General features: G+C 59.5%; 113 protein-coding genes and 1 tRNA gene (1 of these 114 only partly in view). 53 read left to right on the top strand and 61 right to left on the bottom strand.

Annotated features, from left to right (window positions below):
- From GQF03_RS00570 to gabD, 4 genes are all read right to left on the bottom strand, one after another.
- A protein-coding gene (locus tag GQF03_RS00570) for a nicotinate phosphoribosyltransferase (RefSeq protein ID WP_161337243.1) crosses the window boundary here: on the bottom strand, positions 1–1,078 show its 5' portion. It extends 77 nt beyond the left edge of the window; only the first 1,078 of its 1,155 coding nucleotides appear in the window; its start codon is at positions 1,076–1,078; the stop codon falls past the left edge of the window.
- Positions 1,079–1,090: 12 nt separating this feature from the next.
- Entirely contained in the window at positions 1,091–2,470 is a 1,380-nt protein-coding gene (locus GQF03_RS00565) for a class II 3-deoxy-7-phosphoheptulonate synthase (protein WP_161337242.1), read from the bottom strand.
- Between the two features lie 142 nt (positions 2,471–2,612).
- Positions 2,613–3,968 (bottom strand): glutathione-disulfide reductase, encoded by a 1,356-nt coding sequence (gene gor, locus GQF03_RS00560; RefSeq protein ID WP_161337241.1) that lies wholly within the window; start codon positions 3,966–3,968, stop codon positions 2,613–2,615.
- A gap of 69 nt (positions 3,969–4,037) precedes the next feature.
- On the bottom strand, positions 4,038–5,519 hold the full coding sequence (gene gabD, locus GQF03_RS00555) for an NADP-dependent succinate-semialdehyde dehydrogenase (RefSeq protein ID WP_161337240.1): 1,482 nt from the start codon (positions 5,517–5,519) through the stop codon (positions 4,038–4,040).
- Positions 5,520–5,709: 190 nt separating this feature from the next.
- On the opposite strand from gabD, the gene GQF03_RS00550 reads away from it, so the two are divergent.
- From GQF03_RS00550 to GQF03_RS00540, 3 genes are all read left to right on the top strand, one after another.
- Positions 5,710–6,654, top strand: coding sequence for a cation diffusion facilitator family transporter (locus GQF03_RS00550; RefSeq protein WP_161337239.1), 945 nt, complete (start codon positions 5,710–5,712; stop codon positions 6,652–6,654).
- Between the two features lie 18 nt (positions 6,655–6,672).
- Positions 6,673–7,173: a PAS domain-containing protein gene (locus tag GQF03_RS00545; protein ID WP_161337238.1), complete on the top strand. Its 501-nt coding sequence runs from the start codon at positions 6,673–6,675 to the stop codon at positions 7,171–7,173.
- Positions 7,174–7,510: 337 nt separating this feature from the next.
- The gene (locus GQF03_RS00540; protein ID WP_161337237.1) at positions 7,511–8,746 is read left to right on the top strand and encodes an SAM-dependent methyltransferase; all 1,236 of its coding nucleotides are present in this window, start codon (positions 7,511–7,513) and stop codon (positions 8,744–8,746) included.
- A 6-nt stretch (positions 8,747–8,752) separates the two neighbouring features.
- Here the strand turns inward: GQF03_RS00540 and glmS are convergent, their stop codons facing one another.
- Both glmS and glmU read right to left on the bottom strand, forming a co-directional pair.
- On the bottom strand, positions 8,753–10,576 hold the full coding sequence (glmS, locus tag GQF03_RS00535) for a glutamine--fructose-6-phosphate transaminase (isomerizing) (RefSeq protein ID WP_161337236.1): 1,824 nt from the start codon (positions 10,574–10,576) through the stop codon (positions 8,753–8,755).
- A gap of 30 nt (positions 10,577–10,606) precedes the next feature.
- Positions 10,607–11,944 (bottom strand): bifunctional UDP-N-acetylglucosamine diphosphorylase/glucosamine-1-phosphate N-acetyltransferase GlmU, encoded by a 1,338-nt coding sequence (glmU, locus tag GQF03_RS00530; RefSeq protein ID WP_161337235.1) that lies wholly within the window; start codon positions 11,942–11,944, stop codon positions 10,607–10,609.
- A gap of 101 nt (positions 11,945–12,045) precedes the next feature.
- Here glmU and gph point away from each other — a divergent pair, with 101 nt between their 5' ends.
- Positions 12,046–12,708, top strand: a complete 663-nt coding sequence (gene gph, locus GQF03_RS00525; protein WP_161337234.1) for a phosphoglycolate phosphatase — start codon at positions 12,046–12,048, stop codon at positions 12,706–12,708.
- Between the two features lie 9 nt (positions 12,709–12,717).
- On the opposite strand, the gene GQF03_RS00520 is transcribed toward gph, so the two are convergent.
- The 7 genes from GQF03_RS00520 to GQF03_RS00490 all read right to left on the bottom strand — a co-directional run bounded on the left by GQF03_RS00520 (position 12,718) and on the right by GQF03_RS00490 (position 17,241).
- Positions 12,718–13,146, bottom strand: a complete 429-nt coding sequence (locus tag GQF03_RS00520) for a DUF2846 domain-containing protein (protein ID WP_161337233.1) — start codon at positions 13,144–13,146, stop codon at positions 12,718–12,720.
- 55 nt (positions 13,147–13,201) lie between these two features.
- Positions 13,202–13,627, bottom strand: a complete 426-nt coding sequence (locus GQF03_RS00515; RefSeq protein ID WP_161337232.1) for a DUF2846 domain-containing protein — start codon at positions 13,625–13,627, stop codon at positions 13,202–13,204.
- A gap of 86 nt (positions 13,628–13,713) precedes the next feature.
- On the bottom strand, positions 13,714–14,691 hold the full coding sequence (locus tag GQF03_RS00510) for an alpha/beta hydrolase (RefSeq protein ID WP_161337231.1): 978 nt from the start codon (positions 14,689–14,691) through the stop codon (positions 13,714–13,716).
- Positions 14,688–15,296: a uracil-DNA glycosylase family protein gene (locus tag GQF03_RS00505; RefSeq protein ID WP_161337230.1), complete on the bottom strand. Its 609-nt coding sequence runs from the start codon at positions 15,294–15,296 to the stop codon at positions 14,688–14,690. The genes GQF03_RS00510 and GQF03_RS00505 overlap by 4 nt, the downstream gene beginning before the upstream one ends.
- A 20-nt stretch (positions 15,297–15,316) precedes the next feature.
- A complete protein-coding gene (locus GQF03_RS00500) occupies positions 15,317–15,595 on the bottom strand; it encodes a hypothetical protein (RefSeq protein ID WP_161337229.1) in 279 nt (92 codons plus the stop codon).
- On the bottom strand, positions 15,588–16,388 hold the full coding sequence (locus GQF03_RS00495; protein WP_161337228.1) for a crotonase/enoyl-CoA hydratase family protein: 801 nt from the start codon (positions 16,386–16,388) through the stop codon (positions 15,588–15,590). Before GQF03_RS00495 ends, GQF03_RS00500 begins: the two co-directional genes overlap by 8 nt.
- Positions 16,389–16,461: 73 nt before the next feature.
- A complete protein-coding gene (locus GQF03_RS00490) occupies positions 16,462–17,241 on the bottom strand; it encodes a 2OG-Fe(II) oxygenase (RefSeq protein WP_174238714.1) in 780 nt (259 codons plus the stop codon).
- Positions 17,242–17,433: 192 nt separating this feature from the next.
- Here GQF03_RS00490 and GQF03_RS00485 point away from each other — a divergent pair, with 192 nt between their 5' ends.
- On the top strand, positions 17,434–18,321 hold the full coding sequence (locus GQF03_RS00485) for a DMT family transporter (protein WP_161337227.1): 888 nt from the start codon (positions 17,434–17,436) through the stop codon (positions 18,319–18,321).
- Position 18,322: 1 nt separating this feature from the next.
- Here GQF03_RS00485 and GQF03_RS00480 read toward each other — a convergent pair whose 3' ends face one another.
- Positions 18,323–19,195: a nitrilase-related carbon-nitrogen hydrolase gene (locus tag GQF03_RS00480; RefSeq protein WP_161337226.1), complete on the bottom strand. Its 873-nt coding sequence runs from the start codon at positions 19,193–19,195 to the stop codon at positions 18,323–18,325.
- A gap of 151 nt (positions 19,196–19,346) precedes the next feature.
- Here GQF03_RS00480 and hydA point away from each other — a divergent pair, with 151 nt between their 5' ends.
- From hydA to GQF03_RS00465, 3 genes are all read left to right on the top strand, one after another.
- Positions 19,347–20,804, top strand: a complete 1,458-nt coding sequence (gene hydA / locus GQF03_RS00475) for a dihydropyrimidinase (RefSeq protein ID WP_161337225.1) — start codon at positions 19,347–19,349, stop codon at positions 20,802–20,804.
- 157 nt (positions 20,805–20,961) lie between these two features.
- Positions 20,962–21,405 (top strand): MarR family winged helix-turn-helix transcriptional regulator, encoded by a 444-nt coding sequence (locus GQF03_RS00470; RefSeq protein ID WP_161337224.1) that lies wholly within the window; start codon positions 20,962–20,964, stop codon positions 21,403–21,405.
- Positions 21,398–21,805 (top strand): DUF2000 family protein, encoded by a 408-nt coding sequence (locus GQF03_RS00465; RefSeq protein WP_161337223.1) that lies wholly within the window; start codon positions 21,398–21,400, stop codon positions 21,803–21,805. Before GQF03_RS00470 ends, GQF03_RS00465 begins: the two co-directional genes overlap by 8 nt.
- A 29-nt stretch (positions 21,806–21,834) precedes the next feature.
- On the opposite strand, the gene GQF03_RS00460 is transcribed toward GQF03_RS00465, so the two are convergent.
- From GQF03_RS00460 to GQF03_RS00415, 10 genes are all read right to left on the bottom strand, one after another.
- Positions 21,835–22,506: an ureidoglycolate lyase gene (locus GQF03_RS00460; protein WP_206376053.1), complete on the bottom strand. Its 672-nt coding sequence runs from the start codon at positions 22,504–22,506 to the stop codon at positions 21,835–21,837.
- 167 nt (positions 22,507–22,673) lie between these two features.
- Positions 22,674–22,961 carry a YciI family protein gene (locus GQF03_RS00455; protein ID WP_161337222.1) on the bottom strand — a complete coding sequence of 96 codons (288 nt, stop codon included), beginning with the start codon at positions 22,959–22,961 and terminating at the stop codon, positions 22,674–22,676.
- A gap of 62 nt (positions 22,962–23,023) precedes the next feature.
- Positions 23,024–23,620 carry a TetR/AcrR family transcriptional regulator gene (locus GQF03_RS00450; protein ID WP_161337221.1) on the bottom strand — a complete coding sequence of 199 codons (597 nt, stop codon included), beginning with the start codon at positions 23,618–23,620 and terminating at the stop codon, positions 23,024–23,026.
- 179 nt (positions 23,621–23,799) lie between these two features.
- The gene (locus GQF03_RS00445) at positions 23,800–24,792 is read right to left on the bottom strand and encodes an ABC transporter substrate-binding protein (protein ID WP_161337220.1); all 993 of its coding nucleotides are present in this window, start codon (positions 24,790–24,792) and stop codon (positions 23,800–23,802) included.
- A 63-nt stretch (positions 24,793–24,855) separates the two neighbouring features.
- Positions 24,856–26,007: an ABC transporter permease gene (locus tag GQF03_RS00440; protein ID WP_161337219.1), complete on the bottom strand. Its 1,152-nt coding sequence runs from the start codon at positions 26,005–26,007 to the stop codon at positions 24,856–24,858.
- Positions 26,004–26,921, bottom strand: a complete 918-nt coding sequence (locus tag GQF03_RS00435; RefSeq protein ID WP_161337218.1) for an ABC transporter permease — start codon at positions 26,919–26,921, stop codon at positions 26,004–26,006. Before GQF03_RS00435 ends, GQF03_RS00440 begins: the two co-directional genes overlap by 4 nt.
- Complete coding sequence (locus tag GQF03_RS00430) at positions 26,914–27,708, bottom strand: ABC transporter ATP-binding protein (RefSeq protein ID WP_161337217.1); 795 nt, start codon at positions 27,706–27,708, stop codon at positions 26,914–26,916. The genes GQF03_RS00435 and GQF03_RS00430 overlap by 8 nt, the downstream gene beginning before the upstream one ends.
- Positions 27,701–28,936, bottom strand: a complete 1,236-nt coding sequence (locus GQF03_RS00425) for a Zn-dependent hydrolase (protein ID WP_161337216.1) — start codon at positions 28,934–28,936, stop codon at positions 27,701–27,703. Before GQF03_RS00425 ends, GQF03_RS00430 begins: the two co-directional genes overlap by 8 nt.
- A gap of 15 nt (positions 28,937–28,951) precedes the next feature.
- Positions 28,952–30,226, bottom strand: coding sequence for an NAD-dependent dihydropyrimidine dehydrogenase subunit PreA (preA, locus tag GQF03_RS00420; RefSeq protein ID WP_161337215.1), 1,275 nt, complete (start codon positions 30,224–30,226; stop codon positions 28,952–28,954).
- Positions 30,227–30,238: 12 nt separating this feature from the next.
- Positions 30,239–31,579 (bottom strand): NAD(P)-dependent oxidoreductase, encoded by a 1,341-nt coding sequence (locus GQF03_RS00415; RefSeq protein ID WP_161337214.1) that lies wholly within the window; start codon positions 31,577–31,579, stop codon positions 30,239–30,241.
- Between the two features lie 185 nt (positions 31,580–31,764).
- Between GQF03_RS00415 and GQF03_RS00410 the strand changes: the two genes are divergently transcribed.
- A complete protein-coding gene (locus GQF03_RS00410) occupies positions 31,765–32,430 on the top strand; it encodes a TetR/AcrR family transcriptional regulator (RefSeq protein ID WP_161337213.1) in 666 nt (221 codons plus the stop codon).
- Complete coding sequence (locus GQF03_RS00405; RefSeq protein WP_161337212.1) at positions 32,427–32,783, top strand: nuclear transport factor 2 family protein; 357 nt, start codon at positions 32,427–32,429, stop codon at positions 32,781–32,783. Before GQF03_RS00410 ends, GQF03_RS00405 begins: the two co-directional genes overlap by 4 nt.
- Before the next feature lie 2 nt (positions 32,784–32,785).
- Here GQF03_RS00405 and GQF03_RS00400 read toward each other — a convergent pair whose 3' ends face one another.
- The 3 genes from GQF03_RS00400 to GQF03_RS00390 all read right to left on the bottom strand — a co-directional run bounded on the left by GQF03_RS00400 (position 32,786) and on the right by GQF03_RS00390 (position 36,224).
- Positions 32,786–33,694 carry a hypothetical protein gene (locus GQF03_RS00400; RefSeq protein WP_161337211.1) on the bottom strand — a complete coding sequence of 303 codons (909 nt, stop codon included), beginning with the start codon at positions 33,692–33,694 and terminating at the stop codon, positions 32,786–32,788.
- Between the two features lie 39 nt (positions 33,695–33,733).
- Positions 33,734–35,581: an ABC-F family ATP-binding cassette domain-containing protein gene (locus GQF03_RS00395; protein WP_161337210.1), complete on the bottom strand. Its 1,848-nt coding sequence runs from the start codon at positions 35,579–35,581 to the stop codon at positions 33,734–33,736.
- 97 nt (positions 35,582–35,678) lie between these two features.
- On the bottom strand, positions 35,679–36,224 hold the full coding sequence (locus GQF03_RS00390) for a P-loop nucleotide/nucleoside kinase family protein (RefSeq protein ID WP_206376050.1): 546 nt from the start codon (positions 36,222–36,224) through the stop codon (positions 35,679–35,681).
- 333 nt (positions 36,225–36,557) lie between these two features.
- On the opposite strand from GQF03_RS00390, the gene GQF03_RS00385 reads away from it, so the two are divergent.
- The 11 genes from GQF03_RS00385 to GQF03_RS00335 all read left to right on the top strand — a co-directional run bounded on the left by GQF03_RS00385 (position 36,558) and on the right by GQF03_RS00335 (position 45,622).
- Positions 36,558–37,031 (top strand): SUF system Fe-S cluster assembly regulator, encoded by a 474-nt coding sequence (locus GQF03_RS00385; protein ID WP_161337209.1) that lies wholly within the window; start codon positions 36,558–36,560, stop codon positions 37,029–37,031.
- Between the two features lie 4 nt (positions 37,032–37,035).
- Positions 37,036–38,505 carry a Fe-S cluster assembly protein SufB gene (gene sufB, locus GQF03_RS00380; RefSeq protein ID WP_161337208.1) on the top strand — a complete coding sequence of 490 codons (1,470 nt, stop codon included), beginning with the start codon at positions 37,036–37,038 and terminating at the stop codon, positions 38,503–38,505.
- Between the two features lie 14 nt (positions 38,506–38,519).
- Positions 38,520–39,263 (top strand): Fe-S cluster assembly ATPase SufC, encoded by a 744-nt coding sequence (gene sufC / locus GQF03_RS00375; protein ID WP_161337207.1) that lies wholly within the window; start codon positions 38,520–38,522, stop codon positions 39,261–39,263.
- A 19-nt stretch (positions 39,264–39,282) separates the two neighbouring features.
- Complete coding sequence (sufD, locus tag GQF03_RS00370; RefSeq protein WP_161337206.1) at positions 39,283–40,572, top strand: Fe-S cluster assembly protein SufD; 1,290 nt, start codon at positions 39,283–39,285, stop codon at positions 40,570–40,572.
- 12 nt (positions 40,573–40,584) lie between these two features.
- A complete protein-coding gene (locus GQF03_RS00365) occupies positions 40,585–41,808 on the top strand; it encodes a cysteine desulfurase (protein WP_161338058.1) in 1,224 nt (407 codons plus the stop codon).
- Positions 41,808–42,263 (top strand): Fe-S cluster assembly sulfur transfer protein SufU, encoded by a 456-nt coding sequence (gene sufU / locus GQF03_RS00360; protein WP_161337205.1) that lies wholly within the window; start codon positions 41,808–41,810, stop codon positions 42,261–42,263. Before GQF03_RS00365 ends, sufU begins: the two co-directional genes overlap by 1 nt.
- Before the next feature lie 3 nt (positions 42,264–42,266).
- Complete coding sequence (locus GQF03_RS00355; RefSeq protein WP_161337204.1) at positions 42,267–42,635, top strand: SUF system Fe-S cluster assembly protein; 369 nt, start codon at positions 42,267–42,269, stop codon at positions 42,633–42,635.
- A gap of 32 nt (positions 42,636–42,667) precedes the next feature.
- A complete protein-coding gene (locus tag GQF03_RS00350) occupies positions 42,668–43,006 on the top strand; it encodes a HesB/IscA family protein (RefSeq protein ID WP_206376049.1) in 339 nt (112 codons plus the stop codon).
- A 6-nt stretch (positions 43,007–43,012) separates the two neighbouring features.
- The gene (locus GQF03_RS00345; protein WP_161337203.1) at positions 43,013–43,450 is read left to right on the top strand and encodes a rhodanese-like domain-containing protein; all 438 of its coding nucleotides are present in this window, start codon (positions 43,013–43,015) and stop codon (positions 43,448–43,450) included.
- A gap of 103 nt (positions 43,451–43,553) precedes the next feature.
- Positions 43,554–44,846: a tetratricopeptide repeat protein gene (locus GQF03_RS00340; RefSeq protein ID WP_161337202.1), complete on the top strand. Its 1,293-nt coding sequence runs from the start codon at positions 43,554–43,556 to the stop codon at positions 44,844–44,846.
- Positions 44,847–44,905: 59 nt separating this feature from the next.
- Complete coding sequence (locus GQF03_RS00335) at positions 44,906–45,622, top strand: DUF6629 family protein (RefSeq protein WP_161337201.1); 717 nt, start codon at positions 44,906–44,908, stop codon at positions 45,620–45,622.
- On the opposite strand, the gene GQF03_RS00330 is transcribed toward GQF03_RS00335, so the two are convergent.
- Positions 45,590–45,919, bottom strand: coding sequence for an NIPSNAP family protein (locus GQF03_RS00330; RefSeq protein WP_161337200.1), 330 nt, complete (start codon positions 45,917–45,919; stop codon positions 45,590–45,592). The genes GQF03_RS00335 and GQF03_RS00330 overlap by 33 nt on opposite strands.
- Before the next feature lie 69 nt (positions 45,920–45,988).
- Between GQF03_RS00330 and GQF03_RS00325 the strand changes: the two genes are divergently transcribed.
- From GQF03_RS00325 to GQF03_RS00310, 4 genes are all read left to right on the top strand, one after another.
- Positions 45,989–46,669 carry a metalloregulator ArsR/SmtB family transcription factor gene (locus GQF03_RS00325; RefSeq protein WP_161337199.1) on the top strand — a complete coding sequence of 227 codons (681 nt, stop codon included), beginning with the start codon at positions 45,989–45,991 and terminating at the stop codon, positions 46,667–46,669.
- Between the two features lie 180 nt (positions 46,670–46,849).
- Positions 46,850–47,410 (top strand): hypothetical protein, encoded by a 561-nt coding sequence (locus tag GQF03_RS00320; RefSeq protein ID WP_161337198.1) that lies wholly within the window; start codon positions 46,850–46,852, stop codon positions 47,408–47,410.
- Between the two features lie 42 nt (positions 47,411–47,452).
- Positions 47,453–48,079 carry a peroxiredoxin gene (locus tag GQF03_RS00315; RefSeq protein WP_161337197.1) on the top strand — a complete coding sequence of 209 codons (627 nt, stop codon included), beginning with the start codon at positions 47,453–47,455 and terminating at the stop codon, positions 48,077–48,079.
- Positions 48,080–48,132: 53 nt separating this feature from the next.
- On the top strand, positions 48,133–48,546 hold the full coding sequence (locus GQF03_RS00310) for a ferritin-like domain-containing protein (RefSeq protein ID WP_161337196.1): 414 nt from the start codon (positions 48,133–48,135) through the stop codon (positions 48,544–48,546).
- Between the two features lie 36 nt (positions 48,547–48,582).
- On the opposite strand, the gene GQF03_RS00305 is transcribed toward GQF03_RS00310, so the two are convergent.
- From GQF03_RS00305 to GQF03_RS00265, 9 genes are all read right to left on the bottom strand, one after another.
- Entirely contained in the window at positions 48,583–49,206 is a 624-nt protein-coding gene (locus GQF03_RS00305) for a sulfotransferase family protein (RefSeq protein ID WP_161337195.1), read from the bottom strand.
- Between the two features lie 4 nt (positions 49,207–49,210).
- The gene (locus GQF03_RS00300; RefSeq protein ID WP_161337194.1) at positions 49,211–49,591 is read right to left on the bottom strand and encodes a VOC family protein; all 381 of its coding nucleotides are present in this window, start codon (positions 49,589–49,591) and stop codon (positions 49,211–49,213) included.
- Between the two features lie 301 nt (positions 49,592–49,892).
- Positions 49,893–50,819, bottom strand: a complete 927-nt coding sequence (locus tag GQF03_RS00295; RefSeq protein ID WP_161337193.1) for a DUF2971 domain-containing protein — start codon at positions 50,817–50,819, stop codon at positions 49,893–49,895.
- Between the two features lie 362 nt (positions 50,820–51,181).
- Entirely contained in the window at positions 51,182–51,952 is a 771-nt protein-coding gene (locus GQF03_RS00290; protein ID WP_161337192.1) for a hypothetical protein, read from the bottom strand.
- A 154-nt stretch (positions 51,953–52,106) separates the two neighbouring features.
- A complete protein-coding gene (locus GQF03_RS00285) occupies positions 52,107–54,188 on the bottom strand; it encodes an ABC transporter ATP-binding protein (protein ID WP_161337191.1) in 2,082 nt (693 codons plus the stop codon).
- Between the two features lie 10 nt (positions 54,189–54,198).
- Positions 54,199–55,083, bottom strand: coding sequence for an ABC transporter permease (locus GQF03_RS00280; protein ID WP_161337190.1), 885 nt, complete (start codon positions 55,081–55,083; stop codon positions 54,199–54,201).
- A 13-nt stretch (positions 55,084–55,096) separates the two neighbouring features.
- A complete protein-coding gene (locus GQF03_RS00275; protein ID WP_161337189.1) occupies positions 55,097–56,029 on the bottom strand; it encodes an ABC transporter permease in 933 nt (310 codons plus the stop codon).
- Between the two features lie 81 nt (positions 56,030–56,110).
- Positions 56,111–57,817, bottom strand: a complete 1,707-nt coding sequence (locus tag GQF03_RS00270) for an ABC transporter substrate-binding protein (protein WP_206376048.1) — start codon at positions 57,815–57,817, stop codon at positions 56,111–56,113.
- 634 nt (positions 57,818–58,451) lie between these two features.
- Positions 58,452–59,072 carry a hypothetical protein gene (locus tag GQF03_RS00265; protein ID WP_161337188.1) on the bottom strand — a complete coding sequence of 207 codons (621 nt, stop codon included), beginning with the start codon at positions 59,070–59,072 and terminating at the stop codon, positions 58,452–58,454.
- 260 nt (positions 59,073–59,332) lie between these two features.
- On the opposite strand from GQF03_RS00265, the gene GQF03_RS00260 reads away from it, so the two are divergent.
- On the top strand, positions 59,333–60,475 hold the full coding sequence (locus tag GQF03_RS00260) for an acyl-CoA dehydrogenase family protein (RefSeq protein ID WP_161337187.1): 1,143 nt from the start codon (positions 59,333–59,335) through the stop codon (positions 60,473–60,475).
- Here GQF03_RS00260 and GQF03_RS00255 read toward each other — a convergent pair.
- A complete protein-coding gene (locus tag GQF03_RS00255) occupies positions 60,450–61,343 on the bottom strand; it encodes an alpha/beta fold hydrolase (protein WP_161337186.1) in 894 nt (297 codons plus the stop codon). The two genes, GQF03_RS00260 and GQF03_RS00255, sit on opposite strands and share 26 nt — an antisense overlap.
- A 136-nt stretch (positions 61,344–61,479) precedes the next feature.
- Between GQF03_RS00255 and GQF03_RS00250 the strand changes: the two genes are divergently transcribed.
- The 7 genes from GQF03_RS00250 (at position 61,480) to GQF03_RS00220 (ending at position 67,244) form a co-directional block, all read left to right on the top strand.
- Positions 61,480–61,980, top strand: coding sequence for a MarR family winged helix-turn-helix transcriptional regulator (locus GQF03_RS00250; protein WP_161337185.1), 501 nt, complete (start codon positions 61,480–61,482; stop codon positions 61,978–61,980).
- Complete coding sequence (locus tag GQF03_RS00245; protein ID WP_161337184.1) at positions 61,973–62,656, top strand: GNAT family N-acetyltransferase; 684 nt, start codon at positions 61,973–61,975, stop codon at positions 62,654–62,656. Before GQF03_RS00250 ends, GQF03_RS00245 begins: the two co-directional genes overlap by 8 nt.
- A gap of 119 nt (positions 62,657–62,775) precedes the next feature.
- A complete protein-coding gene (sugE, locus tag GQF03_RS00240) occupies positions 62,776–63,096 on the top strand; it encodes a quaternary ammonium compound efflux SMR transporter SugE (RefSeq protein WP_161337183.1) in 321 nt (106 codons plus the stop codon).
- Positions 63,089–63,784 carry an RluA family pseudouridine synthase gene (locus GQF03_RS00235; protein WP_161337182.1) on the top strand — a complete coding sequence of 232 codons (696 nt, stop codon included), beginning with the start codon at positions 63,089–63,091 and terminating at the stop codon, positions 63,782–63,784. The genes sugE and GQF03_RS00235 overlap by 8 nt, the downstream gene beginning before the upstream one ends.
- A 59-nt stretch (positions 63,785–63,843) precedes the next feature.
- Positions 63,844–64,236, top strand: a complete 393-nt coding sequence (locus tag GQF03_RS00230) for a DUF427 domain-containing protein (protein ID WP_161337181.1) — start codon at positions 63,844–63,846, stop codon at positions 64,234–64,236.
- A gap of 40 nt (positions 64,237–64,276) precedes the next feature.
- Positions 64,277–65,851: an alkaline phosphatase family protein gene (locus GQF03_RS00225; RefSeq protein ID WP_161337180.1), complete on the top strand. Its 1,575-nt coding sequence runs from the start codon at positions 64,277–64,279 to the stop codon at positions 65,849–65,851.
- Between the two features lie 85 nt (positions 65,852–65,936).
- A complete protein-coding gene (locus GQF03_RS00220) occupies positions 65,937–67,244 on the top strand; it encodes an adenylate/guanylate cyclase domain-containing protein (RefSeq protein ID WP_161337179.1) in 1,308 nt (435 codons plus the stop codon).
- A 6-nt stretch (positions 67,245–67,250) separates the two neighbouring features.
- Here GQF03_RS00220 and pobA read toward each other — a convergent pair whose 3' ends face one another.
- Positions 67,251–68,432, bottom strand: coding sequence for a 4-hydroxybenzoate 3-monooxygenase (gene pobA / locus GQF03_RS00215; protein ID WP_161337178.1), 1,182 nt, complete (start codon positions 68,430–68,432; stop codon positions 67,251–67,253).
- A 135-nt stretch (positions 68,433–68,567) separates the two neighbouring features.
- Here pobA and GQF03_RS00210 point away from each other — a divergent pair, with 135 nt between their 5' ends.
- The 6 genes from GQF03_RS00210 to GQF03_RS00185 all read left to right on the top strand — a co-directional run bounded on the left by GQF03_RS00210 (position 68,568) and on the right by GQF03_RS00185 (position 74,116).
- Entirely contained in the window at positions 68,568–69,479 is a 912-nt protein-coding gene (locus tag GQF03_RS00210) for a glucosamine kinase nucleotide-binding domain-containing protein (protein WP_161337177.1), read from the top strand.
- Positions 69,476–70,606, top strand: coding sequence for an N-acetylglucosamine-6-phosphate deacetylase (gene nagA / locus GQF03_RS00205; RefSeq protein WP_161337176.1), 1,131 nt, complete (start codon positions 69,476–69,478; stop codon positions 70,604–70,606). Before GQF03_RS00210 ends, nagA begins: the two co-directional genes overlap by 4 nt.
- Before the next feature lie 98 nt (positions 70,607–70,704).
- Positions 70,705–71,739 carry an ABC transporter substrate-binding protein gene (locus GQF03_RS00200; RefSeq protein WP_161337175.1) on the top strand — a complete coding sequence of 345 codons (1,035 nt, stop codon included), beginning with the start codon at positions 70,705–70,707 and terminating at the stop codon, positions 71,737–71,739.
- An 8-nt stretch (positions 71,740–71,747) separates the two neighbouring features.
- A complete protein-coding gene (locus GQF03_RS00195; protein ID WP_161337174.1) occupies positions 71,748–72,515 on the top strand; it encodes an ABC transporter ATP-binding protein in 768 nt (255 codons plus the stop codon).
- Complete coding sequence (locus GQF03_RS00190; protein ID WP_161337173.1) at positions 72,508–73,320, top strand: ABC transporter permease; 813 nt, start codon at positions 72,508–72,510, stop codon at positions 73,318–73,320. The genes GQF03_RS00195 and GQF03_RS00190 overlap by 8 nt, the downstream gene beginning before the upstream one ends.
- Before the next feature lie 97 nt (positions 73,321–73,417).
- Positions 73,418–74,116, top strand: a complete 699-nt coding sequence (locus GQF03_RS00185) for a GntR family transcriptional regulator (RefSeq protein ID WP_161337172.1) — start codon at positions 73,418–73,420, stop codon at positions 74,114–74,116.
- Here the strand turns inward: GQF03_RS00185 and GQF03_RS00180 are convergent.
- The 4 genes from GQF03_RS00180 to GQF03_RS00165 all read right to left on the bottom strand — a co-directional run bounded on the left by GQF03_RS00180 (position 74,103) and on the right by GQF03_RS00165 (position 79,709).
- On the bottom strand, positions 74,103–75,821 hold the full coding sequence (locus GQF03_RS00180) for a sensor histidine kinase (protein WP_161337171.1): 1,719 nt from the start codon (positions 75,819–75,821) through the stop codon (positions 74,103–74,105). The genes GQF03_RS00185 and GQF03_RS00180 overlap by 14 nt on opposite strands.
- Positions 75,822–76,207: 386 nt before the next feature.
- Positions 76,208–77,425: an alpha/beta fold hydrolase gene (locus tag GQF03_RS00175; protein WP_161337170.1), complete on the bottom strand. Its 1,218-nt coding sequence runs from the start codon at positions 77,423–77,425 to the stop codon at positions 76,208–76,210.
- Positions 77,426–77,453: 28 nt separating this feature from the next.
- Complete coding sequence (locus GQF03_RS00170; protein ID WP_161337169.1) at positions 77,454–78,995, bottom strand: class I adenylate-forming enzyme family protein; 1,542 nt, start codon at positions 78,993–78,995, stop codon at positions 77,454–77,456.
- Positions 78,996–79,169: 174 nt separating this feature from the next.
- The gene (locus tag GQF03_RS00165; protein WP_161337168.1) at positions 79,170–79,709 is read right to left on the bottom strand and encodes a hypothetical protein; all 540 of its coding nucleotides are present in this window, start codon (positions 79,707–79,709) and stop codon (positions 79,170–79,172) included.
- Positions 79,710–80,177: 468 nt separating this feature from the next.
- Between GQF03_RS00165 and GQF03_RS19070 the strand changes: the two genes are divergently transcribed.
- On the top strand, positions 80,178–80,588 hold the full coding sequence (locus tag GQF03_RS19070) for an SH3 domain-containing protein (protein ID WP_161337167.1): 411 nt from the start codon (positions 80,178–80,180) through the stop codon (positions 80,586–80,588).
- Between the two features lie 48 nt (positions 80,589–80,636).
- On the opposite strand, the gene GQF03_RS00155 is transcribed toward GQF03_RS19070, so the two are convergent.
- The 3 genes from GQF03_RS00155 to GQF03_RS00145 are packed head-to-tail and all read right to left on the bottom strand — an operon-like array spanning position 80,637 to position 82,404.
- Positions 80,637–81,077, bottom strand: a complete 441-nt coding sequence (locus tag GQF03_RS00155) for a YqaA family protein (protein ID WP_161337166.1) — start codon at positions 81,075–81,077, stop codon at positions 80,637–80,639.
- Between the two features lie 9 nt (positions 81,078–81,086).
- A complete protein-coding gene (locus GQF03_RS00150) occupies positions 81,087–81,785 on the bottom strand; it encodes a glutathione S-transferase N-terminal domain-containing protein (protein WP_161337165.1) in 699 nt (232 codons plus the stop codon).
- A gap of 4 nt (positions 81,786–81,789) precedes the next feature.
- A complete protein-coding gene (locus GQF03_RS00145) occupies positions 81,790–82,404 on the bottom strand; it encodes a 2-hydroxychromene-2-carboxylate isomerase (RefSeq protein WP_161337164.1) in 615 nt (204 codons plus the stop codon).
- A gap of 103 nt (positions 82,405–82,507) precedes the next feature.
- Between GQF03_RS00145 and GQF03_RS00140 the strand changes: the two genes are divergently transcribed.
- Together GQF03_RS00140 and GQF03_RS00135 are read left to right on the top strand one after the other, a co-directional pair.
- Complete coding sequence (locus GQF03_RS00140) at positions 82,508–83,500, top strand: aldo/keto reductase (RefSeq protein ID WP_161337163.1); 993 nt, start codon at positions 82,508–82,510, stop codon at positions 83,498–83,500.
- Positions 83,501–83,601: 101 nt separating this feature from the next.
- The gene (locus GQF03_RS00135) at positions 83,602–85,323 is read left to right on the top strand and encodes a chloride channel protein (protein WP_161337162.1); all 1,722 of its coding nucleotides are present in this window, start codon (positions 83,602–83,604) and stop codon (positions 85,321–85,323) included.
- A 3-nt stretch (positions 85,324–85,326) separates the two neighbouring features.
- On the opposite strand, the gene GQF03_RS00130 is transcribed toward GQF03_RS00135, so the two are convergent.
- From GQF03_RS00130 to GQF03_RS00115, 4 genes are all read right to left on the bottom strand, one after another.
- Positions 85,327–86,904, bottom strand: a complete 1,578-nt coding sequence (locus GQF03_RS00130; protein ID WP_161337161.1) for an FMN-binding glutamate synthase family protein — start codon at positions 86,902–86,904, stop codon at positions 85,327–85,329.
- 44 nt (positions 86,905–86,948) lie between these two features.
- Positions 86,949–88,196, bottom strand: coding sequence for a hypothetical protein (locus GQF03_RS00125; RefSeq protein ID WP_161337160.1), 1,248 nt, complete (start codon positions 88,194–88,196; stop codon positions 86,949–86,951).
- Positions 88,197–88,239: 43 nt separating this feature from the next.
- Positions 88,240–89,631 carry a glycosyltransferase family 87 protein gene (locus tag GQF03_RS00120; protein ID WP_161337159.1) on the bottom strand — a complete coding sequence of 464 codons (1,392 nt, stop codon included), beginning with the start codon at positions 89,629–89,631 and terminating at the stop codon, positions 88,240–88,242.
- Positions 89,632–89,701: 70 nt separating this feature from the next.
- Positions 89,702–91,372, bottom strand: coding sequence for an NAD-dependent malic enzyme (locus GQF03_RS00115; protein ID WP_161337158.1), 1,671 nt, complete (start codon positions 91,370–91,372; stop codon positions 89,702–89,704).
- Positions 91,373–91,654: 282 nt separating this feature from the next.
- Here GQF03_RS00115 and GQF03_RS00110 point away from each other — a divergent pair, with 282 nt between their 5' ends.
- The 3 genes from GQF03_RS00110 (at position 91,655) to GQF03_RS00100 (ending at position 94,946) form a co-directional block, all read left to right on the top strand.
- Complete coding sequence (locus tag GQF03_RS00110; RefSeq protein ID WP_161337157.1) at positions 91,655–92,098, top strand: hypothetical protein; 444 nt, start codon at positions 91,655–91,657, stop codon at positions 92,096–92,098.
- 58 nt (positions 92,099–92,156) lie between these two features.
- A complete protein-coding gene (locus tag GQF03_RS00105) occupies positions 92,157–93,200 on the top strand; it encodes a tetratricopeptide repeat protein (RefSeq protein ID WP_161337156.1) in 1,044 nt (347 codons plus the stop codon).
- 141 nt (positions 93,201–93,341) lie between these two features.
- Complete coding sequence (locus GQF03_RS00100; RefSeq protein WP_161337155.1) at positions 93,342–94,946, top strand: APC family permease; 1,605 nt, start codon at positions 93,342–93,344, stop codon at positions 94,944–94,946.
- A gap of 167 nt (positions 94,947–95,113) precedes the next feature.
- Here GQF03_RS00100 and GQF03_RS00095 read toward each other — a convergent pair whose 3' ends face one another.
- On the bottom strand, positions 95,114–95,536 hold the full coding sequence (locus tag GQF03_RS00095; RefSeq protein ID WP_206376046.1) for a MerR family transcriptional regulator: 423 nt from the start codon (positions 95,534–95,536) through the stop codon (positions 95,114–95,116).
- A gap of 72 nt (positions 95,537–95,608) precedes the next feature.
- On the opposite strand from GQF03_RS00095, the gene GQF03_RS00090 reads away from it, so the two are divergent.
- Positions 95,609–96,262: a cation efflux transmembrane domain-containing protein gene (locus tag GQF03_RS00090; protein ID WP_161338054.1), complete on the top strand. Its 654-nt coding sequence runs from the start codon at positions 95,609–95,611 to the stop codon at positions 96,260–96,262.
- A gap of 101 nt (positions 96,263–96,363) precedes the next feature.
- On the top strand, positions 96,364–96,801 hold the full coding sequence (locus GQF03_RS00085) for an RAD1 family protein (protein ID WP_161337154.1): 438 nt from the start codon (positions 96,364–96,366) through the stop codon (positions 96,799–96,801).
- Positions 96,802–96,813: 12 nt separating this feature from the next.
- Here GQF03_RS00085 and GQF03_RS00080 read toward each other — a convergent pair whose 3' ends face one another.
- From GQF03_RS00080 to GQF03_RS00050, 7 genes are read right to left on the bottom strand one after another with little or no spacing between them, the layout of a single operon-like run.
- Positions 96,814–98,055: a phenylacetate--CoA ligase family protein gene (locus GQF03_RS00080; protein ID WP_161337153.1), complete on the bottom strand. Its 1,242-nt coding sequence runs from the start codon at positions 98,053–98,055 to the stop codon at positions 96,814–96,816.
- A gap of 10 nt (positions 98,056–98,065) precedes the next feature.
- On the bottom strand, positions 98,066–98,920 hold the full coding sequence (locus GQF03_RS00075; protein WP_161337152.1) for an ABC transporter ATP-binding protein: 855 nt from the start codon (positions 98,918–98,920) through the stop codon (positions 98,066–98,068).
- A 53-nt stretch (positions 98,921–98,973) separates the two neighbouring features.
- Positions 98,974–100,200 carry an ABC transporter substrate-binding protein gene (locus GQF03_RS00070; RefSeq protein ID WP_206376044.1) on the bottom strand — a complete coding sequence of 409 codons (1,227 nt, stop codon included), beginning with the start codon at positions 100,198–100,200 and terminating at the stop codon, positions 98,974–98,976.
- 43 nt (positions 100,201–100,243) lie between these two features.
- Entirely contained in the window at positions 100,244–101,308 is a 1,065-nt protein-coding gene (locus GQF03_RS00065; RefSeq protein ID WP_161337150.1) for an ABC transporter permease subunit, read from the bottom strand.
- A gap of 2 nt (positions 101,309–101,310) precedes the next feature.
- Positions 101,311–102,207 (bottom strand): branched-chain amino acid ABC transporter permease, encoded by an 897-nt coding sequence (locus GQF03_RS00060; RefSeq protein ID WP_161337149.1) that lies wholly within the window; start codon positions 102,205–102,207, stop codon positions 101,311–101,313.
- Entirely contained in the window at positions 102,204–104,186 is a 1,983-nt protein-coding gene (locus GQF03_RS00055; RefSeq protein WP_206376042.1) for an AMP-binding protein, read from the bottom strand. The genes GQF03_RS00060 and GQF03_RS00055 overlap by 4 nt, the downstream gene beginning before the upstream one ends.
- Positions 104,186–104,989 carry an ABC transporter ATP-binding protein gene (locus tag GQF03_RS00050; protein ID WP_338401297.1) on the bottom strand — a complete coding sequence of 268 codons (804 nt, stop codon included), beginning with the start codon at positions 104,987–104,989 and terminating at the stop codon, positions 104,186–104,188. The genes GQF03_RS00055 and GQF03_RS00050 overlap by 1 nt, the downstream gene beginning before the upstream one ends.
- Positions 104,990–105,376: 387 nt before the next feature.
- On the opposite strand from GQF03_RS00050, the gene GQF03_RS00045 reads away from it, so the two are divergent.
- Together GQF03_RS00045 and GQF03_RS00040 are read left to right on the top strand one after the other, a co-directional pair.
- A complete protein-coding gene (locus GQF03_RS00045) occupies positions 105,377–107,350 on the top strand; it encodes a PAS-domain containing protein (protein ID WP_161337148.1) in 1,974 nt (657 codons plus the stop codon).
- On the top strand, positions 107,316–108,029 hold the full coding sequence (locus GQF03_RS00040; RefSeq protein WP_161337147.1) for a response regulator transcription factor: 714 nt from the start codon (positions 107,316–107,318) through the stop codon (positions 108,027–108,029). Before GQF03_RS00045 ends, GQF03_RS00040 begins: the two co-directional genes overlap by 35 nt.
- Positions 108,030–108,044: 15 nt before the next feature.
- Here the strand turns inward: GQF03_RS00040 and GQF03_RS00035 are convergent, their stop codons facing one another.
- Positions 108,045–108,938, bottom strand: coding sequence for a LysR family transcriptional regulator (locus tag GQF03_RS00035; protein WP_161337146.1), 894 nt, complete (start codon positions 108,936–108,938; stop codon positions 108,045–108,047).
- Positions 108,939–109,080: 142 nt separating this feature from the next.
- Between GQF03_RS00035 and GQF03_RS00030 the strand changes: the two genes are divergently transcribed.
- The 3 genes from GQF03_RS00030 (at position 109,081) to GQF03_RS00020 (ending at position 110,793) form a co-directional block, all read left to right on the top strand.
- On the top strand, positions 109,081–109,629 hold the full coding sequence (locus tag GQF03_RS00030) for a carboxymuconolactone decarboxylase family protein (protein ID WP_161337145.1): 549 nt from the start codon (positions 109,081–109,083) through the stop codon (positions 109,627–109,629).
- Between the two features lie 65 nt (positions 109,630–109,694).
- Entirely contained in the window at positions 109,695–110,156 is a 462-nt protein-coding gene (locus tag GQF03_RS00025; RefSeq protein WP_161337144.1) for a nuclear transport factor 2 family protein, read from the top strand.
- 13 nt (positions 110,157–110,169) lie between these two features.
- Positions 110,170–110,793, top strand: coding sequence for a pyridoxamine 5'-phosphate oxidase family protein (locus GQF03_RS00020; protein WP_161337143.1), 624 nt, complete (start codon positions 110,170–110,172; stop codon positions 110,791–110,793).
- A 119-nt stretch (positions 110,794–110,912) separates the two neighbouring features.
- Here the strand turns inward: GQF03_RS00020 and GQF03_RS00015 are convergent, their stop codons facing one another.
- A complete protein-coding gene (locus GQF03_RS00015) occupies positions 110,913–111,815 on the bottom strand; it encodes a LysR substrate-binding domain-containing protein (protein WP_161337142.1) in 903 nt (300 codons plus the stop codon).
- Between the two features lie 120 nt (positions 111,816–111,935).
- Here GQF03_RS00015 and GQF03_RS00010 point away from each other — a divergent pair, with 120 nt between their 5' ends.
- The gene (locus tag GQF03_RS00010) at positions 111,936–112,619 is read left to right on the top strand and encodes an FMN-dependent NADH-azoreductase (protein ID WP_161337141.1); all 684 of its coding nucleotides are present in this window, start codon (positions 111,936–111,938) and stop codon (positions 112,617–112,619) included.
- Positions 112,620–112,850: 231 nt separating this feature from the next.
- On the opposite strand, the gene GQF03_RS00005 is transcribed toward GQF03_RS00010, so the two are convergent.
- A tRNA-Met gene (locus GQF03_RS00005) sits at positions 112,851–112,927 on the bottom strand.
- Positions 112,928–113,061 lie beyond the last annotated feature (134 nt).

Below are 113,061 nucleotides of genomic sequence, written 5' to 3'. Positions count from 1 at the left end.
CGGTCGCATAGGTCTCGGGCCAGATTTCCGGCAGGAACGAGCCCGTCCCGACCACGTCGATGGGGGCCTTCATGCTGCCCATGACCCGGCATTTTTCCGGCGAGAAGCCGGAGGAGGCAACGATCCGCACCTTCTTGAAGCCCGCCTCGTCCAGTTTTTCCCGCATAAAATAGATCGCCGCCGCCGAGACGCCGGTGCCGACCAGCCATTTCAGCTCCTGCTCCGAGCGGTACTGCCGGATGCCGCGGGGCATGTGCCGTTCCAGCACCGCATAGGAAGTGGCCGGGTCCAGCCCCTCGATAAAGCGGCCGCCATGGGTGTCCATGCGGACCGCAAGCTTGCCGCTCTGCGCCATGTCGGGGAAGCGTTCGCAGGTGGCGAGCGCGTCGCTGATCTCCTTGCCGTAATAATCGACAAGGACAGTGAGCGGATCGCCGGGAAAACTCTCATGGAACATCTCGGCGGCGCGTACCGTGCTGCCCGCATAGCCAATCAGGGCATGCGGCATGGTGCCGAGGCCCTTGTCGTTGCCGAAATAATGGGCGGTCGCGTTATTCGCGTTGCCGATGAAGCCGGTGGCGCCGATTTCCTTCTTCGCCGCGCGGCTGCCGACGGCGGCCGCATAGGCCATCATGTCCGCCATCTCCGCGCCCGCGCAATGGCGCGCGTCCATGGCGAGGAAGCTGGCCTCCGGCAGATGGGCGCACATGCTATAGGCGTTATAGGCGGCGACGCAGGCGGGCCCGAGCTTCTGCAGATACAGGGTTTCCAGATCGACAAGGTCATAGAAGCTGCCGGTGATATAGACAAGCGGCTCCCCGGCGCCGACCCAGTCGCCCTCCTCGAAGCAGGGTTCGATCTTGAAGCTCTGGCCGCGCATTTGCGCGACGCTATCCAGCCAGTCGACCATGATCCGCGGGCAGAAGATCACCGGGCGTCTCATGAAAACAGCGTAAGTCACTGTTATATCGCCGAATTGCCCGATAACACGTTTCGTCTTGTTAAAATACTGGTCGGTGTGGTCGGCGATGGATGTATCCACCGCCTCGCGTTTGGCAACTGGCGTCTGGCTGGTCATGTTCGTGCGGAATTACGAGACGGCTGCGATGGCTGCCCCGTTCCCCCTCTCCTTCTTGATCATTTCGGAAATCAGGAACGCAAGTTCCAGGGCCTGGTTCGCATTGAGCCGGGGGTCGCAGGCCGTATGGTAGCGGTCGCTGAGCCCTTCCTCGGTCACCTCGAAGGCGCCGCCGATGCATTCGGTGACATTCTGCCCCGTCATCTCGAAATGCACGCCGCCGGCGTAGGTTCCCTCGGCCTGGTGCACGTCGAAGAACTGCCGCACCTCGGTCAGGATGCGATCGACCGGACGGGTCTTGTAGCCGGTCGAGGATTTGATGGTATTGCCATGCATCGGATCGCAGGACCAGACGACGGTCCGCCCCTCCTTCTCGATCTTGCGGATCATCTCCGGCAGGTGCTTTTCCACATTATCCGCGCCGAAGCGGCAGATCACGGTCATGCGGCCCGCGTCATTCTTCGGGTTCAACGCATCGATCAAGCGCATCAGCCCATCGGGCGTCTGCGTCGGACCGGCCTTGACGCCGATCGGGTTGGCGACACCACGCAGGAATTCGACATGCGCCTCGTCCGGATCGCGGGTGCGATCGCCGATCCACAGCATATGGGCGGAGGTGTCGTAGTAATCGCCCGACGTGCTGTCGACGCGGGTCAGCGACTGTTCGTACGGCAGCAGCAGCGCCTCATGGGAGGTATAGAAATCCGTCCGGCCCATTTCCGGGGTATTGGTCGAGGTCACGCCGCAAGCCTCCATGAAGGCGAGCGCGTCATGGATGCGGTCGGCCATTTCCTGGTAGCGTTCGCCCTGCGGGCCGCTGGCAACAAAGCCCATGTTCCAGCTATGCACCTGATGCAGGTCCGCATAGCCGCCCTGCGCGAAGGCGCGCAGCAGGTTGAGGGTCGAGGCGGCCTGCGAATAGGCCTTCAGCATGCGCTGCGGGTCGGGCACGCGCTGCTCGGCGTCGAAATCGAAGCCGTTGATGATATCGCCGCGATAGCTCGGCAGCTCGACGCCGCCCACGGTTTCCGTATCGCTGGAGCGCGGCTTGGCGAACTGGCCGGCAAGACGGCCGACCTTGACGATCGGGCAATTGGCGCCGAAGGTGAGGACGACGGCCATCTGCAGCAGCACCTTGAAGGTGTCGCGAATGGTGTTCGGGTGGAATTCGGCGAAACTCTCGGCGCAGTCTCCGCCCTGCAGCAGGAAGGCGCGGCCATGAGCCACCTCGGCGAGCTTTTTCCGAAGGCTTCTCGCCTCACCTGCAAATACGAGCGGCGGAAAATTCTTCAGCTCATCTTCCACGGCGGCCAATGCCTGGAGGTCCGGATAGGTCGGCAGCTGGCGAACGGGCTTTTGCTTCCAGCTTTCAGGGGTCCAGGGTTTCGACATCTCTCTATTCCTCAAATCTCATGCGCATGAAAAACTATTATCTACAGCCTTTTATTGATTTCGCAATCAATAACCTGCCCTTTTTGGGGCATTTGGTCAAAAAATCGGCCTAAACCGTTCCAGTTTGCGGCAAATCTTCCCCTTATGCGGCGACGAACTTTTCCCGCATGGTGACGATTTCCTCGGCAAGCGAGGGATGCACCCCGACGGTCGCGTCGAACTGCGCCTTGGTCGCCCGGCATTTGAGCGCGATGCCGACGGACTGGATGATTTCCGCCGCATCGGCCCCGATAATATGGGCGCCGACGACGATATCCGTCTTCTGATCGACGATCAGCTTGACGAAGGCCTGCTCCGATCCGCCGGTCAGCGTCTGCTTCATCGGCCGGAACTGCGACTTGTAGATATCCACCTCTCCGTATTTGGCGCGCGCCTCCTCTTCCGTCAAACCGACGGTGCCGACCTGCGGCTGGGAAAAGACGGCGGAGGGGACATTTTCGTGATCGGCGACTTTCGGGCGCTTGCCGAAGACCGTCTCGGCGAAGGCCATGCCTTCATGGATGGCGACCGGGGTCAGCGCGATCCGGTCGGTGACGTCGCCAACGGCGTATATATTGTCAACCGAAGTCTGGGAATCCGCCTTGACCTTGACTGCGCCGTTCTGCTTCAGCGTTACGCCAACCTTTTCGAGCCCGAGGCCCTTGGTGTTCGGCGCCCGGCCCGTCGCATACATGATGGCGTCGGTTTCCAGCACCTGCCCGTCTTCGAGCGTGACCTTGAGGCCGGCGTTGGTCTTCTCGATGCGCGCCGGATTGGCATGGGTGCGCAGGTCGATGCCTTTCTTGCGGATTTCGCCCGAGAGGAAAATCTGCACATCGCGATCGAAACCGCGCAGGATATGCTCGCCGCGGTACAGCTGCGTCACCTTGGCGCCGAGGCCGTTGAAAATCCCGGCGAATTCGACGGCGATATAGCCGCCGCCGACAACGATGATGCGTTTCGGCATCTCCTCGAGATGAAACGCCTCGTTCGACGAGATGGCATATTCGATGCCCGGCACGTCCGGCATCGATGGCGCGCCGCCGGTGGCGATAAGGATATATTTCGCCGTCACCGTCTCCTCGCCGACCCGGACCGTATGCTTGTCAATCAGCGTCGCCCGCGCCTGGTAGAGCTCGACATTGTTATTCTCGAGGATCGAATGATAGATGCTGTTGAGCCGGTCGATCTCTTTATCCTTGTTGGCGATCAGCTTCTTCCAGGAATGGCTGCGCTCCCCGACGGTCCAGCCATAGGCGGCGGCATCCTCGAAATCCTCCGAGAAATGGCTCGCATAGACCAGCAGTTTCTTCGGCACGCAGCCGCGGATCACGCAGGTGCCGCCGACGCGGTATTCCTCGGCAATGGCGACTTTCGCCCCGAGGCTTGACGAGATGCGCGAGGCCCGGACGCCGCCGGAACCGGCGCCGATGACAAACAGATCATAATCGTATTTCACTTGACTTATCCTCAGTCGGACGCCGATTGCGGCGTCTGGTTTTCGCGGCCCCGGGTTTGTTTCTGGCGGTCAGCTGTTGATGCCACCAATGCACATGTATTTAATCTCGAGGTAATCATCAATGCCGTATTTCGATCCTTCGCGGCCGATGCCCGACTGCTTGACGCCGCCAAAGGGCGCCACCTCGGTCGAGATGATGCCGGTATTGATGCCGACGATGCCGTATTCGAGGGCCTCGCTGACCCGCCAGATGCGGCCGATATCGCGCGCGCAGAGATAGGCGGCAAGGCCGAATTCCGTATCATTCGCCATGGCAATCACCTCGGCCTCGTCCTTGAAGGTGAAGATAGGCGCCATGGGGCCGAAGGTTTCCTCCTTGGCGACGCGCATCTCCTGCGTCACGCCGGTCAGGATTGTCGGCTCGAAAAAGGTATGGCCGAGCGGATGGCGGTGGCCGCCGAGAAGGACCTTCGCGCCTTTCTTGACCGCATCCTCGATATGGGTCTCGACCTTCTTCACCGCATTTTCCGTGATCAGCGGGCCCTGCATGACCCCGTCCTCGAGGCCGTTGCCGACTTTAAGCGCCTTGACCCGCTCGGTCAGCCGGTCGACGAAGGCGTCATGGATGCCCTCCTGCACATAGATGCGGTTGGCGCAGACGCAGGTCTGCCCGGCGTTGCGGTATTTGCAGGCCATCGCCGCCTCGACCGCCTCGTCGAGGTTGGCGTCATCAAAGACGATGAAGGGCGCGTTGCCGCCAAGCTCCATCGAGGTTTTCTTGACCGTGCCCGCGCATTGCTCCATCAACAGCTTGCCGACGGCGGTGGAGCCGGTGAAGGTCAGTTTCGCGACAATCGAGTTCGAGGTCATCTCCGTGCCGATGGCGGGCGCATCGCCGGTAACGATGCTGAGAATGCCGGAGGGGATCCCCGCCCGTTCCGCCAGCACCGCCATGGCGAAGGCGGAAAAGGGCGTAAGCTCGGCGGGCTTGATCACCATCGGACAACCGGCGGCCAGCGCCGGCGCGGCTTTGCGCGTGATCATGGCGATCGGAAAGTTCCAGGGCGTAATCGCGACGGTCACGCCGATCGGCTGCTTGAGCACGACGATGCGTTTGTCGTTCTGATGTTCGGGGATGGTATCGCCATAGATGCGCTTGCCTTCCTCGGCGAACCATTCGATGAAGGAGGCGGCATAGGCAACCTCCCCCTTCGCCTCGGCGAGCGGCTTGCCCATCTCGACGGTCATGATCTTCGCGAGGTCGTCCGTATTTTCGAGCATCAGGTCATGCCATTTCCGGAGGATATTGGCGCGCTCCTTCGCGGTCTTGCCGGCCCAGTCGGGCATGGCCGCTTTTGCCGCCTCGATCGCGCGGCGGGTCTCGGCGGCGCCCATCATCGGCGCGGTGCCGATCACCTCGCCGGTTGCCGGGTTGGTCACATCGAGCGACTTGCCACCATCGGCATCGCACCATTTACCGCCGACAAGGCCCTGCATTCTCAATAAATCGGGGTCCTTGAGATTTAGCGGGTTCGTTGTCTTGTCCAGCATGTCCTGCTCCTTGGGTTCGAGGTTAGTCAGCGCCGCGCCGACGGCGCGTCAGCCGTGGCCGGAGTTTATGCCAGTTAATCTAATAGTCAATCTTCCATCCTCAATGCTTTCTTGATTTTACAGAGACTTTTGTAGAATATCAGATGCTTGTGCGCGGTTCAGCGCAAGATCTGATGAGGGGAGCGGTTTTTTGGCAAGCGGTTCGAAAAAAGTCATTTACGCGGCGCTGCTCGGGAACTCCCTGATCGCCGTTTCCAAATTCACGGCCGCCTTTTTCACCGGCTCCTCGGCGATGCTGTCCGAGGGGGTGCATTCCCTCGTCGATACGGGCAACCAGATCCTGATGCTGCACGGCCTCAAGCGGGCGGCGAAACGGGCGGACAAGGATCATCCCTTCGGATACGGGATGGAGCTGTATTTCTGGGCCTTCGTCGTCGCCATCCTGATTTTTGCGCTCGGCGCCGGGATCTCGCTTTACGAGGGGATCAAGCATATCCGCCATCCCGAAATCATCACCGATCCGACCTGGAATTATGTCGTTCTCGGCCTGGCGATCCTTTTCGAGGGCTGGGCCTGGTACGTCGCCTTTAGCGAGTTTCAGCGCGGCCGGGGCAAGCGCAGCTTCTGGCAGGAGGTCCGGCACAGCAAGGACCCGACCATCTTCACCATCCTGTTCGAGGATACGGCCGCCATGCTCGGCCTTTTTGCGGCGCTGATCGGGATTTTCTTCGCGCAGTATCTCGGCATACCGGAGCTGGACGGCGCCGCCTCCGTCGTCATCGCCATCATCCTTGCGAGCGTCGCGGTGCTGCTGGCGATCGAATGCAAGGGGCTGCTGATCGGCGAGAGCGCCGGGCGGGCCGTCACCGAGGGGATCACGACGATCATGTGCGACGACAGCCGCATCCTCCGCGTCAACGAATTGCTGACCATGCATCTGGGACCAAAGGATATCCTGGTCAATGTCAGCCTCGATTTCGCCGATGACCTGACCTCGACCGAGGTCGAGGCCGCGATCAGCGCGCTCGAGATTCGCGTCAAGGAGACCTATCCCGATGTGCGTCGCGTCTTTATCGAGGCGCAGAGCTTTATCGCCCATGCCCGGGCCAACCCGCGACCGCAACCAAGCGAATAATAACAAGGAGAAAATTGCGTGGATTTGAGAATAGTAGAGGAAGAGGACCGGTCCGATAATTTCAAGAAAGTATTCCGCCTGGAGGTGACGTCGCAGGACGACTTCCGGACAGCGGCCGTGCGCAACCTCTATTTCTGGTGGGAAGGGTTTCAGCCCGCCCTCCCCAAACGGGAGGATTTCGATATCTCGCGCCACTGGGCGACGGCGCCCTCGCTCTATCTGATCGAGGTGGTCGGCCCCGGCAATTATATTTACCGGCTGAACGGTGAAGCGGTTGTCGATATTGTCGGGGCATCGCTGCGCGGGCACGAAATCTCGGCAACCAGCCCGCTGCCCGAGCTGCGGCGTCTCGCGGACTATTTCGATACTATTGTTGCGGGCGGGAAATGCCGCCGATGCACCGGAATCGTTGATGTATCGGCGGACAAAGCGCGGAATTTCGAAAGCGTCGACTGCCCGCTTGCCGATGCCGCGGGGGAAATCCGCTTCATTCTCGGCGCCATCGCCCTGATCGAATAACCCGCCGGCCGTCACGGAAACGGCCCGCGATCCGTCATGTTCCGCCGCTATTTTCTGTTCCTTTTCACGGAAATGACGCAATCGGGACGTAAATTTAATCTTGATTTTGGGCCTGCAAGGTTTCAGAATTCATTTATATGTCCGGATTTGTGAAGGTTAAGAGAAAGAAAGAGGAGCGGCGTCTTGAACTGACCGGTCTTGTCGCGTGCCAAGACGCAACATCGCGGAATTGACAGCTTTATTTGAAGCGGGAAGCAACAGAAACCTGAATTTCCGGCTATTTAGGAAGGTAGCCGGACTGTTGTCTCCCCGACGCGAATAATGAACAGGAGTTGCTATGTTCCTATTGTCGCAAATACTCAAACGCATCATCAAGCAGGGAACTCTCACTGTTTTTGACGCGGACGGCCGTGAACATTTCTACAAGGGAACGGAAGACGGACCGACGGTCACACTCCGCCTGCATTCGAAAAAGACGGCGCTCAAACTCGCGCTCTATCCCAAGCTCTATCTCGGCGAAGCCTATATGGACGGCGATATCACCCTCGATGGCGGCGATATCTACGATCTTCTCGACCTGTTCACGCGCAATCTCGGCTGGGGCTCGCGTCATCCGCTCGCCACTTTCGGCGATACCCTCTACCGCATCTACTGGTTTTTCAGGCAGTTCAACCCGCGCGGCCGGGCGCAGCGGAACGTCGCCCATCATTATGATCTCGGCGATGATTTCTACGCCCTCTTCCTCGATGAGAACCGGCAGTATTCCTGCGCCTATTTCAAGACGCCGGAGGATAGCCTGGAACAGGCGCAGCTTCAAAAAATGGCGCATATCGCCGCCAAACTCGCCCTCAAGCCGGGCCTGAAGGTGCTGGATATCGGCTGCGGCTGGGGCGGCATGGCCCGTTTTCTCGCCGAGAATGCCGATGTTGAGGCGACCGGCGTCACGCTCTCCAAGAACCAGCATGGCTATGCCCGGGAAAAGGCGCAACAGATGGGCCTTGCAAGCAAGGTCGATTACCGCCTCGTCGATTACCGCGACGTGACCGACAAATTCGACCGCATCGTCTCCGTCGGCATGTTCGAGCATGTCGGTGTTCCGCATTACGGGGAGTTTTTCCGCAAGGTGAAATCCATCCTCACCGATGACGGCGTCGCGCTCCTGCATACCATCGGCACCGCCGACCGCCCCTCGCCGACCAATGCCTGGATCGACAAATATATCTTCCCCGGCGGCTATATCCCGCCGCTCTCGCAGGTGATGCCGGAAATCGAGAAGGCCGGGCTCTATGTCACGGATGTCGAGATTTTGCGTGTGCATTACGCCGATACCCTGCGGGCCTGGCGGCAGCGGTTCCTCGCTCGCCTAGACGAGGTGACGGCGCTGTATGACGAGCGGTTCTGCCGGATGTGGGATTTCTACCTGTGCGCCAGCGAGGTGTCCTTCCGCAACAGCGGCCTCGTCGTCTTCCAGATCCAGCTCTCCAAGCGTCTGCTGGATCTGCCGCTGACCCGCGGCTATATCACCGAGATCGAGGAAAACGAGCTCAACCCGGCCCGCATCGCGGCGGAATAGACGCCCCTACTCCACCGTTACGGATTTTGCGAGGTTGCGGGGCTGGTCGACGTCGGTGCCTTTCAACACGGCAACATGATAGGCGAGGATCTGCACCGGGATCGCATAGAGGATCGGGGCAACAAACGGGTCGACCTTCGGCAGCTCGATCGAGCCCAGGGCCCGCCCGCCAAGCTGCTTAATGCCGTCCGCGTCGGAGAGGAAGATCACCCGGGCATTCCGAGCCATCACCTCCTGCATGTTGGAGGCGGTCTTCTCGAAATAGGGATCGGAGGGCGCGACGACAATCACCGGCACCAACTCGTCAATCAGCGCGATGGGGCCGTGCTTGAGTTCCCCGGCCGCATAGCCTTCCGCATGGATATAGGAGATTTCCTTCAGTTTCAGCGCGCCCTCTAGCGCGATGGGATAGCCCGTGCCGCGGCCGATATAAAGAACGTCCCGCGCCTCGAAGATGGCTTCCGCGAGCGCCTTGATATTCTCGTCACTGTCAAGGATTTCGGCGGCGCGCGCCGGCACCTCAGAGAGCGCCGCGCAGAGCCGCGCCTCCTCCTCATGATCAATGATCCCGCGCTTGACCCCGGCATCAATGGCGATACAGGCGAGCGTCACCAGCTGGCAGGTAAAGGCCTTGGTGGAGGCGACGCCGATTTCCGGCCCGGCCTGGGTATGGAAGACGAAATCCGATTCCCGCCCCATGGAGCTTTCCTCCACATTGACGATGGAGGCAATATGCTGCCCATGTTCCTTCGCATATTTGAGCGCGGCCAACGTATCCGCCGTCTCGCCGGACTGCGAGATAAAGAGCGCGAGACCGCCTTTTTTGAGCGGCATCTGCCGGTAACGGAATTCGGAGGCGATATCGACCTCGACATTGAGATCCGCAATCCCCTCGAACCAGTATTTCGCGATCATCCCGGCGTAAAAGGACGTGCCGCAGGCAACGATGGTCATTTTCGGCAGATCGTTCCAGTCGAACGGCAGGTCGGGCAGCGTGATGGTGCGGCTTTTCGGATTGAAGAAGGCGTTTAGCGTCTCGCCCATCACGGCGGGCTGCTCGGCGATTTCCTTCATCATGAAATGGCGGTGATTGCCCTTGCCGATCATCGCGCCGGAAAGCTGCGTCTGTTTGATCGGTCGTTCGACCTGCTTGCCGTCCTTGTCATAGAAGGTGGCGCCGTCGCGGGTGAGCACGGCCCAGTCATCCTCCTCGAGATAGGAAATCCGCACGGTGAGCGGCGCGAGCGCAAGCGCGTCGGAGCCGAGGAACATCTCCCCGTCGCCCCAGCCAACGGCCAGCGGCGCGCCGCGACGGGCGCCGATCATCAGGTTGTCATGGCCCTTGAAAATCACGGCAAGCGAAAAGGCGCCATGCAAATGTTTCAGCACGGCGGCCATGGCCTCCTCCGGGGTTTTGCCATCGTCGATATAGCTGGTGATATATTGCGCCGCGATCTCCGTATCGGTCTCGGATTCGAACGTATAGCCCTTCGCGGTCAGCTCATCGGCGAGCTCGCGGTAATTCTCGATAATGCCGTTATGGACGAGCGCGATCTGCTTGGTCATATGCGGATGGGCATTGACCTCGTTCGGCACGCCATGGGTCGCCCAGCGGGTATGGCCGATGCCCGCCAGCCCTTGCAGGCTGTTGCCCTCCAGCACCCTTTCAAGGTTCTCGAGCTTGCCCTCGGCGCGGCGGCGGTCAATCCCGCCCGCGGTCAGGGTCGCGATCCCGGCGCTGTCATAGCCGCGATATTCCAGGCGCTTCAGCCCGCCGATCAGGGACGGCACTACATCCTTCTTGCCGAGAACGCCGATAATTCCGCACATATTCCAATGATCCTTTAAATCAGTCCCGCGCTATTTCGCGAGTTTCGCTTTCAAGTCCCGGAAGCGTTTCGCCCAGCCCGGTTTCTGTTTCTCCTCGGCCCGCTCGATCACGAGCGCATCCGCCGCCACATCCTTCGAGATCGTGCTGCCCGCGCCGACAATCGCGCCGTCGCCGATCTTCACCGGCGCGACAAGCGCGGTATTGGAGCCGATGAAGGCCCCGGCCCCGATATCGGTCTTGAACTTGTCAAAACCGTCGTAATTGCAGGTGATGGTGCCCGCGCCGATATTTGCCTCCGCGCCGATGCGCGCATCGCCGATATAGGAAAGATGGCTGACCTTCGCGCCCATCTCGATTTGCGACTTCTTCACCTCGACGAAATTGCCGATCTTCACATCCTTCGCAATCTCCGCGCCGGGGCGCAGCCGCGCGAAGGGACCGATCTGCGCCGCCTCGCCAATTGTCGTTCCTTCCAGATGGCTATAGGCCTTGATGCGGACATTGTCACCCACGGTGACCCTGGGTCCGAAGAAAACACCGGGTTCGATCACCACATCGCGCCCGAGTTTGGTGTCATGGCTGAACCAGACGGTGTCGGGGTCGATCAGGGTCGCCCCGTCTGCCATCGCCGCCGCGCGCCAGCGCTTTTGCGCGATGGCTTCCGCCTCGGCCAGCTGGGCGCGGTTGTTGACGCCCAGGAGCTCCTCTTCCTCGCCCTTCACATAGGCGCAGGTAAGGCCGTTCCCGATCGCAATCCCGACAATATCGGTGAGATAATATTCGCCCTTGGCGTTCTTGTTGTCGACCGCCTCGATAAGATGCGCGAGATGTGCACCGTCAATCGCCATCACGCCGGAATTACAGAGGCCGACAGCGCGTTCTTCGGCGCTCGCGTCGGCGAATTCGACAATGGCGGTGAGATTGCCGCTCGCATCCGTCACCAGACGGCCATATTCCGCCGGATCGTCCGGCTCGAATCCCAGCACGACGACGGCGCAATCCTTCTCGGCGCGGCGCTTTTCGATCATTTTATGCAACGTCGCCGCCTCGATCAGCGGGGTGTCGCCATAGAGGATCAGCACATCGCCGGTGAACCCCTTGAGGCTCCCGAGCGCCGCAGCGACCGCATGGCCGGTGCCGAGGGCTTCCTGCTGGATGGCAATCTCGGCGGGCGCGACCTCCTTCTGCACCGCCTCCATGCCCGGCGCGGTGACCACCACGATCTTCGCGGGATCGAGGCCGCCAACGGTGGCCAGCAGATGCGAAATCATCGGCCGTCCGCCCACTTCATGCATGACTTTGGCCTTGGCCGATTTCATGCGGGTTCCGGCTCCGGCGGCAAGGACAACGGCGGCGATGGATGACATATCTTTACTCGTTTTTCAGCAAACTTGACTATACTTTGGCCTAAATAACACCTAATCCTACAGGATAAACAAATAAAAAAATGTTACCGGATTTTACATAGATGCAGGATATTGCAATAATTTTCGACCTCGACGGCACGCTTGTCGATACCGCGCCGGACATTCATGACACGCTCAATCACACGCTGCGCCTTGCGGGGCGCGCCACCCTTGACCTGGCGCAGGTTCGCGACCTGATTGGCCAGGGCGCCCGCGCGCTCCTTCAAAAAGGCCTGATCGTGACGGGCGGCATGCCGGAAAGCGAGAAATTTGAAGAGCTTGTAACCATTTTCTTCGACTATTACCTGAGCCACCTCAGCGACCGAAGCAGACCCTTTGACGGCGTCGTCGCGGCGCTCGAGGCGTTTCAGGCGGAGGGCGCCAGGATGGGGGTCTGCACCAACAAGTCAATCCAGTTTGCGACGCCGCTCCTTGAAAATCTCGATCTGAGCCGGTTTTTCTCTGCCACCACCGGCGGCGACAGCTTTGCGGTCAAAAAACCCGATGCGGGCCATATCACCGGCACGCTCGATCTGATGGGCCATAACGGCGGCAGGGCCTTCATGATCGGGGATTCCATCAACGATATTCTGGCCGCGCGCAACGCCGGCATCCCGAGCGTCGCGGTCAGCTTCGGCTATACGGAAACCCCGGTCCATGAATTGGGCCCCGATCACATCATCGATCACTTCAACGAGCTGTTCCCGCTGATCAAATCGCTTTGAGGGCTGACATCAGCCTCCCTCATATCGCATGTCCTGAATCTCGCTCAAGGCCGTCTGTTCGGGGACAAATACGGTGTAATAGGTCAGAAGGTAAGTCCCTTCCTGGAATACCTTGAGATAGTAGGTTTTGCCTTCAACAACCTCAAGAATAAACTCCTGATCTATATACATGCCATCCGTATGGAATTTATGTGTTCCGGGCTCCATCTGATGAGTGAGATATCCACCGGTATGAAGTTCTCCGATCAGTTGACCGCCGGCGACGAAGGGTGTCGTTCCACCGCTCCCCTTTAATTGAGTACTGACCCTGTATACGTAAACAAGCGCTTTGCCCGGTTCCGGTTTTAATCCCGCGTTATATTCGGAAAATTTGGGACCACTGGCGGACGCGCAGCCTGCGAGAACAAGAAAAGCAATGAGGGAAAGAACGATACGCATGGAATTCCTCTCTAAACCTGGTTGAGATTGTTAGAAAGTAGTGGTGTGGAGGGGTTTACGTGCCCTGATAGCGCGTGAGTTTGAGTTCCGGAAGCGCCTGATCCTCAAGCAAAAGTTTGACAGTGAAGGTTCCGGTCCAAGTGCCCGGTTCATAGTCAATTCGTAGATAATATGTCTGACCGGCAACCATCTCGATTTTTGTGGGCTCATCTATGCCGGTCGTTTCGGTGAAGAGAGTATGTACCCCTGGATCGGCTTCATAAACAAAATACCCGCCGACATTTACGGCCCCAACGTCTTTTCCATCGTCTAATAGATGTGCGGACACGCCGGATCCGATTATGGTGTCGATCCGATAGACATAAACAAGAGCCTTGCCCGGTGCCGGCGTATTGATGTTGTTCCTTTCTGTGTACAACGGACCACTGGCAGAACAGCCAACAAGAACAAGAAATGCAATGAGGGAAAGAACGATACGCATAGAGACACCTGAAAATTTTATTGCTGTCTCCCCTCCTACCCTGCCGCGGGAAGATTCACAATAATAAATTGAGGCCGATATCCGGCTTATTCCTCTTTAAAGAGCGGGAGGGAGGCAATTTTGTTGCCGGACGGGATCTGCCGGGTCTTGATCCAGTCGGCGATATCGCGCCAGACGACTGGCCCCTGCAAATCGCGCAGCAGCATATGCCAGCCGTTCTCATAAAGCACGATATCGGCGCCCGGCGGCAGCTCGGCGGCGACCTTTTCCACCGGGTCCTTCGGCACCAGCTGGTCATTCGCGCCATAGAGCATCAGGATCGGCAGCCTGATGTCCTTCGCCGCGTCATAGGCGGCGTCCATGAGGCCGACGAGGCCATAGACGCTGTCGATCCGGGTTTCCTTGATGAACAGCGGATCGGCGCCGAGGTTGCGCAGCATCGAGATATTGTCGGAGGCCTGGATGCCGAGCCCCCGCCCGGTCAGCTTGACGCTTGGAAAGGTATGCGCGGCGGTCCAGAGAACCGCTTGATAGAAGGGATTGAGCGACTGCCAGCCCCAGACCGCCGGGGCCGAGAGGATGATGCCGTCAACCTTCGGGAAGCCGTCGCTCGTCACCGCCGTGATCACCACCGCGCCGCCCATGCTCTCGCCAATGAGGTAGATCGGCTTGCCCGGATATTTTCCCCTCACTTCGCGGACCATGGTCGCAAGATCCCTGATCAGTAGCTCCTGCCCCGGCCAGATGCCGAAATTCAGCGCCCTGCCAAAGCCGCGCTGATCATAGGCGATGGTGGTAATGCCCTGCCCCATCCACCAGCTCGCGGGGAAGGCATAGGAATTGCTGTAATCGTTGAAGCCATGCACGGCGATGAGGATAGCGGCGGGATCGCCCTCGGCGGGCCAGACCTTGACAGGCAGGGTTTCGCCGTCCGGGCTCTTGAGATGATCGCCGTTCAGCTCCGCCGCGATATTCTGCTCCCCCGCTTCCTGCACCACCGGCGCGCAGGCCACCACAAGGGCGCCGAGCCAGATTGCCGCGGCAAGGCGGATCACGGAGTTCATCGATCCCTCTCTTTCAATAGCCCCTGCACCCGGGCGCGCAGCTCCGGGATAACCTCCCGCTCGAACCAGTCGTTTTTCTTCATCCAGCCGACCACCCGCCAGCTTGGATGCGGCAGCGGCAGGAGGTCCGGCGCATAGTTCCGATGGCTCGCCACCGTTTCCGTCAGGGTCTTCTTGCGCGCCGAGGACAGGTAATATTTATGCGCATATTGCCCGACGGCCAGGGTCAGATTCACCTTTTCCAGCAGCGGGATCAGGCGCGGATGCCAGGTTTGCGCGCATTCGGGGCGCGGCGGCGCATCGCCGCCCTTCGCAAGTTTGCCCGGATAACAGAATCCCTGCGGCACGATCGCGAAATATTTCGGATTATAGAAGGTCTCCTTATCGACGCCGAGCCAATCGCGCAGCCGGTCCCCCGACGGATCATCCCAGGGAATACCGCTCGCATGGACCTTGGTGCCCGGGGCCTGCCCGGCGATCAGGATGGGTGCCGAGACATCGGCGACAAGAACGGGGCGCGGCCCGAGCGGCAGATGCGCCTCGCAGATCCGGCAGGCGCGGATTTCCGTCAGGAGACTTTTCAGCGAATCGCAGTTTTCCGTCATCGACCAATCACCCGGACCGGTCAGGCGCCGCCGGTAAACAGCGCATCGAGACGCGGCCGCACTGCGGCGGGGGGACGGTGCAGGACAAGATCGTCCGGCGTCGATTCCCGCCATCTGTCTTCAATTTTCTTCGTTATTTTTACGCCTCTTGCAAGGCAGATTTCAAGATTTACCTTAACGATTTCCCCGGCCTCTCCCTGCGGGTAGCAGGCCGGACTATGCAGCCCGATGTCATAGTCCTGCATCGCCAGCCAGCTGGCGGCCCGTCTGCCCTCAAGGATCAGGATGGGATCACTCACCTTTAAAATTACCCGGTCGTTTCTCAAAGAAGGCGTTGATGGCCTCCGCATGGTCCTTGGTGTGATGGGAAGCCGCCTGGAAGGCCGCCGACATCTCCAGCAGGCTGTCGAGGCGCATATGCTCCCCTTCGCGCAGGAGTTTCTTGGACATGCGAAGCGCATGGGGCGGGTTCGCCGCGATGCGATTGGCAAGGTCCTTCGCCGCCGTCATCAGCTCCGCATCCTCCACGATCCGGGAGACAAGGCCCCAATCGAGTGCGGTTGCGGCGTCAATCATGTCGCCGGTGAAGGTCAGTTCCGCGGCGCGGCTGCGCCCGATAACCCGCGGCAGGAACCAGGCCCCGCCATCGCCCGGAATGATGCCGAGTTTCACGAAACTTTCCGCGAACTTGGCGGATTTTCCGGCAATGCGGATATCGCACATGCAGGCAAGATCGCAGCCCGCGCCGACGGCCGGACCGTTCACGGCGGCAATGGTCGGCACTTCAAGGTCATAGAAGGCCAGCGGAATTTTCTGGATGCCGTGGCGATATCCCTGGCGCAGCTCCGTCGGGGAACCCGCGAACAGCCCTTCCTTGTCGCGCATATGCTTGACATTCCCGCCGGCGGAGAAGGCCTTGCCCGCCCCCGTCAGGATCACGCAGCGCACGCTGTTGTCTTTGTTGATACGGTCCGCCGCACTCAGGAATGCGTCGAAGATGACATCATCGGAGAGGGCATTACGCTCCTCCGGCCGATTGATCGTGAGGGTTACAACTCCCCCATCTTGTTCATATAAAAGAGCTTCAGTCATAGCGCCAAGCTACCCAATTGATCCGGAAATAGGAAGCGCGAAATGCGCCGCCGAACAATTATTCCCGCTAATCTCAGGCGGTGCGGCCGTAGAAGGTCATCTGCGCTTCCGTCGAAAGGGCGATCCCCGGTTCCGTGTTATAGGCAAGGACGGCCAGCAGGCGGGTGCGCGTTCCCGCGTTTGGCGTCACCCGGTGCAGGGCATTGCGACCGCGAAACAGGACAAGCGCCCCGGCATCGAGGGCGAGCCGCTTCACTGGCGTCCGCCCGTCCAGCACATCGGCGACGCCGTCGTAATTCATATCGCCCGCATCAGCATCGCGAAGCGCCGTGACATATTCAAACTCCCCGCCGCTTGTTGCGGGCTGCACCATCAAAGTGATCGCGAAGGAGGAATTATCGAAATGCCAGCCGAGTTCCTGCCCCGTCTCCGCATAATGCAGATTGACCGAGGAGAGCGGGTCGGCATAGTCGTACAGCGTCTCCTCCCCCAGGATATCGCAGAGAAAATCACGAAATTCCGGCGCATCATACAGGGTCTTGAGCGGGGAACCCTCTGGCAACTGGTCATCGGTGATGCAGCCCTTGGAAGAAATGACCATCCGGTTGCGGGTATGATCAGGGGGAAAGGACGGATCGACGGCGCTGAGATAGACCGTATGCTCCTCGCGTTTCGCATAGACCTTGTCGCGATGGACCTCCCCTTCGGCCTGAATGGCCGCGATCGCCGCTGGCGTCGCGAATTCCGGCAGGACCAGCACGCCGTCGTCATTCAGCCGCTTCCGGCAGGCGGCGCGAAAGCCGGCATCCTCGAGCGGATGGTGGTCAAAATCCACAATATCTGCCAGATTCATTTCTCTCTCCTCCGTGAAATCCGCGTAAAGCCGCGCCATCTTTGGAAAATGCGGCGACTTGCGCGCCTCCCGGCGGCCGCCAGCCTGAATACGGTTGCCGTCGGAATACTTGACATTACACCCTATAGGGAGGATCGTTGAAAGCAATCAGGGGTTCAACCTCAAAAATAAAAAAAGCGATCAAGGAACCCAATGTCCGCAACATCGACGCCCGCCGATTCCAGCTTCTCCTACAAAGGCATCTTCCTCTTCTGTTCCGCGATTTTCTTCTTCGCGGTCATGGACACCATCGTCAAATATGCGAACGAGACCTATCCGCCGGTGCAGGTCGTCTGGGCGCGCTATTTCTTTCATACGGTGCTGATGGCGGCGATCCTGCTACCCAAGCATGGCACGCGGCTGATCCGGACGAAGGCGCTGAAGATGCAGCTTATCCGCTCCATCTTCCTGCTGCTGGCCACCGTCAGTTTCTTTACGGCGGTGAAATATGTGCCGCTCGCCGATGCGGCGGCCCTCGGGGCGACGGCGCCGCTCTTCGTCATCATCTTTTCCGTCATTCTGCTCAAGGAGAAAGTCAACGTCCGGCGATGGGTGGCGGTCGCCATCGGCTTTGGCGGGGCGATGATCGTGCTCAGGCCCGGCATGCTGGAAATTCATCCGGCCCTGTTCCTGGTCATCGGCACATCGATTTTCTATTCGCTCTATCAGATTTCCACGCGGTTCCTCTCCGGCATCGATGATCCTGTCACCACCATCACCTATTCCGCCCTCGTCGGTACCGTCGTCATGAGCGCCGTCGTGCCCTTCTTCTGGGTGATGCCGGATTTGCACGGCTGGCTGATCCTCGGGGTGATCGGCTTTATCGGCGGCTTCAGCCATTTCATTATCATCAAGGCGTTCGATTACACGGCGGCCTCGACCGTCGCGCCGTTCCAATATACGCAATTGATCTGGATGGCCGTCTTCGGCTATTTCGTCTTCGGCAATTTCCCGGACAATTTCACCATCCTCGGCGCCGTCATCATCGTCGCCAGCGGCCTCTATATCCTCTACCGGGAGAACCAGATCAAAAAGGCCTGAGTTAGCTCGTTCCGATATCGGCGAGGTCGCCGTACATTTCCGGGCGGCGGTCGCGGAAGAACTGCCAGTTGTCGCGGATCTCCTTGATCATGTCCATATCCATGTCGGCGACGACCAGCTCATCTTTATCCTCGGAGGCCTGGGCGATGATCTCGCCGCGCGGATTGACCACATAGGAGGATCCGTAAAACTCCCCGATATTCCAGGGGGCCTCGGTGCCGACCCGGTTGGTCGCGCCGATATAGACGCCGTTCGCCACCGCCGAGGCGGGTTGTTCGAGCTCCCACAGATACTGGCTGACGCCCTTCACGGTCGCCGACGGGTTGACGATATATTCCGCGCCGTTCAGCGCAAGCGCCCGCCAGCCTTCCGGGAAATGCCGGTCATAACAGATATAGACGCCAAGCTTGCAATAGGCGGTCTGGAACACCGGCCAGCCGGAATTACCGGGGCGGAAGAAGAATTTCTCCCAGAAACCGGCGACCTGCGGGATGTGGGTCTTGCGGTACTTGCCAAGATATTTTCCGTCCGCATCGATGACGGCGGCGGTATTATAGTAAATGCCGGTCTTTTCCTGCTCATAGATCGGCACGACGATGACCATGTTATGCTTCTTCGCATAGTCCTGCATCAGCTTGACGGTGGGGCCGTCCGGAATGCTTTCCGTCGCCGCGTACCATTTGGAATCTTGCGAGGGGCAGAAATAAGGTTGCGTGAACACCTCCTGAAAGGAGAGCACCTGCACGCCCTTCTTGCCCGCCTCCTCGATCAGGGGGATATGCGCCTCGATCATTTTATCGCGAATTTGCTCCGGGCTCATGTCCGTGTTGCCCTTGAGGCCCATCTGGATTAGCCCTGCCCGTACCGTTGTCATCGATCGTCTCCTTTATCCGCGGAATGGGATCAAATTTTTTGCATTTTTTGACCGTTTGGTCAGGATTTTAACTATCAATTTTGAAAAGGCAAAGCTAAAATACCGTCAAAATCAGGCTACGAAAAAATACCTGCAGGACGAGGAGATGAATATGTCGACTTTCATACGCGGGGGCACCGTCGTTACCTCCGAAACCACCTTCCGGGCTGATATTCTGTGCGATGACGGCGTGATCAAGGCCATCGGTAACGATCTGGAGGCGCCGTCGAACGCCGAGGTTGTCGACGCCGGCGGGCAATATGTGATGCCGGGCGGAATCGATCCGCATACCCATATGCAGCTGCCCTTCATGGGCACCGTCGCGTCGGAGGATTTCGAGACCGGTACCGCCGCCGCGCTCGCGGGCGGGACGACGCAGATCATCGACTTTGTCATCCCCGATCCTGAAGAACCACTCATGGACGCGTACCAGAAATGGCGCGGCTGGGCGGAGAAATCCGTTTCCGACTACAGTTTTCATGTCGCCATCACCTGGTGGGACGATACGGTGCATCGGGACATGGGCATCCTCGCCGAGAAAGAGGGCGTGAATTCTTTCAAGCATTTCATGGCCTACAAGAACGCCATCATGGTCTCCGACGAGATGATGCTGGCCAGCTTCGCACGCTGCCGCGAACTGGGCGCGATGGCCACCGTCCATGCGGAAAACGGCGAGATGGTCTATTACCTGCAACAGGAAATGCTGGCGAAAGGCATCACCGGACCGGAAGGGCATCCGCAGTCGCGCCCGCCGGAAGTTGAGGGCGAAGCCGCCAACCGCGCCATCCGGACGGCGCAGGTCCTGCAAACGCCGGTCTATATCGTTCATGTTTCCTGCAAGGAATCGCTCGAAGCCATCACCCGCGCCCGGCTGGAGGGTCAGCGGGTCTTCGGGGAATGTCTCGCCGGGCATCTGCTGATCGATGACAGCGTCTATTACAACGACGATTTCGAATATGCCGCCGCCCATGTGATGAGCCCGCCCTTCCGTCCGAAGGATCATCAGCGGGCGCTCTGGCGCGGGCTGCAATCGGGGAACCTGCAAACCACGGCGACCGATCACTGTTGCTTCTGCGCGCCGCAGAAGGCGGCCGGGCGCGATAACTTCACCCTGATCCCGAACGGTACCTCCGGCGTTGAGGATCGCATGGCGGTGCTCTGGCATCACGGGGTGAATTCCGGCAAGCTGACCATGAACGAATTTGTCAAGGTCACCTCCACCAACGCCGCGCAGATCTTCAATATCCATCCGCGCAAAGGCTCGCTCTCCGTCGGCGCCGATGCCGACATCGTGGTGTGGGATCCGGAAATGACGCGCACCATCTCGGCCAAAACCCATCACCAGAATATCGATTTCAATATCTTTGAAGGCATGGAAGTGAAGGGCAGCCCGAGCCATACGATCAGCCAGGGCAAGGTCGTCTTCAAGGACGGTCAGCTCAATGTGGTCAAGGGCGCGGGTCGCTATATCAAGCGCCCGACCTTCAACACGCATTTCGGCGCGCTCGAAAAACGCCGCAAGGAAACGGCGCCTCGCAAGGTCTCCCGCACCGCGGAGGCCGCCGAATAATCATTCCTCCCGGGCTTCTCCTGGAAAAGGTCTCGGTGCTCCGGCGCCGGGGCCTTTTTTTACGAATTCCAGCCGGTTGACGGGGCAAAACGGTCTGGACAGATATATTTATCTTGTATACTAAATATACGTACACTAGATAAAAGGAGATTCCGGGATGGAATCCATTGAAAGCTGTATCAGTTTCCTGTCGGGCAAGGCGGCGCAGAATATCGCCAGACACTCCCGTTCGCGATTGGGCCAGCATGACATCACGCCCATCCAATTTGCCGTCCTTCAGGCGGTCTGGGAGGCGCCGGGACGGAAAGCGTCGGACCTTACGGCCTATCTGCTTATCGACAGCGCGACGATCACAGGCGTCATTGACCGGCTTTGCCGCATTGACATGCTGGAGCGTCGTCCCGATGCCTCCGACAGGCGGGCGAACCGCTTGTTCCTGACGCCCACGGGCGCGGCTCTTATCGGTGAATTGCAGGCCCAGATGGATCACCTCAATGCCGAGGTGGCCAACGCCTTTGGAGAGGATGCGGATAAACTTTGGGACCTGTTGAAGCGGCTTGCCGCATTTCAGCCGACAAAAGGAAAAACGGCGCATGTTTGATACGAAGATTGCCATAATGGTGCGGGAGGATCTTGCGGTCTGGCAAAAGCTGAATGTCACTGCTTTCCTGATGAGCGGCATCACCAATGCGACGCCGGACCTTATCGGGGAGCGCTATGTCGATGCCGAAGGGCATGACCATATGGGCCTTTCAATTCAGCCGGTCATTGTCCTGACGGGGGCGGCGAATGTCCTTCGCAATGCGCGAAACCGCGCCCGCGACCGGGGAATCGATACCGCCGTCTATATCGAGGAAATGTTTGCGACCGGCCATGACGAAGCCAATCGCGCGGTCTTTCGCCAGCATGGCCCGGACGAGGAAAATGTCGTCGGCCTCGCCTTGCGGGCAGAGAAGAAGATCGTCGACAAGATCACCAAGGGCGCAAAGATGCACGGCTGATTTCATCCGGCGATATTTGCCGGCACCGGTTACGGCGTTTTTAAAGGCACACGGAGGAGCAGGCCGAATTCCTCGGCGAAATTGACGGAAACGCGGGCGTGCACCTTGCCCTGCCGGTCGTAGAAGCGGCCCTTCTCGCGGATGGGAAAGACGCCCTCATGCCAGATATTGGGATGGATATAGAGGCCCTTCGTGCCGTCGCAATAGAAGGCGACGAAATCCTCCGGCTGCACATCGTCACCGGGCAGCGCGAGGGGCACCATGAAGGGCGTTCCGTCCAGCGAATAGAACAGCTGCCCGCCGTCGGGATGATAGTTCGCATGCCAGAGCAGCACCTGGTCCTGCTCCCGCGTCGCCATCTTGCGGTCCGCCTTTTCCGGGCTCACGGACCAGCCGAGGATATAGGTGTCCTTCACCGCGTTGTTGCGACCCCAGAGCACATCGCCTTCCCACCAGAATTCGAAAATTCCGTCGACCGTGCCGCCCTGGTTCCCGGTGCCCTCATCGACCGGGCGCGCCCCCGTGGAGGTCGGCCAGGTGACGATCTCGACCGGGAAATTCTCGTAATCGGTGACGAGCCGGCCATAGCCTTTCAACGCCGCGTCCGTCGCGATGATCACGGGCATGTCGAGATGCGGCAGATCCTCCGGAATATCCGGATTGAGAAAATCGGGCGACTTGACGGTATTGGAGGAGAGCATGGTGCATTTCCTTGGATATTTTCCCCAATTAAGCCACAGCCACAAAAAAAAGGGAAGGTCTCCCGTCCCTTTTCGGATCACGCCCGGCCAGCGGGCTATTTTCGGCAATGATTTTTTTCCGGCCTCACGCCGCCTGGCTTGCCTGCAACGTCACGTGCGAAGATCCATCAGCCGACCAGGAATTTCACCCGGTCGTCAGCCATCGCCGGCGTGAATTCCAGCACTTCCGCCGTGACGACATTTTCTTCAACGAAGGGATCAGTATCGACGCGGTGCTGAATTTCATCACGCGATGCATTATGCGCCAGTATCGCCCCGCCGGCGTTCGGCTGCAGGCTGCCAATCAAGAGAAACACCCCGTCTTCAAGGCCGCGTTTGATCCAGGCCTTATGCGCGTCCATGAAGGCGGTCGCCTGTTCTCTTTTCTCCGAAAATTTAAGCAGAATGATGAACATTTTTGTTTCTCCCTGAAGTAAGCTGTATGCGTGGTCCGACTGCCGCCGAATATGGTTTCAGATCAGCAATTTCCTGTTGCCCCACGGCCCGGCAGGGCTGCCTGAGCGGCGACCCAGCCGTGCATCTGTTCGACTTCCCGCCTGATGAACTCATCATCCTGAAAAGCATTCGCCAGCATCGCAACGCCTTGACTTCGGGCAAGAAGATGCGCCGCCAGATAGTCGGCATCGTCTTCCCGGCCAAGAGCCACGAACTGGCACCGGAGCCAGGCCTGAAACAGGCCGAAGAGCGCATTCGCGCCGTCTTGGTTGGGATGATTGAGTTTGGCGAGTTCACTGCTCAGCGTGCCGATGGGGCAGCCGAATTTCTTGATCTTCTCCCCGTTCACAATCAGAATATCAATAAATTTGCAGATACGGATTTCGGGGCTTTCCTCATCAGCGTCCCATTGCGCCACCATGTCCTTGCGGTCCTGCAAACGCCGGTCAATGACGGCTTCAAGGATGTCGTCCTTGGTTTTGAAGTGGTAGTAAAAGTTCCCTCGCGAGATTCCGATCGCATTCGCAATGTCGGCGAATGAGGTGTTTTCATAGCCCTGCTGATAGAACATCTGATCGGCAACAGCCACTATCTGATCCCTTGTCGTCACTTCTTTCATCGCCTCATACCGCTAATTAGGTCGTTTGTCCTAGAGCAATGAATAGGACATTTGTCCTAAATCGTCAAGCATAAGAAAACGGGAAAATTCGTTGGTTCGGGACATGAAACCGACAGGCGCTCAACGCAACAAAAAAAGGGAAGGTTTCCCTTCCCTTTTCGTATAGCCTCGCGGTCAGGTTATTTCTGGGCGCGTTCCCAGATTTCCTGGGTGAAGGCGCCTTCCGGCTCCTTGGAGATGACGAGTTTTGAATCGCCCGCCAGCAGGATATTGACCGTGCGATTGTAGGATTCCTCGTTCAGCTTGCCGAGGTTTTCCGTGTCAATCAGCTTGGCGATTTCCGCCATCATCCGCTTCTGATGCTTTTCGGTCTGGGCACCGGTCGCGTCATTTTCGAGCACGATTTCCGCGGCCTCATCCGTATTTTCGATGGCATATTTCCAGCCCTTCATCGATGCCTTGATGAAGCGGGCCAGCTTGTCTTTCATCGCCTCGTCTTCAAGGCTTTTTTCCATGACATAAAGACCATCTTCGAGGGTGGCAACGCCCTGATCTTCATAAGGGAAGACCGTCAGTTCCGCCGGTGTCAGCCCGCCATCGATGACCTGCCAGTATTCGTTGTAGGTCATGGTGGAAACGCAGGCCGCCTGCTTCTGCAGCAGCGGATCGACGTTGAAGCCCTGCTTCAGGACCTTGATGTCCGCATCGGCGCCTTCGGTCTTGTATTTCAGCTTATCCATCCAGGACAGGAACGGATATTCATTCCCGAAGAACCAGACGCCAAGGGTCTTGCCCTTGAAATCCTCGGGCGTTTCGACGCCCATGTCCTTGCGGCAGGTCAGCATCATGCCGGAGCGGGAGAAGACTTGCGAAATATTCACGAGCGGCACGCCCTTCTCGCGCGTTGCAAGTGCGGCGGGCATCCAGTCAACCACGACATCGGCCCCGCCCCCGGCAATCACCTGCGCCGGTGCGACGTCCGGTCCGCCCGGCTTGATGGTGACGTCGAGATCGACTTCATCATAGAAGCCCTTGTCCTTGGCGACATAATAACCGGCGAACTGGGCCTGGGTGACCCATTTCAGCTGCAAGGTCAGCTCATCGGCGGCCGAGGCCGTATAGGCGGCAAGGCTCATGGCCGAGGCCGCGAGTAGTAAGGTTAGTTTTTTCATCCTGTTCTTCCTCTCCCTTTTTGAAGTAAAGCATTCAAACATACATGGTAATGGGGACTCATTCTATTTCGCCCGCCTGTAGGACGCGTGCCAGAAGGTCACGCGGCGCTCCAGCAGGGCGAGAATTCCGTAAAACAGCGATCCGACGACGGCGGCGACCGCAATGGTGGCCCAAACAATATCGACATTCATCCGTCCAACCTCCGTCGAGATGCGAAAGCCCATGCCGACGATGGGGGTGCCGAAGAACTCCGCCACAATCGCACCGATCATGGCGAGCGTCGAATTTATCTTTAGGGCGTTGAAAATAAACGGCATGGCGTTCGGCAGGCGCAGGAACAGCAGCGTCTGCCAGTAGCTCGCGGCATAGGAGCGCATGAGGTCCTTCTCGATATGGCTGGTCGCCTGCAGCCCGGCGAGGGTGTTGATCAGCATCGGGAAGAAGGTCATGACGACGATAACGGCGGCCTTCGATTCCCAATCAAAGCCGAACCACATGACCATGATCGGCGCGATGCCGACGATGGGCACGGCGCTGACCAGCGAGCCCAGCGGCAACAGCCCGCGCTGCATGAAGGGCACGCGGTCGACGAGGACGGCGACAAGGAACCCCGATCCGCAACCAAAGGCGAAGCCCGACAGCACCGATTTCACCACCGTCTGGTAGAAATCCGCATAGAGGGTCGATCCATTATTCGAAATCGCATCGCCGATCTGACCCGGCGACGGCAGGAGAACGGAGGGGATGCCAAGCCCCGTGGTAATCACCTGCCAGAGATAGAGCAGCCAGACACCGAACAGCGCCGGGATCGCAAGCGCAATCAGGCGGTTGCCGTCCGCCACCTTCGACAGCAGGGTCATGGCGCGCCAGGCCAGCAGGCCGAGGGCGATCACGTAAATCCACAGGCCCGGCGCGACCAGGAACACCCGGTAGCCGAGGTTGAGAATCTCCCCTGTCTCAATGCTGCCGATCAGTTGAAGCGGCGCGAGCGTGCCGAGCACCGTCCCGAGCGCGACCAGAAGCCCGGCCGCGAGGCCATCGCGCCCGCGGACAAGATGGAAAAATCCGATGCCGAGGGAGGCCAGAACCAGAATCAGCGCAGCGCTGTCAAACCACCAGTAAACGGAGACGCCCTCCACCTGCCCCACCGGAACGGCGAAGGAGACGACGGTGAGGAACAGGAATTCGATCAGCACATAATCATGCTTTTTCATGCCGCCTGCCCTCCCATCCGCGAGAGAACCAGCTTTTCGGAGAGGGCCACGGCCCAGACCAGCAGCATGCCGAGGAGCGAGGCGACGGTCAGCGCCGACCAGATCTGGATTGTCTGGCCATAGTAGGACCCGGCAAGAAGCCGCGCGCCCAACCCCTCGATGGCGCCGGTCGGCAGTTCCGCGACGATGGCGCCGACCAGGCTGATGGCGATGGCGACCTTGAGGCTGGTAAAGAGAAACGGGATCGAAGCGGGAATGCGGAGCTTCCAGAACACCTGCGCCGCGCTCGCGCTGTAGGTTTTCATGAGGTCAAGCTGCAGCACATCCGGCGATCTTAAGCCCTTCACCATGCCGATGGTGATCGGGAAGAAGCAGAGATACATGGAGATAAGCGCCTTCGGCACCAGTCCGGTGAGGCCAATGTTGCCGAGGACAACGATGATCATCGGCGCGATGGCGAGGATCGGCACGGTTTGCGATGCGATGATCCAGGGCATCAGGCTGCGGTCGAGCGTCTGGATATGGACGATGCCGACGGCCAGCAGGATGCCGAGTATCGTGCCGAAGGCGAAGCCCAGCAAGGTCGAGGACAGCGTCACCCAGGCATGATAGACGAGGCTGCGCTTCGACGTGATTTTCTTATCCAGAACGGTCTTGTCCAGCTCCACGACAATCTGCTGCGGGGCCGGCAGGATCGGCCGCTCCATCGACCAGGAATCCCGGACCAGCTTGCCGAAGGTCCATTCAACGTTTCCCCGCTTGTACTGGTCGATCAGCTGCGGCGAATTCATATAGACCGCGCCCGCAAGCCACAGGATGAGGAGGGCGATCAAGACCGTTGCGACGGGGATGACCTTGCCATCATAAAGACGGCGCCAGCTCGGTATCACTTGTGGCTGGACGGCGTCAGTCATCGTAGCTGTGCCCCGATCTCAGCCCCTCGCGCACGCGGTGGGAAATTTCCAGAAACTCCGGCGTCTCGCGGATATCGAGATTGCGCACCCGCGGCAGGCTGCTCTCGATGATATCGATGATCTTGCCGGGCCGCGGGCTCATCACCACGATCTTGGAGGAGAGGAACACCGCCTCCGGGATCGAATGGGTCACGAAAATGACCGTCTTCTTCGTCGTATCCCAGAGATTGAGAAGCTGTTCATTCAGATGGTCGCGGGTAATTTCGTCAAGCGCGCCGAAGGGCTCGTCCATCAGCAACAAATCCGGCTCCACCGAGAGCGCCCGGGCGATGGAGACCCGCTGCTGCATGCCGCCCGAGAGCTGCCAGGGAAATTTCTTCTCGAATCCTTCAAGATTGACCATGGCGAGGTTGCGCGCCGCCCGCGCCTTTTGCTCGTCTCCGCTGAGGCCCATGATCTCGAGCGGCAGCCTGATATTCTTCTCCACCGTCCGCCAGGGATAGAGCGCCGGGGCCTGAAACACATAGCCATAGGCGCGTTTCTGCCGCGCCTCCTCCGGTGTCATGCCGTTGACCGAGATATGCCCGCCCGTCGGCTTTTCGAGATCGGCAATCACCCGCATCAGGGTCGTCTTGCCGCAGCCCGACGGGCCGATGAAGGAGACGAAATCGCCCGCATTGACCGTCAGGTCGATATCTGCAAGGGCATGTACAGGCGTATCCGCCGTCTGGAAGACAAGATCGAGGTTCTCGATCTCGATCACCGCTTTTGAACTCGCCTCAGACAATGTTGGCCCGCTCCACAATCGCGTGCAGCAGGACGTTGCATCCGGCGGCAAGATCTTCAGGGGTCGCTTCCTCTTCCTCGTTATGGCTGATGCCGTTCTCGCAAGGCACGAAGATCATGCCCGTCGGCGCGACGCGGGAGATATAGCAGGCATCGTGCCCGGCGCCGGAAATGATATCCATATGGGAGAAACCGGCAATCTCCGCGCCCTTGCGGACCGCATTCACGCAGTCTTTGTCGAACTCGACCGGCGGGGAGTACCAGATTTCCTCGAACGCCATCTCGAAGCCGCCCTCGGAGGCGGTTTTCTCGGCGAAGGCGCGGAGCTCCGCGTCCATCTTGCTGAGGATCTCGTCCTTCGGATGGCGGAAATCGACGGTGAAGAAGACCTTGCCTGGAATGGTGTTGCGCGAATTCGGGCTTGACTGGATGAGGCCGACGGTGGCACAGGCGAAGGGCTGGTTATCGAGGCCGATGCGGTTGACCTCGGTGATGATTTTGGAGGCGGCGACGAGGGCGTCTTTGCGCCGCGCCATCGGGGTCGGCCCGGCATGGGCCTCCTGCCCGGTGATGGTGATTTCGTACCAGCGTTGACCTTGTGCGCCCATGACGACGCCGATGGTCTTCTCCTCATGCTCAAGGATCGGGCCCTGCTCGATATGCGCCTCGAAAAAGGCCTTGATCTCGCGGCCGCCGACCTCTTCCGTTCCGGCATAGCCGATGCGCTTCAACTCCTCGCCCATGGTCTTGCCGTCGAGATCGGCGCGGGATAGCCCGTAGTCGAGATCGAAGACGCCGGCAAAAACGCCGGAGGCAACCATGGCCGGCGCAAAGCGGGAGCCTTCCTCGTTCGTCCAGACCGCAACCTCCACCGGATGCTCGGTCTTCACATCGAAATCATTGAGGGTGCGGAGAACTTCCAGACCCGCCAGCACGCCGAACACCCCGTCGTATTTCCCGCCCGTCGGCTGGGTGTCGAGATGCGAGCCCATCATCACCGGCGGCAGATCGTCCCGCGTTCCGGCGCGGCGGGCAAAGATATTGCCCATTTTATCGACTTTTATGGTGCAGCCCGCCTCCTTGCACCAATTTGAGAAAAGATCGCGTCCCTCTTTATCGAGATCGGTGAGCGCGAGGCGGCAGCAGCCCCCCTTCTCGGTCGCGCCGATCTTCGCCATTTCCATAAGGCTGTCCCACAGGCGGTCGCCTTTGACATTCATGTTCTGCATCGGTTTCCTTCGTCTCTATTCCGCCGCCGTCGAGAACGGATTGCGCGGATCCTGGTTCCAGTTCATGTAGGGCTTGCCGTTATCGACCTCGACCATGGTGATGCAGTCGTCGACCGGGCAGGCCAGCATACACAGATTACATCCCACACATTCCTTGTCTATCACTTCGTAGCGCCGGGCGCCATCGACCCGCGCCGTCGTGATCGCCTGATGCGACGTATCCTCGCAGGCGATATGACACAGACCGCATTTGATGCAGAGGTCCTGGTTGATCAGCGCCTTGATGTCATAGTTCATGTTGAGCTCGTTCCAGTTGGCGACGTTCGGCACCGCCATGGAACGGAAATCATCGATGGATTTATAGCCCTTCTCGTCCATCCAGTTGGAAAGCCCGGTGATCATGTCATCGACAATGCGGAAGCCATAATGCATGGCGGCGGTGCAGACCTGCACCGTGCCGCAGCCGAGCGCCATGAACTCCGCCCCGTCGCGCCAGTTGGCGATGCCGCCGATGCCGGAGACCGGGATGCCCTTGCATTCGGGATCGCGGGCGATCTCGGCGACCATATTGAGCGCGATCGGCTTCACGGCGGGCCCGCAATAACCGGCATGGGCGCCCTTGCCGTCCACGATGGGGGTTGGCGCCATCTGATCGAGATCGACGCTGACGATGGAATTGATGGTGTTGATCAGCGAGACCGCATCCGCGCCGCCGCGCACCGCCGCCCGCGCCGCCGTTCGGATATCGGTGATATTGGGCGTCAGCTTGACGATGACGGGCATATCGGAATGTTCCTTGCACCAGCGGGTCACCATCTCGACATATTCCGGGACCTGCCCGACGGCGGAGCCCATGCCGCGTTCCGACATGCCATGCGGACAGCCGAAATTAAGCTCCACCCCGTCGGCGCCGGTATCCTCGACCTTTTTCAGGATCTTGCGCCACGGCTCCTCCTCGCAGGGCACCATCAGGGAGACCACGACCGCGCGGTCCGGCCAGTTCTTCTTGACCCGGGCGATCTCCTGCAAATTCACGTCGAGCGGGCGGTCGGTGATCAGCTCGATATTGCTAAAGCCCATCATCCGCTGACCATTCAGCTGAACCGCGCCGTAGCGGGACGAGACATTGACGACGGGCGGATCCTCGCCCAGCGTCTTCCAGACGACGCCGCCCCAGCCCGCCTCGAACGCGCGGACGACGTTATATTCCTTATCCGTCGGCGGCGCGCTCGCCAGCCAGAAGGGGTTCGGGGACTTGATACCAGCGAAATTATATGAAAGGTCAGCCATGTCTCTTTCTCCCTATTTCTTCGCCAGATAGTCATTGATTGCATGGGCGGCGAGCTTGCCGTCCTGCACCGCCGCAACGGTGAGCCCAATATTGCCATCGATGCAGTCGCCGCCCGCGTACACGCCCTCGAGCGAGGTTGCGTAGCTGTCATCGACCGCGATCCGGCCATTTTTAAGCTCCAGCTGCGCCGCGGTGCCGGAAACCGGATCGGGCACGAAAACCTGACCGATCGCCTTGAAGACCATATCGGCGGCGAGCCGCGCTTTCTCGCCAGTGCCGGTGAGTTTGCCGTCCGCGCCCTGTTTTGTATATTCAAATTCGATACCGCTCACCGCGCCGCCATCGGAGAGGATCGCGGCGGGCCGCATCCAGTGCTTGATCTTCACGCCGTTCACTTGCGCAAATTCCTGCTCCTTCGCCGTCGCGCTCATGGCCTCCGCCCCGCGCCGGTAGACGATGGTGACATCCTCCGCGCCCAATCGCTTCGATTTCACCGCGATATCGATGGCCGTGCTGCCACCGCCGATGACGACGACGCGCCGCCCGATGGCCAGCGTGCCCTTGTCCTTCGTCTGGCGGAGATCGGCAATATAGTCGACCGCGTTAAAAACGCCCTCGATCCTCTCGCCCTCCAGACCGAGCGCCTGCACCGCGCCAAGGCCGCCGCCGATAAAGACCGCGTCATATCTGTTCCGGAGATCGCCGAGCTGGATATCGCGGCCGAGCGCCTTGCCGTTCTGCACCGTGATGCCGCCGATCCCGAGGATAAAACGAACCTCCTTCTGTGCGAAGTCATCGACCACCTTGTAATCGGCAATGCCATACTCATTGAGCCCGCCGGATTTCGGCAATGCCTCAAACACCTCGCATTCATGCCCGAGCTGGGCGAGACGATGCGCGGCGGCCAGCCCCGCCGGCCCCGCGCCGATGATGGCGACTTTCCGGCCCGTGGCGTCGGCCCTCTCGAACGGCTGTTCCCCGCGTGCCATCATATCATCGGTGGCGAAGCGTTGCAGGGCGCCGATGGTCACCGGCTTGCCCTCCTGCGCCGTGCGCACGCAGGCCCCCTCGCAAAGGACCTCTGTCGGGCAGACCCGCGCGCAGGCCCCGCCCATGATATTTTCCTCCAGAATGTCGATGGCGGAGCCGCGGACATTGCCGGTGGCGATCTTGCGGATAAAACTCGGGATGTCGATGCCCGTCGGGCAGGCCTCCATGCAGGGGGCGTCATAGCAGAAGTAGCAGCGGCTCGCCTCGATATGCGCGGTCCTGGCATCCAGCGGCGGGTGAATATCGGCGAAATTCTCCGCCAGTTCCTCTCCAGAAAGTCGTCCCGCAGCGATGTCGCTCATGACCTGCACTCCCCTATTCATGTCTGAAAAAAGCGGCCGATGTCCGCCGCCCCAAGCCTTTAAAAAACCATAGACAAAACCTGACCAAACGGTCAAGTTCTATTTAAATTTAGTTGCAAAGCGCAAAAAAATAGTCGATTTATGGCTTTGGGGAATATCAGTATTTTGTCACCTTCGGGCCGCAAATGGATCAAAAAACGGAAATCACGGCAGACGATACCTCGCAGGGACGAATCCGCCAGGAAAATATCGAGCGGATCATGAAGGCGGCGGAGCATGTCTTTGCCGCCAATGGCTTTCGCGGCGCGACCACGGCGGCCATCGCCAAGGAGGCGGGCCTGCCAAAAGCCAATATCCATTATTATTTCGGCACCAAGGCGAAGCTCTACCGCGCGGTGCTGGACGATATCCTCGTGCTCTGGCTCTCCTCCTTCCGCGAGATCGGGGAGAATGACGATCCGGCGACCACCCTCGCCGACTATATCCGCGCGAAGATGCAGCTTTCACAGAACCGGCCCAACGCCTCGAAGGTCTTCGCCAATGAGCTGATCCGCGGTGCGCCGCGCATCAACAGCTATCTCGAATCGGAGCTCAAGGACTGGGTCGAGGAGAAGGCCGCCATTCTCGATCACTGGATCGAGGAAGGGCGCATGGCCCCGGTCGACAGCAAGCGCCTCATCTTCCATATCTGGGCGATGACCCAGACCTGGGCGGATTTCGAGGTGCAATGGGCCGCCGTCCTTGGCCGAAAGAAAAAGCTGAAGGCCGAGGATTTCGACGCCGCCACCGACTTTATCGTCTCCATGGTGCTGCGCACCTGCGGCCTGCAACCGATCCCGCCCCGCTCATGAAAACACCGCGCGACGTTGTCGAGAATTGGGTGGACCGCTTCAACGCGGCGGATGCCGACGCCCTCGCCGTCCTCTATGCGGAGGAGGCCGTCAATCATCAGGTAACGCAGGATCCCGTCGTGGGCCGCGCCGCCATCAAGGCGATGTTCGAGCGCGAATTCGCCGCCGCCGACATGCACTGCATCCCCGAGATCATCCATGAGGCGGGCGACGTCGCCATATTGGAGTGGCGCGATCCGCTGGGCCTGCGCGGCTGCGGCTTCTTCACGGTAAAAGACGGCCTGATCCGGTTCCAGCGCGGCTACTGGGACAAACTCAGCTTCCTCAAGCTCAACAACCTGCCGATCGAGTGAGCTTACGCCGGTTGCGGCGCCATGTCGTCCCTCTCGCGATTGATCCATTTTCGCGCCGAGGGGGTTAACAGAAGGCCGATGCCGATAAATGATCCCGCGAATCCACCGAAGGTCAGAAGATAATCTGTCAAAGTATATAAAAAAGCGTCCCTGCCCAAATTTATCACCGTCATGTAGGAAATGAATACGAAACCAACGGCTACATAGACGATATAGCTGTTTCGAGCCATAACACTGCCAAAACGGCCAATCAGGATAACAAACCATATGTTAACGTTAAAACCCAGGAACTGGAAAGCTAACACCGGTGTAATAACAAAAGGGCTTGTGTGGTTTGAGCTGTTTAATTTTCGGGATAAGCTCAATATATCCGGATATCTGAACGCGAGATGGAGTAAACCCGCAATAAGCATAAAATAGCAGACGCCTTCGAAAATCAGGATGGTTCCGGGACGTCGCTGTAGTGGGCGCTGATCCAGCACGGGAACCAGCCGGGAAGTTGCAAATCCGGAAACAAAGGTAAGGAAGGAGAAGGTAAAGATTTCAATCTGTAACTGGACAGAAAAGAACAAGGATTCGTTCAGATGTAACATCGTGAATAAAATGGCGAACCAAACGACAAAACCGATCATTGCTATCCCAAACCCCGTCATCGCCGCCTTTGTCCGTGCCCATTTCGAATATTGATACCTGAAGCAGGCGACAATGATTGCAGGTGCCACAAGGACCAGCGTCGCTTTGGCGAGTTCGAAGATGAAGCTGCGCACGATTGGGGCATATGAACCGAATAGGCCTGATGCGCCCATAACCCCTGTAAACTGCGCGAAGAGATATATTCCATATAAAATGCCTGCCAGGATCAGTGCTGACAAAAAAATAGCCGCAATGAAACGGACAAAATTCACAACCATTCTCATCTTTACCTAGAAAATAGGTTCTTATAAGCCATACTACGGTAGTGAATTCCTGTAAACGCTTTCACTCCCCCCAATCTCTTCCTGCAGGATCTCGAGTTCCAGCCAGCGGGTCTCGGCGTTGTCCTTATCGGCTTGCGCGGTTGAGAGCTCGGCGGCTTTTTTATTGAAGGCATCGGGATTTTTGGTGAACAGCGCGGGATCGGCGAGCTCTGTCTCGAGCGTCTTGATCCGCTTTTCGAGCTCCTCGATCACGGCGGGGAGCCGCTCGTAATCCCGCTGGTCTCTATAGGTGAGTTTCTTGCGCGGTTGCGCCGGCCTTTCCGCCGCCTCCTTCGGTTTCGCGGCCCGCGCGGGCGCCGCTTCCGCCTGCTTTTTCATGCGCATATAGTCGCTGTAGCCGCCGACATATTCGGCCGCGCGCCCACCCTCCTCAATGACGATGGTCGAGGTCACGAGCTGGTCGAGGAATTCGCGGTCATGGCTGACCAGCAGCAGCGTGCCGTCATAGTTTGACAGCATGTCCTGCAACAGATCGAGGGTTTCCATGTCGAGATCGTTGGTCGGCTCGTCGAGGACCAGAAGGTTGCTCTCCCTCGCCAGAAGCTTCGCGAGCAGGAGGCGGTTACGCTCCCCGCCCGAGAGGGCGCGCACCGGGCTTTTCGCCTGTTTATCCTCGAACAGGAAATCGCGAAGATAGGCGACCACATGGCGCACCTCCCCCTGGACAATGAGCTGGCCGCTGCCCGGATCGGCGAGCGTGTCCCAGAGGCTCATGTCCGGATCGAGGCTGTCGCGGTTCTGATCGAAAATGGCGGGCGTGAGGTTGGTGCCGAGCGTGACCGTGCCCGTGGTGGGCGCGAGCTCCCCCATCAGGATTTTCAGCAGCGTCGTCTTGCCGGCGCCGTTCGCGCCGATGATGCCGACCCGGTCGCCCCTTTGGATCCGGGTTGAGAATTTCCGCAGAACCTCATGTTTTTGCCCGTCTTTACCCTCATAGGTCTTGGAGATGTCTTTCGCTTCGATCACCAGCTTGCCGCTTTTGGATCCGCTCTTGACGTTGAGCTTGGCGCTGCCCACGGGCGCCGCGCGTTCGGCCCGCTCGGCCCGCAGGCGCTGCAATGCACGCAGCCGTCCCTCGTTGCGGGCGCGGCGCGCGGTGATGCCTTTGCGCGACCAGTCCGTCTCCTCGGCGATTTTCTTGTCGAGCTTTTTGGCCTCCACTTCCTCGCGGCGGAGGATTTCCTCGGACCATTCCTCGAAGGCGGCAAACCCCTTGCCATGGGTACGCAAGCGCCCCCGGTCGAGCCAGAACAGCCGGTTGGTGAGGTTTTTCAGGAACTGCCGGTCATGGCTGATGATGAGCAGCGCGCCCTTGAAGGCTTTCAGCTCCTCCTCCAGCCAGAGAATGGTGGTGATATCGAGATGGTTGGTCGGCTCGTCGAGCAGCAGCACGTCCGGCTCGGAGACGAGCGCCTCGGCGAGGGAAACCCGCCGCGCCTCCCCGCCCGAGAGGGTTTCGAGACGGCGCGCGCCGTCAATCCCGACGCCCGCCAGCACCTGATCGACGAGATAGCCGGTATCCCCCTCCTCCTCGCGGGATTTGAGACCCTTCGCTACCTGTTCATGAACGGTGATGCCGGGCGTGATGTCCGGCTGCTGCCGGAGATAGCTCACCCGGATGCCGCTCTGGCGGAAACGCTCCCCGCCGTCGAGATCGATATCGCCTGCGAGCGCCTTCAACAGCGTCGACTTTCCCGAGCCATTGCGCCCCATCAGGGCAATGCGCATCCCCGGCTCGATCCCGAGCGAGATATCGGAAAAAAGATCACCGCCGCCAAAGGTAACGCGGGCGTTTTGCAGGGCCAGAATGGGAGCCGCCATGGAAATTACGTGCCTTAATCAGGGATGTCAGAAGCGTTGCCAAGGCTTCTAACATCGAATGACCCGGTCCGGCAATTCCCTGTGACGGCGCGGGGCATTATTTCACGTGGCGGATGACGGTGAAGCCCTCTTCCGGCATGGGCGGGATGAAGTAGCTGCTGATCTTGTCAAACACGGCGTCGCTCGTCTGGAAGGGATGCTCGCCCTTCGCGTTGCGGGCGCGCAGCCGCGATTTGCAGATCGTGTTCGGGATATCGAGATAATGCAGCTCATGCGCCACATCGGCCGCCTCGAACAGCTCCTTGCCCCAGCGGCGGCTCTCCGGCGTATTGGCCGGGAAATCAAGGACGACGGAAAAACCGGCCTTGAGCAGCCCGACGATATGGTCCTTCAGCGCATGCTTCAGCCGGATCGAGGCGCGGATATAATCGCCGAGATCCTTGACCTCGCCTGGGTAAAGCTCGGCCAGCAGCACATCTTCGGAAAAGAGGAAGGTGCCGGGCCGCCGCGCCAGCTTGCCGGCGAGCGTTGACTTGCCCGCGCCGATCTTGCCCGCCAGCAGATAGAGGACCGGCGCGTTCCGCATGCTCTGCGGTTCCTCGCTGGGCGGTGTCGTTTCTTCTTCCTGGGTACTGAGTAACATCCTTTTGTCTCCTGTTTGGGGGGCCTTCGGAGACGGATGCAATAAAAAACCGCCTCGAAGGCGGTTGGGTCATAGCCGTCAGGGCATACAGACTTCCGCCATTCGGGGAATGGAGAGAATCTTCACCACAATAATGTTCATGTTGTATGCCATGGGCGTATTTAAACGGCAGTTCCCCCTCTTTTGTCAAGTCTCTTGCGGCTGCTTGCGTTAAAAAGTCGCAGCCGGGGCAAATTTGCTTTTCTTGGGCGTGACTCCCCTATACAAGACCAATTTCGTCTGTTATAAAACCGGTTGAAAACAGACTGAATTGGTACGATATAGATAAGCATCATGATCAAGCTCAGCAAAATGACCGACTACGGGGTCGTTATCATGTCCGAAATGGCGCGCAAGCCGGAGCGGACGATGACCGCGCCCGACGTGTCGCTCTATACCGGCCTGCCGGTGCCGACGGCGGCGAAGATATTGAGGATACTGGCGAAAAGCCCGTTCCTGAATTCGCAGCGCGGCGCCCATGGCGGCTATAACCTGGCCCGGGCGCCCAAGGAAATCTCGATCGCCGAGATCGTCCGCGCGATGGAGGGACCGGTCGCCGTCACCTCCTGCGCCGATGACAGTGCGCCGGACTGCACGGTCGAGGAATGCTGCCCCATGCGCGGCGGCTGGCAGAAGATCAACCGGGCGCTCAATACCGCGCTCGAGGAAGTGACCCTCGCCGATATGTGCGAGGATACGCAAGACATTCATATGGGGACGCGGGCGGCCTTGAAAGCCGCGGCCTCCCCCCTGATCCAAGCGGAGTAACGAAATGGCTATTGCCCGAGAAACCGTAGAGCAGGTCGCCTCTGTTTCCGACAAGTACAAATACGGATTCATCAGCGATATCGAGGCGGATACCGCGCCGATCGGCCTCTCCGAGGATATCGTCCGCTTTATCTCCGCCAAGAAGGAAGAGCCGGAATGGCTGCTCGAATGGCGGCTGAAGGCCTATCGCTACTGGCTGACCATGGAAGAGCCGGAATGGGCGAATGTGCATTATCCGAAGATCGATTTTCAGGATATCTACTACTATTCCGCCCCGAAACAGAAGGACAAGCTGAAAAGCCTCGACGAGGTCGATCCGGAACTGCTTGAGGTTTACAAGAAGCTCGGCATTCCCTTGAAGGAGCAGGAAGTGCTCGCCGGTGTTGAGGGTGCTTATAACGTCGCCGTCGATGCAGTGTTCGATAGCGTTTCCGTCGCCACCACCTTCAAGGCGCGGCTCGAAAAAGAGGGCGTCATCTTCTGCCCGATTTCCGAAGCTGTGCGCGACCATCCCGACCTCGTGAAGGAATATATGGGCTCGGTCGTGCCCTATACGGACAATTATTATGCGGCGCTCAACTCGGCGGTCTTTACCGACGGCTCCTTCTGCTACATCCCGAAGGGGGTGCGCTGCCCGATGGAGCTTTCGACCTATTTCCGCATCAATGCCGCCCAGACCGGGCAGTTTGAACGCACCCTGATCATCGCCGAGGATGAAAGCTATGTGAGCTACCTTGAGGGCTGCACCGCGCCAATGCGCGACGAGAACCAGCTGCATGCGGCGGTGGTCGAGCTGATCATCAAGAAGGACGCCGAGATCAAATATTCGACGGTGCAGAACTGGTATCCGGGCGATGAGAACGGCGTTGGTGGTATTTACAACTTCGTCACCAAGCGGGCCGCCTGCCGCGGGGAGAATGCGAAAGTCTCCTGGACGCAGGTCGAGACCGGCTCGGCGATTACCTGGAAGTACCCCTCCTGCATCCTGCAGGGCGATAATTCAGTGGGCGAGTTTTATTCCATCGCCATCGCCAACAATATGCAGCAGGCCGATACCGGCACCAAGATGATCCATCTTGGCAAGAACACCTCGAGCACGATCATCTCCAAGGGAATCTCCGCCGGCAAGGCGCAGAATACCTATCGCGGGCTGGTGCGCATGGGCCGCAAGGCCGAAAATGCGCGCAACCACACGGTCTGCGACAGCCTGCTCATCGGCGATAAATGCGGCGCCCACACGGTCCCCTATATCGAGAACCAGAGCCGCACCGCGACGATCGAGCATGAGGCGACGACCTCCAAAGTGAGTGAGGAGCAGCTCTTTTACTGTCAGCAGCGCGGCCTCTCCGAAGAGGAAAGCATGGCGCTCATCGTCAATGGTTTCTGCAAGGAAGTGCTGCAGAAACTCCCCATGGAATTCGCGGTGGAAGCCCAGAAACTCGTCGGCATCAGCCTTGAAGGCAGCGTCGGCTAAGGAAAGATAAAGTTATGTTGGAAATCAAAAACTTACACGCCACTGTTGGGGGCAAGGAAATCCTCAAGGGCATTAATCTCACCATCAAGGCGGGCGAGGTTCATGCGGTCATGGGGCCGAACGGCGCGGGCAAATCGACCCTCTCCTATGTGCTTGCGGGCCGCGATGGCTATGAAGTGACGTCGGGCGAGGTCCTCTACAAGGGCGAGAACCTGCTCGACCTTTCCCCCGATGAGCGGGCGGCGAAGGGCATTTTCCTCGCCTTCCAGTATCCCGTTGAAATTCCGGGCGTCGCCTCGGCTACCTTCCTGAAAACCGCCTATAACGCGCAGCGCAAGGCGCGCGGGGAGCCCGAAGTGGACGCCATGGAATTCCTGAAACTCATCCGCGTGAAAACGAAAGAGCTCGGCATCAAGGACGATATGCTGAAACGCGCCGTCAATGTAGGCTTCTCCGGCGGCGAGAAGAAGCGGAACGAGGTGTTGCAGATGTCCCTGCTGGAGCCGGACCTGATGCTGCTCGATGAAACGGACTCGGGGCTTGATATCGACGCGCTTAAAATCGCGGCGGAGGGTGTCAATCGCCTGCGCAGCCCCGAACGCGCGGCGCTAGTCATCACCCATTATCAGCGCCTGCTCGACTATATCGTGCCGGATTTCGTACATGTGCTGGCCGACGGCAAGATCGTCAAGTCGGGCGACAAGTCACTGGCGCATGAACTTGAAGAAAAAGGTTATGCGGCGCTCAGCGCGGCGTGATCAGAAATTGATGAGCAATATGAAAACCTTAACACCTTTAGCTCAGACATATCTTGACCGCTTCGATGCGGCGCGGAGCTCCCTGCCCGGCCATCAGATCCCGGTGGTGGCGGCCTTGCGCGAGACCGGTTTCGCGCGGTTCAAGGCGCTCGATTTTCCGGGCCGGAAAGTCGAGGAATGGCGCTTCACCAATCTCGCGCCGCTGACCAAGGGGATTGAACCGGCAGCGGCGGCGGCGAATGCCGACCTGCCCGCAGCCGAGTTTGACACGCCCCATGTCATGACCTTTATCAATGGCCGGTTCTCGCCAAACGAAAGTCATCTTGACCAACTGCCGGAGGGGATAAAGCTTTCCTCCCTCGCGGCGGAGCTGGATGCAGGCAACAGTGTCGTGCTCGGCGCGGATACAGAAGAAAACCGCCCCGTCGTCGCGCTCAACACCGCCTTTATGGCGGACGGCTTCGTGCTGCAGGTCGAGGATGGTGTCACGCTTGATGCGCCCCTTCTCGTCCGCTTTGTCAGCCTGCCGGGATCGGGGGAGGTATCCCATCACCTCCGCAATGTGATCCGCCTTGGCAAGGGCGCGGCCACAACCCTGCTGGAAGAGCATGTCGGCATCGATGGCCATGCCTATTTCGCCAATCCGGTCACCGATATCACGCTGGCCGAAGGCGCGACGCTCCGTCATTATAAATATCAGGCGGAAAGTGACGCGGCCTTTCATCTCGCCAATACGGATACGGATCTAGCCACCGGCGCGACCTATGAGAATTTTGCGCTCACCACCGGGGCGCGGCTTGCCCGCAACGAGCTGGAAAGCCGGATCATGGGCGCGGGCGCGACCAGCATCCTGAACGGCGCCTATCTGATCCGCGGGCAGCAGCATGCGGATACTACCACCCTCACCCGCCATCTGGTGCCGGAAAACGACAGCAAGCAGGTCTATAAAGGGATTCTTGACGGGGAGGCGCAGGGCGTCTTTCAGGGCAAGATCCAGATCGTTCCGGATGCGCAGAAGGTCTCCGGCGACCAGCTAAGCCGGGCGCTGCTCCTCTCCGACCGCGCGTCTGTTTCGGTCAAGCCGGAGCTTGAAATCCATGCGGACGATGTGAAATGTTCTCACGGCGCCTCCTCGGGCGAGCTCGATGAAGATGCGCTCTTTTACCTGCAATCGCGCGGGATCGAGGAAAAGGCGGCAAGAAAAATGCTGATCGATGCCTTCCTCGCCGATGTGCTGGAGGAAATTTCCGATGACGCCGTGCGGACCTATTTCGCCAAGGTCACCGCCCGCTGGATGGAGGAGGTCTAGGCCATGAATGACATGACAACCTTCGATGTCGAGAAAATCCGCCGCGATTTCCCGATTTTTTCGCGCGAGGTCCATGGCAAGCCGCTCACCTTCCTCGACAGCGGTGCCTCGGCGCAGAAGCCGCAGGTGGTCATCGACGCGATGGAGAAGGCCTATCTGGAAACCTATGCCAATGTCCATCGCGGGGTGCATTACCTGAGCCAGGTCTCGACCGAGCTTTATGAAGGCGCGCGGGAGATCGTCCGCGCCCATATGAATGCGGCGAGCGTGGAGGAGATCATCTTCACCAAGAACGCGACGGAAAGCATCAATCTCGTCGCCAATGCCTATGGCTGGGCAAACCTGAAGCCGGGCGATGAGATCATTCTCTCCACGCTGGAGCATCATTCGAACATCGTGCCCTGGCAGCTGATCGCCGAGAAAACCGGCGCCGTCGTGAGGGCCGTACCCATCGATGCGCAGGGCGAGTTTATGCTGGATGACTATCTCAACATGCTGGGGCCGAAGACGAAGATCGTCGCGGTCACCCATATCTCCAACGCCATCGGCACCATCACGCCGGTCCGCGAGATCATCGACGCCGCCCATGACTCGGGCGCGGTCGTGCTGATCGACGGAAGCCAGGCCGCGCCGCATATGAAGCTCGATATGCAGGCGCTCGATGCGGATTTCTATGTTTTCACCGGTCATAAGGTCTTCGGGCCCACGGGCATAGGCGTCCTCTATGGCAAGGCGGAGATGCTGGAAGCCATGCCGCCGTTTCTGGGTGGCGGCGACATGATCGAGCGCGTGACATTCGCCAAAACCACCTTTGCCAAGGGCCATTCGAAATTCGAGGCGGGCACACCCCCCATCGTCGAGGCCATCGGCCTTGGCGCGGCGATCGATTATGTGAACGCCATCGGCTTCGATAAGATCGGCGCGCATGAGCAGATGCTGCTCGCCTACGCGACGGAACAATTGAGCCAGATCAACAGCTTGCGCATCATTGGTCAGGCAAAGCATAAAGCTGCGATCATCTCGTTCACCCTCGATGATGTGCATCCGCATGATATTGGCACCATCGTCGATCGCGGCGGCGTCGCCATCCGGGTCGGCCATCATTGCGCCCAGCCCTTGATGGATCATTTCGATGTGGCGGCGACGGCCCGCGCGTCCTTCGCGCTTTACAACAACCGCGCCGACGTCGATGCCCTCGTCGCCTCGGTCCGCTCGGTACAGGAGATTTTTGGCTGATGTTTGATGACCTCAGAGAACTGTATCAGGAAGTGATCCTGGATCATTCGAAAAAACCCCGCAATTTCCGCCATCCGGCGGATGCGAACCATGAGGCCCATGGCTATAACCCGCTCTGCGGCGATACGGTCAATGTCTATCTCAAGATGGGCCATAACGGCCTGATCGAGGATGCCGCGTTCGAGGGCAAGGGCTGCGCCATCTCGCTCGCCTCCGCTTCCATGATGACAGAAATTATCAAGGGCAAGACGGAGAGCGAGGCCCGCCATATCTTTGACGGCTTTCAGAAGCTGGTGAAGGGCGAGGAAAATGATTTCGATGCGGGCGAGGATACGGAAAAACTGATGATGCTGGCCGGGGTCAAGGAATTCCCCATGCGCGTCAAATGCGCCACCCTCGCCTGGCACGCCATGACCTCGGCCATGGATGACAAAACGGAAGTCTCGACGGAGTAACTGATGACCGCCATTGAAAAAATCGACCGCCCGGTCGCGACCGGCCCCTTCGAGGAAGGCTCGACGGGCTCACCGCTGGAAGAACCCATTGTTGCGGCGCTGCGTGAGGTGTATGACCCGGAAATCCCGGTCAACATCTTCGATCTCGGCCTGATCTATGTCATTGATATCGCTGAGAATGGCGATGTCTTCGTCGGCATGACCCTGACCGCGCCGGGCTGCCCGGTGGCCGGGGAAATCCCGATCTGGGTCCGCGATGCCCTCACCCCCGTCGACGGGGTGAAGAATGTCGAGGTGGAAATCCTTTGGGATCCGCCCTGGACGCCGGACAATATGTCGGAAGCGGCAAAACTCGACCTTGGAATGTTTTAACGGCGCGCTTATATTAGGGTTAAAGGTGACATATGACTGATACGCAGATTATGACATTGACGGACCGGGCGGCAACGCGCGTGAAGGCATTGCTCGGCAAGGCGACGGAAAAACCCCTCGGCCTTCGCATCGGCATCACCAACACCGGCTGCAACGGCCTCAGCTATACCATGAATTACGCAACCGACCAGAAACCGGATGATGCGATTGTGGATGCGGGCGAGATTACCCTGTTGATCGACCATGATGCCGTGCAATATGTGGCCGGGACCGAGATGGACTGGCTGGAAGAAGGCCTGCATTCGCGCTTTACCTTCGAAAATCCCAATGAAAAAGGCCGCTGCGGCTGTGGCTCCTCCTTCCACGTTTAGGCCGGAATGACGCCGCTTCGCCTTCCCCGATTCCTGCTTGTCGCGGCTGTTGTCATGAATATGCTGCTGCTTGCCGCCCTGCCTGCGCCCCTGCAGGCGGCGGAAGCGCGGGATAAATACGGATATCTTCACGTCAAGGCGCCCGAGGCGGCGCAAATAGTTGCGGCGACGCCTGACATAATCATCCTCGATATCCGCACGGCGGAGGAATTCGCGGATGGCCATCTCGCGGGCGCCGTCAATATCGACTATTACGCGAAGGACTTCGCCGCGCAGCTCGCCGCCCTCGATCCCGCCGCCCGCTATCTTCTCCATTGCCGTTCGGGCAACCGGAGCGGCCGCGCCCTTCCCGTGATGCGGGAATTAAATTTCACGGAAGTGATCCATCTCGATGGCGGCATCCTCGCCTGGACATCAGCCGGCCAGCCGCTCGCCCGTAACTAACGCCGCGCCCGCCCAGCATTTCCAAAAAAGGACGCCCCGTGACAGGTGGGCCGGATCTTGTTACCCTTTGCCCTCACGTCACTATGATCAGGAGAGTTTTCTTATGCAGGATCGATATGGGAATGAGGTCAGCACCGGATCGCGATCCGCCCTCGATGCCTATGTCGAGGGGGTGGATCTGTTTCTCTCCGCGCAGGCGGGCGCCGAGGCGGCGTTCGAGCGCGCGATCGCCGAGGATCCGTCCTTCGCCCTCGCCCATGCCGCCCTCGCCCGCCATCACCAGATGTATGCCCGCCCGCTGGAGGCCATGAAGGCGATGATCTCGGCGCGTGAACTCGGTGCCGGCTTCACGGCGCGCGAGCAGGCCCATATCGCCATCATCGGCCAGCTGATCGACGGCGATAATGAGGGCGCCTACAACAGTATCCTGAAACACACAGCTGAATATCCCCGCGACATCGTGATCCTGCAGCCCTGCGCCGGGGTTTTCGGGTTAATCGGATTTAGCGGGCGGATCGGGCGCGAGGCGGAGATTTTTGCTTTTTTTGATCATCTCAAGCATGCGTATGACAATGACTGGTGGTTCGATTCCATTTTCTCCTTCGCGCTCACGGAAATTGGCCGTTTGCGCGACGCCGAGCCCCTGATCGAACGCTCCTATGCCGCCAATCCGGCGAACGCCAATGCGGTTCATTACAAGGGACATTTTCATTACGAGGCGGGAGAGCATAAAGCCGGATGGGACTTTGTCCGTAAATGGCTGAAAAGTTATAATCCGGAGAGCCTGATGCATTGCCATATCAGCTGGCATGAGGCGCTCTGGGCTCTTGAGCTTGGCCATAGCAAATCCGCCTGGGAGACGGTGGACACAGCCATCCGGCCGGGCAAGGCCTGGGGGCCGCCGATCAACGTTCTCAACGATACGGCGGCCTTTCTGGTACGGGCCGAAATCGCTGGGGAACCAAGACGGAACCATCTCTGGCAGGAAATCGCGCAATATGCCGCCATTCACTATCCAACTCCCGGGGTCAGCTTTGCCGATGCACATGCGGCCATTGCACATGCCATGGCGGGCGATACAGAGGCGTTGATGACACTCCGTGAAACTTCTGCGGGATGGGCAAGCGATATGGTCAATGCCCTTGCCGATGTCTTCACGGCCTATGCACAGTCCGACTGGCAGGCGGTCGTCGACCGGCTGGTCCCGATCATGGGGACCCATGAACGCCTTGGCGGTAGCCGCGCCCAACGCGACCTACTGGAATTCACGCTGCTTCATGCGCTGCTGCGCCTCGGCAAGAGGGAGGAGGCGACCCGCCTCTTCGCGATCCGCCGCCCGGTGCTCGCAAAAGACGGCCTGCCGCCCTCGATAATGCCGAAAGAACTCGCCCCGTAACCGCGCCCTCCGCCGCGGATTTCTTGATTAATAACTGGTGCGGCCGCGTGAAACATGTCATGCAGATGGATGCAAAACAACGGGCCGCGGCCCCTGGCCGCACGATAATGTGCTTTTCCGCCACCGCAAGCTTCTCCGTCGCCGCCGTCACCGCGGTCATCGGCATCGTTGCGGCCCGCCAGGCCGCCCATCCCCGCGAAATCCTAATTGCCCTTACCCCGTTCCTGTTCGCCCTTCAGCAGACGATCGAGGGGCTGCTCTGGCTGGAACTGAGCGGAGAGGGCAACGCCGGGCATATCGCCACCCTCTCCTTCGCCTTTCAGGTCTTCGCCAAGGTCATCTGGCCCGCCTATACGCCCATCGCCGTCTTCCTGATCGAGACCAGCGAGGTACGGCGGCGGTTCCTGATCGCCTTTGCCGCGATCGGGCTGTTTATCTCGGTCAATCTGTTCATCGGCCTGCTGAACGAGCCCTCCCTCGCCGCCATCAATAATCACAGCATCGATTACGCGGTGGAGCCGACCCGCCTGTCCTGGCAGATGTTCCCCTATTTCCTCTGCACCTGCGGGGCGCTGTTCCTCTCGTCGCGACCCTTGATCGGGGCCTTCGGCGGCGTCATCCTCGTCGGTTTCGCCATCTCCGCCTATGCCTATGTGGCGACCTTCATCTCGGTCTGGTGCTTCTTCGCCGCGGCGGCAAGCTCGCTTCTCTATTTCTATTTCCGCGCCGCGCCGGAAAACCGCTCAGAATTTTACCAGCGGGCCGTGCGGCGCTGAGGCAAGGGTGAGGAAGGTCCGGTCCTCCCGCAGGATAAATTTCTCCGCCATCGCGAACTCGTAATTCTCCCGCCCCAGCGGATCGGCGGCAAGCCGCGCGCGATAGGCCTCATAGGCGGCGAGGCTCTCGATATTATAGATCCCGTAGGCGCGCGTGCTCGATCCCTCATGCGGCGCGAAATAGCCGATGAGATCAGCACCGCATCGCGGGATCGCCTCCCCCCAGTTCCGCGCATACTGCGTGAACTGCTCTTTCTTCGTCGGGTCGATATGGTAACGGATTACGCAGGTGATCATTTTTCTCTCCTTCTATGGAGGGTGATTTTACCGCTTGCATGACGTATATGCTTCGGCTAGCATCGAACTATGAAAGAAGGACCAGACATTGCCTTTCTCGGCTCGCTCATCGGCGATCCGGCGCGCGCGAATATGCTGACGGCGCTGCTCTCGGGCAAGGCGCTGACGGCGAGCGAGCTGGCGGCGGAGGCCGGGATAACCCCGCAGACCGCGAGCACGCATCTATCGAAGATGGAGGCAGGCGGCCTCCTTCAGCAGCGGCGCCAGGGGCGCCACCGCTATTTCGCGCTGGCCGATGACGATGTCGGCAGCCTGCTGGAGACGATGATGGGCCTCGCCGCCAAGAAAGGCCATCTGCGCACCCGCACCGGGCCCAAGGATCCGGCGCTCCGCTATGCGCGGGTCTGCTACAACCATCTTGCGGGCGATCTCGGCGTGCGGATGATGGACAGCCTGCTCGCCAAGGGATTTCTCACGCCGGAGAATGAGGGGCTTGGCCTCACCGACGATGGCCGCGCCTTCGCCGAGGGCTTCTCGATCGATCTTGAACCGCTGGAAAAATCCCGCCGCCCGATGTGCAAATCCTGCCTCGACTGGAGCAACCGGCGCAGCCATCTTGCCGGTTCCCTCGGCAGCGCCCTGCTCACCCGCTTCTACGATCTCGGCTGGGCCCGGCGGATCGAGGGATCGCGCATCGTCGCCTTTTCCCCGCGCGGGGAAAAAGCCTTTCTCGACGCCTTCGCGCTCTAGAACCCGCCCACAGCGCGAAAAAATTTTCCTCGCGGGTTGCTGTCGCGCCGCGAGGGCGGTATATTTCGCTTCACTCACATAGACGATAATTTCCCGAACGGCGCAACGATTGACCTCGATCAAGGACAGCCCCTGTCAATGATGCACATTATTCCGAATAAAGAAATCAAGGAGCATGTGATGTCATCTGATGCAGGAAAACCGCTTGTGCGGGAGGCTGTCGCCGTCTTCGATACCGTCGAGACGATGCAGGACGCGATAGACGCGCTACAAAGCGCCGGTTTTGACCGGGCGGACCTCAGCTTCGTCGCCGGGGAACAGGCCGTCGAAGAAAAGCTTGGCCATGTATATACACGGGTTGAGGAACTGGAAGATGACCCGAAGGTGCCGACCACGATCTATGTTCCCAATGAGTCGATTGGCGAGGCCGAAGGCGCGCTGATCGGCACGCCAATGTATCTCGCGGCGGCAACGACGGCCGGGGTCATGGTCGCGGCCGGCGGCCCGATTGCGCTCACCATCGCCGCCGTCATTGCGGCGGGCGGGGCCGGCGCGGCGCTCGGCGGTATTCTGGCCAGCTTCGTCGGCGCGCATCACGCCGATTATCTTCAGGAACAGCTCGACCGTGGCGGCCTTCTCCTCTGGGTCCGCGCGCGGGACGAGGCGCATGGTAGAAAAGCCGTGGACATACTGAAAAAGCATTCCGCCCATGATGTCCATCTGCATGGGCGGTCCGGTTAATTCCCTCGATCAACAGCACAGGTACTACGAAAGGAATAGAAAATGAGTTTGCGAATTGGTGATACAGCCCCGAATTTTCATGTCGATACAACCAACGGCCCCATCGATTTTCATGAATGGATCGGCGACAGCTGGTGCTTCTTCTTCAGCCATCCCGCCGACTTCACGCCGGTCTGCACCACGGAAATGGGCCGCACCGCGCAGCTCTCCGACGAGTTTGCGAAACGCAACGTGAAATCGCTTGGCCTCTCGACCGACACGGTGGAGGAGCATAAGAACTGGATCCTCGATGTGAACGATACCCAGAACACCACCCTCACCTTCCCGATCGTCGCCGATCCGGACCTGAAGGTTGCGAAGCTTTACGAGATGATCCATCCGTCGGAAAGCGAAACCGCCGCCGTGCGCAGCGTCTTCATCATCGATCCGAACAAGAAAATCCGCCTCACCATGACCTATCCCATGAGTTGCGGCCGGAATTTCGACGAGATCCTGCGCGTCATCGACGCGTTGCAGCTGGGCGATGCGAAAAAGGTGGCCACACCGGCCGACTGGCGCCCCGGGCAGAAGGTCATCATCCCGCCGTCGATCAGCAACGAGGCGGCCAAGGATATCTTCCCGCAGGGCTGGGATGAAATCCGTCCCTACCTCCGCGTAACAGAGGTTTAGGCCCCCACAACCGGGCCGGCCCCGCACGGACCGGCCCGAACAGGAGAATGACCATGAGCGACGACCGGCTGCAAAAGATCCTCGATGAGGCGCTGGAGGATGAATTCAAGGCGCGCGCGACCTATGCCGCGATCATCCATACCTTCGGCCCGGTCAAGCCGTTCGTGAATATCGTGGAATCGGAGGGGCGCCATGCCGCGGCCCTCCTCCAGCAGTATCAGCGCCTCGGCCTCAAGCCGCCGCATAACAACTGGGCGGCCCATGATATCGAGGTGCCCGCCACCCTGCGCGAGGCCTGCGAGGCCGCCATCGCCGCCGAGGTCGAGAATGCCGGGATGTATGAGCGCCTGCTCGCCCAGACCGACGACCCGGTCCTCCAGGGCGTCCTCGCGAACCTCCGCGACTCCTCCCAAAGCCGCCATCTGCCGGCCTTCAAACGCTGCCTGGAACGCGAAAGCCGGGCGTAGAGCATACCGCCTGCCCTTCCGGTATAGGCGGGCGCGTCAGATCTTGCCGGAGACGCGGTCCCAAAACTCCAGGCGATCATTGGTGCGCGGAAAAGGCGCGTCCGGAACCGGCACATTCAGGAAGGCGCAGAGAGGCGCCCAGCCTTCCTTTACCTGATAGACAAGGAGTTGATCTGCGGGAATTGCCGCTTTGACGGCCTCATTATGCGCGATGAACGCCGCCATAAGATCTGCGTCACTCAGACCCGGAGGAAATCCGGTTTTGGCAATAACCCGGCTGGTCATGACAAGCCAGTCCTGCAGGTCCTCCGGCATCTTGTCCCACTCGGACAGCAATCGGTAGATCGTCTGTGAAAAGCTTTGCGCCCAGCTTTCCGGCGTGCGATGCGTCAGGATGAATTTGGCGGTTGGGAAGACTGCGTACAATTCCCGGAAAAATCCTGCCGTGGGCCAGTCGACGGCACTTTGATATCCCTCATAGATCTTCGTCCAGTCAGGCGCGCCGTTGACCGCGGCCAACCACAGAGGGACTTGCACCGGATGATGATGAAGCACTTCTTCCATATGGTGACAGGGTCCCAGCCCGACCTGATTGATCGCGAGCTTAAGGGAATATGTGCCCGTTCTGCCGACGCCCAAGCTGATCACTTTTAATGACATGGCACTACCCCATGCGATGCAGGGCGCAAATCTTATTGCCCGATGGATCGCGGAGATAGGCAAGGTAAAGATTACCGTTTGCCCCTTCGCGAACGCCGGGAGGGTCCTCGCAAGTCACGCCGCCATTTGCGAGACCGGCGGCATGCCACCTGTCCGCCGCCGCGGGATCAGAGGCCGCGAAACCGATCGTGCTGCCGTTGCCGTGACAGGCGGGGTCGCCATCGATCGGTTTGCTGATCGCGAACACACCTGTTTTCGTGCGGTAAAAGCACCGCCCTTTTGCGTCAATCACGCCCGGCGCATGGCCGAGGGCGCCAAGAACGGCATCGTAAAAGACTTTCGCGGCCTCGACATCGTCCGCGCCAACCATAATATGACTAAACATTCCAGCTCCTGATAATGATGTAGATGAAAAGGGCCTGCTCGACGGTCATGTTATCCTGAGTAATCGCTTAATACAAATAACAACTCGGTCCTCCAGGGCGCCCCCTCCCAACCCGCCACCCGCCGGTGTTCAAAAGTTGGGTGGAGCGTGAAAGCCGGACGTAGAGTAAACTCAGCGACGCGAATGCGGGGCCTCGCAACTTTACGGGGATATTTGGCGTGTGAAATTTTTGGATGGGGGATTAGGGCCTATAATATAGAAGTAATTGATGAGAGATAGAAACGCAAAAAGTAAAAAAATTCTAATAATTTTCTACAATTATATTAAACTCCCCGTCCGAACGCTTTGCGGACATCAATTGAATATTAGGATAGTTTTTTGATAAACTCTCTATTTCTGCCCTATCTCTATCTGAAATTTTTAAACCGAAAACTATTCCGTCTAATTCATTCTTACTAAATGGTATATCTTCAAATGACGCTGAATGGCTTCGGCCGGAACCAGCATGCATACGCCATTCATCTTCGTATCGCCACTCCGAAGATTTTGTATAAACAACCTTGTCCATAATTTTCATCCTTTCATCATGATCAAAGGTTCTAAAGCCACATACAAAATCGGCCATATAGTCCAAATCCATCAATTCTGGAATTTCATCGACATAGTTCATAGGCATCGCTGAACCATATGCACTATCAAATGCAGGAACAGAGCGAAATCTCAATACTACTCCGCGATGATTATCCGCATAGTGCGCCCACATTAGCTTATTGTTTGGCTTGATGGTCATACAAAGAATTTTACTATTAGATAATCCTTCTATTAGACCCGCATTAAATTCTGGAAGACGCTCATATATAGTGTTGTATGCCGTTTCTATTCCGGCATCGATAATTTCTATAAATTCTTCTTTATTCAAATCAATGGGTATGGATTTGATCGTTTTTACCATTCCCCCAATCATATTTATGGAGTTCTCTGTTTTATCTTGTTTGTATATTTCCCAAAGCTTTTCACGACATATCTTTTTTAGCTTAAAAAAATCTACTTTTACCTTTAGTCCGAATTGCAAATCAAATGGATCGTTTAAATTGATTGGAGTTGTCCATCGAAGTGTTCTGTTTTCAAGAATAATTTTTGCAGTTTTCGCAGAGACGTACTTAAAAAAATGCAATCTACCATTTTTCCAATGCTCAGGAATTACATGCAATTTTTCGTCAGCGTTCATCTCATTTATACCCGCCCTAAAACTTTTTGCACATTTTAACTATTGCAAATTTTAGCACAGCCATAATTAGTATAAAGTCAAAATTCGGCTATCTATTTACTTGCATACCACGCAATATTCCTATATAATTACATCTCCACGTTGCGGCTTGAGAGGTCGCGGTGCGTGGCAAGGGGTGGCTGCCCCTTTCAGCTGAATTCCATATATATGTGAATAAAGGGTACCCGGCGTTCGTTAGGTAAGTCTTGCGGGTATTCGTAATTCGGCGTGCCGGACGCCGTCTGCCGGGGGTTTGATCGGCCCCGAGAGCTACCGGAACGGTCAATCCGACGACTGAGAGCGGGTTGATGAGGGTCCGGCCTTCAGAGGCAGCGGTACAGGATGGCCCCGGAGGTATCGGCGAGGAATTCGCCGTCGCGGCTCATGGTGCCGATTTTCCGCAGTCGATCGGCGGAGATCATGTCCACCATCTCAACAGAGCCGCTTTCACGGACCAGGCCGTAGCGCTGGCCGGTCTGCCAGACGGATGTCAACGGTTCGGCGGTGTCTCCCTGCGCAGAGCGCATCAGATCCCGCTCGCCGAGGACGACTTTCCTTCCGTCTGCATTGCAAGCCGTGCTCCAGGCTCCCCGTAGCCGCAAGGGCACGGTATCGAAGTCCCAGACCTTGTCGTAGGGGACTTTGATCACTTCAGTAAAGCGCGCGCGCAAATTGACGGGCTTCGCAATGGGAGCGACCGGGGTCGGTCGTCCGTTTGACGCCAGCTCCGGTCCCTTCCCGTCTGCCGCCATCGATGACATGGGAGTGATAATGTTATAGGCCACCAGGAAGACCGCCAGCATCGCCCCGCCAAGGGCCGTGCTGCCGATCAGGAATTTCGACGTCTGGAACGCGCGCGAGGAGCGCAGGCGGAAGGCGTCGCGGATATCGACCTTGTAATAGACCATGCGGTCCTTTTTGGGCGAGAAATAGCCGCCGAGAATGCGCACCCGCGCCTTGCCCCACTCTTCGACGAGCTGGCGCGCGATGTCCTGCGCCGGCATTTCCGCGTCGTAGCGGCCGAAACTGCGCCATTTGGTGTCAAACAGCGTCTGCACGACATATTGCGAATATTTCGGTTTGTCCGGCGTCATTCTAACGTCCCGAGGGCTCATTTTTTCATGATCAGGCCCCGAGCCTAACCAGTCAGGATAAACAAACCGTTAATATCGCCGGATTTTCCCCGATTTTCTCCGCCCACAAAAAAGGCGCCCCGAGGAGCGCCTTTTTGCGTTTTATGTGAGGGGGTTATTCCGCGGCTTCGTCATGCATGACGATGACCGGTTCCATGGCGTTCAGCACCTCTTCCTCGAGATGGCAGAAGATCGTATGGCCGGGGGAAAGTTCCTTGACCGGCGGCACTTCCGTCTCGCAGATCGCGCCGATCTTGCGTGGGCAGCGGGTCTGGAACGGGCAGCCGGGCGGCGGGTTCATCGCAGACGGAATATCGCCTTTCAGGATGATCTGTTTTTGCTCGACCGAGGTATCGGCAATCGGCACCGCGGACAGGAGCGCCTCCGTATAGGGATGATAGGGCGGCGAGAACACCTCGTCCGTCGTCCCCTGCTCCACGATATGCCCAAGATACATAACCACAACGCGATCAGAGAGATAGCGGACGACGCTCAAGTCATGGCTGATGAAGAGCAGCGTCGAGCGGAGCTCGTTCTGGATTTCCGTGAGCAGCCCCGTCACCGCCGCCTGCACCGACACATCGAGCGCCGAGACAGGCTCGTCCGCCACCACCACGGCCGGGTTGCCGGCGAAGGCGCGGGCGATGCCGATCCGCTGTTTCTGACCGCCCGAGAGCTGGCGCGGCCGGCGATGCGCGAAATCTCGCGGCAGTTTCACGAGATCCAAGAGGTCATTGACCTTCTGGCGGACCTTTTCCTTGTCCGTCTCGACACCGAATTTACGGATCACGCGGGCGATCTGGCTGCCTACCGAATGCGAGGGATTGAGCGTATCGAAGGGGTTCTGGAAGACCATCTGCAGATGCCCGACGGTGCGCGCCTTGCGTTTCTGCACGGAAACATGGGCGAGATCCTCCCCGTTGAGGATCACCTCGCCGCCTGTCGCTTCTTCCAGGCCCATCAGTACCTTGGCGAAGGTCGACTTGCCGCAGCCCGATTCCCCGACGATGGCGACGGTCTCCGCCTCGCGCGCATTGAAATTGATATCCTCGTTCGCCTTCACGGTTTTCACCGCATCGCCGCGGATCATCGCGAGGATCGAACTTGAGCGGATCTCGTAATATTTCTTCATGTTGCGCACTTCAAGCACGACCTTGCCCGACTTCACGGATTTCACCGTTACCGCCGTATGATCGCCCTCGGCCCAGTCGATCTCCTCGAACCGGGCGCAGCGGACCTTATGCCCCTCCTCCCCGGCGACGGAGCGCATGGGGACCTTGTCCTGATCGCAGGTCCCCGCCTTGAAGAAGGCGCAGCGCGGCCCGAAGAAGCAGCCCTTCGGCCGCTGATGCGGGAGCGGAAGCTGCCCCGGAATGGGGACCAGCGGCCGTTCGTTCTTGTCGGCGCCGGGCAGCGGGATCGAGGCGAACAGCCCGCTCGTATAGGGATGGCACATGGCATCGAACACCTCGTTGATGGTGCCGTCCTCGACCGCCTCGCCGGAATACATGACCGTCACCCGGTCGCAGGTATCCAGGATCAGCCCGAGATTATGCGAGATATAGATCATCGCCGTGCCGAATTCCTCGGAGATTTCCTTGACCAGCTCGACAATCCCCCGCTCCACCGTCACGTCAAGCGCGGTGGTCGGCTCGTCAAGCAGCAGGAGATCGGGCTTGGACAAGAGCGCCATGGCGATCACCACGCGCTGCTGCTGGCCGCCGGAAATCTGGTGCGGATAGGCGTCCATGATCCGCTTCGGATCGGGCAGCTTCACCGCCTCCAGCAGGGCAAGCGCCCGCTCCAATGCTTCGGCCCGCGTCACATCCTCATGAAAGAGCGGCACCTCGGCCAGCTGGTCGCCGATCTTCATCGACGGGTTGAGCGAGGCCATCGGCTCCTGATAGATCATGGCGATCTTGGATCCGCGGATGCTGCGCAGTTCCTCTTCGCTCATGGTGCGCATGTCGCGGCCATGGAAGAATATCTCGCCGCTCTTGATATAGCCGTTGGAGCCGAGATACTGCATGATGGCGAGGGCGACCGTGGACTTGCCGCAGCCGCTTTCGCCGACGATGCCGACGCCCTGCCCCGGCATCACCTTCATGTTGAAATCAATGACCGCCGGTATTTCGCCGGCGCGGGTCTCATAGGAGATGCAGAGATCGCGGCATTCCAGAATGGGTGTCTGTTCCATCGCTTTTCTCCTAATCCTTCAATGAAATTTCGCGAAGGCCGTCGGCCAGCAGGTTAAAGCCGAGCACGAGCGAGGAAATCGCCGCCGCCGGGACCACCGCCATATGACCGGCGAAGCTGCCGAGCGGCTGGGTTTCGGCGATCATCTTGCCCCAGTCGGGATCTGGTGGCGGCAGGCCGAGGCCGAGATAGCCGAGCATGGCGATGGTGATGGTCGTATAGCCAAGCCGCAGGCAGGCATCGACGATGAGCGGCCCGCGGGCGTTCGGGAGCAATTCGACCAGCATGATATACATGGCGCTCTCGCCCCTTGTCTGCGCCGCGAAGATATAGTCCCGCGTTCGAAGATCGAGCACGAGGCCGCGCACGATACGCATGATGCCGGGGGCTGACGCAAAGGTCACAGCGAGCACGATGTTGAAGCCCGTCGCGCCGAGATAGGTGATGATGATGATATAAAGCACGATCACCGGGAAGGAGAGCAGGACGTTGGAGATAAAGGAAATAACCTCGTCGTACCAGCCGCCGAGATAGCCCGCGACAACCCCCATCAGCATGCCGACGATATAGGCGACGGCCGTGGCCGTGGTCGCCCAGATCAGCACCTGCTGCGCGCCGAAGATGACGCGCGAGAGGATATCCCGGCCCTTATGGTCGGTGCCGAGCCAGTAGAGCCCGCCATCGCGCGCCTCCGACATCGGGAATTTGAACGGCTCCAGCGGGGCGTTCGGATCGTAAAGCGGGAGCACCGGCGCGAGGATCGCGAGGATCACCCAGAACAGGATCAGCGCGAGGCCGAAAATGGCAATCGGGCTTTCCCTGAGCAGGCCGAGGGATTTGAAGAACTTCCCGATCGCGGAGGGAGAAGCGTCGTTATTCTGAACATCAGCAGTCATGACCGTCCCTCCCTTATGTGAACCGGATCCGCGGATTCAGCAGCGTATAGCCGATATCCGAGATGAATTGCGAGAACACCGCGACGAACACGGCGACGAGTGTGCAGGCCTCGATCACGAAGATATCGCCGAACAGCGCCCCGTCGAGGAGCAGCTTGCCGAAGCCCTTGTAGGCGAAGAACACCTCGACCACGATGACGCCCGAGAGCAGCCAGTTAAGCTGCAGGATGATGACCGTAAAGGGCGCGATCAGCGCGTTGCGCAGCGCATGGCGCATGATCACCCGGCGATAGGGAATGCCCTTGAGGACCGCCGTGCGGATATAATGCGATGTCATGACCTCCGCCATGGACGCGCGGGTCATCCGCGCCGTATAGCCGAAGCCGTAGATCACCAGCACGAAGACAGGCAGGAAGATCTCCGCCCAACTGAAACCGCTGGTCATCGCCGAGGTGCCGGGCAGCCAGCCCAGCCAGAAGACAAAGATGGCGGAGAAGAAGGTGGCGCTCGCGAATTCCGGAACCGATGTGGTGAGCACTGATCCCACCGAGACCGCGCGATCCTGGAATGAGCCTTCCTTCATGCCGGCGATCACCCCGAGGGTGAGCGAGAGCGGGATCATGAAGGCCATATAGAGCCCCGCAAGGATGGCCGTATTGGCAAGCCGCGGCCAGAGCACGTCGGCGACCGGCGACTTGTACTGGATGGAATAGCCGAAATCACCGGTGAGCGCATTGCCGACCCAGGTGACGTAGCGTTCCAGAAATGGTTCGTTATAGCCGTTATTCTCCAGCCACAGCTCCCGCTGTTCGGTGCTTGAATAGGGTCCAAGGACCTTGCCGGCGACGGCGAGTTTATCGGATTCGAAAATCGCGAAAAGCGTAAAGGAGACAATGACCATGATCAGGGCCATTGAAAGAAATCGACGAAACGCCAGTATCAGCATGTGTTTGCTCCCCCCTGGGGCAAAATAGCGCAGAAAACAGATAAGGGCGATAAAATATCGCCCTTATCTTGACTGTCCGGTTTAGCTGTTGATCCAGACTTTATAAAGCTGGTGGTACTGGGTCGGATGCGCCTCCACATTCATGACCTTCTCGCTCGCCAGGAAGAATTTCGGCTGCCAGATCGGCTGAATGATGATGGCGTCGTCCTGGAGGATTTTCTCGACTTCCTCCATCGCGGCCTTGCGCTTCTCCGCGTCGACCAGGGATTCCGCCTTGTCGAGGGCCTTCTCGAATGCGGGGTTGTTATACCCGGTTTCGTTCCACGGCACCCCGGCGCGATAGGCCAGGCTGAGCACCATGGTGCCGAGCGGACGATGGGTCCAGGCGGTGATGCCGAACGGCGTCGTTGCCCAGATTTCCCAGTATTTCGAGGCCGGCATCAGGTTGAGGTTGAGCGTGATCCCGGCTTCGGCGGCCTGCTCCTTCAGGATTTCACAGACCTGCTGCTGCCACGGGCCGTTGGTGTTACCGACATCGATGGTCAGCTCGATACCGTCCGGATAACCCGCCTCGGCGAGCAGAAGCTTCGCTTTGTCGATATCCCGCTCCCGCCGGTTCAGCGCGAAATATTCCGGATGGATCGGGGACACATGGTGATGTTCACCGACATCGCCGCGTCCCTGATAGACCAACTCGTTGTATTTTTCCGCATCGACGCAGGCCATCAGGGCCTGACGCACCCGCTTGTCATCAAACGGCTTCTGCGTGATGTTCATGCGCATCACGCCGGTCTGCGCCGTCCGGGCCTCGAGGATTTTCATGCCCGGGATCGACTGCGCCATGCCGAGGGAGGCGATATCGAACTCGTAGTTCATATCCACCTGACCGGAGGCAACGGCGGCCAGCTGGGCCGCGGACCCGGCGCCATGGTCGAAATAATGGATCTCGTCGAGATAGACCTCGCCGCCCCAGAAGGGCTCGTCCGGGTATTTTTCACCCCAGTAGGGCTGATCAACGCGCTTGAGAACCGCCTTTTCCCCGACCGCGAAGTCAACGAGAGTGAAGGGGCCCGTGCCGTTCGGCTGCTCGACCAGGTTACCCTTGAAGTCGCGATGGACGATCATTGTCGGATAGTTATAAAGGTTTTCCGGGATCGACAGCACCGGCGAATTCAGATGCAGGCGGATGGTATAGTCATCGACCTTTTCGAGCGCGCCTTCCGTCATCACCTTCTTGGCATTGTCGCCCTCGCCCACGGTCGTGAGCATGGAATCGAACAGCCCGACGTTGGACGAGCCGGTGTTCGGATCGAGCCAGCGGGTGAAGTTGAACATCACGTCATCGGCGTTGAAATCATCGCCGTTATGCCATTTGACGCCTTGGCGCAACTTGAAGGTCCAGGTCTTGAGATCGTCCGATGCGGACCAGCTTTCCGCCAGATACGGCCGCGTGACATTGTCCGGGCCGGTCATGACGAGATATTCGCACATCTGCCGCGCAACGTTGGACGGCGGCGTCCAGCTATAGACGGCCGGATCGTTCATCTCCTGCACTTCCATGGAGATTTTCAGGATGCCGCCCTTTTTCGGCGTTGCCGCCTTTGCCTCCATCGTCGGGTCCGCAATGCCGACGAAAGAATAGGCGGCGGCGGCCGACAGGCCGAGCAAGGTTGAGGTGCGGAGGAATTCCCGGCGGTCCATCTTGCCGCTCTTGTATTGTTCCTTGACGTCTTCGATCATGGGATGGATGCGCCCTGGCGCTTCATGATCCATCTTTTTTACTGACATATTGCTTATCTCCCTATCCGATTAATTTTCAATTTGCAGTTACGTTTTAATAGATGTCCGGATTCTGCGATTTTCACATTTTTTCAGAAGCCTTTTTGTTCATTTTGCGACCATAATTTTCCTCTTCGACGCAAATAATGTCGCGATTTCAATCATTTTTGCCTGAGTTGGTCCCCAGCATAGTGAAACCGAACCGGCCTCGTCAATGGACATAGACAAAAATATTATTTGCCTGATACCGATATGAAATCATTATTAAAAAATGGTGCTTAAATATAGTGAAAACACGTAAAAACAGCAGGAATGATATAGTTATACTTACAAAACTGAACAGATATTTTACTTTTACCAAGAAGGATTATTTTACGTAAAACTGTCGAAGTAATATAAGGATTTTTTACTGATTTATTACTGTGGTTACTTCTCGCGCGGCCTTCCCTCGCGCTCCGCTGTCGCGGCGGTGCCGGCGGATCCCCGGCCCTTTTGCGCTCGCCTTCCGACAAAAGTAGAAGAAATTCACCGCAAGTCAACTCACGATCGTCATCGCCCCTCCCCGGCCTGTCGCGGTGCCCACCCTGCCGAGGCGTAAAAAAACCCGGCGCGGGGCCGGGTTTTGAGTTGAGGAGGAGAGCGATCAGGCCGTCGCCGTGCGCAGCATCTTCATCTTCCGCCGCCGCTTCAGCCCGAGCAGGCCAAGCAATCCGGCGCCAAAGGCCCAGACCGCAGCGGGCAAAGGCACAGCCGAGATTTCGGTTACTTGCCAATTGGGAAAAGTAAGAGGAACTTCGTCATAATTCAGTGTGGCAAGGTAACCTGAGAAGTTCGAACAGTTCCCGCAAAGACCGAGGTCAAAGGAATCATTGTTAGGGCCACCCAAGAAAACTGTATTAAGGCTCCTTGTGTTGCCCCCAATGAACCAATTGATTAATTTACCAGAAGAGAAGGATAAGTATCCAACACCACCACTGTTCTCATCGAAGCTTCCGCCTACGCCTGGAAAACTATAGTTGAAAAGCAATTCTGATTCAAAACCCGCGCTGGGAAGATCATCTGCACCATCGGGTGTCGCAGCAGTCCCATTTGATCCATCCAAATTAAGGCCATCCGTGTCATAAGTGAAATAACCATCATAGCTCCCACTTACAGAACCATTAGAAATAACGGCGCCGCTGAAATCGACGCGGTAGAAGGCCGCGTCGGCGGCGCCTGCGAACACCAGGCTGCCGAGCAATGCCAGTCCGAGTAATTTTTTCATGAAAACCCCCACGTCATGATTGAATGAACAAACGAATCTTTATCGATTCCCAGCATGCCCTTGTTTTATGACAAATTTTATACAACTGTCAATTATTTGATTTTAAATATAAATTAACCATAGATGTTAACCACGGCAATTTGCGGTAGCGACCCGCATTGCGGTCGTCGCGGGGCGGCGATGGCGGGAATTTACTTTGCCGCGGCGCGGGGGTATAACGGGGCAATCGGGAAAAAATAACAAGAACAAGGGGAAACCCCATGCAGCGCGACCTATTCAGTGAAGAACATGAGCTATTCCGGGCCTCCGCCCGCCGCTTCGTCGAGGAGCGGATTGTCCCCTTCCACGCCCAGTGGGAAAAAGACGGCCAGGTCAGCCGGGAGGTCTGGCGCGAGGCCGGCGAAGGTGGATTTCTCTGCTGTTCGGTGCCGGAGGAATATGGCGGCGCGGGCGGTGATTTCCTGTTTGGCGCGATCTTCCTTGAGGAACTTGCGCGCGCCGGAACCAGCGGCCCGTCGTTTCATCTGCATTCGGAGATTGTCGCCCCCTATATCACCGCCTATGGCACGGAGGAGCAAAAAAAGCACTGGCTGCCCAAGCTGGTGAAGGGCGAAGCCATTGCGGCCGTCGCCATGAGCGAGCCCGGCGCGGGGTCGGATTTGCAGAATATCCGCACCACCGCCATTGCCGATGGCGATGACTATGTGATCAACGGCCAGAAGGTCTTTATCAGCAATGGCCAGCTTGCCGATCTTGTCGTGCTTGCCTGCAAGACGGACCCTTCTGCGGGCGGTAAGGGGGTTTCGCTGGTGCTGGTCGAGGGCGACCGGGAAGGGTTCTCGCGCGGTCGTAACCTTGAGAAAGCAGGCTACAAGGCGCAGGACACGTCCGAACTCTTCTTCAACGACGTGCGGGTGCCGAAATCGAACCTGCTGGGCGTCGAAGGGCGCGGCTTCAAGCAGCTTATGCAGCAACTCCCGCAGGAGCGGCTGGTCATCGCCGTGCGCTCCGCCACCAGTATCGAGACGGCGCTGGACTGGACCGTTGAATACACCAAGGAACGCAAGGCGTTCGGCCAGAGCATCGCGGATTTCCAGAACACCCGCTTCAAGCTCGCCGAGATCAAGTCGAAGGCGGTGATGATGCGCGCCTTTGTCGATCGCTGCATTGCCGCGCATCTGAAGGGCGAGCTCGATTCCGTTACCGCCGCCATGGCCAAGATGCAATCGACGGAGGTTCTCTGGGAGGTTCTCGATGACTGCGTGCAGCTCCACGGCGGTTATGGCTATATGTGGGAATATCCCATCTGCCGCGCCTGGGCCGATAACCGCATGGCCCGCATCGCCGGCGGCACCACCGAGATCATGAAGGAAATTATCAGCCGCGACCTGCTTGCCGACTGAGGAAATCGAGCAGCCGGGCATTCATCTCTTCCCGCGCGTCCTCCTGCACGATATGGGAGGCGCCGGGCAAGACATGAAGTTCGGCCTCGGGTAGCAGATCGCCAAGGGCCTCGCATAGCCGGTGAAAGAGCGGCGGGCTCTCCGCCCCCGCCAGCAGCAGGGTCGGGATGTTCAGGCGTTTTATTGCGTCCGCGTCCAGGCTTGGGAAATTCTGCCCGAGCATCTGCGCCTTATCGGTGGCGCGGTTGTCCCAGACTTGCGCATAGCGCGCGTCGGACAGCCCGGCAAATTTTTCCGGCCCCAGCACGCCCTTGCCGAATATCTCTATGGCTTTTTTGTCGTCCCCGCGCCGGAACGCCCGCTCGACCGGGGCCATGACACCGAGGCCGAATTTGAGGATGGCAATGGCGGTGCGCGGGTCGCTGATCAGAAGCGGCAGGAGCTGCGACAGCTTCGGCGGCACATCGGTAAAGAGCGGCAGGACCGGCGGCTCGATCAGGGTCATGGAGCGGAGCCTTTCGGGCTGCCGCAGCGCCAGTAACAAAACGATCAGCCCGCCCCAGGAATGCCCGACCAGATGCGCGGGGCTGGCGTCCAGCCTGTCCAGCAGGCGCGCGAGGTCCTCGATATGAACGTCGATGGGATCGTCGGCGCCATCGAGTAAGGGCGCATTGGGCCGGGCGTAGCGGCGGCTGTAGCTGATCACGCGGAAATGCGGCGACAAAGCCGGGACCTGCCCCGACCAGGTGCGGATATCCGACGCCCCGCCATGCACGAGAACGACCGGCGCGCCCGTCCCGCTGTCGTCATAGGCAAGGGAAACGCCGTCCAGCTCCAGTCTTGCCAGCGATGCGAAGGTATCCTCCATGGAAAGAGACTACCACAGACCCCGCCCGCAGTGAACCGCCTTGCGGCTGTCCCGTCCCTCCCCTATTTCAGGATATTGACGGTTTATATAACCTGTTATATATTATGCGCTGAATTTGGCAAAATCGGGAAAGGCAATGGTTGAGGATTTTGTTCGCGGCAAGGGCTATCTCACTCTCGGCACCCGGTTCAAGCGCATCGGGGACCGGCTTCAGGCGGATGTCCAGCAATTGATAGACGCGGCGGGACTCGCGGTGCAGACGGGGCAATATCCTCTTCTCGCCGCGCTCGACGAGATGGGCCCGATGACCATCGGCGATCTCGCCGCCGCGCTCGGTGTCAGTCAGCCCGGCGTCACGCGCAGCGTCGGCCAGCTCGCCAAACAGGGTGTCGTCACCGTCCGGCGTGGATCGCGCGATCAACGGAAAAGACGTGTCGAGCTAACGGAGAAAGGCCGCACTTTGGTCGCCGACGGACGCCAAACCATCTGGCCGCTGATCGAGACGCATCTTGCCGATATCTGCGCCGACACGGACGGCCCGCTCCTCGATCAGCTCGACGCGCTCGAGACCCGCCTGCAGGAAAAATCGCTCTATAGCCGTGTCATGGAAACGAAGGAGGGCAATACCAATGAATGACCATATTCTCGATCGGCCGATCTGGAACTCGCTCACCACGGCGCATGGCCCCTTCGCCATCGGCGACGGCGGCGCCCGCCGCTTCACGCCAAACGTCAGTATCTTCGCGGGCGTCCGGGATGAGAGCGCGGACAGCCTCGCCGCGCTCGCCCGCCTGATGCCGGAGGACGGGAATCTCTTCCTGATCCAGGTGGCGCCGGTGGTCCTGCCGGACGGGGTCCGCGCCGCCAAAGCCGCGGAAGGCTGCCAGATGGTGCTGGAAAATCTGAAAGCCCTGGCAAGGAGCGCGCCTGAAATTATACGGCTGACCGAGGCGGACGCGGAAGATATGCTCAATCTCGCGACGCTGACCAAGCCCGGACCGTATCTTCGCGATACCCGCCTTCTTGGCGATTTCTGGGGCGTGAAGGAGGACGGCAAGCTCATCGCCATGGCGGGAGAACGGTTCAAGCATCCGGGCTATAGCGAGATAAGCGGCGTCTGCACCCATCCCGATTACCTCGGCCGCGGCCTCGCCCATGCGCTCTGCGTGAAGGTGGCGGAGCAGATCATGGCGCGCGGGGAGCAGCCCTATTTGCAGGTGTTCGCCACCAATACCCGCGCCATCCGCGTCTATGAGAATCTCGGTTTCCGCACGCGCACGAAGGTCAATGCGGTGATGCTGGAGCGCGGCTGAGCATCGCCGCCAATTCCCCTTGCACCGGCGCACCGCATATATTATCTAGGCGGGGAAAGGGACGACCCTCTCATGAGTGTGATTTCCGGGACGACCCGGCCATTTGAAGGAGCCATGAAATGGCCTGGATTTATGTTGTCGCCGCCGGGATCCTCGAAGTGATCTGGGCTTATTCCATGAAGCAATCCGAGGGCTTCTCCCGCCTCACCCCGTCCATCGTCACCCTCGTCACCATGATCGCGAGTTTCGCGCTGCTGGCACTCGCCATGCGCTCCCTGCCGCTCGGCACCGCCTATACGGTCTGGACCGGCATCGGCGCCGTCGGGGCGTTTCTTGTCGGCATCATGATCCTTGGCGAGGCGGCGAACCCGATGCGCTTAGGCGCGGCAGCACTGATCGTCTCCGGCCTCGTGCTGATGAAACTCTCGAGCGATGCTTGATCGCCCGGCAGATCTCGCCTACGACCCGCCCGCGCCCCGCCCGCGCGATATCCTTTTCGAAGATGAGTTCCTGATCGCCGTCAACAAGCCGAGTGGGCTGCTGTCGGTGCCGGGACGCGAGGCGCATCTTCAGGACTGCGCGGAGGCGCGGGCGAAGGCCCATGACCGCAACGCCCGCACGGTCCACCGGCTCGATATGGATACCTCCGGCCTGCTGCTCTTTGGCAAGGGCGCGGCGGCGCACCGGCAGCTCAGCCTCCTCTTTCAGCGGCGGGCCGTCGAAAAACGTTATCTCGCCTGGGTCGCGGGCGGGCCTTTGGAAGAGGACGGCGAGATCGATCTGCCGCTGATGGTCGACTGGCCGAACCGGCCGCTTCAGAAGATCGATTTGGAAAACGGCAAGCCCGCCCTCACCCGCTGGCGGGTTCTCGACCGGCGCGACAATGCCAGCCTGCTCGCGCTCAACCCCGAGACCGGGCGTACCCATCAGCTTCGCCTGCATTGCGCCGCCATCGGCCATCCGATCCTTGGCGATCGTTTTTATGCGGACGCGGAAAACCGGCGGCGCGCGGCCCGCCTGCAACTTCACGCGGAACGCCTTGAATTCATTCACCCTTTCACGGCCGAAAAAATGACCCTAGCGGCACCCCATGACCTCGCCGGTCCAATGGTAAAAAAAGCTGCTTGAACTCGAGGCCCGCGCGTGGTCATACTGGACACCCATCCCGAACTTTACGGAAAAGGGAGATGATGATGGAAACAGAATCACAGACGGCCGGGATCGAGGCCGCCCCCGGTTTCGCCAAAAATCCCGAGTACCAGATTATCCTTGAAAAGCCCGATCGCGAGTTTGTCGCGACGCTTGAGGGTGTCGAGATCGCCCGCAGCCACCAGGCGATCGTCCTGCGGGAGGGGAATTATCCGCCCGTCGTCTATTTCCCGCCCGCCGATGTCCAGCTCAAGCAGGCGCATATGACCGACAAGGACACCTATTGCCCGTACAAGGGAATCGCCAGCTACTGGACCTTCGGCACCGAGAAGAATATCGCCTGGTCCTATGAGGAACCGTTCCGCGAGATGCTGGACATCAAGGGATATATCTCCTTCTTTGTGAACCGGCTAGACGATCCGCTGCTCTAGGCGCCCTTACCACCAACAACAACAATAAGAACAGAATTCCATGAGTCGCGTAAAAAACATCCTCTTCATCATGTGCGACCAGCTGCGCGCCGATTACCTCGCCTGCACCGGTCACCCGACGCTCAAGACGCCGAATATCGACGCACTGGCGGCGCGCGGCGTGATCTTCACCAACGCCTTCTGTCAGGCGCCGGTCTGCGGCTCGTCGCGGATGTCCTTCTACACCGGGCGTTACGTGCAGTCGCATGGCGCGACCTATAATAATGTGCCGCTCAAAATCGGTGAGCGGACCGTCGGCGATCATATGCGCGAGCTCGGCGTTTCCACCGGCCTCATCGGCAAGACCCATATGCAGGCCGATCTTGCGGGAATGAAGCGGCTCGGTATCGATAAGGGCAGCATTCAGGGCGTCCTCGCCGCCGAATGCGGGTTCGAACCGTGGGAGCGCGATGACGGCCTGCATCCGGACGCCTTCGTCGATCCCAATCTCGCCTATAATGACTATCTGCGCGAGCAGGGCTATGAGGGCGACAATCCCTGGCACAGCTTCGCCAATTCCGGCATCGACGAAAAGGGCGAGGTGGCGAGCGGTTGGTACCTGCGCAACGCCCATCTCGCCGCCCGGATCGACAAGGCGCATTCGGAAACCGCCTATATGACCAACCGCGCCATGGACAAGATCGCGGAGCTTGGCGACACGCCCTGGTGTCTGCATCTCAGCTATATCAAGCCGCATTGGCCCTATATCGCGCCCGCGCCCTATCACAATATGTATTCGCCGCAGGACGTGATCGCCGCCAATCGCGGGGAAAAGGAGAAAGCCGATCCACATCCGGTGATCAAAGCCTTCATGGGCCATGAGGAAAGCGTCAATTTCTCCGACGAGGAAAAGCGCCGCCATGTGATCCCGGCCTATATGGGCCTGATCACGGAGATTGATGACCATATCGGCCGGCTGATGGCCTTCCTCGAGGAACAGGGCCGGCTTGACGATACCCTTATCGTGTTCACCAGCGATCATGGCGATTATCTCGGCGATCACTGGCTCGGCGAGAAGGAGATGTTCCATGAGGAAAGCGTCCGCATCCCGATGATTATTGTCGATCCGAGCCGCGACTGCGACGCAACGCGCGGCGGCCGCATTCATGCGCTGACTGAGGCGATCGACCTGATCCCGACCTTCGTGGACGCCCTGGGTGGGGAGGCCAAGCCGCATGTTCTGGAAGGAAAGTCCCTCCTGCCGCTGTTGCGGGGAGAAAATCCGGCTGGCTGGCGGGACTTTGCGGTGAGCGAGGCCGATTACGCCTGGCGCGGCGCCCGCCTCGCGCTGAAGCTGCCGCCCGATCAGACCCGCGCCTATATGATCCGCACGGAGCGGTGGAAATATATCTCCTATGATCAGTTCCGCCCGCAATTGTTCGATCTTGAGAAAGACCCGAATGAGCTGATCGATCTCGGCACGAGCGAATTGCATGCGGAAATCCGCAATGAGATGGAGGAAACGCTCAACCACTGGCTCCGCCATCGGCGCAATCGCACGACAATGGCTCATGACGTCATCGAGGAGCGGACCGATACGGCCAAGAAGCGCGGAATCTATTTCGGCGTCTGGTAGCGCGAACAGCCTTCTTTATGACGGCGGACACATTGTCCCGCAATGAGGATTTACTTGTGGCCAAACTGCTGGCAAGCTTTTCGATATGACCGTCAAGGCGTCCGCGCAACAATCGGAAGACCTCTTTAACGCCGCCGAGCAGGCGGGCCTGAAGCTTGCCATCAAGGGGCGGCTTGTCACCGTGCTGCTGCTGACGCTGCTGATGTCCCTCACGCGCGGTGCCGACCGGGCGCCCGATTATATCATGGCCGGGCTCCTGTTCGGCGCTCTCGGGATCGCCCATTACCTGATCATCGGATCCCGGTATGACCGCAGCTGGGTGAAATATGTCTTTATGACCATCGACATCGCCCTGCTGTCCGCGGCGGTGGCCCTGCTTCCGCCGGAGCCGTCAACCGATCTTCCGCAAATCATGATTTTCCGCTTCGGCGTCTTCCCCATTTATTTCCTGTTTCTCGGCGTCGCGGCCTTCAGCTTTTCGCCGGGGCTTCTCCTCTGGACCGGGCTCGTCGGCGCCGCCGGTTGGTTCGGCGCCTTCCTCCGGGTTCGCTCGGGCATGGAGCAGAGGCTCGAATGGACGGATATGCCGGCCGCGCCCACCCCGCAGGAGTTTCTCGATATTTTTCTGAGCCCCGCGTTTGCCGGCACCGGCACCCGGCTGCAGGAAGCCCTCCTCTTCCTGGTGGTGGCGGTGCTGATCGCCATCGTCATGCGCCGGGCAAGGCAAACGGTGCGGCGGCAACTGGCGGCGGAACGCGAGACATCGCTGATTTCACAGATGTTCGGCCGGTTCGTGCCCAAGGCGGTGGCCGAGGAGATGATCAAGGACGACGGCGTTCTGAACCCAGTCGAGCGTCACGCGACGATCCTGTTCACGGATGTCGCGGGTTTCACCCGGATGACGGAAAGCAAGGGGCCGCGGGCGATTGTCGATACCTTCAATGCCTTCTTCGATGCCTCATCCGAGATTATCGGCCGCCATAACGGCGTCGTCACGCAGTTTCTGGGCGATGCCATTCTCGCTACCTTCAATGTCCCGATTGAGGACGGCGAGCATGCGCAGCGCGCCCTCGATGCGGCGATGGACCTGCTGAAAATGGCGGAAAACGAGAGCTTTGCCGGAGAACGGCTCACTATTCGGATCGGCATCAGTTCCGGCCCGGTAATCGCCGGGAATGTGGGCGGCGGCGGGCGGCAGAGTTACACGGTCTATGGCGATCCGGTCAATCTCGCGGCCCGGCTGGAAAACCTGAACAAGGAATTCGGCACTTCCCTGCTGGTGGCGGACTCCACGGCAAAACAGGTCCGGCCGGGCCTGCTGCAGCGGATTGGCGAGACCGAGGTGCGCGGCCTCAGTGAACCGATCGGCGTTTATTCGCCGACACCGCCTTAACAGCCTCTAGTCGATATCCTCATAGGGCAGGCCGACATATTGCTCGGCGAGGATGCGCCGGCGATGTTCGGAGGCGAGAAAGAAGTTCAGTTCGGAATCGCGGATCTTGTCCTCGATGCTGTCGCGGTAGAAATGATGCAGCATATTGGTCATCCACCAGGAAAAGCGCACCCCGTTCCAGACACGGCGAAGCGCAATCTCGCTATAGCGTTGGGTGAGGTCCGTCCGTCCCTCCTTATAGGTCTTGATCAGAATACGGTAGAGCGTGTTGACGTCGCTGGCCGCGAGATTGAGGCCCTTCGCCCCCGTCGGCGGCACGATATGGGCGGCATCGCCGAGCAGGAACAGGCGGCCATATTGCATCGGCTCCACCACGAAGCTGCGAAGCGGCGCAATGCTCTTCTCGATGGACGGGCCGGTCACCAGCCGGTTGGCCGCATCCTCCGGGATCCGGCGTTTAAGCTCGTCCCAGAAGCGGTCATCGGACCAGTTCTCCACCTTCTCATCGAGCGGCACCTGCACATAATAGCGGCTGCGCGTCTCCGACCGCTTGCTGCACAGCGCGAAGCCCTCGTCGCTCTTGACATAAATCAGTTCATAATTGACCGGCGGCGTATCGGAAAGGAGACCGAGCCAGCCAAAGGGATAGATCCGCTCATACTCGGTCAGAATGCCCTTCGGGATGGCGGCGCGGCAGACCCCGTGAGAGCCATCGCAGCCGGCGATATAGTCGCAGTCGATGCGGTGCGTCTCGCCATCCTTCTCGAAGGTCACAAAGGGCTTATCACTTTTCATATCGTGGGGCTTGACATTCGTCGCCTCGTAAAAGGAAAGCTGGCCGGAGGCGGTGCGCGCCTCCATCAGATCATGGGTGATTTCCGTCTGGCCGTAGACGGTGACCGATTTTCCGCCCGTGAGCTCGGTGAGGTTGATGGTGTGATAGTCCCCATGGACGGCGATGTCCACTTCATGATGGATCTCCCCCTCGCGCAGCATCCGTTCGGCGACCCCCGCCTCCTTCATCAGCCCGACAAAGCCCTGCTCGATCACCCCGGCGCGGATGCGGCCGAGGATATAGGCCGGACTCACCCGGTCGAGAAGGATATTGTCGATCCCCTGTTGATGCAGCAATTGACCCAGCAATAGGCCCGACGGACCGCTCCCGATAATGGCAACTTGCGTTTTCATAATTATTTTCCCGTTGACGCCATTGCAGCTTGTTCGTTGGCGCAATACTATAGATGCTGGTCCCGGTTCCGAATTTCATTTTGGAACAAAGGGAATAAGAAAATTCTTTAAGGTTGAAGCGGGCGTCGGCATTTCATGGCAACAACGGAGGACACACCGGTCTATCTGGCGGCGGACTGTGGCGGCAGCCATTGTCGCGTCCGGCTGTATGACGAGGATGGCATGATGCTGGCGGAGGGGCGCGGCGGCCCGGCCAATGCCTCGCTCGGCCTCGATCAGGTGATGAGCGAGATTTTCCGGGCGACGCGGGCGGCGCTTGGCAAGCTCGACGGCGAGACGATCCCCCTCTCCCGCCTGCATGCCGGCCTTGCCGTCGCCGGACTGATCGAGCAGGAGCGGCGCGAGGAATTCGTGCGGATTCCCCATCCCTTCGCCTCGATGACCGCGGAAACCGACGCCTTCGTCGCCCAGCTTGGCGCCTTTGCCGGCGGTGACGGCGGGATCCTGATCACCGGCACCGGCTCCTGCGGCTTCGCGGTGGCGGGCAGCGAGAAATTCTATATCGGCGGCTGGGGCTTTCCGGTGTCCGACCAGGGATCGGGCGCGCGCCTTGGCCATCTCGCCCTTCGCCGGGCGTTGCAGGCCTATGACGAAATCCTGCCGAGCTCCCCCTTCTGCAAGGCGATCCTGAAAGAGGTCGGCACCCACCCGCCGGAAATCGCCCGCTGGTCCTTCAGCGCGCGGCCCGCCGATTACGCGGCGCTCACCCGGATCGTCTTCACTTACGCGAAGAAGGAGGACGAGGTGGCGGTCAATCTTGTGCGCACGATCGCCGAGGAGATCAACCAGCTCATCCGGGCACTGGTCAAGCGCGACGTCGAGGAGGTGCATCATATCGGCGGCCTGGCCGAACCGATCCAACCCTGGCTCGACAAGTCCCTCGGGCGCTATACGGCGCAGCCGCGAGGCGATGTCTTCGACGGGGCGCTGCGGCTGGTTAACAACCGCACCGGGCTCATCAATAAATCGGGAAAGGCGCGGGTATGAAAAAGGCGCTCACCAACGCCCAGATCCTGACCGGCGGCGCCTGGCAAAACCAGGCCGCGCTGCTGATCGATGGTGATCACATCGAAAAAGTGGTTGCCGACAGCGAAATACCGCCGGGATACGAAATCGAGGATCTGGCAGGCGGGCGGCTGCTGCCCGGCTTCATCGATGTGCAGGTGAACGGCGGCGGCGGCATGATGCTGAACGACGCGCGCAGCGTCGCCGATATTGCGATGATTGCCCGGGCGCACCGGCGCTTCGGCACGACCGGCCTGCTGCCGACCCTGATCACCGACGACTGGGCGCGGATGACGGAGACCGCCGCGCTGATCCGCGGGGCGATGGCGGACGGCCTTCCCGGCCTTCTCGGTGTGCATTTCGAGGGACCCTATCTCAACCCTGCGCGAAAAGGCGTGCATGATGAGGCGAAAATCCGCCGGTTGGACGAGAAATTCGTGGAGCTGGTGACGGCGGGCGATCTCGGCCGAGTGGTTGTCACCCTCGCCCCGGAAAGAGTGCCGATGGATGTCATCCGCGAGCTGGCCGCGAAGGGCGTGATCGTCTCCGCCGGACATAGCGCCGCCACCTATGACGAGGCGGTCGCGGCGTTCGAGGCGGGGATCACCGGCATTACCCATCTCTATAACGGCATGCCGCCGATGCAGTCGCGGGAGCCCGGCCTCGTCGGCGCGGCGCTGCTCTCCTCCGGCTGCTATTGCGGCATCATCAATGACGGCCACCATGTCCATCCGGCAACGCTGAAAGCCGCCCTCACCATCAAGGGACCGGCGCGCATGATGCTGGTGACCGACGCCATGGCCTCGGTCGGCACGGAGATGATCTCCTTCCGACTTGGCGAGACGGAGATCCGAATTGACGGCGGGCGGCTGACGACGGCGGACGGCACGCTCGCGGGCTCGAACCTCAATATGGCGGGCGCCGTGCGCAATGCGGTCGCGTTGCTTGGCCTCCCGCTGGCCGAGGCGGCGGGACTGGCGACAGAAAACCCGGCGGCCTTCCTCGGCCTCGATCAGACCCATGGCCGCATAGCCCCCGGTTTCCGCGCCGATCTGGTGCTGATGGATGGCGATCTGCGCCTCCTCAAAAGCTGGATCGGCGGCGTCTGAGGCGCGCCGTTATTTCGTTGACTTTGCCGCCGCGAACCCCGTAGAACATGCGTAATAAGGCAGAACAAGAACCCTATCCTTTCGGGAGGAATATTTACATGATTTCGATGACAAGACGGTCTTTCAAAAAGGCGGCGCTGGGCTCCCTCGCCGCCCTTGTTGCCCTCTCCGCCCTGACGGTCCCGGCGCTGGCCGCGGACAAGATCACCGTGGGCGCGCTCCGCTTCACCTCGCATGCGCCGAGCTTCGTCGCCTTCGAGAAGGGCTATTTCACCGACGAGGGGCTGGAGGTCGAGTTCAAATTCTTCCAAGCCGCGCAGCCGATGGCCGTCGCCATTGCCTCGGGCGATGTGGATTTCGGCATCACGGCGATTTCCGGCGGGCTGATCAATCTCGCCGAAAAGGGTGCGATCAAGGTGATCGGCGGCGCGTTGCAGGAGGAGCCGGGCATCGACGGGCAGATCATCCTCGTCTCCAAAGCCGCCTATGATGAGGGCGTCACCAGCCCGGCCAAATTGAAGAGCCGCAGCTTCGGCATCACGCAGGCCGGGTCCTCCTTCCATTACATGGCGTCCAAAATCGCCGAGAAGGAAGGCTTCGCCACCGCCGACATCAAGCTCGTGCCGCTGCAGAAGGTGGGCGCGATCATCGGTGCGCTGAAATCCGGCCAGGTCGATAGCTGGTCCATCGTCCCGCATATCGCCAAGGCGCTTCTGAAGGGCGGCGAAATCATGCAGATCGGCATGGTCGCGGATTATATCCCCGATTATCAGGTGACGACGGTCTTCACCTCGACCGAGATTGCCGAAACCAAGCCCGATCTCGTGAAGCGTTTCCTCAAGGCCTTCTCGAAGGGCGCGGATGACTTTAACGCCGCCCTCGTCGATAATACCGAGGGAGAGGCCGGCGCCGCGGCGATGGTCGAGCTGATCCATAAATATGTCTATGCCGACCAGCCGATCGAAAAGGCCGGTCCGTCGATCAAGAACGGCGCCATGCGCATCAACAAGGATGCGGCGCTCAACCTGACGAATGTCAAGGACCAGCTCGACTGGTTCAAGGCGGAAGGCCTCGTCTCCAACGATATCGCCATCGAAACGCTGGTCAATACCGACTACGTCGAGATTTTCTAACCCGGCCGATGGACCTCAATCTTCGCCATATTTCCCATCGTTATGACGACGTTGAGGTCCTTCGCGATATCAATCTCGATATCCGCCGCGGTCAGATCGTCTGCATCATCGGGCCGTCCGGCTGCGGCAAGTCGACCCTGCTGCGCATGATCGGCGGGCTCGAGCGGCCAACCGCCGGTGAGGTGCTGCAACTTGGCGTTCCGCCCGCCGACTGCCTGAACCCGCTCACCTATATCTTCCAGGATTTCGCGCTGCTGCCCTGGCGGACGGTGGAGGGAAATGTCAGCCTGGTGCTGGAGGATCACCCGATGGACGCCGCGGCGCGCCAAGAGATTATCCAGGATGTGCTTGCCCGCACCAAGCTCAGTGATTTCAGAAAAGCCTATCCGCGCCAGCTTTCGGGCGGCATGAAGCAGCGCGTCGCCATCGCCCGTGCACTCGCTGTCCGCCCCGCCGTGCTCCTGATGGACGAGCCCCTGTCGGCGCTCGATAGCCAGACGCGGGAGCTGCTGATGGATGACCTCGTCGATCTGTGGGAGAAGGAAAATTACACCGCCGCCTACGTCACGCATAACCTGGCGGAAGCCGTCCGGCTCGGGCACAAGATCGTCGTCCTCTCCCGCCGCCCGGGGGAAATCCGCGATATCGTCGAGATCGACATGCCGCTGTCCGCGCGCACCACTGAGAATACGGAGCTCGAAGCCATCCAGAAACGGCTCTGGCAGCTGATGCGCGACGAGGCCCGCGCCGCCGATATGGAGCTGGTCGATGAGTGACAAGACGGCCGAAAAAAACCATGAGGGCAAGCCCGTCCCGTTTCGCGGCGGCGGGTTCCTGCCCCGCCCTAAGAAAATTGTCGCGCCCGTCGTCTTTATCGCCCTGATCGCCTTCTGGGAATTCGGATCGCGCAGCGGCTTCATCAGCCCGCTGGTCCTGCCCGCCCCGTCGGAGGCGTTCGATGCCTTCCTCAATCTCGTAAACACGGGCCTGCTCTGGCAGCATTTAGCGGCCTCTCTGCAACGGCTGCTGATCGGCTGGTTCTCGGGCACCCTGCTCGGCATTATCGTCGGCACCCTGATCGGGCTTTTCTCGCTCGCCCGCTCCGGCCTGTCGCCGCTGGTCTCCGCCATCTTCCCCATCCCGAAAATCGCGCTGCTGCCGCTCTTTATTATCTGGTTCGGCATTGGCGAGGGATCGAAGGTCGCGACCATCCTGTTCGGCACCTTCTTCCCCACCGTGATCGCCACCTATGGCGGCATCGATAATGTGGATCGCGGCCTGATCCGCATGGGGCAGTCCTTCGGGCTTACCCGGATGTCGATCATCCGCAAGATCATCCTGCCGGGCGCCCTGCCCGCCATTCTTTCGGGTGCGCGCATTTCCGCCGCCATCGCCATTATCCTGCTTGTCGCCGCCGAGATGATCGCGGCCGAATATGGCATCGGCGCCTATATCCTGCTCGCCGGCAGCCTGATGGCGACGGACCAGTTGATCACCGGCGTCGCCCTTCTCTCGATCCTAGGGCTGATTTTCGCCTGGATCATCGGCCGGGCCGAGAAATATTTCCTGAAATGGCGCTAGGCGGCGATTCTTCTGTAAAATTTTACGGAAATCCCCGTTTTAATTAACGCTTTCGCAACCATCCGGGTGCAAAACTGCCTGCATTATGACATCCGCATTGAATTACAGGGCACGCCCGTCGCTCGTCCCGAAGAAACAGTCGCTGACCGACATGGCCTATTCCGCCATCAAGGCCGAGATCAATGCCGGGAAAATTCCGCTCGACAGCTTCATCGATATTCCGGAAATCGAACGCCAACTCGACATGAGCCGGACGCCGATCCGCGAGGCGATGCTGCGCCTGCAGACGGAGAAGGTGGTGGAGATCGTGCCCAAGCGCGGCATCCGCATTCTCGCCCTCACCGCCGGGGAGCTGAGCGATTACTACCAGGTCGTGACAGGCCTCGAGCTCCAGGCGATTGGCAATATCTGTGCGCGCAAACTCTCCCGCACGGACATCATGCCGCTGCTCTATGCGCTCTCGGGCGAGGAAACGGCGCTGCGCGGAGATAATCACGACGTCTGGGCGGACGCGGACGAGAAATTCCACCGCAGCCTCTTTATCCTCAACGGCAATGCGAAGCTACAGGAAACCGGCCTCTTCTTTCGCGACGTGATCCAGCGGGCCAACCTGGAGGCGCTGCGCCATCTTGCGCGGCGGGACAAGGAACGCTGCCTGCGCGATCACAACGCCGTCAAGGAGCTGCTCCTCGCCGCCAATGAAAAGGCCGCGCGCGAGAGCTATCTTGATCATAGCGACTGGCTGCGCGGCCTCATCACGGAGACACTTTTGGAAAAGGGCGTTACGCGTCTCTGATCTCCGCCTCTTTCAATTCCTTCATTTTTTTCGCGGGCGCGGCGTCCGCCCGATCTTTCCGCAGGCGCGGGATGGCGATGACATTGCCGGTCTGCGGTCCCGTCGGGATGCGGACGACAAAGTCGGAGCCGATCCCGGCGTAGGAGCTGCAGGTAATCTCGCCGCCGAGATTGCGGAGCGTCTCCTGCACCGAATAGAGCCCGATGCCGAGGCCGCCGGCCATCTGCGCCGCATTCTTCATGCGCACGCCCCGCTCAAAAATGCGCGGCACATCCTCCTCCTCGATACCGATACCCGTATCCTCGACCTTGAGAATGAGCGATTCCTCCTCAAGTGACGTGGTGATCTTCACCGCGCCGCCGGGCTTGGTGTAGTTGACCGCATTGCTGACGAGGTTCTGCACGATCCGCTGCAGCTGCGCCGGGAAGTCGATCTCGCGGCCCTCCGGCACGCGGTTGACCCAGTTGAACATCAGCTGCTTGTCCTCGATGACCGTGGTGAAGCGATCCAGCGTCGCCGAGATCGTCTCGTTGATCTTCTGGGTGGCCGGGCCGTCGAGATTGACCGCGAGGCGGCCTTCCGTCACCGGATTGGCGAGCGCGAGGAAATCCGCGACATGGGATTTGAGCGCCCCGGAAATTTCGAGCGCGCGGTCGGCGAAATCCTTCTCGTCGCGCCCGACATGAGAGGTGAACTCGGCGACCAGGTCATTGAACTTCTGGATATCGCGGCGGATCGACAGGCTGCCGTCGATTGTCTCGTTGGTCAGCTTGTGCTCGGCCTCGAACAGGATCCGCTCGCGCAGGCGGAGCTCGGAACTCTGGTCGAACAGCGCGACGATGCGCATGGTGCCGTCGCGGTTGGTCGAGAAATCGGCATGCACCGGGATGCGCCGCCCGCTCTGCAGCTCGATCGCCGTGCGGATGCGCTTGGCCCGGCCGGCGGCCAGCGTCTGCGCCTCCGCATCCGACAAATCCTCCTCGAGAATCTGCGTGAGCGAGGCGCCGACGAGATTGGCGGGCTGCGTCTCCAGCAGCTTCGCCGCGGCGACATTGCAATGGCGGATGATCCGGTCGGACCCGGCGATCAGGAAGGGCACCGTCGAATTATCGAGAAAGGTCTCCAGCAGCGACTTGGTTTCGGAGCGTTCCTGCATCGCGCGGCGCTTGAGATATTCGAACCGAAGCCCCATGACCACGGCGACCACCAGCAACAGCCCGATGGCGAAAAGCGTCGTATAGAGGGATTGCAGGTTGCTGCGGTCCTGATCCATGGCCGACAGCACGAGGGTGCGGACCTCCGCCTTTTCCTGCTCATACATCTTGAGGATTTCCCGGAACGCTTCGAACGCCTTGTCGTCATTGATCGAGATGCTGCTGTCGATGCCGGCGATACTTTCGCCCGCCTCGCGCAGCTGGTCGATGCGGTTGATGGAGACGAAATAGTCGCGAAGGGTCGCATCGATCGCCTCGATCTGCGGTTCCACCTCCGCGCCGAAATGATCGCGCAGCGCCTTCAGCTCCAGCCGGGCGTCCTCGAAATGCGTGAAGAATTGTTCCTTGTCCGCCGTCTCCCCACGCAGCAAATAATCCTTGAAGTTGTGGATCATGCTATGGAAGCCGACAAGGCTCGTCACCTGTTCGCTGGTGTTTGTGGTGTCCGAGAAATGCCGGTCGGCATCCATCCACCGCGCCGGCGCGTTCAATGAATAAACCTGGTAGGTCCAGAAAAACAGCAACGCAAAAAGGGCTGCAAGAAAAGCCAGTATTACCCCAAAATTCCTATGAAATTGTTCAGTCACGAGAATATGCCCTTACATCGATACTCAATACAAAAACGATGGATACAATGGTCCTCCCGATACTTTGCGACGAAACTCTTAACATTTCGTTAAGATCGGGTGGCGGGGGCTGAAGTATATTTTCGGGGGGTTAAAAAGCGTGGCTTTTGTGTGGCATTTGGATAAAAATTTATCTAATTTTAAGATTATGCAATACAATCATGGCGAAACTATGGTCGGGCGGTGATTCAGGGAAATTTCCCCGCCCGATGCCGCCGGAACGGGGATCTTCCGCCCGCGCCGAGGGCGTCTTAGACGAGGCGCGTCTCGATCTTGACTTCCGAATGCAGCGTGCGATGGACCGGGCAGCGGTCGGCAATTTCCATCAGCCGCGCCCGCTGTTCCTCCGTCAGATCGCCGGACAGCTCGATCTCGCGCTCGATAAAGTCGATTTTCCCCTCCCGGGTTTCGCAGTCGGCGCAATCCTCCGCATGGATTTTATCATGGTGCAGGCGCACCGCCACTTTCGTCAGCGGCCATTTCTTGCGCGCCGCATACATCCGGATCGTCATCGAGGTACAGGCGCCGAGCCCGGACAGCAGCAGGTCATAGGGCGACGGGCCGCGATTGGTGCCGCCGACAGTGAAGGGTTCATCGGCGAGCAGCCGGTGATCGTTGCTGTCGATATGCTGGAGGAACCCCGTCCCCGCCTCGATCACCAGCGTATCGCCCGCCGCCGCGTTGAGGCCGCTTTTCGGCATATCCTCGTTGAGCGCCGGGATATAGCGCGTCGCCCAGCTCGCGATCACATCGGCAACATAGGCGGCATCGGCCGGCCGGCTCAGGAGATGATCCGCCCCGTCGAGGGAGATAAAGCTTTTCGGATGCTTGGCGGCGACGAAAATATTCGTCGCGTTATTGATGCCGACCACGTTATCCAGCGGGCTGTGGAAGATCAGCAGGGCCTTGCGCAGATGTTTAAGCCGCGCTTCCTGGTTCTGGTCCTCGATATCCTCAAGGAACTGCCGGCTGACCTTGAACGGGCGGCCGCCGATATCGACGGTAACGGCTCCGTCGGCGCGGATCTTCTCATGGGCGTCCAGAAAATGATGGCCCGCATGGGCGGGATCAAAGGGCGCGCCGATGGTCGCCACCGCGCTCACCGCCGGCAGCTCCGTCGCCGCCGCCAGCACCGCCGCGCCGCCGAGGCTGTGGCCGATCAGCAGGCTCGGCGCCTCATGCTCCGATTGCAGAAATTCCGCCGCCTTCAGAAGATCGGCGATGTTGGAAGTGAAATTGGTGTTGGCGAATTCCCCGTCGCTCTCGCCAAGGCCGGTGAAATCGAAGCGCAAGGTGGCGATGCCGAGGGCGGCAAGCGCGCCGGACACGCGGGAGGCCGCATGGATATCCTTCGAGCAGGTGAAGCAATGGGCGAAGAGCGCATAGGTCAACGGCTTGCCGACCGGCAGGTCGAGCCGCGCCGCGAGCGTGCCGTCCGTTCCTTCAAAAGTCACTTTATCCGTCCGCACGTCCCGCTCCTTCGTTAAAATCCTGCCTCTATTTCCAATAGGGGTCGCGCAGCTCCCGTTTCAAGACCTTGCCGAGCGCATTTCGCGGAAAGTCCTCGCGCAGCTCCGCGCCGATGATCCGCTGGTTCTTGGCAAGCCGCTGGTTGGCCCAGTCGACCAGGGCGGCGGTATCGGTGACGCCTTTCCGCCCGATGACGAGGGCGAACGGGCTCTCGCCCCATTTCTCATGCGGCACGCCGATCACCGTCACGTCGAGAACGTCCGGATGCTCGCCGATGACCTCCTCGATATCGGCGGGAAAGATGTTGAAGCCGCCGGAGATGATCATATCCTTCTTGCGATCCATGATATAGAGATATCCCTCCGCGTCCAGCCGCCCGATATCGCCCGAGCGGAGGAAGGTCCGCCCGTCGGCCGCGCGGACGATCATCGCCTCGGTCAGGTCGTCGCGCCTGTGATATTCCTTCATCATGCCCGCGCCATAGCCGCAGATCTCGCCAATCTCCCCGCGTGGCAGCTCGTTGCCCGTGTCATCGAAGATCTTCACATCGAAGCCGAGCACGGGAAAGCCGACGCTGTCGGGCTTCGTGGCATGCATATGCGGCTTGCAGAGCGAGGCGAACCCTTCCGAATAGCCATAGAGCTCGTAAATATTCGGCGTCAAGCGTTTCAGCGCCGTCTCCTTGGTGTCGCGGCGGAGCGGCGATCCGGCGGAGAGCACCGCCTCCAGCCCCGAGAGGTCATAATCATCGAAGTCCGGATGGTCGAGGGTGACGATAAACTGCGTCGGCACCATGAAGGTATGGGTGATCTTCTCGCGCACCACGGTCTCGAGAAAGGCCTTGGGGCTGAATTCCGGCATGATCACGAGGGTGCCGCCGACGAACAGGATCGGCAGCGCCATCAGCATGGTGCCGTTCGAATAGAGCGAGGTGGTGGTCATCGCCCGCGCCTCCTCGTGAAAGCGCAGCTCGATGGCGTTGCTGTAGGACCATTGCTGGCGCACCCGGTGGGTCTGGACGATGCCCTTCGGCAGCCCCGTGGTGCCGGAGGAATAGATGATGTTATAGTCATCCTCGAGCTCATAGGCGACGGGCGGCATGTCACTGGAGGCCCCGGCGAGGAAACTCTCATAACTCTCCCATCCCGGCGCGGTGAAATCCATGGCGACGAAATTCCCCGCCGGTATTTTATCGAGCTTCGCACGGATTTCATCGATGCGCGCGCGGTAGGTCTCCGCCCCGATCAGGAAGCAGGCGTCGCAGTCATCGACGAGCGTGAGCAGCTGCGCCGCCGTCAGCAGCCCGCTCAACGGGACGATGCAGGCCCCGGCGCGCACGGTGCCGAGCATGACCTCCAGCCCCTCGATATTATTGCCGACCAGCACCGCGACCTTGTCGCCGCGGCCGATCCCGCGGGCAATCAGCGCATTCGCGATACGGCTCATGTTGGCATCGAACGCCCCCCATGTCCGCCGTGCCTCGCCGCAGATGACCGCCTCCTTGTCCGGGTGAAAACGGGCGTAGGTCGCATAGACCTGGGGCAGGAAGACATTGGCATGGTCGATCATCGTCGCTCCTCTTTATTATTGCTCTTGCGATGCTGAGAGAATGATAGCGGAACCGGTGGCGGCGTCAAAGCCGATCCTGCGCCCGCCCTTGTTGGTGCGATCCGGGGGCGAATAAAAACACCCGGCGGGGGACCGGGAGCATGAGGCGTCTACAGGGTATATCTTGGCGGGCGGTCAGCTTTCGTCGGCAGTGACCAGCGACTTGAAGAGATTTTCGAGCGCGACGCCGGGATCGAGAAGCTCGGCGCCGGTTGCCGGCAGGAAGCTGCTCTCGAGCGCCACGGTCTGCGCGGGCGGGCTCAAGGGCGGCAGCTGCGCGTCCATATAGGCGATATCCCCCGCATCCGGGACACTGCCGGCCTGGACGGAATCGAAGATCTGATCGAGATTGACCGGCACCTCGGCGACATCGGGCAGCAGCGGATCGCCGTCCCAGTCGGGCAGCGGCTCGACGCTCTCGCCGGTCGCCCGGGCGATGACGAGATCGACATCGAAGCCCCCCTCATCGAACTCCACCGGGATATCCGACATCTCGTCGGCAACCTCATAGGCCGCCACATCAAGGACGAATTCCTCGCCTTCACTGCCGAGCATGGGTGAAAATTCGTTAATAATTTCGAGGACCGCCGGGTCATGCGCAACGGACGCGATGAAGAGACCGTCACTCTCGTCACCGGCAAAAATCGTCACGACTGCTGCGTCTTCCTTGACCATCACTCATTCCATCGAATGCCCGCCCGAACGGGACAGTATGTCCGCCGACGGGTCTTGCAGTCTGATCAAAATAGACAGGAAAAGTGCCCCGCGCATACCTCATTCAGGGGATGGATGCGTTTTTTTTCAAAAAAATAAATTTAATAAAATTCAATGCATTAGAGGGTTTTCTTCATTTACGGTTAACAAAAAATGAACGGCCGGATTTTCTAAAGGCCCACCCTCCGCGCCCGGCGGAGATGATGCCCGAAACGCTCCCGCCGACAGCTAGTGCCGATGTTTTTAAAGCGCTATTTCCGCTCGTGACAGAGGCTCAAATCGGGGAATCGTCATGGCCTTCACCGCCCGATCCGGCCCCGCTTGCAACCGATTAACCTCCTCTTAACCTTCATTAAAAACCGTTTTTTAATAACTCTTGTTGATCATTGGAAATTGTCAATTTAGATTACATTTCCGATGAGGTGTATTGTGAGCCATTTACTGCAAGAAGTTACCGCAAAGTCCGCCGCCGCCGTTAAATCCGCCCTCTATGTCGGCGTGTTGACCGCGGGGCTCGGTTTTGCCCTTTCCCCTCTCGTGTCAACGGCGTCCGCTGAACCCGATGATCCGGATTATTTCCGCGTCAATATGAAGCCGGGCGCGAGCCTGAATGTCCGTCAGGATCCGTCGCTGAAAGCCAAGAAGATCGGCTCCCTCCCCGCCGAGGCGCAGGGAATCGTCAATCTCGGCTGTCATGTCGGCATGCCCTATCTTGAATGGCGCAATTCCACCACCGCCATCCGCAAGGTCGAGACGCGGCGCAAATGGTGCAATATCCAGTATAACGGCATGGTCGGCTGGACCGCCGGCCAGTATCTCGAGGCCGACCGCCCGGAGTAGGACGGCCCCCGAAATAGCGCGGTCCCGGGAATATCCGGACCGCGCAGACTACCCCATCCAGAAAAGCGCGGCCTGAAGAATGAACAGGTAGCGCGCCAGCTTGCCAATGCTCACCAGCAGCAGGAAGGGGCCGAACGGCACCCGGAGGGCACCGGCGACGATGGTGAGCGGATCACCGACAATCGGCGCCCAGGCAAGCAGCAGCGACCATTTCCCGTATTTTGCGAACCAGCGGACCGCCCGCTCATAATGCCGCTCTTTCACCGGGAACCATTTGCGGTCCCGGAATTCCGCGAAGAACCGCCCGAGAATCCAGTTGACGAGAGAGCCCAGTACATTACCGGTGACCGCCGCGATCAGGAGTCCGGTCGGCGTTCCCACCTCTTCAAGGATGAAACCGGTAAACAAAGCCTCCGACGTGCCGGGAAGCAAGGTCGCCGAGAGAAAGGCGCTGAGGAACAGGCTCGCATACGCGGCCGCCGCGCTCATCCTCCACCGTCAGGTTTTGGCGGGACGGCGCTGCGCCATCAGGTTCTTGCGCGCCTCCTCATCCCAGTTGCCGGAGGGTTTGCCGAACTCCCGCCCGACCTCGTAGCCGCGCCGGAGCGCCGGTCGCGTCTTGAGGCTGTCGTACCAGCGGCGGATATTGGGAAATTCGCTGAGGTCGATCTCCTGGCGCTTGTAGGTGAGAATCCAGGGCCAGCAGGCCATGTCGGCGATGGAATAATCGCCGCAGATATAGTCCCGCCCCTCCAGACGCGAATTCAACACATCGAAGAGCCGCAGCACTTCCGTGGTGTAGCGCTCCTGCGCGTACGGGATTTTCTCCGGCGCATAGAATTTGAAATGGCCGTTCTGGCCAAGCATCGGGCCGAGGCCGGCCATCTGCCACATCACCCATTCAATCACTTCTTTGCGCCCGCGCAAGTCGGCGGGCATGAATTTCCCCGTCTTCTCGGCAAGGTAAATCAGGATCGCCCCGGTCTCGAAGACGGAGATGGACGCGCCGCCGTCCGCCGGATTTTGGTCGATGATCGCGGGCATGCGGTTGTTGGGGCTGATGGCGAGGAAGTCCGGTTCGAACTGCTCCCCCTTGCCGATATTGATCGGGATAACGCGATAGTCGAGGCCCATTTCCTCTAGCGCGATGGAGATTTTCCACCCGTTCGGCGTCGGCCAGTAATAAAGATCGATCATGCGGTTACTTTCCCGAAATTTTCGCTTCGATGAGGGGGAAGCGGTCGTTGCCGAAGAACATGTCGCTCTTGTCGAGGAACATGGTCGGCGTGCCGAAGCCGCCGCGCTCGATCACCTCGGCGGTCGTCGCCTTGAGCCGGTCCTTATAGGCGGGATCGTTGATTTTCGCGAAGAAATCCGCCTTGCCCAGCCCGACATCGGCGGCAATCCCCGCAATCACCTCATCCTCGGAGATATCCCCGCCCTCGCTCCAGTAGCGCTCGAACACCCGGCGGGCGTAGGGTACGATGCAGCCTTCCTCAATCGCGACGAAGGCGCCGCGCATGGCCTTCACGCTGTTGACCGGAAAGACCGGAAGTTTCGACGTCGGGATGATCTTGATGCCGACAAAGGCCGCCCAGTCCTGCAAATCCTTCTGCATGTAGCGCTGCTTCGGGATCACCGGATTCTCGCGCGAGGCATAGACCGACGGATTGACCGTATTGAAGACGCCGCCGACCAGAAACGGGTGATAGCTGACCTCGAGATCGGGGTGGCGGGCGATCATCTGTTGCAGGCTTTCAAAGCCGAGATAGGTCCAGGGGCTGGAACAATCAAAGAAAAATTCGAGTTTATGCATCGGGGCAGGCCCTTCTATTTATTGTTTTACCTGTTGCGCCGTGATCCTAACATAGTAACATCTCGGAAAAAAACACAAGACGCGGAAAAAGGAAGAAGATTTGATGCAAAAGCGACCGCTTGGAAAAAACGGCCTGAAGGTCGGGGCCGTGGGCCTTGGATGTATGAGTTTCGCCGGGTTCTACGGATCCACGGATATCAAGGAAAGCCACGCAACGCTGGCCGCGGCGATGGAGCTCGGGGTCGATTTCCTCGATACCGCCAATGTCTATGGCGCGGGCAAGTCGGAGGAGATTATCGGCGCCTTCATCAAGGATCATCCGAATTTCTTCAAGATCGCGACCAAGGGCGGCATCAAGCGCGAACCCGGCGCAACAGAGCGAACATTTGATAACAGTGAAGCCTATTTACGCGGTGAACTTGAGAAATCACTTAAACGGCTTGGCGTCGAATATGTCGATCTCTATTACATCCACCGGCAGGACCAGAGTCGCCCCATCGAGGAAGTGACGGAAACGCTGGCGAAGTTCAAGCAGGAAGGCAAGATCGGCGGTTTCGGGTTTTCCGAGATTGCGCCCGCAACCCTCCGCCGGGCCCAGGCGGTGCATCCGGTGATGGCGGTGCAGAGCGAATATTCCCTCTGGACCCGGTTGCCCGAACTCGGCATGGTGCAGACCTGCGAGGAACTTGGCGTCACCTTCGTGCCCTTCTCGCCGGTCGGGCGCGGCATCTTCAGCAAAAAACCGCTCGATCCCGCGACCTTCAAGGAAACGGATTTCCGGAAGCATAACCCGCGCTTCGTCGAGCCGAATTTCTCTTACAATATGAAGGCGTTGGAGCCGTTTAATGAGATGGCCGCCGATAAGGGTGTGTCCCCGGCAACCCTCGCCATTGCCTGGCTGCTCGCGCAACCGGGCGACATGATCCCGATCCCCGGCACGCGAACGGCGGCGCATCTCAAGGAATGTGCGGACGCGGCGGAAATGACCCTGACGGCATCCGACCTTGCCGAAATTGAGAGGATCCTCCCCGTCGGATTCGCCCATGGCGCCCGCTATACGGACAGCCAGCTCTGGGGCACGGCGGTCTACGGCTGAGTTTCCCCCGGTTCGCCGGTAATTTCCGCCTTGCCGGATAATGACTTTATCCAGCCCGTAAAATGGCTATGATGTCGGAAATTTTCGCAAAAGGGGAAAAAATGGTGTCAACTAACAACCGGAGCATCATTCTGCTCTGTGTGCTGGCCGTGGTGGTCGGCGTCGTCGGCGGTATCGGCGCCTGGATCTTCCGGCTGCTGATCGGATTATTCCATAATCTCCTGTTCCTCGGCGAGTTCAGCCTGCAATATGACGCCAATGTCCATACCCCGACCGACGTCTGGGGGCCCTGGGTGATCCTGGTGCCGGTGATCGGCGCCGTCGGCGTCGCCTGGCTGGTCAAGACCTTCGCGCCGGAAGCCAAGGGCCATGGCGTACCCGAGGTGATGGACGCCATCTATTATAACGAGGGGCGCATTCGCCCGGTCGTCGTGATCGTGAAGTCCCTCGCCTCCGCCCTTTCCATCGGCAGCGGCGGCGCCATCGGCCGGGAGGGGCCGATCATCCAGATCGGCGCGACTTTCGGCTCGATGATCGGCAGCTGGGTGGAGATGCCGGCGCGCCAGCGGGTGATCCTGATGGCGGCGGGCGCCGGCGCCGGGATCGCGGCAACCTTCAACGCGCCCTTGGGCGGCATCCTCTTCGCGGTGGAACTGCTGCTGGTCTCGGTCAGCGCCCAAAGCATTTTCCTCGTCGCCGCCTCGACCATCATGGCGACCTATATCGGCCGCCAGCTGCTCGGCATGACGCCCAGCTTCGATGTGCCGGCGCTGCAGATTCCGGATTTCGGGATCGGCGCGAACTGGGGCCTGATCCTGTTCCTGCCCTTCGGGATACTTTGCGGGCTTGCGGGTACGCTGTTCGTGCGGGCAATCTACTGGGCGGAGGACAAGTTCGACGCCATGCCCGGCAATTACTACAGCCGCCATATGATCGGCATGGCGGTGGTCGGCGTGATGATCTACCTGATCCAGCTCTATGCCGGGCATTTCTATGTGCAGGGCGTCGGCTATGCGACCATCCTCGACGTGCTGGTCGGCGCGCTGTCGGACCCGTGGTTCCTGCTGCTGCTGTTCGCGCTCAAAATGATCGCGACCTGCCTCACCCTCGGCTCCGGCGCCTCGGGCGGCGTATTCTCGCCCTCCCTCTTCATGGGCGCGACGCTCGGCGCGGCGTTCGGCAGCGTCATGCATATGATCTTTCCGGGGCTCGCCGTCGGTATACCCGTCTTCGCCATCGCCGGCATGGCGGCAATGATCGGCTCGACCACCGGCGCGGTCTTCACCAGCGTCGTGATGCTGGCGGAGATGACCGGCGATCACAATACGGTGCTGCCGACGGTCCTCGCGACGGGGGTCGCCTACGTTGTGCGCCGCCATCTCTCACCGGCCAGCATCTATACGCTCAAGCTCAACCGCCGCGGCCATTCGGTGCCGGAGGGGCTGACCTCCGCCTTTCTCGCGGCCAAGGCCATCCGCGACATCATGAGCCGCGATTTCACGGTGCTGGGTGAAGGCGAGACGCCGCCCGACCGCCCGGGCATCGTGATCTGGACGCGCGGCGGCACGGTCGCCGTGACGGAGCGGCGCTTCGTCGATCGGAACCGGCCCGGGGAATCGCTGTCGGCCGGCGCGCCGGAGAATTACGTGATCGTCGCCGAGACCGCCAGCATGATTGACGTGCTGCAACAGCTGCGGGAGGTGCAGGCGGATATCGCCCTCGTCTCGCGCGCGCCGAACGCGGCGACCGCCGCCGATATCACCGGCGTCGTCACGGCGGCGGAGATTTCAAGCGCGCTGAAAGACGCGGCGGTCCTGCAGTAATCCCTAAAAGGCTTCGGCTCGGGCGTTTGTCCAGTCGGCGAGATAGCTCGGCCGGATGGTATCCGAGAGCAGCTCCCCGTTGTCCAGATATTCATAGATCTGGTCTGTGGTGAGTTCGGTCTGATCGGCGATGCGCTGATAGATATGATGCGGCGTCAGATCCTCCGGATCGTCGAGGCCGATGGCGCCGAGCAATTCGCGGAAACTCTCGATCGTGGCGTCATGGTAATTGGCGACATGTACTTGCCGCGTCTCGATATCGACGGCGCGGGCGCGGATGCGGTCCTGCGTCGCGATGCCCGTCGGGCAGGTGTTGGTGTTGCAGCGGAGCGACTGGATACAGCCGAGCGCGAACATCATCGGCCGGGCGACATTGCACATATCGGCGCCGAGCGCGACCTTCTCCATCAGGTCGAAGCCAGTGACCACCTTGCCGCTGGCGATGATGCGGATATCCTTGCGAAACCCGGTGCCGACCAGGCAGTTATGCACGAAGATCAGCGCCTCGTCGATGGGCACGCCGAGACGGTTGGAAAATTCGAGCGGCGCCGCGCCGGTGCCGCCTTCCGCCCCGTCGACGGTGATGAAATCGGGGAGGATGCCGGTTTTCAGCATCGCCTTGCAGATACCCATGAACTCGCTCCGCCGCCCGATGCAGAGCTTGAAGCCGATCGGCTTGCCGTCGGTCATCTCGCGGAGTTCAGCGACGAACTGCAGCAGCCCCTCCGGCGTCGAGAAGGCGGAATGGGCGGGCGGCGAGAGCACGTCCTTGCCCATGGGCACACCGCGGATGCGGGAGATTTCCTCATCCACCTTGGCCGCCGGCAGCACACCGCCATGGGCCGGCTTGGCGCCCTGGCTGAGCTTGATCTCGATCATCTTGACGACGTCGCGATTGGCATTCACCTTGAATTTCTCCGCGTCGAAATTGCCATCCTCCGTCCGGCAGCCGAAATAGCCGGTGCCGATCTGCCAGATGATGTCGCCGCCACCCGCCAGGTGATAGGGGCTGAGCCCCCCTTCCCCGGTGTTATGGGCAAAACCGCCGCGCTTCGCCCCGGCGTTGAGGGCATGGATCGCGTTCGGGCTGAGGGCGCCGAAGCTCATCGCCGAGATATTGAGGCGCGAGGCGTTATAGGGCCGCTTGCATTGCGGGCCGCCGACCGTGATCCGCGCCTTCTCCGGCGCGACATGCTTGGGCGAGAGCGAATGGCTGGCCCGCTGATAGCCGACCGCGCGGATATCCCATTGCGTGCCGAAGGGCTGCGTATCGAGGCCGCGCCGCGCCCGCGCATAGACGAGATTGCGCTGCATCCGGTTATAGGGACGGCCGCTCTCGTTGGTTTCGATGAAATATTGCTGGATTTCCGGGCTGATGAACTCAAACGCGTAGCGCAGATGCCCGACCACCGGATAATTCCGGAGCACATTATGACGGGCAAAGCGCATGTCATAAAGGCCGAGCAGGAAATAGGGCACCAGAATCCAGAGAAGATGCAGAACCCAGGGCCAGAAGAACTGAACGAGAAAAATCAGGACGAAGCCGGTAACGGATATTCCCCAGAAAATATTTCGCGCCATATGTACCCGTCCCCTATTTGTAAAACCCTCCTCAGGCTACCCCGTCAGTCGAAGACCTGTCCATGCTTGAATTGCTCATCCTGTCCCGCCGCCTCGGTCAGCGCGGCGACATTGTCCTTGGTGAAGAAGCCATCGAAGCCATGGCAACGCTCGACATATTCGGTGATCAGGAGGGTGTTTTTCGAATGTTTCGAGAAGATCTGCTTGAGGTTCGGCTCGTCCTTGCATTCGCCGACCACATGGGCAAGGAACGGCACGCCCCTTTCCTTCAGCGCCTCGACGACGAAATCGACATTCTTCTCGCCCGCGGCATGATCGCCGTCCTGCACCTCGATCGCGATATGATGCATGCGTCGGCCGTAGTTGCGCACGAACGTCTCCGTCGGCATCGGCCGGTTCTCGAAGGAATTGACGAAGGACGGCGTGTTGTTGGCGGTGAAGACCTTGGCCGGCGACAGCTTGTCATCCATGACCGAGCCGTTGCGGTTGACGTTGGTCGAGGAATTCATGTCCTTGATGTTATAGGCGCCCCAGAAATAATAGGGCACCTGGGTCAGGAATTCGAGGATCGCATCCTCCCGGTCGGCGGCGAGAATGCGCGTCGCCATATGGTCGATACCGAGCAGGAGCTCGCCGACGCCCGAGCTTTCAGCAAAATCCGCCGCCGCATCGAGCCTTGCCTGCTCCGCCGCCGTCAGCGCGAACCGCCCGCCGAGGCCAAGGCTGTCCGGATCGTTGAAATCATGGCCGCTGTAGCCGATGCGGTTGCCGGTGAAGTCGGAGGGCATGGAGAACAGAAAGCCCTCCGCCGTGTAGAAGGGATTCTCGACCTCCCCCGGATATTCGAAGCGGACCGCCTGATCCTCGAGGGCGCCGCGGATCTCGTCAAGCGGCCCGCCCTCGTATATCTCGCCGATATAGCGGCTGTGCGGCGTCGCGCGCGAGAGCGGATACATGCGGTTAATGCGCGTGACATATTCCTCGAACGACGGGCTTAAGGGCTCCATCAGAATGATCGCCGGGAAGACCGGGCGGCTGTGCAGCACATGGAAGCGGTGCGTCTCGCCAATATAGCTCGCCGCATGGCGATAGGGCGTCATCGCATAGAGCTCGACCATGGTCTCGACGCTGGTTCCCGGCTCCACCTGCATGACCACGACGCGCATGCCGCCGACCAGATCCTCGATCCCGCTCGATTTCCGCCGCTCGTAGATTTTCGGGCGGAACTCGTTGAAGAAATCGGAGTTCTTCTTGTCTCCCTTCGGCTGGTAGTTCTGGTAATCAAACGCCATTGCCTCTTCCCTTTGTCGTATTTTGCTTTCCGCCTGTGGCCGGTCAGGCCGGCTTATGGACAGATTTATTGTCGTTTTCCCCCATCCTGACCGGATCATAGAGCGATTTCAACTGCTTGCGAAGGATAATTACGGACGCCAACAGGAGAAGGGCGCCATAGAAAAAGTAGGACTGAATCAGATTTACCGGTGCCGTGATGAAATTTTCCTGCGTGACAAACTGAAAAAGATTGGCATCCAGATAGTACCCCAACACCGCCAACGCAAGGCACAGCTTCACGGTCCAGTTCGGAGCTGTCTTCGCAAGATTAATCGCGGCGCTCAGTACCAGGATAATAACCGGCCAGATCGCGCCGTAATGATGTTCCCAGGCAATCGGAGAGGCAATTGTCAACAGGATGATCATCATCGACAGGTCCAGAGCGGACAGGACGGGATTGTTGGCCGCATTCCTCTGCCGATACAGGAGCCCGAACAGGAGGAAGCCTATTGTAGAGATCAGCGTGCCGAAACGTACATAGCTATTATACGGCGCATAGCTCTCTGCCATCCAAACCAGCGGATTGATGTCACTGAAGAGGCGGTTGAGCAGTCCGTTGATACTCTGGTTGGGCCAGTAAACCTCGCCATGTTTGCCGATATGGGACAGGACGGAAAGATAATCCAGATGTTCGCGAAACCCGAAAACAAGGAGTGAAACGATCCCCGCCGGTATCAAAACAAGGAGCATTCCTACGCAAAACCGGCCCTCTTTCCTAATCATGGCCCAGATTATCAGGAGACCGAAATGCGGCTTCACCAGCGTCGCCAGGGCAATCAGGACCCCGGCAAACAGCTTGCCGTTAATTAGCCAGGCCACGAAGGCAAGGCTGATCAGAAAGTCCAGCAGTGTCTGAATTTGCCCAAGTTCGTATCCCCTCAGAAGGGGATAAAACGAAAAGGTGCCGATCAGCATGAGAAGAAAAAACACGATCTTTACGCCGATCGAATGCGCGACGCGGCCGTTAAACTGTTCCGCCACCTTGATCGCCAGGACATATAAACAGACCGCAATTCCGACGATCGAGACGAGTGAGACCAGGTTCAGATAATAAACGATGCTTTCATAGGTTATATCGAGCCAGACGAACACCATAAAGGGCAGCAGGCTTATCGGTGGATATTGGAATTTGACGTGGTTTTCGAAAAAAATTGTCTGGTAAATACCCACATCAGGGTTGTTGATTTTCTCGAGCGCCGCAAGATACATGGGGGCCCATGAATCCGCAGCGGCATCGAGCGCAAAAACATGCTCGAAAGATTGTATCACCATGCTGTCGAGCGGGTCGCCGCCGAAAATTTCCTTTAGAAACGTGAGCGCGACCACGCCGCCCAGTATCAGCGACAGGTAAATCAGGGAGTTGGCCTGTCCGTCCCGTGCGTCAGAGGTCGACATTAACGAACTCCCGCGTCCCTAACATTGTCATGATGTAAAACATCCGATACGCCTTTCGCCCCATCTCACGTTACGTCAGCTCCTGATAGGCCGGGGTCCAGAACCGTTCCTCGATCCGCCGGACGAGCTCGGCGCCGCTCAAATCCGGCGCGACCTTATCCTGCACCGCCTGCTTCGCGACTGCAAGCGCGACGGCCTTGCTGACCTCGCGGATATCGGAAATCGGCGGCAGCAGCGCCGCATGCGGGTCTTGCAGCGCCGGTGACAGCTCGGCAAGCGCGCGCGAGGAGGCCATGAACATATTGTCGGTCACCCGCGTCGCCCCGCCTGCCAGCACGCCGAGCCCGACGCCGGGGAAGATATAGGTGTTGTTGCTCTGGGAGATATGATGGGTCTTACCCTTGAAGGTGACGGGCTCGAACGGGCTGCCCGTGCCGATCAGGGCCTGGCCGTCGGTCCATTCGAGGATATCCTCGGGCACCGCCTCGGCGCGCGAGGTCGGGTTGGAGAGCGGGAAGATGATCGGCCGCTCGGTATTCTTCGCCATTTCGCGGATAATCTCCTCGGTGAACAGGCCATGCTGACCGGAGACGCCGATCAGGATGCTCGGCATGCCGTTCTTGACCACATCGAGCAGGCTGATCGAACCATCGGCGGCGCTCGACCAGGAGGCAACGCTCGCATGATCCTGCGTCAGCTGTTCCTGGAACGCCATCAACCCCTCCATGTCGCTGTGCAGCAGGCCATAACGGTCGACCATATAGACGCGCTTTCGCGCCTCGGCATCCGACAGCCCCTCGTCGATCATCACGCGGATCAGCTGCTCGGCGATGCCGGCGCCCGCCGAGCCCGCGCCGAGGAAGGCGATATGATGCTCCGAAAGCGGCTTGTCCAGCATCTTGCAGGCGGCCAGCAGCGTGCCCGCCGCGACCGCCGCCGTGCCCTGGATATCATCGTTATAGGTGCAGAGCTCGTCGCGGTATTTCGCGAGCAGCGGTTCGGCATGGGGCTGGGCGAAATCCTCGAACTGCAGGAGCACGCCCGGCCATTTGCGCTTCACCGCCTGGATGAACTGATCGACGAAATCGAAATAGTCATCGCCGGTGATCCGCTCATGCCGCCAGCCGATATAGAGCGGGTCCTTCAGCCGCTCCTCGTTATTGGTGCCGACATCGAGGATGATCGGCAGCGTCACAGAGGGATCGACCCCGCCCGCCGCCGTATAGAGCGCGAGCTTGCCGATCGGGATGCCCATGCCGCCGGTGCCCTGGTCGCCGAGGCCGAGGATGCGCTCGCCGTCGGTGACCACGATCGCCTCGACCGTCTCGTTCAGCGCATTGTCGAGGATCCGGTCGATCTCGTGGCGGTGCGGATAGGAGATGAACAGGCCGCGCGGGCGGCGGTAAATCTCGCTGAACTGCTCGCAGGCCTCGCCGACCACGGGCGTATAGATCAGCGGCATCATCTCGGCGACATGGCGGATGACGAGGTTGTAGAACAGCACCTCGTTGGTGTCCTGAAGGGCGCGGAGGTAAATATGCCGCTCAAGGTCCGTATCCTTCGCCTGCAGCGCCCGGTAGGCGCGGTCCGTCTGCTCCTCCAGCGTCTCGATATGCGGCGGCAACAGGCCGAGAAGCCCGTATTTCTGCCGCTCATCAAGGGTGAAGGCCGTGCCCTTGTTCAAAACCGGCTCGCTCAGCAGCGCGAGACCCACAGGGATATTCCCGGAAAATTCAGCCATCCTCTAGTCCACCTATTACCTGTTAAAGACGTATTTGTTCCGCATTTACACACGAGACTTACTATAGCCATGTCAATTTGACGATAGCAAGCCGGGAGATGGGAAAAATGGAGGGGGATAATACGGCGCTATGTCGCCTGATTACCAAAGATGCCGATCCGTACCCTTAAATTGTATAATTTTCCCATCAATACTAAATTTTAACGAAATGTAGCGACACTTTGATAATTTACGACGCGCCGCTACAGAGGCTTCAGGATGCGGATTTGGTTTCTACTTCTTATGGTAATCAGTATTTCTTTCGGAATCTGGGAAACGGTGGACGCTGTTTTCTTTACTCCCGGCATTTTTGACGTTGCGGAATCCTATTACTTCGAATTTCCCCTATACGCCTATTTCGGTTTTTCGTTCTGGGGCGGTTTGGCGCTTCTCTTTGCCTTAATGACGCGGAAGGAATGGGGATATCCCCTCGCCTTTACCTACATCATCATCAATTTCGCCGTCGCCCTCTTAATCGGCGTCGTCAATATTCTCGACGAAACTTTCATGTTGAAATACTTGCTCGCTATCGCTCCGCCGAGCGAGCGAGACATTGGATTCATCGCCGAATACGTCGCCGCGCCGTCAACGCAACTCAGGGCCAAGGTCGGACTCATCGTCATCCTGCTTCCCTCCGCCTATTATTTATGGCTCGTCCGGAGAAACAGGGAATATTTCTGCAACTAAGGCGATGTCACGGAAAGGTTTGCCGGTCATCCATGCGACGGAAAAAGTGAGAATTATTATGAATTTCAGCAAGGGCGCCTTTATCTGTCTATTCCTATTCTGCCTGTCAACTGGCGGCGTTCATGCGGCCGGCCCCCTGTCACCTGTTGAGGCGAAATATCAGGCCGAATACCCGGCGTTGTTTGAGAAATACAGCAAAGCGGTGACGCTTATCGAAAGCCCTGGCAGAAACCCCGCAGGTCTTAAGGAGGCAAATGTCCTCCTTGGTGAGATTATCAAGGCGAACCTGAATTTCGCACCGGCTTACGTTGCCTATGCGCGTCTGACATTTCTCTTGGGTTTCGATCCCGGCCAATTAAGCAATAATTTGCGACCAAGTTATGCGGAAGGAACGACGGACAGAGTTCAGGCCGCCGCGCGGCAGGCATTGAACCTGGAGCCGTCCTATGCGGATGCGTATCTTCCTATCGCATTTGCCCATATTTACTGGGGCGAGTTCGAACAGGCGCGGCAAGCCCTGCAAATGGCGGATGCACTGGGATCAAAATCCCCGTGGCTGTATTTATACAATGCGAAGATACTGTTCGGTGAAAGAAAATATGATGCGGCGAAGCTGCTTTATCAGTTCGTGCTGGATCAGGAAGTTACCGACAAATCTGCGTATCATCATGCGCTTTTTGAGTTGGCCAACAGTTACCGCTTTTCGAGAGGATACGACGAGGCGGAAGTCTGGTACCTGAAAGCCATCGATTATGCACCGCGCCCCTCCCATCTGAATACATACGCCTCATTCCTGATCTATATTCGAACGGATTTTGACAAAGCGATCGAAGTCGGACGGCGGTCCATGGAACTTGAGACGACATATTTCACGAATTTCATTACCGGCATCGCTTATTACGCGAAAGCAAGCACAATCGAGGCAGAATCCGGAGAATACGCCGCCCAGCCTTACCTGGACACGGCCACGGAAATATTTCCGGAGATGTTGACGGCGATGAGCCAGCTCGGAAACCACCGAAACACGCGGCATTTATCCTGGTTTCTTGACAGGAAAATACGGAAGACAATCGAAAACGCGAGGTCCCGTAAACAAACATAAAATCGGCATCTTTTCCGCGATTCCAAGATTATACCTTTACTCGCATACCGATTCTTGATTTTCTACCCAAAGAGGGACAGCGACATCTGTCGCGGTCATTTGCGGTTCTTTTTTGACTAGAAAACTGGAAATCATAATCTCATGAAACTTAATCGTTCCATCGGGTTGGTTGGGTTGACGTTGATTGCGACGGGGGGGATTCTGGGCTCGGGCTGGTTGTTTGCGCCGGAACTGGTGGCGCGCGATGCCGGGCCGGCGGCGATCCTCTCCTGGGTGATCGGCGCGGTGATCATGCTCCTCCTCGCGCTCACCTTCGCCGAGGTGTCCGGGATGCTCCCCGTCGCCGGCGGGCTGGCGCAGGTGCCGCTGTTCAGCCACGGCAAGCTGGTCAGCACGGTGATGGCCTGGACGGCCTGGGTCGGCTATGCGGTGACGGCGCCGATCGAGGTGTCGGCGATGATGAAATACATGTCCGCCTGGATCCCCGAATTCGAGCGCGCGGGCGATGGCCGCCTGCCCCTCATGGCGCTGCTGGCCGGCCTCGGCATCCTTGCGGTCATGGTCTTCATCAACGCCTGGGGCGTGCATATCTTCACCCGGGTGAACAGCGGCCTGACCTGGATCAAGGTGCTGCTGCCGGCGATCATCGTCGGCGCCTTCCTGAGCGAGCGGTTCGATCTCGCCAATTTCACCACCCCCTCCTTCGCGCCGTTCGGATATGAGGGCATCCTGACCGGCGTCTCGACGGGCGGCGTGATCTTCGCCTTTCTCGGCTTCCGCCATGCCATCGATCTCGCCGGGGAGGTCCGGAGCCCGCACCGGACGATCCCGATCGCGCTGATCTCGGCGCTGCTCTTCTGCCTTGTCATCTATATCGGCGCGCAGGCGGCCTTTACCGGCGCTCTCACCGGGACGGAGCTCGGCGGCGGCTGGCAGGCGCTCGACTTCGGTCATGATTACGGGCCGTTCGCCGATCTCGGCCTGTCGCTCGGGCTGGTCTGGTTGTTGAGCCTGATCTATGCGAGCGCCATCATCGCGCCCTTCGGCGGCGGCCTCGTCTCGACGGGATCGAATGCGCGGCTCGCCATGGCGATGGCAAGTAACGGGCAGTTTCCGAAGCTGATCGCCCGCATCTCGCCCGAAGGCGTGCCGCTCTATGCGCTGCTGCTCAACTGGTGCATCGGCGCGGCGGCGCTCGCCCTCGCGACCTTCCAGCAGATGGTCAGCCTGACGAGCGCGGCCATCGTGCTCTCGCTGGTCTCCGGGCCCATCGCCGTCCATGCCCTGCGCCGCCAGCTGCCGGACCGCCCCCGCTATTTCCGCCTGCCCGCCGTCGGCCTGCTCGCCAATCTCGGCTTTATCGCCGCCACCCTCACGCTGTACTGGAGCGGCTGGACATCGATCCGCCTCCTGCTCTTCCTGATCCTCGCCGGGCTGGTCCTGTTCCTCCTGTTCCGCCGCCTGTCGGACACGCGGGAAAGCCTTGACCTGCGCGAGGCGCTCTGGCTGCTGCCCTATCTTGTCGGCCTCGGCCTGCTCTCCTATTTCGGGAATTTCGGCGATGGCCGCGGGCTCATCCCCTTCGGCTGGGACCTCGCCCTCGCCGCACTGCTCAGCCTCGTGATCTTTGCCTATGCCGGCCAGAGCCGCCTGCATCCCGCGGCGGTGCTCGACTATCTTGCGGAAAGCGAAAAATCCGTCAAACCGGCGGGCAGCAAAAACAACGAAATACAACAGAGCCCATGACGAAACCGTTTGTTATCTATCATATTCCCCTATGTCCCCCTTCCCGGCAGGTGCAGATACTCCGAGGCCGCAGGGGTGCGGGCAAATACGGCGCATCTGCAAGCGGTCGGGAGGCGGGTCTGGTATAGGCGCCGCCCACAGGAGCACTGCGCCGCCGCGCTCCGTGCTCAAGCTCCGGTTTGGCCGCCTCTGGGTTCGGGAGATAGCGCCACTATCACCTTGCATTCGGCAACCCGACCGCCCTTACAGGACTCCAGCGTGTCCCGAAGCTCACGTCTCAATTGCATCAGCAACGCGATCTTTTTCTCCGTCGTCTCCAGATGCTGCGCGGCGATCCTGTCGATATCGTCGCAGGGCGCCTCACCATGGGCGGCGAGCCTCAGCAGGTCCCGAATATCGTCGATCGAAAAGCCGAGTTCCCGGGCGCGCCGGATGAATCCCAGCAAATTGAGATGGGCGTCCGTGTAAACCCGGTAATTCGCTGCCGTGCGGCGCGGCTCCGGCAGCAGCCCGATTTTCTCGTAATAGCGAATGGTTTCAACCTTGGTCGAGGTTTCCCGTCCCAGTCGGCCGATCGTCATATTACCCATGGCTTGACCCTATAGTTGCTACAGGGTTTATATATGGATAACCAGGACGACAAAAGAAAGTGAATGATGGATATGGGTACGCATTGCTGCGGCCACCAGGAACAGAACATCGGCGACGATCCGCGCGAGCAGGCCATCTATCGGCGTGTGTTGTGGGCTGTGCTAACGATCAACGCGGTCATGTTCATCGTTGAAATTGGCGCGGGTCTCATGTCGGGTTCCGTCTCGCTGCTGGCAGACGCGCTGGACTTCTTCGGCGATGCCGCCAATTACGCAATAAGCCTGATTGTCGTCGGCATGGCGCTGAGCTACCGTGCCCGCGCTGCCCTCATCAAGGGCGCGACGATGGCGCTCTTCGGTGTCTGGGTTCTTGGTATCACTTTGTGGCATATCCTCGAGGGGACCTTGCCCGGAGCCATGACTATGGGTGGCATCGGCATGACCGCTTTGATTGCCAATGCGCTCTCCTTCTGGCTGCTATGGCGGCATCGCGACGGCGATGCGAATATGCGATCCGCCTGGATTTGCACGCGCAATGACGTTCTCGGCAATCTGGCGGTATTGCTGGCGGCTCTCGGCGTCTTCAGCACCGGCACGGGATGGCCGGATATCGCCGTCGCCATCATCATCGCGGCGCTTGCCCTGCAGGGCGCCACAATCATCATCAGGCAGGCAATTGCCGAACTGCGCGCAAAGGACAACTTTGCGGAAATATCCGCCTCGTAAGCGGATACGCAGCCGGAGGCGGCGCAGCGCCGTGTTGCCAGCGGTGCCATCTGCCGATAGAGTGATTTTTATCTACCATTAGTTGAGGGCCCAGTTCGCAAATGGAATGGCGCAAGATATCGTCCGGCTCGTCCCGGAATCTGACCTATGTCACCTATGAGTATCATGGCGAGTATATCCATGCCGCCAGGATCATGGGCACCGTGGGCAAGGAAGAACGGTTTCCCTTCATCAAATTCGCGCTGGACCTCAACACAAGCGAAAATTTCTTCTCCATCTTCGATAACCGCGACAACCATGACAGCGTCATCACCTATGTCCAGCTGCTCTATTTCGGGGATATTTTCCGCGAGGCCGGCATCCGGCGCGTCTTTACCGTCTCCGTCACCCCCGATGACTCCATTGCCCCCGTCAATCGCCTGATGGAGGCGGTCGCCGACACCAAAGCAATCCACGCGGAGGCTTTTTCGACGCCCGATTACGACCAGGCCCGGGACTTCATCATGAGCCGGATCACCAAAGTCACCAGCGGAACCTAACGCGGGCGGGTATCAGACGCCGACGGCGCGCAGATCGTCGATCACCTTGCCGTCATTGGGCAGGCTTTTCGGGGGGACGATGCGGATTTCGCCGTTGACGCGGCATTCGGCCTTGACGATCTCCTTGATGTCGGCGATGAAGCGTTGCGACTGGTCTTCGCGTTCGCAGAGGAACAGCATCTGGTCCCGACCATCGACCAGCCGGACCTCGACGCGCACCTTGAGCGCCCCGGGTATCTGCCGCATCGCCTTCTCGACCTGTCCGGGATGAACGAACATCCCCTTGATCTTCGTCGTCTGGTCGGCGCGCCCCATCCAGCCCTTAAGCCGCCTGCCCGCCGTTCCCGGCGGCGGCGCGGGCGTGACGATGGCCGACAGATCGCCAGTGCCGAAGCGGATCAGCGGATAATGCGGATCGAAGGTGGTGACGACAACCTCGCCCACCTCGCCATCCTCCACCGCCTCGTTCGAGCCGGGGCGGACAATCTCGACGATGCAGTCATCGGCGACCCGCATGCCCGGTTCGTCATCCTCGGTCTCATAGGCGATGAGCCCGAGCTCGGCCGTGCCGTAGCTTTGCTTCACGCGGATGCCGCGCTGGATGTACCAGTCCTTCAATTCTGGAAACAGGGCGCCGCCGGAGACCATGGCCTTGCGCACGGTGCCGATCGGCCGGCCGAGATCGTCAGCCTTTTCCAGGATGATCTTGAGGAAATCGGGCGTGCCGACATAGGCCGTGACCGACAGCTGGTGAAACGCGTCGATCAATGTCTCGACCCGCTGGACGCCGGCGGGAAAGATCGTGCAGCCGACCACCTGCAGCGCCTGGTCGAACATCAGTCCGGCGGGCGTGAGATGGTAGCTGAAGCAGTTGGCCGCCGTATCCTCGGGCTTGAAACCGGCGTTCAGCAGCGCCGCCGACATCCGCCAGGCGTCTTTCGCGGCGATCGGTTCGGGCTCGACAATCGGTCCCGGCGAGAAGAAGACATGGCTCGGCCGGCCGGAATTCCGGGTTGCCAGATCGCCAAGATAACGTTCGGACTGCAGCGCGATGAGCTGCGACTTGCGCAGCACCGGCAGCTGCCCGATATCGGCGAGCGTGGCAAGGGAGTCGGCCTCAATATCGGCCAGCGTCGCCGACCAGTAGGGCGAATTTTCCTTGGCATTGCGGATCTGCGCCCGGAGCTTCGCCAGCAGGTCCTGTTCGTCGGCGCGTGCGCCGTGGCCGCCGCTTTTTCCGGCTGTCTTGTTCATTGTCATTTTCCTAGAGCCATCGTTTGCGCCGTTTGAAACTTTTGAGATTCTTGAAGGAGCGCCGCTCGCCGCCGCCACCGAGGTAGAATTCCTTGACGTCCTCATTCTCCATCAGCTCTTCGGCACTGCCGTCGAGGACGATCTTGCCGTTTTCCATGATGTAGGCGTCATCGGCGATTTTCAGCGCCATTTTCGCGTTCTGCTCGACCAGCAGGATGGTGATGCCGAGTTCCTTGTTCAGCCGCTGGATGATCTCGAAAACCTCCTTCACCAGCCGCGGCGACAGGCCCATCGACGGCTCGTCCATCAGGATCAGCTTCGGCTCCGCCATCAGGGCGCGGCCGATTGCCAGCATCTGCTGTTCGCCGCCGGACAGATAGCCGGCAAGCCCGGTTCGTTCCTGCAACCGGGGGAAATAGGAATAGACCCGCTCGATTTCGGATTTCATATTGACCTTGGGGCGCGAATAGGCGCCGAGCCGCAGATTTTCCGTCACCGTCATGTCCTGAAGAATGCCGCGTCCCTCCATGACCAGGAAGATCCCCTGCCGGACCAGTTTTTCCGGCCCGACATGGGTGACATTCTGTCCTTCATATTCGATGGAACCGCGCGTCACCTCGCCATCCTCCATTGCCAGAAGATTGGTGATCGCCTTGAGCGAGGTCGATTTCCCCGCGCCGTTGGTTCCAAGCAAGGCGGTTATCTTGCCCCGCCTTGCCTTGAGATTAAGCCCTCTCAGGACGAGGATCACTTCGTTGAAGACGACCTCGACATTGTTCACAGAGAGGATAACGTCATCGGCAACGCCTGACGCAGCATCACCTGCCGCTCCCTCGCTGACTACAGTTTCAATTTCTGCTGACATTATCCTACCCTGTTTACGTTCTGAGATTACGGTTACCGGTCCACCGGGCCCGATTACTGACCCAGCCAGTCGTCCCGGCGCGGCAGATGGACTTCCTCGATCCGTTCGATCTTGACTTCGCCATTTTCGAACGAACCGCGGTTGATCGCGACGGTCATCAGGCCGCGATGGTCCTTTTCCGTCCAGGTAGACGGCAGGCAGACGCCTTCAAGACCGGCCGGAACCCAGTCCTTCTTCACATACATGCCCTTCTTGATGTTGGGACCGGTGATGCCGCCGTTGGCCTTGGCCCATTCCATCGCTTCCTTCATATAGAAGGCGGAGCAGATGCCACGGATATAGTGATGGGTCGGGCGGTCGCCGACTTCACCCCCGCCACCGGCGAGAATGGCCTTGACGGTTTCCATGCCGGGAACATCCTGGCCGTAGAAGGGGGTCGAGGACGGGAAGATGATTTCCTTCGCCTCGGAGCTTTCGACGGTCTTGTAGTCGCCGGCCCAGACATTGCCCATATAGTTCACGTCAACGCCGACGGTGCCGCAGGATTTCAGCAGCGAGACCACCGATCCGCCGAGGTTGCCCATATAGACATACTGCGCGCCGGATTCCTTGATCGTCAGGCATTGCGCCTTGAAATCACCCGGCTTCAGCGGCACGACGACCGGCGTCGCGACGGTCATGCCAAGTTCCTCCGCATAGGCGGCGCAGGCCTCCTTGGGGGCGTTCGGATAGGGATGGTTGTCCCCGGTATGCAGGAAGATGGGCTTTTCTATGCCCTTCTTCTTGGCATCGCCCGCGGCCCACTGGACAAGCGCGCGGCAGGCGTCGGAATAGGACGGGCCGTAGAAGAAGTTATAGGGCGCCGGCTTTTTCGTTGCCGGGTTGGCCCCCGTCGGGTCCGTCAGATGGGCGGAATAGGACGCGGAATAGACCGGGATCTCGTCCTTGGCGACGAAGGAAATCAGGGCTTCGGTATCGCCCGTTCCCCAACCCTGCATGGCGACCATGCCCTTGCCCTGCCAGCGTTTGTAGTTGGCGATGGCATCCGGCACCTTGTAGGCATAGTCGATCGATTCAATCTCGATGGTCGTGCCGTCGATACCGCCGTTGGCATTGATATATTTGACGGCGTCGGCAACGCCGGGCCCGTAGGTCGTTCCGACGAAGGCCGTCGGACCGGTATAATCCACCAGATGGCCGACGAAAACCGAGTCGGCCTGGGCGCTGGCCGCGAACATGCTCCCGGCCATTAACGCGAGTGAGAGTGATTTTAACTTCATTGTCATTCCTCCTTGTTAGACTTAAAGTTGCTTCAACATTTTTTTACCGTGCGAACGGGAAGAGCTTCCAGCTCGCCCGAATAACCCGCCAACGATGGATGAGACCTTCCGGCTCGAAGATCAGGAACAGGATGATCGCCGCGCCGACCGACATTTCCTTGATATAGGCCTTGCCCGAGGCAAGCGCCGGGACCAGATCCGCCGCCGAAGTCGCCGCCATTTCCATGACCTGCGGCAGCAGCAGAACGAAAATCACGCCGAGAATGGTGCCGTAGACCGAACCCAGGCCGCCGATGATGATCATCGCCAGGAACTGGATCGACAGCAGGATGGTGAATCCCTCGACGGAGACGAATTCCAGATAATGGCCGAACAGCGCGCCCGCGAGACCGGCGAAGAAGGACGAAATCCCGAACGACAGGATCCTGTATTTCGTGAGATTGACGCCCATGATCTCGGCGGAGAGATAATGATCGCGCACGGCGACGAGCGCGCGCCCGTCGCGGCTGCGCAGCAGGTTGGTGACGGCAACGACCGACACCACCGTCCAGAACAGGACCAGGAAGAAATATCTCAGGTCCGTGTCGAGGGCGAAGCCGAAGATCGACGGCCGCGCCGCCAGCGACCCATAGACGCCGCCGGAAAACCAGTCGGCCCGGGCGAAGAAATCCTCGAGGATGAATTGCGAGGCCAGCGTGGCGATGGCCAGATACAGCCCCTTGATGCGCGCCGCCGGGACGCCGAAGATCATGCCGATGGCGGTGGTCAGCACGCCGGCGAGCGGAATGGCGATGATCGCCGGAATGCCGAAGCTGTTGACGATCCAGGCGCTGGCGAAGGCGCCGAAGCCGAAGAAGGCGCCGTGGCCGAGCGAAATCTGTCCGGTGATGCCGACCAGGATATTCAGGCCGAGCGCGGCGATGCTGTAGATGCCGATCAGGATCATCTGCGACAGCATATAGTTGCTCAAAAACGGGGCCGCGACCGCGAGGGCGACGACGATCGCAACCGCCGCCCGGCCCTCGAACCGTGTCTTGAACAGGGACGCATCGTCGATGTAGCTGGTGCGGAAATCGCCTGCGGGGCGTGGATTTGGAACGTGACCCACGGTTAGATCCTTTCGATGTCTTTGGTGCCGAACAGGCCGTAAGGCTTGATCATGAGGATGACGATCAGGACGTAGAAAGGCGCGATCGTATAGAGGTTGCCGATATGCAGATATTCGCCGTCGGCAAATTCCGCGAGATTTTCAAGCACGCCGATGATCAACCCGCCGACCACCGCGCCGACGATCGAATCCAGTCCGCCGACAATCACCGCCGGGAACACCTTGATGCCGACGAAGGCGAGCGAGTTCGACACCGCGCTGACGATGCCCATCACCACGCCCGCAACCCCCGAAACCAGGGCCGAAATCGCCCAGGCCATGGCGAAGGTCTGCTTGACGGAAATGCCGAGCGACTGGGCGATCTGCTGGTTGAAGGCCGTCGCCCGCATGGCCAGCCCGTGCCGGGTGAAGCGGAAGAAGAAGTAGAAGACCGCCATGATCAGCAGCGACAGCACCAGGCTCATCACATAGGCCGTCTCGACATTGAGCCCGCCGATGGTGATGACGGAAAGCGAGCCGAAAATATCCGGGAAGCGCTTGGCGTCATTGCCGAAAATCCAGTTCATCAGCGACTGCATGAAGATCGACAGGCCGATCGTCACCATGATCACCGAGATGATCGGCTCGCCGATCAGCGGCCGCAGGATGATCTGCTGGACGAGGATGCCGAAGATCGCCATGAAGACGAGGGTGAAGATAAAGGCGAGGATGAAGGGCAGCCCCATCTGCACGACGAGGGAGAGGCAGACCCAGCCGCCGAGCACGAGGAATTCGCCTTGCGCGAAGTTCACGACCTGCGTCGATTTGTAGATCAGCACGAAACACATGGCGACAACGCCATAGAGCATGCCGACGATCACGCCATTGACAAGAAGCTGGAGCAGAAGTTCGGTATTCATGCGGCATCTCCCAGTTTTTCGACTTTGAGCTTCGTCTTGATTCTCTGCTTGGTTCCATCCTGGAAGCTGATCACGGTGTCGATGTCGACATAATCGGTATCGGAATAGAGATTGCCGATAATGTCGGCATATTTCTCCGCGATCACCTTCCGGCGGACCTTTTTCGTCCGCGTCAGTTCGCCATCGTCCGCATCGAGCTCCTTATAGAGCAGGACGAATTTCTTGATCCGCTGCGCCGGCAGCAGGTCGGCGTTCACCCGCTCCACCTCGGCGCGCATCATCTCGTAGACTTCCGGACGGGCGGCAAGGTCGGTATAGGTGGTGAAGGCGATCCGTTTCTGTTCCGCCCATTTCGAGACGATGGGATAGCGGATGCAGATGATCGCCGTCAGATAGGGCCGGTCCTTGCCGACGATCACCGCCTCGGCGATGAAGGTGGAGAACTTGATCTTGTTCTCGATGAACTGCGGCGAGAAGCGCACGCCCTCGGAGGTTTCCGCAAGGTCACTGATCCGGTCGATGACGACCAGATGCTTGTTCTCGTCAAGATAGCCGGCATCGCCGGTATGGAAGTAGCCTTCCGCGTCGAACACCTCCCGCGTCGCCTCCTCGTTCTTGTAATAGCCGAGCATCATATGCGGATGCTTGACGAGGATTTCGCCGACCCCCTCGACATCCGGGTCCTTGACCTGCAGCGTGCAGTTGGGGAACGGAAAGCCGACGGTGTTGTAATCGACCGCGCCGTTCTTGTGGATGGTATAGGCGCCAAGCCCCTCGGTCTGTCCGTAGAGCTGTTTCAGCGGCACGCCCATGGCCTGGAAAAACTTGAAAATCTCGGGGCCCATCGCGGCGCCGCCGGTCGCCGCCGATTTCAGGTTCGAAAAACCGAGGCGGTCGCGCAGCGCCCGGAACAGCAGCCATTCCGACAGGCCGTCTTTCTGGCCCTTGCTGACGGCCTCCATGCCGCGTTTCTCGGCCCAGTAATAGATCGCCTGTTTCCAGGGCGTCGATTCCATCATGCGGGCCCGCACCTCCGCCGCGACGATTTCCCAGACGCGCGGCGACAGGAGAACGAAACTCGGGCCGATCTCGCGCATGTCGGCCATCGCCGTCGATTCCTCCTCGGGGAAATTGACGGTCATGCGGGCAATCATGTTCCAGCCGACCGCATACATCTGCTCCATCACCCAGGACAGCGGCAGGATCGACAGATATTCATCGGAACTGTCCTTCGGGTCCGCCTTCAGGTAATTCACCGCATGGCCGAGAAACGCCCGGCTCTGCCACATCGCGAGCTTCGGATTGGAGGTGGTTCCCGAGGTCGTACAGAGAATGGCGACATCCTCGGCGTTGGTCGCATCGACCATCCGGTCATAGAGCTCAGGCTCCGATTTCAGGGCCGCCGCCCCCGCTTCCTCGAACCGCTCCAGGTTCCACAGCCGCTCATCGTCATATTTGCTCATGCCGCGCGGATCGGAATAGACGATCCGCTGCACATAGGGAATGCGATCCCCGAGGTTCAGCAGCTTGTCGACCTGCTCTTCATCCTCGGCGATGACGAGCAGCGGCTTGGTATAGTTCAGCAGATAGAGGATTTCGTCCTCAAGCGCCTCGCGGTAGATCCCCATGCTCATCGCGCCGGTCGCATGGGCCGCGACCTCACCCCAGACCCATTCGGGCCGGTTGTCGCCGATCAGCGCGACGACACCGCCGGCCTCAACGCCCATCTCGCGCATGGCCACCGCCATTTTCGAGACATGATCGTTGAAATCGCGCCAGGTCACCTCGTTCCAGATGCCGAAATCCTTCTCGCGCTGCGCCACCTCGTTCGGGGCATCCTGCGCGTTCTTGCGCAGCAGCTTGGGCAGGGTGTCATAAACCGTCACATCCGGCAGGTTGCCCCCGGCCGGACCCCAGTTCGCAATCTCTCCCGTTACCATGGCCCTTGACAGGCCGGACATATTCACAGGCCCCGTCATCAGGCGTCCTCCCTGGCTTCCGCTGACTCTTCCACGCCAAGATAGGCGGTCTTGACGCGCTCGTCGGCCATGACCTCTTCGGGGCGCCCCTCGGCGATCTTCTCTCCGAAATCAAGCACCGCGACCCGGTCGGAAATATCCACGACCACCGCCATGTCATGCTCGATCATCACCACGGTGATGCCGAACTGCTCGTTCAGCTCGAGGATATAGCGGGCCATATCCTCCTTCTCCTCGAGATTCATGCCCGCCATCGGCTCATCGAGCAGCAACAGCTCCGGCCCGATGGCGATCGCGCGGGCCAGCTCGACGCGCTTGCGCAGCCCGTAGGACAGCGAGCCCGCGGATTCGTTGCGCACATGCTGGATTTCCAGAAAATCGATGATGTCCTCGACCTTGAGGCGGGCCTCGGCCTCCTCCTTCTGGGCGCCGCCGACCCAGTAGAACATCCCGGTCAGGAAATTGTTCTTCAGCTTGTGATGCAGCCCGACCATGATATTGTCGATCACCGACATATGGCTGAAAACCGCGAGGTTCTGGAAGGTCCGGCCGATGCCGAGATGCGCCCGGTCGTTGATGCTGCGCGGCAGCAGATGCTCGCCCTTGAACAGGATCTCGCCCTGCTGCGGCTTGTAACGCCCGGAAATGCAGTTCAGCATGGACGTCTTTCCCGCGCCGTTCGGACCGATCAGCGAAAAGATTTCGTTGCGGTTGACATAGAACGATACATCCGTCAGCGCGGAAACGCCGCCGAAGCGGATCGAAACGTTCCGCACGTCCAGCATCGGATCATTGGTCGACACAGTTTTTCTCCCCAACGCCCCTTTACCGTTTTTACAACGGCTCCCTACTCCGGGGCGGTTCCTGCTTAGTTGACCCCCTTATACACCGCCACATTGTCGCAAATATTTCCAGAATGTACGCAAATGTGTCAGGTGAAAAAATTTACGCCGCCGCGCCGTTCACGGATGGAAACGATGCGGTGGCGGCCCTCCCGGGGGTGCCGTCCACGACAGCTTTTATTTACTCATTCTATCATAACGCAGGCCACCATCGCAGACAAATTCATCACCGGCCCGCAAAGGCGGTGCCACGGCGCGGGCAATATCGGACCTTTTCCCCGCCCGCATAATGTTTCATAATCTTTTCCTGATTTTAACGGACCAGGCGCAGATCGACAGGTGCAGGACATGGGTGACATCAATCCGCTCAGGAGCGAGGCGGCATCAGCGGTAACCGATCAGTTGAACATGATCATGGCGGGGCTCGACAATATCGACCAGGCCATGACCATCTTCGACCAGGACCTCAATCTCGTCTATGCGAATTCGCGGGTGCATGACCTGCTTGGCCTGCCCTACGAATATATGGTCAAGGGAACGACGCTGGAATCGATATTCCGCTACAACGCGATGATCGGCGAATATGGCATCGGCGATATCGACGAGATGGTCAATATCCGCATGGAAACCGCCAGAAAGTTCGAATCCCACGTCGTCGAGCGGCAGCGGCCGAACGGCATCTTCATCCGGGTCAGCGGCCAGCCGCTCGATATCGGCGGCTTCGCGACGATCTATACGGACATCACCGCCCAGCGGCAGCATGAGATCAAGCAGGAAATGCTGATCACCGAACGCACCCGCGAACTCCGGCATAGCGAGGAACGGCTCCGCCTAATCGCCAACGAGGTGCCGGCGGGCATCGCCTATCTTGATTCCGACTTTATCATCCGCTTTGCCAATATCCGTTTCGCGCGCGGCTACGGCAAGACCCCCGATGAGACGATCGGCACCCCGGCGCAGGATCTGCTGGGCGACAAGACCTTCAGCGTCGCGCGGTCGCGGTTCGAGCTCGCCATCGCCGGCAAGCATTCGGATTTCGGCATGGAGATCACGCTGGTCGACGGCAAGGAGCGGTATATCCAGACCTATCTGCATCCCGATTTCCGCCAGGACGGTTCGGCGCGCGGTTTCTACGTCCTCTCGGTCAATGTCACGCGCCAGAAACAGGCGGAGGCCGCCCTCGCCCAAGCCCAGAAAATGGAGGCCGTCGGCCGGCTGTCGAGCGGCATCGCCCATGATTTCAACAATCTGCTGACGATCATCCTCGGCAATCTCCGCGCGCTCTATGACGCCATCGAGACGGAGCATCTGAAAACCGACATGATCGAGCCCGCGCTCCGGGCGGCGCAGCGCGGCGCCGGCCTGACCGAGCAGCTGCTCGCCTTCGCCCGCCGCCAGCCTCTGACTCCGAAAGTCATCGAACTGTCCGACTGCCTGCAAAGCGTCGTCAAGATCATGAAATCCTCGCTGCCGGGCGGGGTCGAGCTGATCGACCAGCTGCCGGAGGGACCGATATATGCGCATCTCGATCGCAGTCAGCTTGAAAGCTCCCTTCTCAACCTGCTGATCAATGCGCTGCAGGCGATCACCGGGCATGGCCGCATCGAAATCTCCCTCGCCGAGATCGACGGCATGGCGCAGATCCGCGTCTTGGATAACGGCGTCGGGATGGATGAAGAGCTGGTGAAAAAGATTTTCGATCCCTTCTTCACCACCAAGGGCGATAACGGCGGCACCGGTCTCGGCCTCAGCATGGCGCAAAGCTTCGTCGAGCAGTCGAAGGGCGATCTCGATATCACCTCGAAACCCGGCGAGGGCACGCAGATCACCATATTGCTGCCGACCGTCGCCCCGGCGGAGGATTCAGAATCCGCCGACGACGCCCTCCCCTCGCGCCTGACGCAGCCGGAGATCGCCCTCTTGGTCGATGACGAGGAGGAAGTGCGCGCGGTCTGCCGGCGCGATCTCATCAGCCTCGGCTATGGTGTCCTTGAGGCCGACAGCGTCGAGGCCGCCCTCTCGCTTCTGGATGCCGTGGAAGGTATCTCCTTCGTCCTCAGCGATATCGCCATGCCGGGCGGGCAATCGGGCTATGATCTGGCGAGCGAGGTGATCCGCGCCAAACCCGGCGTCAAAATTGTGTTGATGACGGGGCATGCAGATACCTATACAACCAAATCAGTTCAGGGCCATACCCTGACGATACTAAGAAAGCCGTTCGATATAAAAGCCCTGCAAGACGCAATACGGGACGTATCGACGACGGGGACATCGGGAAACGGAGTCAATGAAAACGCTGATCTACATACTGGAAGACAATAGGGATGTGGCCGCTGTCTTCGAACGGGAACTCACGCATCAGGGATTCGATGTTGCCGCCGCCCATACGATCTCCGGATTTTCCGACCTGCTGGCGGAGCGCCTGCCCGATCTCTGCATCCTCGATCTCACCCTGCCCGACGGCGACGGGCTGAATGTCCTCCAGCAGACGCTCAAGGGCCATTCCATTCCCGCTATAATTGTCAGCGGCCGCGGCACGCTCAGTGACAAGATCCGCGGGCTCGATCTCGGTGCCGACGACTATCTGGTCAAGCCGGTTGATGCCCTCGAGCTTGCGGCCCGGGTCCGCTCGATGCTGCGCCGGCGGGCCTCGGCGGCGCGCGCGGCGGACGACAGCCCGGTGTTCCATTTCGCCGGCTGGACGGTGGATTTTTCGACCTATGTGCTGACCTCCCCGGATAATGCCGAGGAAACGATGAGTGCCGCCGACGCCAGCCTGCTGAAGGCCTTCGTCGAATCGCCGGGCAAGGTGCTGACGCGCGATGCGCTGCTGGACCGCTGCCAGATCGTCGCGGCGGATGTCTTCGATCGTTCCATCGATACGCGGATATCGCGGCTTCGCAAGAAACTGAATGATGATTCGAAGAACCCGAGCATGATCCGGACCATCTATGGCGCCGGTTACGTCTTCACCCCGAAGGTAACCCACGACAGTCCCTGACGCGATGGCCGGGCGCTAGCTGTTCAGATAGGCGTTGGCGCGGATCCGCTCGCGCGCCAGGTCGACGAAGGCGCGCACCTTCGCGGAGGCCGCATGCCCTTCCGGATGGACGATATGGATCGGCAGGGATTCCGGTTCATACTCGCCAAGGACCGTCTGCAATCCGCCATCGCCGAGCTCCGGGCCGATCTGATAGGATAAAACCCGCGTCAGCCCCCAGCCCGATTTCGCCGCCGCAATGGCCGCCGGCACGTGATTGACGATATATCTGGGCTGGAGCCGCACCGCGACATCCCCGGCAAAGCGCCAGTCGCCGGTGGTGCCGAGCGAGCGGGCGGCGATAATCCGGTGGCGCGTCAGGTCGGCCGGAACCGCGGGCAGGCCATATTTCTCGAAATAATCGGGACAGCCGCAGACGACCCGGCGCACCGCGCCGATGCGGGTCGCCATCAGGCTTGAATCCATGAGCGGGCCGATGCGGATCGCCACATCAAACCCCTCCTCGACGACATTGACGACGCGATCGAGGAAGGTCGCCTCGACGCTGGCCGCCGGAAAGCGGTCGAGAAATTCCATCAACAGCGGCGAGACATAATGCTGCCCGAACAGCACCGGCGCGGTGATGCGCAGACAGCCCGTCGGTTCGCCATGGCGGCCGCGCATGGCATCGCGCGCGGCGGCAAATTCCTGCACGAGCCGGCGGGCATCCTGCAGATAGGTCTGCCCCGGATCGGTGAGCGAGACCGCCCGCGTCGTCCGGTGAAGCAGCAAAACGCCAAGATCGGCCTCAAGCTCGCCAATGACGCGGGTCACCGACGGCGCGCTGATCCCCAGCTTGCGCCCGGCCCCCGAAAAGCTGCCGCTATCGGCGACGGCGATGAATGTCTCCAGGGCGCGGATATGATCCATGGCTTTTTATTATTCTATTTTCTGAAATATTCTATTTTATTTTTACATTATTGTTTCTTTATTGGCAAGTTATCATCTTGTGGGGAGCGCGATTGGCGCGGTTTAAAACCAACGTTTCGATAAACAGAGAAAGGAAGATCCAATGTCCCGAATCCCGACCCCCTCCTCCATCGACGCCGCCCCGGAAGCCTCCCGGGAGTTGCTCCAGGCCGTCCAGAAACAGCTGGGCAGCGCCCCCAACCTGTTCCGCATCGTCTCCAACAGCCCGGCGGCGCTGGAGGGATATCTCGGCCTCAACGGCGCGCTCGCAAAAGGCGCCCTCTCCGCACCCACGCGGGAGCGGATCGCCCTCGCCGTTGCTGAGATCAACGGATGCGACTACTGCCTCGCCGCCCATAGCTACCTGGCGGAGCATATCGCAAAGCTGACGGGCGCGGAAATCCTCGCCAACCGCAAGGGCGGCTCCTCCGATGCCAAGGCCGACGCCGCTGTGCGCTTCGCCGTCGAGATTGTCCTCAGCCGTGGCGGCGTCCCCGCCGAAGCGGTCGAGAAGGTCAAGGCCGCGGGCTATAGCGACGCCGAGATCGTCGAAATCATCGCCCATGTCGCGCTCAATACGCTGACCAATTACATGAATTCAGTGCTCGACACCGCGATCGATTTTCCGACCGTCTCGAAAATCGCCGCCTGACCAGGACATGCGAGGCCCCGGTCCGTCGGACCGGGGTCGATGACCGCCGAAAGGAGATATCTATCATGCGTCCCCCGCTTCCCCCCTTTACCCGCGACACCGCCATGGAAAAAGTCCGCCTTGCCGAAAACGGCTGGAACAGCCGCAATCCGGAGGCGGTCTCGCTCGCCTATAGCGAAGACAGCCGCTGGCGTAACCGCGATAACTTCCTCCAGGGCCGGGAGGAGATCGTCCGCTTCCTGACCCGTAAATGGCAACAGGAGAGAGACTACCGCCTGATCAAGGAGCTCTTCGCCTTCGATGGCAACAGGATCGCGGTCCGCTATGCCTATGAATATTGCGACCCGGCAGGCAACTGGTTCCGCGCCTACGGCAACGAGAACTGGGAATTTGACGCCGAGGGCCTGATGCGGCACCGTTACGCCAGTATCAATGACCTCGCCATTCGCGAGGATGAGCGGTTGTTTCGCTGGGTTCAGGGTCCCCGACCCGCCGACCATCCGGGACTGACCGAGCTTGGGCTGTAACAGGAGCTGACAGATGTCCTCACTTCTTGGGAAATTCGCCTTCACTCCCGCCGTCAAGGCGGTCCAGACCCGCAAGGGATCCCGGGACGGCTATGCGCGGATGGAGGAAAAGGGCGTGGAGCGGCGCGAAATCACCGAGGAACTCGCCGGCTTTATCGCGACGCAGCGGAGCCTGTTCCTTGCCACCGTCTCGAGCGACGGCGCCCCCTATATCCAGCATCGCGGCGGCCCGCCGGGTTTTCTGAAAATCGTCTCCCCGACCACCCTCGGCTTCGTCGATTTCACGGGAAACCGCCAGTATATCTCGCAGGGAAATCTTGCGGAGAATCCGAAGGCGCATCTGTTCCTGATCGACTATGTCCATCGCCGGCGGGTCAAGATCTGGGGCGAGGCGCGGATTGTCGAGGATGACCCGGAGCTGATCGAGCGGCTGATGCCGCCCGGCTACGACGCGCGTCCCGAACAGGTTCTGCTCTTCGATATCCTGACCTGGGATATCAATTGCCCGAAGCATATCCCGCAGCGCATCGAGGCTGAGGATGTCGCCCGCGCCCTTGACGAGCGCGACGCCCATATTGCCGAGCTTGAGGCGGAAATCGCGCGGCTGCGGGCCGAGGCGGCGGGTTCCTCAAGCTAACAGCAAGAGACATGGCGCGCGGGATGCCGCCCCCGCCGCCTGTTTCCGGATCGCCACTGGCTACGGCAATCGACCGTACAACAGACCGATCAGGGCCTAAGCAAAAAACCGGATATCGATCAGGAAAGGCTCTTTTGGAATTCCGACAACAACCATTCCGTAAAGGCCAGAACGGATTTGTTACGCTGATTATGCGGGGGCACGACAAGATAGTATGTCAAACCGGCAATGTCGCCCCTCACGCCAGTGTCGGAAAAAGGAACAAGCCATTGTTCTTTCACGGCGTTTCCGACCAGTATCGAGCTTACGAGGGCAATTCCCTGGCCCGCCAGAGCGGCTTGAATGACATGATGTTCCTGATCAAACCGCCGCACCGTGTAGCTCGGCTGACCTTCCGCGCGCCCTTGTTCATTGATCAGCGCGTCCCAGGTAATTGATGGCAAGGATTTGTTCACCCACACCGTCTCCAGGAGTTGCGCATCCTTCAGGCCGGTGAATTTTTCAAGATATGCCGGCGTCGCGTACAGGCCAAATTTTTCCGTGACGAGTTTTGCAGTGTGAGGCAACGCGGGATCGTACTGCCCATAACTGATCGCAAGATCGATGCGGCGGTCGCGCAGGACATCAATCTTCTGCTCTCCGGTTTGAAGGGAAATATCGATACCCGGATGTGCCCTGTAAAACTTTTCCAGGTTCGGCACCAGCCACATGGAGGCGAAAGACGATGTTGTACTGATCGTCAGCGTCTCTTTGGCGCCGACGATTTCGTTGACGGTGTCGTTAAGCTGGCGAAAGACGTTGAAGGTGGTATCGGCAAGTAATTCCCCCTCCCTTGTCAGCTTGACGGCACGGGTCTGGCGCTCAAACAGGCGGGTCCCGAGCCCCTCCTCCAGTGCCTTGATTTGGTGAGAGACCGCCGTCGGCGTCACATGTAACGCCTCAGCCGCCTTTTTGAAGCTTTTCAGTCTTGCCGCCGCATCAAACGTTCTAAGAACATTAAGGGAGGGTAGCCTCGCGTCCATTGAACACCTCTAAATAGATGAACTTATTTCATCTATAAGTAAGAAATAACCATTCGTCAAACGTCCTTTCCATTGCCATATTTCCGTCAACGATCAATCGGCCCCATGAAAGGAAAACAGATGAAAACTTTGCTTCATATCGACGCGAGTGCGCGAAAAACAACCAATTCAGTTGCGGCATACAACTCCATATCCAAATCCGTCGCCGCCACATTCATACGGAAATGGCGTGCAATTGATAGAGAAGATAAAATCATCCATAGGGATGTGGGCGTGAACCCGCCTGCCTTTATCAGTCAGGACTGGATTGCCGCTGTCTTTACGTCGGATGCCGCCAAGACCGACGACCAGAAGGCGCTGCTTTCCCTGTCGGATACGTTGATCCGGGAGGTCGAGCAGGCGGACATCATTGTCATGTCGTCATCCATGTATAATTACGGCATGCCCGCCGCCTTGAAGGCCTGGTTTGATCAAGTGATCCGCCTCAACAAGACATTCACCTTTGACCTGGCTCGCGGGGACTTTCCGCTGGAACCCATTATGTCAGGCAAAATACTGGTCCTGATAACGTCCAGCGGTGAATTCGGTTTCGGAATTGGCGGTATCCGCGAAAAAATGAACCACCTGGGGCCCCATATACGGACATTGAGCCATTATCTGGGCGTTGAAACAGTCCACGAGATCAACGCGGAATATCAGGAATTTAACGACGAGCGCCACATAAGGTCCGTTGCCAACGCCCATAGAGCCGCTGAAGAGCTGGCCCTGAATCTGGCCCGTTCCCGAGAGCTTTCCGATGGATAGAAAACGCCCCGGATTGTCGGTCCGGGGCGTTACTTGAAATAGTGATATGCGTATCAAATGATCTGGTTGCGGAGGCAGGATTTAGCGTGCGCGCGGCGTTGCCGTGCTCCGTAGCGTCCTTCGGCCGCGAACCTGTCAAAGCTTTGTCGTCACAAACCTTTTCCAAGCTTCAATTCCTTCTCCCACCCATCAAAAACGACAAACCCGGCGCGAGGCCGGGTTATGACGTTTTGGTTGCGGGGGCAGGATTTGAACCTGCGACCTTCAGGTTATGAGCCTGACGAGCTACCGGGCTGCTCCACCCCGCGTTGGTATGGATGTAAAAAGCACCCGTTTGGGTGCTTTTGAGTTTGATAGAGTGAGAGGATCTTCTGTTTTTTGCGGGCCTGGCGGCGACCTACTCTTCCGTGCCTTAAGACAAAGTACCATCGGCGCTGGGAGT

The organism is Sneathiella chungangensis (assembly GCF_009882935.1).
Taxonomy (GTDB): domain Bacteria; phylum Pseudomonadota; class Alphaproteobacteria; order Sneathiellales; family Sneathiellaceae; genus Sneathiella; species Sneathiella chungangensis.
Note: the sequence above shows the minus strand (reverse complement) of the source record. Positions and strands in the feature narration are given on the sequence as shown.

Bases quoted from the DNA above. Each gene is read 5' to 3' on its own strand.
- GQF03_RS00055 (WP_206376042.1), bottom strand. From the start codon at position 104,186: ATGACGGGGCCTGTGAATATGTCCGGCCTGTCAAGGGCCATGGTAACG.
- GQF03_RS00030 (WP_161337145.1), top strand. From the start codon at position 109,081: ATGTCCCGAATCCCGACCCCCTCCTCCATCGACGCCGCCCCGGAAGCC.
- GQF03_RS00425 (WP_161337216.1), bottom strand. From the start codon at position 28,936: ATGCAGAACATGAATGTCAAAGGCGACCGCCTGTGGGACAGCCTTATG.
- GQF03_RS00280 (WP_161337190.1), bottom strand. From the start codon at position 55,083: ATGACTGCTGATGTTCAGAATAACGACGCTTCTCCCTCCGCGATCGGG.
- GQF03_RS00230 (WP_161337181.1), top strand. From the start codon at position 63,844: ATGATGATGGAAACAGAATCACAGACGGCCGGGATCGAGGCCGCCCCC.
- GQF03_RS00540 (WP_161337237.1), top strand. From the start codon at position 7,511: ATGTTCCTATTGTCGCAAATACTCAAACGCATCATCAAGCAGGGAACT.
- GQF03_RS00400 (WP_161337211.1), bottom strand. From the start codon at position 33,694: ATGGTTGTGAATTTTGTCCGTTTCATTGCGGCTATTTTTTTGTCAGCA.
- GQF03_RS00195 (WP_161337174.1), top strand. From the start codon at position 71,748: ATGGACCTCAATCTTCGCCATATTTCCCATCGTTATGACGACGTTGAG.
- glmU (WP_161337235.1), bottom strand. From the start codon at position 11,944: ATGTCATCCATCGCCGCCGTTGTCCTTGCCGCCGGAGCCGGAACCCGC.
- GQF03_RS00310 (WP_161337196.1), top strand. From the start codon at position 48,133: ATGAGCGACGACCGGCTGCAAAAGATCCTCGATGAGGCGCTGGAGGAT.
- hydA (WP_161337225.1), top strand. From the start codon at position 19,347: ATGTCGACTTTCATACGCGGGGGCACCGTCGTTACCTCCGAAACCACC.
- GQF03_RS00035 (WP_161337146.1), bottom strand. From the start codon at position 108,938: ATGGATCATATCCGCGCCCTGGAGACATTCATCGCCGTCGCCGATAGC.
- GQF03_RS00505 (WP_161337230.1), bottom strand. From the start codon at position 15,296: ATGACGGAAAACTGCGATTCGCTGAAAAGTCTCCTGACGGAAATCCGC.
- sufC (WP_161337207.1), top strand. From the start codon at position 38,520: ATGTTGGAAATCAAAAACTTACACGCCACTGTTGGGGGCAAGGAAATC.
- GQF03_RS00225 (WP_161337180.1), top strand. From the start codon at position 64,277: ATGAGTCGCGTAAAAAACATCCTCTTCATCATGTGCGACCAGCTGCGC.
- GQF03_RS00170 (WP_161337169.1), bottom strand. From the start codon at position 78,995: ATGATCGACCATGCCAATGTCTTCCTGCCCCAGGTCTATGCGACCTAC.
- sufU (WP_161337205.1), top strand. From the start codon at position 41,808: ATGTTTGATGACCTCAGAGAACTGTATCAGGAAGTGATCCTGGATCAT.
- GQF03_RS00515 (WP_161337232.1), bottom strand. From the start codon at position 13,627: ATGCGTATCGTTCTTTCCCTCATTGCATTTCTTGTTCTTGTTGGCTGT.
- GQF03_RS00010 (WP_161337141.1), top strand. From the start codon at position 111,936: ATGAAAACTTTGCTTCATATCGACGCGAGTGCGCGAAAAACAACCAAT.
- GQF03_RS00255 (WP_161337186.1), bottom strand. From the start codon at position 61,343: ATGGAGGATACCTTCGCATCGCTGGCAAGACTGGAGCTGGACGGCGTT.
- GQF03_RS00275 (WP_161337189.1), bottom strand. From the start codon at position 56,029: ATGCTGATACTGGCGTTTCGTCGATTTCTTTCAATGGCCCTGATCATG.
- GQF03_RS00260 (WP_161337187.1), top strand. From the start codon at position 59,333: ATGCAGCGCGACCTATTCAGTGAAGAACATGAGCTATTCCGGGCCTCC.
- sufD (WP_161337206.1), top strand. From the start codon at position 39,283: ATGAAAACCTTAACACCTTTAGCTCAGACATATCTTGACCGCTTCGAT.
- GQF03_RS00390 (WP_206376050.1), bottom strand. From the start codon at position 36,224: ATGTTACTCAGTACCCAGGAAGAAGAAACGACACCGCCCAGCGAGGAA.
- GQF03_RS00495 (WP_161337228.1), bottom strand. From the start codon at position 16,388: ATGACTGAAGCTCTTTTATATGAACAAGATGGGGGAGTTGTAACCCTC.
- gph (WP_161337234.1), top strand. From the start codon at position 12,046: ATGCAGGATATTGCAATAATTTTCGACCTCGACGGCACGCTTGTCGAT.
- sugE (WP_161337183.1), top strand. From the start codon at position 62,776: ATGGCCTGGATTTATGTTGTCGCCGCCGGGATCCTCGAAGTGATCTGG.
- GQF03_RS00015 (WP_161337142.1), bottom strand. From the start codon at position 111,815: ATGGACGCGAGGCTACCCTCCCTTAATGTTCTTAGAACGTTTGATGCG.
- GQF03_RS00080 (WP_161337153.1), bottom strand. From the start codon at position 98,055: ATGAACAAGACAGCCGGAAAAAGCGGCGGCCACGGCGCACGCGCCGAC.
- GQF03_RS00110 (WP_161337157.1), top strand. From the start codon at position 91,655: ATGGTAATCAGTATTTCTTTCGGAATCTGGGAAACGGTGGACGCTGTT.
- GQF03_RS00445 (WP_161337220.1), bottom strand. From the start codon at position 24,792: ATGAAAAAACTAACCTTACTACTCGCGGCCTCGGCCATGAGCCTTGCC.
- GQF03_RS00250 (WP_161337185.1), top strand. From the start codon at position 61,480: ATGGTTGAGGATTTTGTTCGCGGCAAGGGCTATCTCACTCTCGGCACC.
- GQF03_RS00450 (WP_161337221.1), bottom strand. From the start codon at position 23,620: ATGAAAGAAGTGACGACAAGGGATCAGATAGTGGCTGTTGCCGATCAG.
- GQF03_RS00105 (WP_161337156.1), top strand. From the start codon at position 92,157: ATGAATTTCAGCAAGGGCGCCTTTATCTGTCTATTCCTATTCTGCCTG.
- GQF03_RS00145 (WP_161337164.1), bottom strand. From the start codon at position 82,404: ATGCATAAACTCGAATTTTTCTTTGATTGTTCCAGCCCCTGGACCTAT.
- GQF03_RS00295 (WP_161337193.1), bottom strand. From the start codon at position 50,819: ATGAACGCTGACGAAAAATTGCATGTAATTCCTGAGCATTGGAAAAAT.
- GQF03_RS00200 (WP_161337175.1), top strand. From the start codon at position 70,705: ATGATTTCGATGACAAGACGGTCTTTCAAAAAGGCGGCGCTGGGCTCC.
- GQF03_RS00090 (WP_161338054.1), top strand. From the start codon at position 95,609: ATGGGTACGCATTGCTGCGGCCACCAGGAACAGAACATCGGCGACGAT.
- GQF03_RS00435 (WP_161337218.1), bottom strand. From the start codon at position 26,921: ATGACTGACGCCGTCCAGCCACAAGTGATACCGAGCTGGCGCCGTCTT.
- GQF03_RS00490 (WP_174238714.1), bottom strand. From the start codon at position 17,241: ATGAATCTGGCAGATATTGTGGATTTTGACCACCATCCGCTCGAGGAT.
- GQF03_RS00565 (WP_161337242.1), bottom strand. From the start codon at position 2,470: ATGTCGAAACCCTGGACCCCTGAAAGCTGGAAGCAAAAGCCCGTTCGC.
- GQF03_RS00385 (WP_161337209.1), top strand. From the start codon at position 36,558: ATGATCAAGCTCAGCAAAATGACCGACTACGGGGTCGTTATCATGTCC.
- GQF03_RS00120 (WP_161337159.1), bottom strand. From the start codon at position 89,631: ATGTCGACCTCTGACGCACGGGACGGACAGGCCAACTCCCTGATTTAC.
- GQF03_RS00095 (WP_206376046.1), bottom strand. From the start codon at position 95,536: ATGGGTAATATGACGATCGGCCGACTGGGACGGGAAACCTCGACCAAG.
- GQF03_RS00265 (WP_161337188.1), bottom strand. From the start codon at position 59,072: ATGAAAAAATTACTCGGACTGGCATTGCTCGGCAGCCTGGTGTTCGCA.
- GQF03_RS00155 (WP_161337166.1), bottom strand. From the start codon at position 81,077: ATGAGCGCGGCGGCCGCGTATGCGAGCCTGTTCCTCAGCGCCTTTCTC.
- GQF03_RS00510 (WP_161337231.1), bottom strand. From the start codon at position 14,691: ATGAACTCCGTGATCCGCCTTGCCGCGGCAATCTGGCTCGGCGCCCTT.
- GQF03_RS00125 (WP_161337160.1), bottom strand. From the start codon at position 88,196: ATGGCGTTTGATTACCAGAACTACCAGCCGAAGGGAGACAAGAAGAAC.
- GQF03_RS00520 (WP_161337233.1), bottom strand. From the start codon at position 13,146: ATGCGTATCGTTCTTTCCCTCATTGCTTTTCTTGTTCTCGCAGGCTGC.
- GQF03_RS00345 (WP_161337203.1), top strand. From the start codon at position 43,013: ATGACGCCGCTTCGCCTTCCCCGATTCCTGCTTGTCGCGGCTGTTGTC.
- GQF03_RS00305 (WP_161337195.1), bottom strand. From the start codon at position 49,206: ATGTCATTAAAAGTGATCAGCTTGGGCGTCGGCAGAACGGGCACATAT.
- GQF03_RS00340 (WP_161337202.1), top strand. From the start codon at position 43,554: ATGCAGGATCGATATGGGAATGAGGTCAGCACCGGATCGCGATCCGCC.
- GQF03_RS00465 (WP_161337223.1), top strand. From the start codon at position 21,398: ATGTTTGATACGAAGATTGCCATAATGGTGCGGGAGGATCTTGCGGTC.
- GQF03_RS00085 (WP_161337154.1), top strand. From the start codon at position 96,364: ATGGAATGGCGCAAGATATCGTCCGGCTCGTCCCGGAATCTGACCTAT.
- GQF03_RS00290 (WP_161337192.1), bottom strand. From the start codon at position 51,952: ATGACGCCGGACAAACCGAAATATTCGCAATATGTCGTGCAGACGCTG.
- GQF03_RS00455 (WP_161337222.1), bottom strand. From the start codon at position 22,961: ATGTTCATCATTCTGCTTAAATTTTCGGAGAAAAGAGAACAGGCGACC.
- GQF03_RS00190 (WP_161337173.1), top strand. From the start codon at position 72,508: ATGAGTGACAAGACGGCCGAAAAAAACCATGAGGGCAAGCCCGTCCCG.
- sufB (WP_161337208.1), top strand. From the start codon at position 37,036: ATGGCTATTGCCCGAGAAACCGTAGAGCAGGTCGCCTCTGTTTCCGAC.
- GQF03_RS00480 (WP_161337226.1), bottom strand. From the start codon at position 19,195: ATGACAACGGTACGGGCAGGGCTAATCCAGATGGGCCTCAAGGGCAAC.
- GQF03_RS00440 (WP_161337219.1), bottom strand. From the start codon at position 26,007: ATGAAAAAGCATGATTATGTGCTGATCGAATTCCTGTTCCTCACCGTC.
- glmS (WP_161337236.1), bottom strand. From the start codon at position 10,576: ATGTGCGGAATTATCGGCGTTCTCGGCAAGAAGGATGTAGTGCCGTCC.
- GQF03_RS00415 (WP_161337214.1), bottom strand. From the start codon at position 31,579: ATGAGCGACATCGCTGCGGGACGACTTTCTGGAGAGGAACTGGCGGAG.
- GQF03_RS00210 (WP_161337177.1), top strand. From the start codon at position 68,568: ATGGCAACAACGGAGGACACACCGGTCTATCTGGCGGCGGACTGTGGC.
- gabD (WP_161337240.1), bottom strand. From the start codon at position 5,519: ATGCTGGACAAGACAACGAACCCGCTAAATCTCAAGGACCCCGATTTA.
- GQF03_RS00060 (WP_161337149.1), bottom strand. From the start codon at position 102,207: ATGAATACCGAACTTCTGCTCCAGCTTCTTGTCAATGGCGTGATCGTC.
- GQF03_RS00020 (WP_161337143.1), top strand. From the start codon at position 110,170: ATGTCCTCACTTCTTGGGAAATTCGCCTTCACTCCCGCCGTCAAGGCG.
- GQF03_RS00285 (WP_161337191.1), bottom strand. From the start codon at position 54,188: ATGGAACAGACACCCATTCTGGAATGCCGCGATCTCTGCATCTCCTAT.
- GQF03_RS00040 (WP_161337147.1), top strand. From the start codon at position 107,316: ATGAAAACGCTGATCTACATACTGGAAGACAATAGGGATGTGGCCGCT.
- GQF03_RS00220 (WP_161337179.1), top strand. From the start codon at position 65,937: ATGACCGTCAAGGCGTCCGCGCAACAATCGGAAGACCTCTTTAACGCC.
- GQF03_RS00100 (WP_161337155.1), top strand. From the start codon at position 93,342: ATGAAACTTAATCGTTCCATCGGGTTGGTTGGGTTGACGTTGATTGCG.
- GQF03_RS00270 (WP_206376048.1), bottom strand. From the start codon at position 57,817: ATGTCAGTAAAAAAGATGGATCATGAAGCGCCAGGGCGCATCCATCCC.
- GQF03_RS00070 (WP_206376044.1), bottom strand. From the start codon at position 100,200: ATGAAGTTAAAATCACTCTCACTCGCGTTAATGGCCGGGAGCATGTTC.
- GQF03_RS00460 (WP_206376053.1), bottom strand. From the start codon at position 22,506: ATGCTCTCCTCCAATACCGTCAAGTCGCCCGATTTTCTCAATCCGGAT.
- GQF03_RS00150 (WP_161337165.1), bottom strand. From the start codon at position 81,785: ATGATCGATCTTTATTACTGGCCGACGCCGAACGGGTGGAAAATCTCC.
- GQF03_RS00395 (WP_161337210.1), bottom strand. From the start codon at position 35,581: ATGGCGGCTCCCATTCTGGCCCTGCAAAACGCCCGCGTTACCTTTGGC.
- GQF03_RS00365 (WP_161338058.1), top strand. From the start codon at position 40,585: ATGACAACCTTCGATGTCGAGAAAATCCGCCGCGATTTCCCGATTTTT.
- GQF03_RS00025 (WP_161337144.1), top strand. From the start codon at position 109,695: ATGCGTCCCCCGCTTCCCCCCTTTACCCGCGACACCGCCATGGAAAAA.
- GQF03_RS00320 (WP_161337198.1), top strand. From the start codon at position 46,850: ATGTCATCTGATGCAGGAAAACCGCTTGTGCGGGAGGCTGTCGCCGTC.
- GQF03_RS00315 (WP_161337197.1), top strand. From the start codon at position 47,453: ATGAGTTTGCGAATTGGTGATACAGCCCCGAATTTTCATGTCGATACA.
- GQF03_RS00410 (WP_161337213.1), top strand. From the start codon at position 31,765: ATGGATCAAAAAACGGAAATCACGGCAGACGATACCTCGCAGGGACGA.
- GQF03_RS00330 (WP_161337200.1), bottom strand. From the start codon at position 45,919: ATGATCACCTGCGTAATCCGTTACCATATCGACCCGACGAAGAAAGAG.
- GQF03_RS00405 (WP_161337212.1), top strand. From the start codon at position 32,427: ATGAAAACACCGCGCGACGTTGTCGAGAATTGGGTGGACCGCTTCAAC.
- GQF03_RS00075 (WP_161337152.1), bottom strand. From the start codon at position 98,920: ATGTCAGCAGAAATTGAAACTGTAGTCAGCGAGGGAGCGGCAGGTGAT.
- GQF03_RS00300 (WP_161337194.1), bottom strand. From the start codon at position 49,591: ATGTTTAGTCATATTATGGTTGGCGCGGACGATGTCGAGGCCGCGAAA.
- GQF03_RS00355 (WP_161337204.1), top strand. From the start codon at position 42,267: ATGACCGCCATTGAAAAAATCGACCGCCCGGTCGCGACCGGCCCCTTC.
- GQF03_RS00325 (WP_161337199.1), top strand. From the start codon at position 45,989: ATGAAAGAAGGACCAGACATTGCCTTTCTCGGCTCGCTCATCGGCGAT.
- GQF03_RS00335 (WP_161337201.1), top strand. From the start codon at position 44,906: ATGCAGATGGATGCAAAACAACGGGCCGCGGCCCCTGGCCGCACGATA.
- pobA (WP_161337178.1), bottom strand. From the start codon at position 68,432: ATGAAAACGCAAGTTGCCATTATCGGGAGCGGTCCGTCGGGCCTATTG.
- GQF03_RS00115 (WP_161337158.1), bottom strand. From the start codon at position 91,372: ATGGCTGAATTTTCCGGGAATATCCCTGTGGGTCTCGCGCTGCTGAGC.
- GQF03_RS00130 (WP_161337161.1), bottom strand. From the start codon at position 86,904: ATGGCGCGAAATATTTTCTGGGGAATATCCGTTACCGGCTTCGTCCTG.
- GQF03_RS00140 (WP_161337163.1), top strand. From the start codon at position 82,508: ATGCAAAAGCGACCGCTTGGAAAAAACGGCCTGAAGGTCGGGGCCGTG.
- preA (WP_161337215.1), bottom strand. From the start codon at position 30,226: ATGGCTGACCTTTCATATAATTTCGCTGGTATCAAGTCCCCGAACCCC.
- GQF03_RS00165 (WP_161337168.1), bottom strand. From the start codon at position 79,709: ATGGTCAAGGAAGACGCAGCAGTCGTGACGATTTTTGCCGGTGACGAG.
- GQF03_RS00470 (WP_161337224.1), top strand. From the start codon at position 20,962: ATGGAATCCATTGAAAGCTGTATCAGTTTCCTGTCGGGCAAGGCGGCG.
- GQF03_RS00235 (WP_161337182.1), top strand. From the start codon at position 63,089: ATGCTTGATCGCCCGGCAGATCTCGCCTACGACCCGCCCGCGCCCCGC.
- GQF03_RS00045 (WP_161337148.1), top strand. From the start codon at position 105,377: ATGGGTGACATCAATCCGCTCAGGAGCGAGGCGGCATCAGCGGTAACC.
- GQF03_RS00245 (WP_161337184.1), top strand. From the start codon at position 61,973: ATGAATGACCATATTCTCGATCGGCCGATCTGGAACTCGCTCACCACG.
- GQF03_RS00135 (WP_161337162.1), top strand. From the start codon at position 83,602: ATGGTGTCAACTAACAACCGGAGCATCATTCTGCTCTGTGTGCTGGCC.
- nagA (WP_161337176.1), top strand. From the start codon at position 69,476: ATGAAAAAGGCGCTCACCAACGCCCAGATCCTGACCGGCGGCGCCTGG.
- GQF03_RS00350 (WP_206376049.1), top strand. From the start codon at position 42,668: ATGACTGATACGCAGATTATGACATTGACGGACCGGGCGGCAACGCGC.
- GQF03_RS00485 (WP_161337227.1), top strand. From the start codon at position 17,434: ATGTCCGCAACATCGACGCCCGCCGATTCCAGCTTCTCCTACAAAGGC.